This window comes from Arthrobacter sp. CAN_A1, assembly GCF_015751665.1.
Taxonomy (GTDB): domain Bacteria; phylum Actinomycetota; class Actinomycetes; order Actinomycetales; family Micrococcaceae; genus Arthrobacter_D.
Genome location: NZ_JADOUR010000009.1, coordinates 1 through 115343, shown reverse-complemented (window position 1 = coordinate 115343; position 115343 = coordinate 1). Strand labels below are relative to the sequence as shown.

At 64.9% G+C, this 115343-nt stretch carries 99 protein-coding genes, 1 tRNA gene and 1 pseudogene (1 of these 101 running past the window's edge); 64 read left to right on the top strand and 37 right to left on the bottom strand.

What is annotated here, in order from left to right; all coding sequences use genetic code 11:
• A protein-coding gene (locus tag IWX62_RS11650) for a DUF808 domain-containing protein (protein ID WP_196841584.1) crosses the window boundary here: on the top strand, positions 1 to 460 show its 3' portion. 569 nt of this gene lie to the left of the window's left edge; 460 of the gene's 1029 nt are visible here — the last part of the coding sequence; its start codon lies beyond the left edge, outside the window; it ends in the stop codon at positions 458 to 460.
• Between the two features lie 55 nt (positions 461 to 515).
• On the opposite strand, the gene IWX62_RS11645 is transcribed toward IWX62_RS11650, so the two are convergent.
• Complete coding sequence (locus IWX62_RS11645; RefSeq protein WP_196841583.1) at positions 516 to 1166, bottom strand: dihydrofolate reductase family protein; 651 nt, start codon at positions 1164 to 1166, stop codon at positions 516 to 518.
• 592 nt (positions 1167 to 1758) lie between these two features.
• Here IWX62_RS11645 and IWX62_RS11640 point away from each other — a divergent pair.
• The 3 genes from IWX62_RS11640 (at position 1759) to nrdR (ending at position 5125) form a co-directional block, all read left to right on the top strand.
• The gene (locus tag IWX62_RS11640; RefSeq protein ID WP_196841597.1) at positions 1759 to 3063 is read left to right on the top strand and encodes a cation:proton antiporter; all 1305 of its coding nucleotides are present in this window, start codon (positions 1759 to 1761) and stop codon (positions 3061 to 3063) included.
• A gap of 91 nt (positions 3064 to 3154) precedes the next feature.
• The gene (gene hisD / locus IWX62_RS11635; protein ID WP_196841582.1) at positions 3155 to 4516 is read left to right on the top strand and encodes a histidinol dehydrogenase; all 1362 of its coding nucleotides are present in this window, start codon (positions 3155 to 3157) and stop codon (positions 4514 to 4516) included.
• Between the two features lie 111 nt (positions 4517 to 4627).
• Positions 4628 to 5125, top strand: coding sequence for a transcriptional regulator NrdR (nrdR, locus tag IWX62_RS11630; RefSeq protein ID WP_196841581.1), 498 nt, complete (start codon positions 4628 to 4630; stop codon positions 5123 to 5125).
• Positions 5126 to 5229: 104 nt separating this feature from the next.
• Here nrdR and IWX62_RS11625 read toward each other — a convergent pair whose 3' ends face one another.
• The 3 genes from IWX62_RS11625 to map (IWX62_RS11615) all read right to left on the bottom strand — a co-directional run bounded on the left by IWX62_RS11625 (position 5230) and on the right by map (IWX62_RS11615) (position 7758).
• Positions 5230 to 5985: an SDR family oxidoreductase gene (locus IWX62_RS11625; protein WP_196841580.1), complete on the bottom strand. Its 756-nt coding sequence runs from the start codon at positions 5983 to 5985 to the stop codon at positions 5230 to 5232.
• Positions 5978 to 6817 (bottom strand): polyphosphate--glucose phosphotransferase, encoded by an 840-nt coding sequence (gene ppgK / locus IWX62_RS11620; protein WP_196841579.1) that lies wholly within the window; start codon positions 6815 to 6817, stop codon positions 5978 to 5980. Before ppgK ends, IWX62_RS11625 begins: the two co-directional genes overlap by 8 nt.
• Positions 6818 to 6879: 62 nt before the next feature.
• The gene (map, locus tag IWX62_RS11615; RefSeq protein WP_196841578.1) at positions 6880 to 7758 is read right to left on the bottom strand and encodes a type I methionyl aminopeptidase; all 879 of its coding nucleotides are present in this window, start codon (positions 7756 to 7758) and stop codon (positions 6880 to 6882) included.
• A 61-nt stretch (positions 7759 to 7819) separates the two neighbouring features.
• Between map (IWX62_RS11615) and IWX62_RS11610 the strand changes: the two genes are divergently transcribed.
• Entirely contained in the window at positions 7820 to 7984 is a 165-nt protein-coding gene (locus tag IWX62_RS11610) for an SPOR domain-containing protein (protein ID WP_196841577.1), read from the top strand.
• A 3-nt stretch (positions 7985 to 7987) separates the two neighbouring features.
• Here the strand turns inward: IWX62_RS11610 and panB are convergent, their stop codons facing one another.
• On the bottom strand, positions 7988 to 8872 hold the full coding sequence (gene panB / locus IWX62_RS11605) for a 3-methyl-2-oxobutanoate hydroxymethyltransferase (RefSeq protein WP_196841576.1): 885 nt from the start codon (positions 8870 to 8872) through the stop codon (positions 7988 to 7990).
• Between the two features lie 111 nt (positions 8873 to 8983).
• Between panB and glnA (IWX62_RS11600) the strand changes: the two genes are divergently transcribed.
• Entirely contained in the window at positions 8984 to 10324 is a 1341-nt protein-coding gene (glnA, locus tag IWX62_RS11600; RefSeq protein ID WP_196841575.1) for a type I glutamate--ammonia ligase, read from the top strand.
• 13 nt (positions 10325 to 10337) lie between these two features.
• Complete coding sequence (locus tag IWX62_RS11595; protein ID WP_196841574.1) at positions 10338 to 13349, top strand: bifunctional [glutamine synthetase] adenylyltransferase/[glutamine synthetase]-adenylyl-L-tyrosine phosphorylase; 3012 nt, start codon at positions 10338 to 10340, stop codon at positions 13347 to 13349.
• A 444-nt stretch (positions 13350 to 13793) separates the two neighbouring features.
• Here IWX62_RS11595 and glnA (IWX62_RS11590) read toward each other — a convergent pair whose 3' ends face one another.
• Positions 13794 to 15218, bottom strand: coding sequence for a type I glutamate--ammonia ligase (gene glnA, locus IWX62_RS11590; protein ID WP_196841573.1), 1425 nt, complete (start codon positions 15216 to 15218; stop codon positions 13794 to 13796).
• Between the two features lie 262 nt (positions 15219 to 15480).
• On the opposite strand from glnA (IWX62_RS11590), the gene IWX62_RS11585 reads away from it, so the two are divergent.
• Both IWX62_RS11585 and map (IWX62_RS11580) read left to right on the top strand, forming a co-directional pair.
• Positions 15481 to 15918: an RDD family protein gene (locus IWX62_RS11585; RefSeq protein WP_196841572.1), complete on the top strand. Its 438-nt coding sequence runs from the start codon at positions 15481 to 15483 to the stop codon at positions 15916 to 15918.
• A 68-nt stretch (positions 15919 to 15986) separates the two neighbouring features.
• A complete protein-coding gene (gene map, locus IWX62_RS11580) occupies positions 15987 to 16757 on the top strand; it encodes a type I methionyl aminopeptidase (protein ID WP_196841571.1) in 771 nt (256 codons plus the stop codon).
• 80 nt (positions 16758 to 16837) lie between these two features.
• Here map (IWX62_RS11580) and IWX62_RS11575 read toward each other — a convergent pair whose 3' ends face one another.
• From IWX62_RS11575 to lipB, 3 genes are all read right to left on the bottom strand, one after another.
• The gene (locus IWX62_RS11575; RefSeq protein WP_196841570.1) at positions 16838 to 17590 is read right to left on the bottom strand and encodes a DUF4191 domain-containing protein; all 753 of its coding nucleotides are present in this window, start codon (positions 17588 to 17590) and stop codon (positions 16838 to 16840) included.
• A gap of 93 nt (positions 17591 to 17683) precedes the next feature.
• Positions 17684 to 18688: a lipoyl synthase gene (gene lipA / locus IWX62_RS11570; RefSeq protein ID WP_196841569.1), complete on the bottom strand. Its 1005-nt coding sequence runs from the start codon at positions 18686 to 18688 to the stop codon at positions 17684 to 17686.
• A gap of 3 nt (positions 18689 to 18691) precedes the next feature.
• On the bottom strand, positions 18692 to 19408 hold the full coding sequence (lipB, locus tag IWX62_RS11565; RefSeq protein ID WP_196841568.1) for a lipoyl(octanoyl) transferase LipB: 717 nt from the start codon (positions 19406 to 19408) through the stop codon (positions 18692 to 18694).
• Positions 19409 to 19518: 110 nt separating this feature from the next.
• Here lipB and IWX62_RS11560 point away from each other — a divergent pair, with 110 nt between their 5' ends.
• Positions 19519 to 21243 carry a serine/threonine-protein kinase gene (locus IWX62_RS11560; RefSeq protein ID WP_196841567.1) on the top strand — a complete coding sequence of 575 codons (1725 nt, stop codon included), beginning with the start codon at positions 19519 to 19521 and terminating at the stop codon, positions 21241 to 21243.
• Between the two features lie 7 nt (positions 21244 to 21250).
• Here the strand turns inward: IWX62_RS11560 and IWX62_RS11555 are convergent, their stop codons facing one another.
• Entirely contained in the window at positions 21251 to 22153 is a 903-nt protein-coding gene (locus IWX62_RS11555) for a TIGR01777 family oxidoreductase (protein WP_196841566.1), read from the bottom strand.
• A gap of 118 nt (positions 22154 to 22271) precedes the next feature.
• Here IWX62_RS11555 and IWX62_RS11550 point away from each other — a divergent pair, with 118 nt between their 5' ends.
• Complete coding sequence (locus IWX62_RS11550; RefSeq protein WP_196841565.1) at positions 22272 to 25787, top strand: S41 family peptidase; 3516 nt, start codon at positions 22272 to 22274, stop codon at positions 25785 to 25787.
• Positions 25788 to 25860: 73 nt separating this feature from the next.
• Here the strand turns inward: IWX62_RS11550 and IWX62_RS11545 are convergent, their stop codons facing one another.
• The 4 genes from IWX62_RS11545 to IWX62_RS11530 form a co-directional block, all read right to left on the bottom strand.
• Positions 25861 to 26292 carry an OsmC family protein gene (locus IWX62_RS11545; RefSeq protein ID WP_196841564.1) on the bottom strand — a complete coding sequence of 144 codons (432 nt, stop codon included), beginning with the start codon at positions 26290 to 26292 and terminating at the stop codon, positions 25861 to 25863.
• A gap of 47 nt (positions 26293 to 26339) precedes the next feature.
• Positions 26340 to 28157: a 2-oxoglutarate dehydrogenase, E2 component, dihydrolipoamide succinyltransferase gene (gene sucB / locus IWX62_RS11540; protein ID WP_196841563.1), complete on the bottom strand. Its 1818-nt coding sequence runs from the start codon at positions 28155 to 28157 to the stop codon at positions 26340 to 26342.
• Between the two features lie 158 nt (positions 28158 to 28315).
• Positions 28316 to 29698 carry a dihydrolipoyl dehydrogenase gene (gene lpdA, locus IWX62_RS11535; RefSeq protein ID WP_196841562.1) on the bottom strand — a complete coding sequence of 461 codons (1383 nt, stop codon included), beginning with the start codon at positions 29696 to 29698 and terminating at the stop codon, positions 28316 to 28318.
• Positions 29699 to 29887: 189 nt separating this feature from the next.
• Positions 29888 to 31426, bottom strand: a complete 1539-nt coding sequence (locus IWX62_RS11530; RefSeq protein WP_196841561.1) for a leucyl aminopeptidase — start codon at positions 31424 to 31426, stop codon at positions 29888 to 29890.
• Positions 31427 to 31604: 178 nt separating this feature from the next.
• Here IWX62_RS11530 and IWX62_RS11525 point away from each other — a divergent pair, with 178 nt between their 5' ends.
• From IWX62_RS11525 to IWX62_RS11515, 3 genes are all read left to right on the top strand, one after another.
• Entirely contained in the window at positions 31605 to 32657 is a 1053-nt protein-coding gene (locus IWX62_RS11525) for a proteasome assembly chaperone family protein (RefSeq protein WP_333483383.1), read from the top strand.
• Positions 32658 to 32784: 127 nt separating this feature from the next.
• Entirely contained in the window at positions 32785 to 34032 is a 1248-nt protein-coding gene (locus IWX62_RS11520) for a DUF4192 domain-containing protein (RefSeq protein ID WP_196841560.1), read from the top strand.
• Between the two features lie 261 nt (positions 34033 to 34293).
• Positions 34294 to 35580, top strand: a complete 1287-nt coding sequence (locus IWX62_RS11515; RefSeq protein ID WP_333483382.1) for an RNA polymerase sigma factor — start codon at positions 34294 to 34296, stop codon at positions 35578 to 35580.
• Positions 35581 to 35687: 107 nt separating this feature from the next.
• Here IWX62_RS11515 and IWX62_RS11510 read toward each other — a convergent pair whose 3' ends face one another.
• Entirely contained in the window at positions 35688 to 35912 is a 225-nt protein-coding gene (locus tag IWX62_RS11510; RefSeq protein WP_019483236.1) for a DUF7455 domain-containing protein, read from the bottom strand.
• A 257-nt stretch (positions 35913 to 36169) separates the two neighbouring features.
• On the opposite strand from IWX62_RS11510, the gene IWX62_RS11505 reads away from it, so the two are divergent.
• Positions 36170 to 38278, top strand: a complete 2109-nt coding sequence (locus IWX62_RS11505; protein ID WP_196841558.1) for a DNA gyrase/topoisomerase IV subunit B — start codon at positions 36170 to 36172, stop codon at positions 38276 to 38278.
• A 121-nt stretch (positions 38279 to 38399) separates the two neighbouring features.
• On the opposite strand, the gene IWX62_RS11500 is transcribed toward IWX62_RS11505, so the two are convergent.
• Both IWX62_RS11500 and IWX62_RS11495 read right to left on the bottom strand, forming a co-directional pair.
• Positions 38400 to 39380 (bottom strand): M56 family metallopeptidase, encoded by a 981-nt coding sequence (locus tag IWX62_RS11500; protein ID WP_196841557.1) that lies wholly within the window; start codon positions 39378 to 39380, stop codon positions 38400 to 38402.
• Between the two features lie 4 nt (positions 39381 to 39384).
• On the bottom strand, positions 39385 to 39750 hold the full coding sequence (locus IWX62_RS11495) for a BlaI/MecI/CopY family transcriptional regulator (protein WP_196841556.1): 366 nt from the start codon (positions 39748 to 39750) through the stop codon (positions 39385 to 39387).
• Between the two features lie 153 nt (positions 39751 to 39903).
• Between IWX62_RS11495 and IWX62_RS11490 the strand changes: the two genes are divergently transcribed.
• Positions 39904 to 40896, top strand: coding sequence for a GNAT family N-acetyltransferase (locus IWX62_RS11490; RefSeq protein WP_333483381.1), 993 nt, complete (start codon positions 39904 to 39906; stop codon positions 40894 to 40896).
• A 15-nt stretch (positions 40897 to 40911) separates the two neighbouring features.
• Here IWX62_RS11490 and IWX62_RS11485 read toward each other — a convergent pair whose 3' ends face one another.
• Positions 40912 to 43392, bottom strand: a complete 2481-nt coding sequence (locus IWX62_RS11485; RefSeq protein WP_196841555.1) for a DNA gyrase/topoisomerase IV subunit A — start codon at positions 43390 to 43392, stop codon at positions 40912 to 40914.
• 83 nt (positions 43393 to 43475) lie between these two features.
• Here IWX62_RS11485 and IWX62_RS11480 point away from each other — a divergent pair, with 83 nt between their 5' ends.
• The 4 genes from IWX62_RS11480 to IWX62_RS11465 all read left to right on the top strand — a co-directional run bounded on the left by IWX62_RS11480 (position 43476) and on the right by IWX62_RS11465 (position 48874).
• Positions 43476 to 46196, top strand: a complete 2721-nt coding sequence (locus IWX62_RS11480; RefSeq protein WP_196841554.1) for a bifunctional acetate--CoA ligase family protein/GNAT family N-acetyltransferase — start codon at positions 43476 to 43478, stop codon at positions 46194 to 46196.
• A gap of 91 nt (positions 46197 to 46287) precedes the next feature.
• Entirely contained in the window at positions 46288 to 46962 is a 675-nt protein-coding gene (locus IWX62_RS11475) for a DUF5998 family protein (protein ID WP_196841553.1), read from the top strand.
• Between the two features lie 3 nt (positions 46963 to 46965).
• Positions 46966 to 48165 (top strand): alkaline phosphatase family protein, encoded by a 1200-nt coding sequence (locus IWX62_RS11470; protein ID WP_196841552.1) that lies wholly within the window; start codon positions 46966 to 46968, stop codon positions 48163 to 48165.
• Entirely contained in the window at positions 48158 to 48874 is a 717-nt protein-coding gene (locus IWX62_RS11465; RefSeq protein ID WP_196841551.1) for a thymidine kinase, read from the top strand. The genes IWX62_RS11470 and IWX62_RS11465 overlap by 8 nt, the downstream gene beginning before the upstream one ends.
• 66 nt (positions 48875 to 48940) lie before the next feature.
• On the opposite strand, the gene sepH is transcribed toward IWX62_RS11465, so the two are convergent.
• Entirely contained in the window at positions 48941 to 50200 is a 1260-nt protein-coding gene (gene sepH / locus IWX62_RS11460; protein ID WP_196841550.1) for a septation protein SepH, read from the bottom strand.
• Between the two features lie 240 nt (positions 50201 to 50440).
• Between sepH and IWX62_RS11455 the strand changes: the two genes are divergently transcribed.
• Positions 50441 to 50740, top strand: a complete 300-nt coding sequence (locus tag IWX62_RS11455; protein ID WP_196841549.1) for a DUF4193 domain-containing protein — start codon at positions 50441 to 50443, stop codon at positions 50738 to 50740.
• A 20-nt stretch (positions 50741 to 50760) separates the two neighbouring features.
• Here the strand turns inward: IWX62_RS11455 and IWX62_RS11450 are convergent, their stop codons facing one another.
• Positions 50761 to 51225, bottom strand: a complete 465-nt coding sequence (locus IWX62_RS11450) for a DUF3093 domain-containing protein (protein ID WP_196841548.1) — start codon at positions 51223 to 51225, stop codon at positions 50761 to 50763.
• A gap of 124 nt (positions 51226 to 51349) precedes the next feature.
• On the opposite strand from IWX62_RS11450, the gene dut reads away from it, so the two are divergent.
• The 4 genes from dut to IWX62_RS11430 all read left to right on the top strand — a co-directional run bounded on the left by dut (position 51350) and on the right by IWX62_RS11430 (position 54010).
• Positions 51350 to 51844, top strand: a complete 495-nt coding sequence (gene dut, locus IWX62_RS11445) for a dUTP diphosphatase (RefSeq protein ID WP_196841547.1) — start codon at positions 51350 to 51352, stop codon at positions 51842 to 51844.
• A gap of 174 nt (positions 51845 to 52018) precedes the next feature.
• Positions 52019 to 52840, top strand: coding sequence for a DUF3710 domain-containing protein (locus tag IWX62_RS11440; protein WP_442859258.1), 822 nt, complete (start codon positions 52019 to 52021; stop codon positions 52838 to 52840).
• A complete protein-coding gene (locus IWX62_RS11435) occupies positions 52833 to 53213 on the top strand; it encodes an OB-fold nucleic acid binding domain-containing protein (RefSeq protein WP_196841545.1) in 381 nt (126 codons plus the stop codon). The genes IWX62_RS11440 and IWX62_RS11435 overlap by 8 nt, the downstream gene beginning before the upstream one ends.
• Positions 53210 to 54010 carry a DUF3159 domain-containing protein gene (locus IWX62_RS11430; RefSeq protein ID WP_196841544.1) on the top strand — a complete coding sequence of 267 codons (801 nt, stop codon included), beginning with the start codon at positions 53210 to 53212 and terminating at the stop codon, positions 54008 to 54010. The genes IWX62_RS11435 and IWX62_RS11430 overlap by 4 nt, the downstream gene beginning before the upstream one ends.
• Here the strand turns inward: IWX62_RS11430 and IWX62_RS11425 are convergent.
• Both IWX62_RS11425 and IWX62_RS11420 read right to left on the bottom strand, forming a co-directional pair.
• Entirely contained in the window at positions 54007 to 54723 is a 717-nt protein-coding gene (locus IWX62_RS11425; RefSeq protein WP_196841543.1) for a potassium channel family protein, read from the bottom strand. The two genes, IWX62_RS11430 and IWX62_RS11425, sit on opposite strands and share 4 nt — an antisense overlap.
• Positions 54720 to 55394 (bottom strand): potassium channel family protein, encoded by a 675-nt coding sequence (locus IWX62_RS11420; RefSeq protein WP_196841542.1) that lies wholly within the window; start codon positions 55392 to 55394, stop codon positions 54720 to 54722. The genes IWX62_RS11425 and IWX62_RS11420 overlap by 4 nt, the downstream gene beginning before the upstream one ends.
• A gap of 115 nt (positions 55395 to 55509) precedes the next feature.
• On the opposite strand from IWX62_RS11420, the gene IWX62_RS11415 reads away from it, so the two are divergent.
• The 16 genes from IWX62_RS11415 to IWX62_RS11340 all read left to right on the top strand — a co-directional run bounded on the left by IWX62_RS11415 (position 55510) and on the right by IWX62_RS11340 (position 75951).
• Positions 55510 to 57486 (top strand): APC family permease, encoded by a 1977-nt coding sequence (locus tag IWX62_RS11415; RefSeq protein WP_196841541.1) that lies wholly within the window; start codon positions 55510 to 55512, stop codon positions 57484 to 57486.
• Positions 57487 to 57588: 102 nt separating this feature from the next.
• Complete coding sequence (locus IWX62_RS11410; RefSeq protein WP_196841540.1) at positions 57589 to 58920, top strand: class I SAM-dependent RNA methyltransferase; 1332 nt, start codon at positions 57589 to 57591, stop codon at positions 58918 to 58920.
• 30 nt (positions 58921 to 58950) lie between these two features.
• Positions 58951 to 61764, top strand: a complete 2814-nt coding sequence (gene acnA / locus IWX62_RS11405; RefSeq protein ID WP_196841539.1) for an aconitate hydratase AcnA — start codon at positions 58951 to 58953, stop codon at positions 61762 to 61764.
• A gap of 73 nt (positions 61765 to 61837) precedes the next feature.
• Positions 61838 to 63811, top strand: coding sequence for a 1-deoxy-D-xylulose-5-phosphate synthase (gene dxs, locus IWX62_RS11400; RefSeq protein ID WP_196841538.1), 1974 nt, complete (start codon positions 61838 to 61840; stop codon positions 63809 to 63811).
• Positions 63812 to 64229: 418 nt separating this feature from the next.
• Positions 64230 to 67412 carry an Rne/Rng family ribonuclease gene (locus IWX62_RS11395; RefSeq protein WP_196841537.1) on the top strand — a complete coding sequence of 1061 codons (3183 nt, stop codon included), beginning with the start codon at positions 64230 to 64232 and terminating at the stop codon, positions 67410 to 67412.
• Positions 67413 to 67640: 228 nt separating this feature from the next.
• Positions 67641 to 67949, top strand: a complete 309-nt coding sequence (gene rplU / locus IWX62_RS11390; protein WP_019482657.1) for a 50S ribosomal protein L21 — start codon at positions 67641 to 67643, stop codon at positions 67947 to 67949.
• 35 nt (positions 67950 to 67984) lie between these two features.
• Positions 67985 to 68245 carry a 50S ribosomal protein L27 gene (gene rpmA, locus IWX62_RS11385; RefSeq protein WP_081743419.1) on the top strand — a complete coding sequence of 87 codons (261 nt, stop codon included), beginning with the start codon at positions 67985 to 67987 and terminating at the stop codon, positions 68243 to 68245.
• A gap of 118 nt (positions 68246 to 68363) precedes the next feature.
• Positions 68364 to 70022 carry a GTPase ObgE gene (obgE, locus tag IWX62_RS11380; RefSeq protein ID WP_196841536.1) on the top strand — a complete coding sequence of 553 codons (1659 nt, stop codon included), beginning with the start codon at positions 68364 to 68366 and terminating at the stop codon, positions 70020 to 70022.
• Position 70023: 1 nt separating this feature from the next.
• On the top strand, positions 70024 to 71163 hold the full coding sequence (gene proB / locus IWX62_RS11375) for a glutamate 5-kinase (RefSeq protein ID WP_196841535.1): 1140 nt from the start codon (positions 70024 to 70026) through the stop codon (positions 71161 to 71163).
• Between the two features lie 9 nt (positions 71164 to 71172).
• The gene (locus tag IWX62_RS11370) at positions 71173 to 72456 is read left to right on the top strand and encodes a glutamate-5-semialdehyde dehydrogenase (RefSeq protein ID WP_196841534.1); all 1284 of its coding nucleotides are present in this window, start codon (positions 71173 to 71175) and stop codon (positions 72454 to 72456) included.
• Between the two features lie 94 nt (positions 72457 to 72550).
• Entirely contained in the window at positions 72551 to 72796 is a 246-nt protein-coding gene (locus tag IWX62_RS11365; RefSeq protein WP_196841533.1) for a hypothetical protein, read from the top strand.
• Positions 72735 to 73505, top strand: coding sequence for a nicotinate-nucleotide adenylyltransferase (gene nadD, locus IWX62_RS11360; RefSeq protein WP_442859256.1), 771 nt, complete (start codon positions 72735 to 72737; stop codon positions 73503 to 73505). Before IWX62_RS11365 ends, nadD begins: the two co-directional genes overlap by 62 nt.
• Positions 73506 to 73512: 7 nt before the next feature.
• Entirely contained in the window at positions 73513 to 74658 is a 1146-nt protein-coding gene (locus tag IWX62_RS11355; RefSeq protein ID WP_196841531.1) for a hypothetical protein, read from the top strand.
• Positions 74659 to 74689: 31 nt separating this feature from the next.
• Positions 74690 to 75091: a ribosome silencing factor gene (rsfS, locus tag IWX62_RS11350; RefSeq protein ID WP_196841530.1), complete on the top strand. Its 402-nt coding sequence runs from the start codon at positions 74690 to 74692 to the stop codon at positions 75089 to 75091.
• Positions 75088 to 75768, top strand: a complete 681-nt coding sequence (locus IWX62_RS11345) for a histidine phosphatase family protein (RefSeq protein ID WP_196841529.1) — start codon at positions 75088 to 75090, stop codon at positions 75766 to 75768. The genes rsfS and IWX62_RS11345 overlap by 4 nt, the downstream gene beginning before the upstream one ends.
• Positions 75769 to 75875: 107 nt before the next feature.
• Positions 75876 to 75951 (top strand) — tRNA-Ala (locus IWX62_RS11340).
• A gap of 63 nt (positions 75952 to 76014) precedes the next feature.
• Here the strand turns inward: IWX62_RS11340 and IWX62_RS11335 are convergent.
• On the bottom strand, positions 76015 to 76848 hold the full coding sequence (locus IWX62_RS11335) for a GGDEF domain-containing protein (RefSeq protein ID WP_196841528.1): 834 nt from the start codon (positions 76846 to 76848) through the stop codon (positions 76015 to 76017).
• A 338-nt stretch (positions 76849 to 77186) separates the two neighbouring features.
• Between IWX62_RS11335 and IWX62_RS11330 the strand changes: the two genes are divergently transcribed.
• On the top strand, positions 77187 to 77309 hold the full coding sequence (locus IWX62_RS11330) for an SHOCT domain-containing protein (protein ID WP_196841527.1): 123 nt from the start codon (positions 77187 to 77189) through the stop codon (positions 77307 to 77309).
• Between the two features lie 144 nt (positions 77310 to 77453).
• Here the strand turns inward: IWX62_RS11330 and IWX62_RS11325 are convergent, their stop codons facing one another.
• Positions 77454 to 78431, bottom strand: coding sequence for a LacI family DNA-binding transcriptional regulator (locus IWX62_RS11325; protein ID WP_196841526.1), 978 nt, complete (start codon positions 78429 to 78431; stop codon positions 77454 to 77456).
• A gap of 306 nt (positions 78432 to 78737) precedes the next feature.
• Between IWX62_RS11325 and IWX62_RS11320 the strand changes: the two genes are divergently transcribed.
• The 9 genes from IWX62_RS11320 to IWX62_RS11280 all read left to right on the top strand — a co-directional run bounded on the left by IWX62_RS11320 (position 78738) and on the right by IWX62_RS11280 (position 88627).
• Positions 78738 to 80018, top strand: a complete 1281-nt coding sequence (locus IWX62_RS11320) for a M20 family metallo-hydrolase (RefSeq protein WP_196841525.1) — start codon at positions 78738 to 78740, stop codon at positions 80016 to 80018.
• The gene (locus IWX62_RS11315; protein ID WP_196841524.1) at positions 80015 to 80770 is read left to right on the top strand and encodes a DUF5058 family protein; all 756 of its coding nucleotides are present in this window, start codon (positions 80015 to 80017) and stop codon (positions 80768 to 80770) included. The genes IWX62_RS11320 and IWX62_RS11315 overlap by 4 nt, the downstream gene beginning before the upstream one ends.
• 32 nt (positions 80771 to 80802) lie before the next feature.
• The gene (locus tag IWX62_RS11310; protein WP_196841523.1) at positions 80803 to 81534 is read left to right on the top strand and encodes a hypothetical protein; all 732 of its coding nucleotides are present in this window, start codon (positions 80803 to 80805) and stop codon (positions 81532 to 81534) included.
• A gap of 35 nt (positions 81535 to 81569) precedes the next feature.
• Positions 81570 to 82799 carry an amidohydrolase gene (locus IWX62_RS11305; protein ID WP_196841522.1) on the top strand — a complete coding sequence of 410 codons (1230 nt, stop codon included), beginning with the start codon at positions 81570 to 81572 and terminating at the stop codon, positions 82797 to 82799.
• Positions 82796 to 84211 (top strand): amidase, encoded by a 1416-nt coding sequence (locus tag IWX62_RS11300; protein ID WP_196841521.1) that lies wholly within the window; start codon positions 82796 to 82798, stop codon positions 84209 to 84211. Before IWX62_RS11305 ends, IWX62_RS11300 begins: the two co-directional genes overlap by 4 nt.
• Positions 84212 to 84372: 161 nt before the next feature.
• Complete coding sequence (locus IWX62_RS11295; RefSeq protein WP_196841520.1) at positions 84373 to 85719, top strand: sensor histidine kinase; 1347 nt, start codon at positions 84373 to 84375, stop codon at positions 85717 to 85719.
• Positions 85720 to 85736: 17 nt separating this feature from the next.
• Complete coding sequence (locus tag IWX62_RS11290) at positions 85737 to 86426, top strand: response regulator (RefSeq protein ID WP_196841519.1); 690 nt, start codon at positions 85737 to 85739, stop codon at positions 86424 to 86426.
• 78 nt (positions 86427 to 86504) lie between these two features.
• A complete protein-coding gene (locus IWX62_RS11285) occupies positions 86505 to 87386 on the top strand; it encodes an ABC transporter ATP-binding protein (RefSeq protein WP_196841518.1) in 882 nt (293 codons plus the stop codon).
• Entirely contained in the window at positions 87383 to 88627 is a 1245-nt protein-coding gene (locus IWX62_RS11280) for an ABC transporter permease (RefSeq protein WP_196841517.1), read from the top strand. The genes IWX62_RS11285 and IWX62_RS11280 overlap by 4 nt, the downstream gene beginning before the upstream one ends.
• 28 nt (positions 88628 to 88655) lie before the next feature.
• On the opposite strand, the gene IWX62_RS11275 is transcribed toward IWX62_RS11280, so the two are convergent.
• From IWX62_RS11275 to IWX62_RS11255, 6 genes and pseudogenes are all read right to left on the bottom strand, one after another.
• Positions 88656 to 89327, bottom strand: coding sequence for a hypothetical protein (locus tag IWX62_RS11275; protein ID WP_196841516.1), 672 nt, complete (start codon positions 89325 to 89327; stop codon positions 88656 to 88658).
• Between the two features lie 86 nt (positions 89328 to 89413).
• Positions 89414 to 89833 (bottom strand): DUF1801 domain-containing protein, encoded by a 420-nt coding sequence (locus IWX62_RS11270; RefSeq protein ID WP_196841515.1) that lies wholly within the window; start codon positions 89831 to 89833, stop codon positions 89414 to 89416.
• Between the two features lie 30 nt (positions 89834 to 89863).
• On the bottom strand, positions 89864 to 90133 hold the full coding sequence (locus tag IWX62_RS11265) for a VOC family protein (protein WP_333483384.1): 270 nt from the start codon (positions 90131 to 90133) through the stop codon (positions 89864 to 89866).
• Positions 90117 to 90233: pseudogene (locus tag IWX62_RS16295) on the bottom strand (VOC family protein); the annotation flags it as partial. The gene IWX62_RS11265 and the pseudogene IWX62_RS16295, both read right to left, overlap by 17 nt.
• A gap of 105 nt (positions 90234 to 90338) precedes the next feature.
• A complete protein-coding gene (locus tag IWX62_RS11260) occupies positions 90339 to 91277 on the bottom strand; it encodes a 5'-3' exonuclease (RefSeq protein WP_333483379.1) in 939 nt (312 codons plus the stop codon).
• Between the two features lie 12 nt (positions 91278 to 91289).
• Entirely contained in the window at positions 91290 to 91970 is a 681-nt protein-coding gene (locus IWX62_RS11255) for a TetR/AcrR family transcriptional regulator (RefSeq protein ID WP_196841514.1), read from the bottom strand.
• Positions 91971 to 92078: 108 nt separating this feature from the next.
• On the opposite strand from IWX62_RS11255, the gene IWX62_RS11250 reads away from it, so the two are divergent.
• Positions 92079 to 93095 (top strand): NAD(P)-dependent alcohol dehydrogenase, encoded by a 1017-nt coding sequence (locus IWX62_RS11250; RefSeq protein WP_333483378.1) that lies wholly within the window; start codon positions 92079 to 92081, stop codon positions 93093 to 93095.
• 11 nt (positions 93096 to 93106) lie between these two features.
• Here IWX62_RS11250 and IWX62_RS11245 read toward each other — a convergent pair whose 3' ends face one another.
• Positions 93107 to 93376, bottom strand: a complete 270-nt coding sequence (locus IWX62_RS11245; protein ID WP_196841513.1) for a hypothetical protein — start codon at positions 93374 to 93376, stop codon at positions 93107 to 93109.
• 219 nt (positions 93377 to 93595) lie between these two features.
• Between IWX62_RS11245 and IWX62_RS11240 the strand changes: the two genes are divergently transcribed.
• Positions 93596 to 95197: a cellulase family glycosylhydrolase gene (locus tag IWX62_RS11240; RefSeq protein ID WP_333483377.1), complete on the top strand. Its 1602-nt coding sequence runs from the start codon at positions 93596 to 93598 to the stop codon at positions 95195 to 95197.
• A 2-nt stretch (positions 95198 to 95199) separates the two neighbouring features.
• Here IWX62_RS11240 and IWX62_RS11235 read toward each other — a convergent pair whose 3' ends face one another.
• Positions 95200 to 96705 (bottom strand): diguanylate cyclase domain-containing protein, encoded by a 1506-nt coding sequence (locus tag IWX62_RS11235; protein ID WP_196841511.1) that lies wholly within the window; start codon positions 96703 to 96705, stop codon positions 95200 to 95202.
• A gap of 115 nt (positions 96706 to 96820) precedes the next feature.
• Positions 96821 to 97564, bottom strand: coding sequence for a M50 family metallopeptidase (locus IWX62_RS11230; RefSeq protein WP_196841510.1), 744 nt, complete (start codon positions 97562 to 97564; stop codon positions 96821 to 96823).
• A gap of 52 nt (positions 97565 to 97616) precedes the next feature.
• On the opposite strand from IWX62_RS11230, the gene IWX62_RS11225 reads away from it, so the two are divergent.
• The gene (locus IWX62_RS11225; RefSeq protein WP_196841509.1) at positions 97617 to 98723 is read left to right on the top strand and encodes an App1 family protein; all 1107 of its coding nucleotides are present in this window, start codon (positions 97617 to 97619) and stop codon (positions 98721 to 98723) included.
• Here IWX62_RS11225 and IWX62_RS11220 read toward each other — a convergent pair.
• On the bottom strand, positions 98689 to 99798 hold the full coding sequence (locus tag IWX62_RS11220) for an FUSC family protein (protein ID WP_196841508.1): 1110 nt from the start codon (positions 99796 to 99798) through the stop codon (positions 98689 to 98691). The genes IWX62_RS11225 and IWX62_RS11220 overlap by 35 nt on opposite strands.
• Positions 99799 to 100070: 272 nt before the next feature.
• On the opposite strand from IWX62_RS11220, the gene IWX62_RS11215 reads away from it, so the two are divergent.
• Both IWX62_RS11215 and metE read left to right on the top strand, forming a co-directional pair.
• Entirely contained in the window at positions 100071 to 100988 is a 918-nt protein-coding gene (locus IWX62_RS11215; RefSeq protein ID WP_196841507.1) for a methylenetetrahydrofolate reductase, read from the top strand.
• A gap of 30 nt (positions 100989 to 101018) precedes the next feature.
• On the top strand, positions 101019 to 103331 hold the full coding sequence (gene metE, locus IWX62_RS11210; protein ID WP_196841506.1) for a 5-methyltetrahydropteroyltriglutamate--homocysteine S-methyltransferase: 2313 nt from the start codon (positions 101019 to 101021) through the stop codon (positions 103329 to 103331).
• Here the strand turns inward: metE and IWX62_RS11205 are convergent.
• Positions 103328 to 104251: a LysR family transcriptional regulator gene (locus IWX62_RS11205; RefSeq protein ID WP_196841505.1), complete on the bottom strand. Its 924-nt coding sequence runs from the start codon at positions 104249 to 104251 to the stop codon at positions 103328 to 103330. The genes metE and IWX62_RS11205 overlap by 4 nt on opposite strands.
• Before the next feature lie 202 nt (positions 104252 to 104453).
• Between IWX62_RS11205 and IWX62_RS11200 the strand changes: the two genes are divergently transcribed.
• The 8 genes from IWX62_RS11200 (at position 104454) to nrdF (ending at position 114019) form a co-directional block, all read left to right on the top strand.
• Complete coding sequence (locus IWX62_RS11200) at positions 104454 to 105848, top strand: NAD(P)/FAD-dependent oxidoreductase (RefSeq protein WP_196841504.1); 1395 nt, start codon at positions 104454 to 104456, stop codon at positions 105846 to 105848.
• Positions 105845 to 106573 carry a DUF1365 domain-containing protein gene (locus tag IWX62_RS11195; RefSeq protein ID WP_196841503.1) on the top strand — a complete coding sequence of 243 codons (729 nt, stop codon included), beginning with the start codon at positions 105845 to 105847 and terminating at the stop codon, positions 106571 to 106573. The genes IWX62_RS11200 and IWX62_RS11195 overlap by 4 nt, the downstream gene beginning before the upstream one ends.
• Entirely contained in the window at positions 106570 to 107847 is a 1278-nt protein-coding gene (locus IWX62_RS11190) for a class I SAM-dependent methyltransferase (RefSeq protein WP_196841502.1), read from the top strand. Before IWX62_RS11195 ends, IWX62_RS11190 begins: the two co-directional genes overlap by 4 nt.
• A 17-nt stretch (positions 107848 to 107864) precedes the next feature.
• Positions 107865 to 109139, top strand: a complete 1275-nt coding sequence (locus tag IWX62_RS11185) for a cyclopropane-fatty-acyl-phospholipid synthase family protein (RefSeq protein WP_333483376.1) — start codon at positions 107865 to 107867, stop codon at positions 109137 to 109139.
• Positions 109140 to 109989: 850 nt separating this feature from the next.
• On the top strand, positions 109990 to 110244 hold the full coding sequence (gene nrdH, locus IWX62_RS11180) for a glutaredoxin-like protein NrdH (protein WP_171586996.1): 255 nt from the start codon (positions 109990 to 109992) through the stop codon (positions 110242 to 110244).
• Between the two features lie 67 nt (positions 110245 to 110311).
• Complete coding sequence (gene nrdI / locus IWX62_RS11175) at positions 110312 to 110785, top strand: class Ib ribonucleoside-diphosphate reductase assembly flavoprotein NrdI (RefSeq protein WP_196841501.1); 474 nt, start codon at positions 110312 to 110314, stop codon at positions 110783 to 110785.
• Positions 110786 to 110853: 68 nt separating this feature from the next.
• Positions 110854 to 112953: a class 1b ribonucleoside-diphosphate reductase subunit alpha gene (gene nrdE, locus IWX62_RS11170; protein WP_196841592.1), complete on the top strand. Its 2100-nt coding sequence runs from the start codon at positions 110854 to 110856 to the stop codon at positions 112951 to 112953.
• Between the two features lie 91 nt (positions 112954 to 113044).
• The gene (nrdF, locus tag IWX62_RS11165) at positions 113045 to 114019 is read left to right on the top strand and encodes a class 1b ribonucleoside-diphosphate reductase subunit beta (protein ID WP_196841500.1); all 975 of its coding nucleotides are present in this window, start codon (positions 113045 to 113047) and stop codon (positions 114017 to 114019) included.
• 58 nt (positions 114020 to 114077) lie between these two features.
• On the opposite strand, the gene IWX62_RS11160 is transcribed toward nrdF, so the two are convergent.
• Both IWX62_RS11160 and IWX62_RS11155 read right to left on the bottom strand, forming a co-directional pair.
• Positions 114078 to 114749 carry a DNA alkylation repair protein gene (locus tag IWX62_RS11160; RefSeq protein WP_196841499.1) on the bottom strand — a complete coding sequence of 224 codons (672 nt, stop codon included), beginning with the start codon at positions 114747 to 114749 and terminating at the stop codon, positions 114078 to 114080.
• Between the two features lie 39 nt (positions 114750 to 114788).
• Positions 114789 to 115343 (bottom strand): HNH endonuclease (locus IWX62_RS11155; RefSeq protein ID WP_196841498.1); only part of this gene is annotated, 555 nt, incomplete at its 5' end.

The following is a 115343-nucleotide window of genomic DNA, read 5'->3' as shown; positions in this document are numbered from 1 at the left end:
ACTCATTGTCAAAATGGACGATATCGGTCTGCACCTGACCACCAAGGACTCGGCGGGTTCCAAGCGCTTCGGTGAGCTGCTGGTCAAGGCGATGCCCGGCGTCCTCGCCGGGATCACCCTCATTGGGACGGTGGCCATGCTGTGGGTTGGCGGTCACATCATGCTGCAGGGGGTTTACGACCTCGGTTTGCACCTGCCCTACGACCTGGTCCACACCCTTGAGTCACCATTCGTCGGAATCCCGGTCGTGGGCGGCTTCCTGGCCTGGCTCGTGAACACCGTCTGCTCCGCTGTCCTGGGACTCGGCTGGGGCCTGATTGTCATGGCTGTCCTGCACCCCCTGCTGAAGGTGCTGCCATTCGGTAAGGGGAAGGGCGAACACGAAGAAGGAGATGTACGCGCTGCCATCGCAGGCTACCGGCCGACGAAGCGCACCGCAGATTCAGCCTCAAAACCCTGACCTACCGGGGAGGACAAAGGCGAAGGACCACTGAGGTGACCATTAGCCAGTCGACTCAATGACGTCGGGCGAAAGTCAGATGGATCACACCGCTGGGTGAGGGCGCTGCCTCGATGTGGAAGCGTTGCTCCAGTCCTTCGAGAGAGTCCCAGAGTCGTTCGCCGCGGCCGAGAACGATCGGGACCAGAACGATGTGCATCTGGTCGATCAAATCGGCCTCAAGGAACTGGCGGACCGTGGAGACACCGCCGCCGATCCGCACATCGAGGTCCCCGGCAAGTGCGCGGGCCTGCTCGAGCGCCTCGGCGGGGCTGGCGTCCACAAAATGGAAGCTGGTCCCGCCATCCATGGTCAACGTGGGGCGAGGGTGGTGGGTGAGGATGATCACCGGCGTGTGGAACGGCGGGTTGTCGCCCCACCAGCCGTTCCAATCCTCGTCCCACGGGCCACGCTGGGGCGCGAACTTGTTGCGGCCCATGATTTCCACGCCGATACCGGAAGCCCATCGACTGGCGAAGGTTTCGTCGATCCCGTTGGAACCCTCCTCCTCGCCATGGAAACCCAACTGCTGGAAGGTGCGCGTTGGGAGAGCCCACTCAAGCAAGCGCGTCCCAGCGTGCCCGAAAGGCGCGTCCAACTGCTGCCCCTCGCCGGCACCGAATCCGTCGATCGAGATGGAGAAGTTGTGAACCCGAACGAGTGACATTGTGCTCCTTGCGCCTGTGTGGAGGTCGAAGGCATCCCGCACTACGGTCAGCCAAAGCTAAAACCAAAGTCGTTTGCAATTCGCGATCGCTGCGCCGACCGTAGCGCAGGCCGATGGAATGCTGCAAGCATTGCGCGGACCGGGGCCCTCAGCCTTCCCAGGCATGCGTTCAGGCAGCTGATATCAAAGACAAGTGGTAGCCGGGACAAAACGAGTGGCTGGTACGCGTTTCGCCGGTGCTGAAGAGTCGTAGATTGGCCCCAACGCGCTGCCCCAGGCTTCGGAGATGAAACAGATGCCATGAAAAGTTCCCCACAACCTGGGCGCCTGGTACAAATCCACCACCGTTGCCCGCCGGCGCCACCGCCGTCAGTTTCGGTCTCAGCCTGTTCAGCAACGGCACACTCACCACCGACGACTACGCCATGTACGACACCGTCGGAGCCCCGCCGCCGTAGCGGGATGCCAACGGTGTGGGCGGACTTATTCGCTAGCTGCCGGGCATCAGTTCCCGCGCCCCGCGGATTCGGCGTAACCTTCTCTTGCGGAGTTCACACTGGGTGCACTGATCCGCATGAGGAAAGAGGTACCGGTGTTCGAGGCGCCGAGTCTGATGTTCGCCGCTGCGGGAATCGCAGTCTTTGCTGCAGCCTTGCTGCCACGGCTGTTGATGCGGGCCCCGGTGTCGATGCCCATGATGTTCCTTGCCGCCGGGTTTGTGGTGTTCACAGTGGCGGACGGACTGCCGGACCCGGATCCCATTGCGTACAGCGATGTCACTATCCACCTCAGCGAGATCTGCGTGATCGTATCCCTGATGGGTGCGGGGCTGGCCCTGGATCGAAAGGTGGGCCGGAAGCGTTGGGCGACCACCTGGCGGTTGCTCGGAATCGCTATGCCCCTGTGCCTGATCGCCTTCACACTGCTCGGTATGTGGGCCCTCGGCCTGGGCGTGGCTGCAGCGATCCTGGTAGCGGCGGCGCTGGCCCCCACAGATCCAGTGCTGGCATCGGAAGTTCAGGTTGGTGCGCCCTCCGAAACAGAGGAGGAACTCGAGGCTGAGGATGAGGTGCGCTTTGGCCTGACCTCCGAGGCTGGCCTGAACGATGGGCTCGCCTTCCCCTTCGTCTACTTGGCGATCGCCATCAGCCTGGTGGGAACCGCGCCGTCCGCATGGTTCCCGGAATTCTTCGCACTGGACGTGATCTGGCGTATCGCGATCGGATGCCTCCTCGGCTTCGGGATGGGCAAGCTGCTGAGCCGGATCTTCTTCCAATCCCGGGTTGAGAGCGCCCGGATGGCCAGCCACTCCGAGGGCTTCGTCGCCCTCGCAGCCACCTTCCTCACCTACGGGGTCACCGAGATGGTCGAAGGGTACGGATTTATCGCGGTGTTCGTCTGCGCTGTGACCATCCGGTCAGGCGAGCAAACCCACGGGTTCCACGGTGTGCTGCACAGCTACATCGAGCAACTTGAGCGGCTACTCACGGTGGTGGTGCTCGTCCTCCTGGGCGGAGCCGTGGCACGGGGGCTGCTGGCGGGGGTAACCTTGAACGAAATCCTCGTGGCACTTGCCTTCCTCCTCCTGGTGAGACCCATCTCGGCCTGGATCAGCCTCGCCCGGGGGACTACGGGCCCGTGGGAGCGCGCCGTCATCTCCTTTTTCGGTGTTCGCGGCATCGGTTCCATCTATTACCTCAGCTATGCCCTGTCCAAGGGCGAGTTCGCCAGCGAGGACGAGGCGCTGTGGCGCATCGTCGGTCTGGTCATCGTCATGTCCATCCTGCTTCACGGCGTCACCGCAGCACCCATGATCAACGCGCTCGACCGGGCCCGGAAACGTAAAGCAGTGCGGGAATCCGGCACCGAGGACGCGGCCCCCAACACGGCAATCTGACGGCGCCCCTCACAGGGAACCCGGTCAACGCAGTCCACGCCGGTGGCAGCAATCCGGGCTGTGAGGTGGCGTCTCCCGGTAGACTCGACTGGTGAACAATTTGCTCGCCCACCAGTCCTCAACCGACTCCTTCGCCGAGTTCCGGACCATCGACCTGCGCGGCAGCACCCTCACCGGTGCTGCCCTCACCGCCGTCATGCCGCGACCAGAAGTGAGCGGCTCCGGCGTCGAGGCCCCGGTCGCTGCGATCCTGGCTGACGTCCGGGAGCGCGGGCTGACCGCGTTGCGGGAACTGGCCCTGAAGTTCGACGGCGTGGAACAATCCTCTCCGCGCGTCCCCCGTGAAGCACTGAGCCGCGCGCTCAACGACCTGGCACCGGAGGTCCGGCTGGCCCTCGCCGAATCAATCGACCGTGCCCGCCGGTTCGCCACCGCCCAGGTTCCCGCCGACGTCGAGGTGGAGATCAGCCCGGGCGCCATCGTGACGCACAAGTGGATAGCGGTTCGCCGGGTGGGCCTTTACGTGCCGGGTGGCCTGGCCGTGTATCCATCGTCGGTAGTGATGAACGTAGTGCCGGCGCAGGCAGCCGGAGTCCAATCAATTGCCATTGCCTCCCCACCGCAAAAGGAATTTGGTGGGCTCCCGCACCCGGTGATCCTCGCAGCAGCGGAGATGCTCGGGATCCATGAGGTGTACGCCATCGGGGGAGCGCAGGCGGTCGCGGCCTTCGCCTACGGGGTGGAGGGTGACAACACCGTTGACACGCTGGAACGGGTCGACGTGGTCACGGGCCCCGGCAACATCTTTGTGGCCACAGCCAAACGGCTGCTCAAGGGGACGGTCGGCATCGACTCCGAGGCGGGCACCACCGAGATCGCCGTGCTGGCCGACGCCCGCGCCAACCCGCGGTTGATAGCCGCTGACCTGATCAGCCAGGCCGAACACGACCCCAACGCGGCGTCGGTGCTCATCACCGACTCCGAAGATCTAGCGGCACGGGTCCGGAGCGAGCTCGCCGCACAGATCGCCACCACCAAGCATGCCGGGCGGGTGCGCGAAGCGTTGGGAGGGCAACAATCCGGCACCATCCTGGTGGACGACGTCGAGCACGGGATCGCCGTCTGCGATGCGTATGCTGCCGAGCACCTGGAGATCCAGACCGCCGACGCCGCTGCCGTTGCCAGCCGGATTCGCAATGCGGGCGCCGTCTTCGTTGGCGAATACAGTCCGGTCAGCCTGGGCGACTATTGCGCCGGATCCAACCACGTCCTACCCACCGGCGGGACCGCGACGTTCGCGTCGGGGCTGAACGTCACCACCTTCCTGAAGGCGGTGCAGGTGATCAATTACAATCGGGCGGCCCTGCAGGAAGTGAGCCGCCACATCACCAACCTTGCCGACGCCGAGGACCTCCCCGCGCACGGCGACGCCGTCACGGTCCGGTTCGACTGAAACACTACATGTAGTAATAACACTGTTGTAGTTTTCCCATATCTAGTTCTACAATGGTGGTGTTCCACACGGTGGCTTGGCCACTGACCATCAGCTAGTGAAAGGCGCGGCATGTTTTGTCCCTTCTGCCGTAACGCCGATTCGCGGGTGGTTGACAGTCGGCTGGCCGATGACGGGTCAGCCATCCGACGTCGTCGCCAGTGTCCCGAATGCGGACGCCGGTTCACCACCGTAGAAACCACCAGCCTGAGCGTCATCAAACGCTCCGGGGTCGGCGAGCCGTTCAGCCGCAGCAAGGTCATCAATGGCGCGCGGAAGGCCTGCCAGGGCCGGCCGGTCACCGAGGACGACCTGGCGCTCCTGGCCCAGGAAGTCGAAGAGTCGGTCCGGGCCAGCGGTGTCGCAGAGATTGATGCCCACGAGGTGGGACTCGCCATTCTTGGACCGCTGCAGAAGCTGGACCAGGTGGCGTACCTGAGGTTCGCCAGCGTGTATCAGGGGTTCGATTCCCTGGAGGACTTCGAGACCGCCATCGCCAAACTGCGCCGTGAAGCAGGCGACGCGCCAACTGCGCCCACCGGCACCCAGAGGCCGCTCACCGCGCAGTAACACCAAGCTCCGGTGGTGGCTGCGGAGGGGAAGCCGACGCCACCACCGGCACCACTTCTCGACCGTCCGGCACAGGCCGGGCCGTTGAGATCGAGGCGGAGGGGTTAGCGTCCGCCGCTGACGGGCAGAATTGCCCCGGTGATATACGAAGCCTCCGCTGACAGGAGCCAGGCCACGGCCGCCGCGACCTCGTCCGGCTCCGCTGGACGTCCCAACGGGATACCGGGGCTGAGCTTCTCAGCACGGTCGGGCATGCCGGCGGCTGCATGGAGCCCGGTGTTGGTGCTGCCGGGGGACACACAATTCACCCGGATACCTTCGCGACCCACCTCCGAGGCCAGGCCAACGGTCAACACTTCGATGGCGCCCTTGGTGGCCGCATAATGCACCCAGGTGCCCGGGGAGCCGGCAGTGGTTGCTGTCGAGGAGATGTTGATGATCTGCCCACCCTTACCGCCCCTCAGCGTGGACATACGCAGGACGGCCTCGCGGCTGACCAGTAACGGTCCCACCACGTTGACATCGGTCACCCGTTGCAGGACGTCGACGGAGACGTCTGCCAGCGGGCCGATCAGATTACCGGTGATTCCTGCGTTGTTCACGACGGCGGTCACCTCGCCGAGCTGACGTGCCCGGTCAAAGAGCGCGACGACGTCGGCCGCGACGCTCACATCCGCCCGAAGAGCCGCGGCGGATCCTCCCGCCGCAACAATGTCGGCCACCGTCTGCAGCGCGCCGGCACTATCCGCGGCGTAGTTCACTGCCACCACGTAGCCGTCCCGGGCGCAGCGTCGGGCGATAGCAGCGCCGATTCCCCGGCTCGCGCCGGTGACTATGGCAACGCCCGGAGGGTTAGGCATCCGAAACTGATGCCGCCAGTTTCGCCAGTCGCTTGAAGTGCAGGGCAGCCTGCAGCGCGGCGCCGACAATGCCGGCCTGGTTCTTCAGCTGAGCCGGAATGATGCGGGTACGCAGGTTCAGCCCGGGCAGGTACTCCTGGCTGCGCTTGGAAATGCCGCCGCCCACAATGAACAGTTCAGGGGAAAACAGGAACTCGACGTGCGAGAAATACCGCTGGAGGCGGACCGAGTACTCGTCCCAGTCGATGCCGTCCCGTTCGCGGGCGACAGCGGAGGCCCTGGTTTCGGCGTCGTACCCGTCAATCTCCAGGTGGCCGAGCTCAGCGTTGGGCACCAGTTTCCCGTCGAAAATGAACGCCGACCCGATCCCGGTGCCCAGGGTGATGACCAGCACCGTTCCGTCGACGCCTTTGCCGGCTCCGTAGCGCACTTCTGCGAGGCCAGCGGCGTCGGCGTCGTTGATCACGTGCACGTCACGCTTGAGGACCGTGCTGAACAGGGTGTCGACGTCGGTGTTCACCCAGCTTTGGTCAACGTTGGCCGCCGACCGTGCGATGCCGTGCTGGATGATGGCGGGGAACGTGACACCGATCGGCACGTCGGCTGCCGGTGCGTTGGGTCGGGTGGAAAGCTCCGCGACGATGTGGGATACCACCTCGGCCACCGCCTCCGGGGTGGAGGGCTGCGGGGTGGGGACACGATAACGGTCACCGACGATCTCGCCAGCCACCAGGTCAACGATGCCGCCCTTGATGCCGGTCCCACCGATGTCGATCCCGATGACGGTGTTGGGCAGGTGCTTACCCTGCTTCTTTTCGGTACTTTTGCCCACGTTTATCTCCAGGTGTAGGTCATGGGTCGCCGACGCAGCAGGGTGCCGCCGGAACCCGATGGTTAAGGGACGGTGAGGATCTCGGCGCCGCTGTCGGTCACCAGCAGGGTGTGCTCAAACTGTGCTGTGCGCTGGCGGTCCTTGGTGAGGACGGTCCAGTCATCGGGCCACATGTCCCACTCGATGGTGCCGAGGGTCAGCATGGGTTCGATGGTGAACGTCATGCCCGGTTCGATGATCCTGTTGTAGGCCGGTGCGGCGTCGTAATGGGGGATGATCAGTCCGGTGTGGAAGGCTTCGCCGACGCCGTGGCCGGTGAAGTCGCGCACCACCCCGTAGCCGAAACGGCGGGCGTAGGACTCGATGGTCCTGCCGATCACGTTGATCTCGCGGCCGGGTGCCACGGCCTTGATGGCCCTGTTCAGTGATTCCTTGGTGCGCTCGACCAGCAGCCGCGACTCGTCGTCGACGTCGCCCACCAGGAAGGTGTAGTTGGTGTCGCCGTGGACGCCGTCCAGATAGGCGGTGATGTCGATGTTCAGGATGTCGCCGTCGCGCACCACCGTGGTGTCGGGGATGCCGTGGCAGATCACCTCGTTCAGGGACGAGCAGAGTGACTTGGGGAACCCGCGGTAACCCAGCGTCGACGGGTATGCGCCGTTGTCGACCAGGAACTGGTGGCCCACCCGGTCCAGGTGATCGGTGGTGACACCTGGTTCAATGTGGCGGCCCACCTCGACGATCGCCTGTGCCGCGAGCCGGCTCGCACGGCGGATCTTTTCGATGGTCTCGGGGGTCTTGACCTCCGACCCGGTGAAGGGGGCTGGCCCGCTGCGACCGACGTACTCCGGGCGGGGAATACTCGCCGGGACGGGTAGCTGGGGGCTGACGGTTCCCGGTACCAGTGTTCCAACGGGTGCGCTGACGGATTGCTGAGGCATAGTCTTGATCTTATAGGCGGTACGGCGTCCCGCCGAAAGTCACCACCCAAGGAGGACCCTCATGGCCGAGTTCTGGTACAACCTGCAAACCCACGAGATCGAAGAGGACGCGCAGTCCGACTGGCGGAAACTGATTGGGCCCTACCCCACGCGGGCCGAGGCTGAGCGGGCCCTGGAAAAGGTGGCGCAGCGCAACCAGGCGTGGGATGCCGACGGCGAGCAGTAGGTGCTAGAAGCTGTGCTCCGGGCCGGGGAAGGTTCCCTGCCGGACCTCGTCGGCGTAAGCCGTCGCCGCGGCAGCGAGCACTGAGCGAACGTCGGCGAACTGCTTGACGAATTTCGGCTGGCGGCCGGTGCGCACCCCCGCCATGTCCTGCCACACCAGCACCTGCCCGGTGGTTGCGTTGCCTGCCCCGATGCCGATGGTCGGCACGCTGATGGCGCGGTCGACGGCGGCCGCCACCTCGGCGGGCACCATTTCCATCAGCACGCAGAACGCCCCAGCATCGGCGAGGGCGACGGCGTCGTCAATCAGTTCCTGGGCTGCATCACCGCGACCCTGAACCCGGTAACCGCCGAGGGCATGCTCGCTCTGCGGGGTGAAACCGATGTGCGCCATCACGGGGATCCCCGCGGTGGTGAGCGCGCGGACGGTGTCGGCGTAGTGCCGGCCACCCTCCATCTTTACCGCGTGCACCCCTCCCTCTTTCATCAGGCGCACCGACGATTCGATGGCCTGGGCGGGGGAGATCTCGTAGCTGCCGAAGGGGAGATCGCTGACCACGAGGGCGCGGGTGGCCCCGTTGGTGACGGCCCGCGAGAAGATGATCATCTCGTCCATGGTGATCGGCAGGGTGGTGGTGTACCCGAGGACGTTGTTGGCCGCGGAATCGCCCACGAGGAGTACCTCGATGCCGGCGTCGTCGAAAATCTCGGCGGCGTACTGGTCATAGGCAGTGAGCATGGCGAAGCGGCGCCCCTCAACCTTCGCCTGCTGCAGGTGATGGGTGCGGATCCTGGCGGGGGTGCGCTTAGCTTCCCCTGCCGCTAATGTCCCGGCGTTGGCATCGCGGGTACCCGTTCCGTAAGGTGCTGGAATCTCTGCGGAAGTCATAGTGTCGAGCCTACTTCAGAACCTCTTGTGGCACGTGGGAAGTAGAGTGAACTGGTGGACCGACGCTTGTGGTCATTCGGGACACCACCGACAGCATGAAAGAGGGTAGCTATGGATCGGCAGCAGGAATTTGTACTGCGTACCATCGAGGAACGCGATGTGCGGTTTGTGCGGCTGTGGTTCACCGACGTAGTGGGTTCGCTGAAGTCGGTTGCCCTGGCGCCGGCCGAGGTCGAGGGCGCCTTTGAGGAGGGCCTGGGCTTTGATGGTTCGTCCATTGAAGGGCTGGCCCGGGTTTTCGAATCGGACATGCTCGCCCAGCCTGACCCGTCGACCTTCCAGATTCTGCCCTGGCGCGGCGAGAAGGAACCGACCTCCAGGATGTTCTGCGACATCCTCACTCCCGACGGAATGCCGTCCACGGCAGACCCACGGGGGGTGCTGAAGCGGACCCTCGCCAAGGCAGCCGACATGGGGTTCACCTGCTACACCCACCCGGAAATCGAGTTCTACCTGCTCAAGTCCGATGAACTGGGACCCGACGGGCAGCCCGTCCCCGTCGACCAGGCCGGGTACTTTGACCATGTGCCGGGTGGAGTGGCCCAGGACTTCCGCCGGACAGCTGTGGCGATGCTGGAATCCGTGGGTATCTCGGTGGAGTTCAGCCACCACGAGGCAGGACCGGGTCAGAACGAAATTGACCTTCGGTACGCGGATGCGCTGCAGACCGCCGACAACATCATGACCTTCCGCACCATCATCAAAGAGGTGGCGTTGACACAGAACAGCTACGCCACGTTCATGCCCAAGCCGTTCTCCGATCACCCCGGCTCCGGGATGCACACCCACTTCTCGCTGTTCGAGGGTGACGCCAACGCGTTCTACGAGGCCGGCGCCGAGTTCCAGCTGTCCAAGACAGCACGCCAGTTCATCGCCGGGATCCTGAAGCACGCCCCCGAGTTCACCGCTGTCACCAACCAGTTCGTCAACTCCTACAAGCGCCTGTGGGGCGGGGGAGAGGCCCCGAGCTACCTGTCCTGGGGCCACAACAACCGCTCAGCGCTGGTCCGTGTCCCCCTCTATAAGCCGAACAAGGGCCAGTCGGCGCGGATCGAATACCGCGGAATCGACTCGGCCAGTAATCCTTATCTCGCCTACTCGGTGCTGCTGGGAGCGGGCCTGAAGGGAATCGAAGAAGGCTACGAGCTTCCGCCGGGAGCCGAGGACGACGTCTGGAGCCTGACGGCCACCGAGCGGCGCGCTATGGGCCACGACCCCTTGCCGGCCAGCCTGCACGACGCCATCCGGGTGATGGAGGAGTCAGAGCTGGTCGCCGGGATCCTCGGCGAACAGGTCTTCGAGAATTTCCTGCGCAACAAGCGCGCCGAGTGGCACGACTACCGCATCCAGGTCACGCCCTACGAGCTGCGACGCAACCTCGGAATTCTCTAACCTGGCGCCCGCGATGAGCCTGAACCGCCAACTCATCAGCCGGGGTTTCACCGACCTCGAGAAGAGCTCCCGTTTCCTCGCTGCCCCCGAGCTGGAGGGCATTCCGGAAGCGGCGCTGTTCGATGGGCTGGCCCGCTCGGCCAACCCTGACCTGGCGCTGCAATCCCTGGTGCGGTTGCTGGCGGTCCAACCGGACCTGGCCGCGGTGGTCGCCGACGGCGGCGCCAGCAGCGAGCCCCTGTTCCGGTTACTGGGTACATCCGAAGCGCTGGCCGAGTTCCTGATGAGGCGCCCGGAGCACCTCGACACCGTCAAGGTCACGCCCTCCAGGACACCCGGGGGAGTCTCGGCTGAGTCGCTGCGGTCCTCCCTCCTCGAAGCGGTGGACGCCGACCCGTCGTCGGGGACACCCGTAGCCGGGTCCGGCGGCACCGAAGCCTATGCCCTGCTGCGGGCGCGCTACCGGCGCCACCTGGTGGAACTTGCCGTCCGCGACCTGTGCTCGGCGTCGCCGGTCGCCTACCTACCCACGGTGGGCAAGGAACTGGCTGACCTTGCGGCGGCAGCGGTGGAAGCGGCCCTGGCCGTCTCCCGCGCCGAACTGGCGAACAGCTTCTCCGCCACCGACGTGGCCTCCGTCCGCCTCGCGGTGATGGGGATGGGCAAGTGCGGTGCCGGTGAGCTGAACTACATTTCCGACGTCGACGTCATCTACGTGATCGAGGCGACGGACCTGGCCGAGGACCTGGCAACCCGGATCGGCACGTCGCTGGCCACCGGGATTTCGCGGGCAATCTCCGCCAGCGGCGGGGAACCCGGCCTATGGGAGGTGGACGCCAACCTCCGCCCCGAAGGACGGGACGGTCCCCTCGTGCGCACCCTCGAGTCCCACCTGTCCTACTACGCCCGGTGGGCGCAGAGCTGGGAATTCCAGGCCCTGCTCAAGGCCCGCACCATTGCCGGCGACGCCGACCTGGGCCGGCGCTACGAGGAGTCGGTCGCGCCGCTGGTCTGGAACTCGTCCGAACGCGAGGGGTTTGTCGACTCGGTGCAGGCGATGCGCCGCCGGGTGACCGACAATATTCCCTCCCACGAGGCGGAACGCCAGTTGAAGCTCGGCCCGGGTGGGCTCCGCGACGTCGAATTCACCGTCCAACTGCTGCAGCTGGTGCACGGCAAAGCCGACGAGTCGATCCGGATCCGCGACACCACCTCCGCGATCACCGCGCTCAGCGCCGCCGGCTACATCGGTCGGACCGACGCCAAGGCGTTCGACGAGTCCTACCGGTATCTGCGCGTCCTGGAGCACCGCATCCAGCTCGTCAACATGCGCCGTACCCACCTGATGCCCGAGGACGACGCCTCACGGCGCGCCCTCGCCATGTCCTCCCAGGGCGCGCAGGTCACCACCCGTCCGGCCGCCGCGGCGCTGCTCGAGCAGTGGCAGCAGACCAAACGGTTGGTGCGCGGGCTCCACGAGAACATTTTCTACCGTCCACTTCTGAATACCGCAGCGAATCTCAGCGTCGACGAGGTCAGGCTGACCCCCGAAGCGGCCCGGGCACGGCTCGCCGCGCTCGGCTACCTGGACCCGAAGGTCGCGATGCGCCACATTGAAGCCCTCACCTCGGGCCTCAGCAGGCGGTCCGCGCTGCAACGCAATCTCCTGCCAGTCCTGCTGGGCTGGTTAGCCGACGGGGTGGATCCCGACGCCGGGCTCCTGGGTTTCCGTCGTCTCAGCGAGGGCCTCGGGCAGACCCACTGGTACCTGGGCATGCTCCGCGACTCGAAAGCCGCAGCCGAGCGGCTCTGCCACATCCTCTCCAGCAGCCGCTTCATCGCGGACCTGCTGGAAGTCTCGCCCGAGTCGACCAAATGGCTGGGCAATGACAAGGACCTCGTCCCGGTCGAATTTGAAGCCCAGTGGGGCGAAATCCAGTCGAAAATGTCACGCCACCCGGAACCCCGCGAGGCGATGCGCCTGATCCGGCTCATCCGCCGTCGGGAGCTGCTGCGCATCGCCATCGCCGACAGTTCGGGGCTGCTGGATCAGGCGGCGGTCGGTGCAGCCCTCTCCGCCACTGACCGCGCGGCCATCCTCGGCGCCCTGCATGTGGCCGAGGGTGCGATCTTTGCTAATGAGGAGCCGTTGACGGACGTCGTCGTCGTCGCCATGGGGCGGCAGGGTGGCCGCGAGATTACCTATGGGTCCGACGCCGACGTCATGTATGTGCACCGGGCCCGCCCGGGGGCCGGGGAGTCGGCGGCGCAAGGCCAGGCGGAGCGGATTGTCAGCCAGCTCTCCGCCCTGCTGCAGCAGCCCTGCTCACCCGCCATCCAGGCGGAGCGGGTGCTGGAGATCGACGCTGACCTGCGCCCCGAGGGTAAACAGGGGCCGATGGTGAGATCCCTTGAGTCGTTCCGCGAGTATTACCGGCGGTGGTCCCTGGTCTGGGAATCGCAGGCACTCCTGCGTGCACTGCCCGTCGCGGGCAGCGACGATCTGGCCGCAGCATTCACCGAACTGATTGACCCCATCCGGTACCCGGCGGAACTGTCCGGCCAGGGCCTGCGCGAGATCCGCCGCTTGAAGGCACGCATGGAGTCGGAGCGCCTCCCACGCGGAGCAGACCCCTCGCGTCACCTCAAACTTGGTCGGGGCGGGCTGAGCGACGTCGAATGGCTGGTACAGCTGCTGCAACTGCAGCACGCCCACGACACCCCTGACCTGAAGACCACGTCCACCCTGGCGGCCATGGATGCCATCGAGGCAGCGGACCTCCTGCCCACCTCCGATGTGCAGACCCTGCGGCAGAGCTGGTGCCTGTCGAGCCGGGTGCGGGCAGCCAACGTGATCTGGAGCGGCAAGGCATCGGATCTGCTGCCGTCCTCGCGCCGCGACCTCGAGGCGGTGGCCCGCTGGTGCGGGTACGGCCCCGGAATGGGCGCACGTTTGGAAGAGGACTACCTGCGGCTCACCCGGCGCAGCCGTGCCATCTTCGAGCGGTCGTTCTACGGCTACTAACAGCAGACCCGCCGTCGGCACTCTCCCAGTGTTCGGTGCCGTTCAGTGGGACTGTCTAGATATTCCCACTCACCGTGCCCGGTCAATGGGATGGCAGGCCGGACTCTCCTCGGAAGTGAGCCGCGACACGCCCAGAATTCCATCAAGCGAACTTGCACAGTTCCACCAGCATCAGCCGTTACCTTTTGATATTAGGTAAGAACCCTTCAGGGAGGATGCTCGTGATGATGAACAACAATGCAATGACGCAAGTTGGTGGTCGGTCACTGCTCGCTGTGGCCGGAGCGATGGGTGTTGTCGCTGCCATGAGAGTCAGCACAGCGGTGCGTGACGCCGTTATGGTTCTCACCTCCCTGGATGAAGCATCCTACTGACATACCGCAGATCCAGCGCATAAAAGAAGACCCGCACGAGGATCCGTGCGGGTCTTCTTTTATGTGGAAACTAGACGCCGTAGTAGAGCTCGAACTCGTAAGGGTTCGGGCGCAGCGACAGCGGGATGATCTCGAATTCGCGCTTGTATTCGATCCAGGTGTCAATCAGGTCCTGGGTGAACACGCCGCCGGCCTGCAGGAACTCGTTGTCGGCCTCAAGGGCGAGCAGAGCCTCCTCCAATGAGCCTGGAGCCTTCTGGATGTCCTTGGCTTCCTCGGCGGGAAGCTCGTAGAGGTCCTTGTCGATCGGGTCAGCTGGCTCGATCCGGTTCTTGATTCCATCAAGGCCAGCCATCAGCTGGGCAGCGAACGCCAGGTACGGGTTGGAAGAGGGGTCCGGCGCGCGGAACTCGATGCGCTTCGCCTTCGGGTTGGAGCCCGTGATCGGGATCCGGATACCGGCCGAACGGTTACCCTGCGAGTACACCATGTTGACCGGGGCTTCGAAGCCCTTGACCAGGCGACGGTAGGAGTTCACCGTCGGGTTGGTGAATGCGAGGACCGCCGAGGCGTGCTTCAGCAGGCCGCCGATGTACCAGCGGGCCATGTCGGACAGTCCGGCGTAACCGCGCTCGTCGTAGAACAGAGGCTCGCCCGCGCTCCACAGCGACTGGTGGCAGTGCATGCCCGAGCCGTTGTCGCCGAAGACCGGCTTCGGCATGAACGTTGCCGATTTGCCCCACGCATCGGATACGTTCTTGACGATGTACTTAAACTTCTGCAGGTCATCAGCAGCATGAGTCATGGTGGTGAACTTGTAGTTGATCTCCGCCTGGCCAGCGCCGCCCACCTCGTGGTGGGACCGCTCAACCTCAAGGCCGGCGTTGTCCAGCTCAACGCAGATCGCGTCGCGGAGGTCGGCCTGCTTGTCGACGGGGGAGACAGGGAAGTAGCCGCCCTTGAACGGGGTCTTGTTGCCAAGGTTCCCGCCCTCTTCTTCGCGGCCGCTGTTCCAGGGAGCCTCGATTGAGTCAACCTTGTAGAAGCTGCCCTGGGGAAGGGACTCGTACTGCACGTTGTCGAAGATGTAGAACTCGGCTTCCGGCGCGAAGAACGCGGTGTCGGCAATGCCGGTGGAGCTCAGGTAAGCCTCGGCGCGTTCTGCCACACCCCGTGGGTCACGGTGGTAGGGATCGCCGGTCCGGGGGTTCACAATCGAGAAGCTCAGCGCAAGTGTCTTCTCCATGCGGAAGGGATCAATGAACGCAGTGGTGACGTCCGGAATCAGCTGCATGTCCGACTCTGCGATTCCCTGGAAGCCACGGATCGACGAACCGTCGAACAGCTGGCCGTTGACAAAGAAGTCTGCATCGACAGACTTTGCCGGAACGTTGAAGTGCTGCTGCACTCCGGGAAGATCGGTGAATCGGACGTCGACAAACTTTACGTCTTCGTCAGCGATGAACTTGAGGACTTCGTCCGCATTCTTGAACATCGTTTATGCTCCTAACGCATGTGGGGGAACGACCGGGCGCAGATCAGGGACACTGAGCGCCGCCGCCGCAATGGTTACAACTGTAGGAGTTTGCAGTTTCCCACTGGTGTCACAATTGTTTCCGGCACGTTACTTAACGCCTGATCTGGGACTAAAGGCTCTTTCAGCCTAGCCTGATTTGCGGCTCCGGGTCGGAAGTGCCGCCCGGATGACGACGACGACGGCGCGCAGCCAGCCCGATCAGACACGTTAAGATTGGACTGTGGTAGACAGAAACGACATCGGTTCATGGCTCGGCGGAACACCGTCCGATAGTTCCAACTACTGGCCGGGCCGGGGGATGGGTCGCCCCAAGGAAGGCCCGGCAGCGATTGCCCGGCCGGGGCGCCGGATCATAGCCCTGCTCATTGACTGGGCCCTGGCATCTTTGATTTCGTACAGCTTCTTCGACTACAACAGCTTCGCTACGCTGGGCATCTTTGCGCTGACCCAGGTTCTGCTGGTGGGGTTCTTCGGGTACAGCATCGGGCATCGGATCGTGGGGATGCAGGTGCAAACGGTCGCGGGCCACCCGGCAGGCTTCGGCAAGGCGCTGGTCAGGACCCTCCTGATCTGCCTGGTGATTCCGGCAGTGATCGTCGACCGCGATCAACGTGGCGTCCACGACCGCGCCGTGAACACCCTCCTGGTCAGGATCTGACCTGAACCTGGCACCCCATCACGGGACTGACTGCACCATGACACTGACTGCACCATGAGAGACACCGAATGATCGAGATCCTGAACGCAACCGAACTGATCCGGGCCAAAGACACCGGCGCCCTGGTGGCCACCATCCTGCAGACCGTGAAGAGTCGCTGCATGGTCGGCACCAATCTCCTCGAGATCGACGCCTGGACGAAGATCATGATCGCCGACGCCGGAGCCGAGTCCTGCTACGTCGACTACGCGCCCTCGTTCGGGCGCGGACCGTTTGGCCACTACATTTGCACGGCAGTGAACGATGCAGTGCTCCACGGGCTGCCCCATGACTACGCCCTGGCCGACGGCGACCTGCTCACCCTCGACCTTGCCGTCTCCAAGCGCGGCATTGCCGCTGACTCTGCCATCAGTTTCATCGTGGGGGATTCACAGCTGGCGGAGAGCGTGGACATGATCCTCGCCACCGAACGCGCTCTCGCCTCGGCCATCGCCACGGCTGGCCCCGGAGTGAAAATCGGGGACATTTCCTATGCCATTGGCAGGGTCCTTACCGACGCCGGGTATCCGATCAATACCGAGTTCGGCGGCCACGGCATCGGCTCGACCATGCACCAGGACCCGCACGTTCCGAATATGGGGCGACCGGGCCGTGGCTACGTGCTCCGGCCTGGACTGCTGCTGGCGCTGGAGCCGTGGGTCATGGTGGACACCGCGAAACTCGTCACGGACCCTGACGGCTGGACCCTCAGGAGCGCCACCGGCTGCCGGACTGCCCACAGCGAGCACACCATCGCCATCACCGACGACGGCGCCGAGATCCTCACGCTGCCGAACTAACCTGTCGACCGTACCCGCGGACACAGAAAAGCCGGCCCCACTCCCGAGAACATCAGGGGTGGGGCCGGCTTTTCGTTCGCTTAGCGGCCGCGCATGGCCTTGCGGTCCGGGCGTGCCTTGAACGGGTCGATTCCCTTGGGGATCGGCAGTTTGGTGCCGAGCGCGGTGAGCCGCTTGTTCACGGCCTGGACTTCCTGCTTGGTGAGGTTCTTCTTGAGCTTCTGGGCTTTCTTGGCCACCTGGGCCAGCGGAACCTGTCCCTCGCCGCGTCCGGCTTCGATGACGTGGACCTTCACATTGGGGACGATCCTGGCCATCTTGCGGCGTTCAGCTTCGGCCAGCGGTTTGACCCGGGCCGACGGACCCTCGGTGACCAGGACAATGCCTGGCCGGCCAATGGCACGGAACACTGCGTCCTGCGACCGGGGGTTCATCGCGACCGGCTGGTCCTGCAGGATCCAGCCGCGCCGCAGGACGCTCAACGCCGCACCAGCTGCGCCCGCCTGCCCCTCGATCTGGGAGAACGCTGCCCGCTCGGCACGCCGGGAGAGGATGAAAACCGCGGCCAGGAAGCCCAACGGGATGGCGATGATCAGCATGGTGATCCAGTTTTGGATCAGGAAGCCGATCACCAGGCCGACGGCGACGATCGACAGGAAGGCCAACAGCATGATCCACACGACGTTCGGATCGTTCCGCCGGGTCATCTTGAAGACCTCGGAAATCTGCTTCATCCGCCCGGTCTTTTTCGGCCCCTTCTCGGGCTTTGGCTTCCGGGAAAAGAGGCGCTTCTTGGGGGTGGATGATCCGTCTGATTCAATGCTGTTGGCCATAGTGCTTCAATTCTACGTGATCCGGGATGTCGGGTGGACGTGCGGAAACCACCCCGGTCGATCGATCAGGGTGGTCCCGAACGGGCCAAGGGGTTAGCCGGTTGGTGCGAGGCTCGATGCTTCCTGAAGCGTTGAACCGGAATCCTCGATGTGTGCCAGCGCAGGCGGCAGTTCGAGACCCTTCTTGCGCATGGCCCGTGCCCAGAGCCGTCCGGCGCGGTACGACGAACGCACCAGAGGCCCGCTCATTACGCCCAGGAAACCAATCTCCTCGGCTTCTTCCCGGAGCTCGACGAACTCCTGGGGCTTGACCCAACGGTCCACGGGGAGGTGGCGTTCGCTGGGCCGCAGGTACTGGTTGATGGTGATCAGGTCGCAGCCGGCGTCGTGCAGGTCCCGCATGGCTTCGGAAATTTCTTCCCGGGTTTCGCCCATACCGAGGATCAGATTGGATTTGGTGACCATACCGAGGTCCCGGCCCTGGGTGAGGACATCGAGGGACCGTTCATAGCGGAAGGCGGGCCGGATGCGCTTGAAGATGCGCGGGACCGTCTCAACGTTGTGGGCGAAGACCTCCGGTGCTGCGTCGCAGATCGCCTTGATGTGCTCGGGCTTACCCGAGAAGTCGGGGATCAGGATTTCGACGCCGGTGCCTGGATTCATGCTGTGGATCTGGCGGATGGTCTCCGCATAAAGCCAGACACCCTCGTCGGCCAGGTCATCGCGGGCGACGCCGGTCACGGTGGCGTACCGCAGGTTCATGGACTGCACCGACTGCGCCACCTTGAAGGGCTCGCTGCGGTCCAGCGGTTGGGGCTTTCCGGTATCAATCTGGCAGAAATCACAGCGGCGCGTACACTCCGAACCGCCGATCAGGAAGGTCGCCTCGCGGTCTTCCCAGCATTCAAAAATATTGGGACAGCCAGCCTCTTCGCAGACGGTGTGCAGTCCCTCCTTTTTCACCAGGTTTTTCATCGCCACGAATTCGGGGCCGATGTTCACCTTCGCTTTGATCCAGTCGGGTTTGCGCTCCACCGGGATCTCGGCGTTTCTCGCCTCGATGCGGAGAAGGCGGCGTCCTTCGGGGGCCAGGCTCACGGGTCATGCTCCTTCCGGCCGGGAGATCCCGGCTGGGTTGACTGTGCTCGCCGGGCTGACATCCTCTGCCGTCCCGGCAACCAGTAATGGTTCATTCTTGCGCAATTCGTCCTCAATCCGCGAAACGATGTCCGACGGCGTCACCGTCCGGCCTGTTTCCGCCGAGATAGTGGTCACCCCTGCATCCGAAATACCGCACGGCACGATCTGGGTGAAAGGCCCTAGATCGTTGCTGCAGTTCACAGCGAATCCATGCATGGTGACCCGCCGGTTAATGCGGATCCCGATGGCCGCAATCTTGCGGTCTGGCCCGCGCTCATCCGCGCCGACCCAGACCCCTGACCTGCCATCGATCCGGATCCCTGGGATCCCATAGTCCCGCAGCGCGGCAATGATCACGTCCTCCAGGATGGCCACATACCCGGTCACCCGGGTCGGCTCGGGAAGGGCAAGGATGGGGTACCCCACCAGCTGCCCGGGGCCGTGCCAGGTAAGCTTCCCGCCACGGTCAACCGGAACAACAGGCGTCCCATCGAAGGGTCGTTCATGGTCTTCGGTTCGTCGCCCTGCCGTGTACACGGCCTCATGTTCCAGCAGGAGGACGGTGCTGGGGGTAGTCCCTGCGACAACGCCGGCGTGCAACTCACGCTGCAGGTCCCACCCAGCCTCGTAGCCGACAAATTCCGGGTCCAGCCCAACACGCGAGTACTGAAGTGTCATGGGTTCAAGGGTAGACCTGCTCACGGACATCGCTGACATCGGCGGAGCCGTCCCCGGGGTCCCTGTGGATAACTTCTGCGGGATCCTTGGCGATCCGCTACAACTGGTGCATGGACAGCACACCCGACCGCACCGGGGCCCCGCACTTCCCCGACGCTGCTCCGCCAGTTGTGCCCGGCTACGACACCGAACGCCTGCTGGGGCGCGGGGGAAGCTCCAGCGTCTGGTTGATCAGGAGCGCGTCGGGGGAGCCATTCGCCCTGAAGGTCATCGACCCGGCCGCAGACATGCACTTCGACCCGGATGCCTTCGGGCGGGAGGAGCGGTTTCACACCCGGTTTCACCACGATCATCTACTCGCGGTTCATGAGGTGGTGCCTACCGATCAGGGCCCGGCGCTGAGGATGGACTACGCCGCTGGCGGTTCCCTCCTCCACCTCGTGTCGGTCAGGGGGCCGCTGCCACCGGGGGAGGTGGTGACGGTGCTGACCCCCATGGCCCAGGTCCTGGCGTATCTGCACGCTCAGGGAGCCGCCCACGGTGACGTCTCACCCGGCAACATCGTGTTCACTGAGCTGGGCAAACCCCTGCTGGCGGACTTTGGAATCGGCCGCCTCCTCGGAGAAGGACGACACGCCATGGGAGGCACCCCCGGGTTCCACGAGGGGTCCCCGGACCCGCACCGGCTGAACACCGAGGCAGACATTTACGCATTGGCCGCCGTGGGCTGGTTCGCCTTGACCGGCAGGGTCCCAGGACCAGCGATGCAGCGGCCTCCACTGTCCCTCCTGGTGCCGGACACGCCAGCGGAGCTCACCGACCTCATCAATGGGGGTCTTGACGGTGATCCGGCGGCCCGGCCCGGAGCCCATGAGTTTGCCCGCGCAGTGCAGCGAACGGCTCAGGCCGAGCCGCTGGACCTGGTCGCCGCCGTTCACCCGGAGGTGCTCCCCAAGCTCAGGACCCGCCGGTCCGCTCCCCGGGACGCCGTAACAGGGCCCGGACGACGGCGACGACGACGCCCCCGACCCCTGAGGGGGCACCGGCTGGGCCGGCATCAGTCCGGAGCACGGGATGACCGTGTGCGGCGGAGAGAGAGTCACCGCTGGGGGACTCGCGGGACAAGGATCCGCGTTGCGGGCGTGGCGGGGTTGGCTGTCGCCGGTCTCGCGCTGATCGGACTCACCATGTCGGGAGTGCTGGGTTTCATGCCGGTGCTGCTGAGCGGCGGCCCGGACACCGTCACGAACCCGACCGCAGCGACCCTTCCTGATTCAGCCCCGCCGGATCCACCCACGCCGGATCCACCCCCGACCGAGCCGGACCCGTCGCCCGTCGCACCAGTGCCGACGCAGCCGGGAGGGCGCACTATCGCCGGTGTGCCCGACGCTGCCCTTGCCGGGACGGATCCGCTGGCCGTCCTGCCCTACCTGTCAAAGGTCAGGGAGCATGCCTTTGAAACCGCCGACCCAGCCCTGTTGCGGCTGGTCAATGTGGAAGGGTCGCCGGCGATGGCCACCGACCAGGAGGCAGTTGCGGAGTTGGCGCGTCGGGGCCACATTCTGGCCGGCCTCACGATCAAGCTCACCGACCTCGCCCCGACCCGCGCCACGGAGGCGGCAAGCACCCCCGAAACCGCCGTCGGGGAAGAATCCGCAACAGCCGCAGCAGTCACGGCGACATCGACGACGTCGGGGTACACCGAGGTCCCGGCCGACGGCGCACTGTCCGACAACGTGCAGCGCTCGGTGTCTTTGCCCATCGTCCAGCAACTGGTGTTCGTCCTGGAACTGGAGGACGACGGGTGGCGGATCAGCACCATCCACGAACCCTAGGCGCGGGTTACTTGCTGCCCTGGGACTCCCGCACCCAGTGGGCCAGATCGTCGAGGGACTGATGATGGAACTCGAACCCGGCCTGGGTGAGCACCGTGGGGTTAAGCCGGGCGCTGGGCAACAGCAGCTCGCGGGCCAGCTGGCCCAGCACGGTAGTCAGCACCCATTCGGGCACCCTGAACCGGGTAGGGCGGTTGAGCGCGGCCCCGAGCGCCTCGGTCAGGTCAGTGACCGTGGCGGGGGAAGGGGAGGAGATGTTGACGGGCCCGCTGACCTCGGCCTCGAGAAGGAAAGCCATCGCGCGGACCTGGTCATCCAGGGTCACCCACGGCCACCACTGGGCGCCGGAGCCGAGCGGACCGCCGACAAAAAACTTCAGCGGCAGCAACAGCTTGGGCAAGGCGCCGCCGCTGGTGGACATCACCACGCCGGTGCGCATGAGGACGGTGCGCACGGACGACGGAGCGCGGAGCGCCTCGGCCTCCCACCGCCGGCAGATATCAGACAGGAGCAGGTCGCCGGATTCGGCGCTTTCCGGCAACACCTCTGACCCGCGGTCCCCGTAATACCCCGACGCCGACTGGCTCAGAAACACGGTCGGCGGCGTTGCCGCACGGCGCATGCTGTCCACCAGCGTCCGAGTCGCCGTCAGCCGCGATGAGTAGAGGGTCTCCTTGTAACCACGGGTCCAGGGTGCCCCGGCGATTCCTGCCCCCGACAGGTTGACCACCGCGTCGGTGGCGTCCATGATCGCCGGATCCAGGTGGCCGCTCGTTGGGTCCCACTGAATTTCATCAGGTCCCGACGGCGTGCGGCGGACCAGGCGTTTCACCTGATACGTGGCCGGGTCGAGCTGTTTGAGGAAGGCCTTGCCAATGGTTCCGGAGGCACCGGAGATTAGAATTCTCATACCCCTATCCCATCATCCGCACGGGCCGGATGGGAACCACTTACTCTTGTGGCGCAGAGAGCTCTGGCCGGTGCAGTCCAGCGCCGCCGCTGGGTGGGTCTGTGGCTATGATCGACGGATGGGTTCCTCACACTATTTGCGCTTTCCACATGTCCACGGTGACCTGCTCACCTTCGTCGCAGAAAACGATGTCTGGGTTGCGCCGGTGTCCGGGGGGCGAGCGTGGCGGATCTCGGCCATGCAGTTACCTGCACGGGGTCCCCGGTTCTCACCTGACGGGTCAACCATTGCCTGGACGGTTACCCAGGCGGGGGCACCAGAAGTGGTGGCTGCCGACACCGAGGGCGGGAACTTCCGCCGGCTGACCTACTGGGGGCACCAGAGCACTAAAGTCCGCGGGTTCACAGCCGACGGCGATGTCATCGCCACCAGCGCTTTCCGGCACGAGGACCCCCGCCATGCCTGGGGGTACCGGGTGCCGCTGGACGGGTCAGCCCAGACTGCAATCCCCTACGGTCCGCTCGACGCCATCGTGTATGGACCAGCGGTCGGTGACGAGCGGCCCCTCGTGATCTCCAGCGTGCTTACCCGCGAACCCGCCTGGTGGAAGCGCTACCGGGGCGGAACCGCGGGGAAACTATGGATGGACGCTGACGGCTCGGGAGACTTCGCCCGGTTCCTCCCTGAGCTTGACGGCAACCTCGCCGATCCGATGTGGATCGACAACCGCGTCGCCTTCCTGTCCGACCACGAAGGCTACGGCAACCTGTACTCGGTGTCGCAGCAGGGCGAGGACCTGCGGCGCCACACCGATCATGAGGTATTTTACGTACGGCACGCCACCTCCGACGGTACCCGGATCGTGTTCGAATCCGCCGGGTCCATCTGGCTGATGACGTCCCTCGACGCCGAGCCGGTCCGGCTTGACATCTCGCTCGGCTCGGCCTCGACCGGCCGTCGTCCCCAGCCCCTGAACGTGGTCAGGCATCTCTCCGCTGTTACCCCGGTTGCCTCCGGTTCGGCCAGCGTGGTGGAGAGCCATGGCACCCTCCATTGGCTGACCCACCGGGATGGACCCTCGAGGGTGGTGGAGGCCACCGCGGGCGTCCGGGCCCGGCTCGGAAGGCCGCTCGGCGTCGACCGCGTGGCCTATGTCGCCGACCGTGACGGGGAGGAGGCGCTCTACATCAGTCATGTCTTTGAGTCCCGGGTCAACGCTGGCCTGGCCGGGGGGACGCGGCCCGGTGGCGTCCAGGCTGCGGCTACCGGATCCCCGGCGAGTTCGCCCGTCCACGGGGAGCCAGCGCTACCGGCCCCCGTTCCCGCGGTCAGCTCGCCCGACGACGCAGCTTACCCGGCACCCAACGCCCAGTCGGGTTCCGGCCCAGACTTCGCTGGCGAGGCCGAGCATGAGAGCGGCTCCGCCGAAGACATCGTGGTGGCGCAGGACAGCGCGGCCGAGGCGGGAGTCTCCCGCTGGGCGTTCGACGGGCCGTTCAGGGCCAGTAACCTGACCACCAGCCCCGACGGAGCCCGCGTCGCCGTCGCCGGTGAGAAAGGGGAGATCCTGGTGCTGCAGGTCGCCACCGGCTCGCTGTTCACCCTCGCGTCGACCCATCATGGGGCGGTCGACGACCTGGCTTTCTCGCCGGATTCCCGGTTTCTCAGTTGGGCGGAACCGGTCACCGGGGAAGGCGCGAGGACCCGCATCAGGATGGCGCTGGCAGAATCCGGCGCCGAGGTGCTCGAAGTGACCGACGGCCGGTTCCGGGACCATTCGCCGGTCTTCACCCGGGATGGCCGTTTTCTGGCGTTTCTGTCGGACCGCAGCTTCGACCCGGTCTACGACACCCACCGTTTTGACCTCAGTTTCCCTGTTTCCACCAAGCCCTATCTGGTGGCCCTCGCCGCTGACACACCGTCACCTTTCGGGCCATCAGTGCACGCTCCCGACCCCGCTGGCCGTGCCACGTCGTCCACCGACGACGACGAGACCGTCGACCCGGTCGTCGTCGACCCGGAACGGCTTGCCAAGCGGATCATCGCCGTGCCGGTGCCGCAGGGCGGATACGAAGGGCTCCGCGCCGTCGACGGCGCGCTGCTATGGACCGCCATGGAACGTGTCGGCGTGACCGGCGATGGCCGCGCCACCACCACTGCCAAGGATCCGGCGAAGCGGCTGGAACGGTTCGACCTCGCCAAGCGCGACGCGGAGACCCTGGTCCCGGAGGTGGACAGCTTCGAGGTGAGCGGCGACGGCGCCAAGGCGGTAGTGATCCACGCTGGCAAGGTGACCGTAGTGCCCACCAAGGGCAAAGTAGACAAGGACTCACCCGATCACGTTGAGGTTGACCTGAGCAGGATCCGCGTCCTTCTGGACCCTGTCAGCGTCTGGCGGCAGGCCTTTGATGAAACCTGGCGGCTCCAGCGCGATTTCTTCTGGGCCGAGGACATGGGCGGCCTCGATTGGCCGGCCATTCGCGACCGGTACCGGCCCCTGGTGGAGCGTCTCGGATCACACGACGACCTGGTGGACGTGCTCTGGGAGGTGCACGGCGAGCTGGGGACCTCCCACGCCTATGTGACGCCCATGCTGTTCGGCGAACCGGGAACCGGTGCCCAGGGTTTCCTCGGTGCAGAGCTGGCACCGTCAGCCGACGGCTGGGTGGTGGAGCGGATTTTCGCTGGAGAGTCCTCGGACCCGCAGGCCGTGTCCCCGCTGACCGCGCCGGGCGTGGCAGTTGCTGTGGGTGACATCATTGCCGCAGTCGACGGGGTTCCGGTGCCGTTAGCCCACGGACCGGCGGTCCTGCTCACCGGAGCCGCCGGAAAGACTATCGAATTGACAATGGTCCGTCCTGCCGGGGAAGACGCCGACGACGGCGGATCCTCGGTCCGGCGCGTCGCCGTGGTCCCGCTACGCAGCGAGGAACGTCTCAGATACCAGAACTGGGTCAACGCCAACCGGGCGATCGTCCACCAGGCCTCAGAGGACACCTTCGGGTACCTGCACATTCCGGACATGGTGGCCCGCGGTTGGGCCCAACTGCACCGCGACCTGGACCGGGAAACCGCCCGCAATGGGCTCATCGTTGACGTCCGCCGCAACCGCGGCGGCCACACCTCGCAGCTGGTCGCTGAGCTTATCGGCCGAAAGGTCACCGCCTGGTCGTTCCCCCGGGGTGAGCAGCCCGGCACCTACCCGGCACACGCACCCCGTGGACCGGTGGTCATCCTGACCGACGAATTCGCCGGGTCCGACGGCGACATCATCACCCAGGTTGCCAAGCTCAGGGGGATCGGCCCAGTGATTGGGACGCGCACCTGGGGCGGCGTCGTCGGCATCGATGGCAGGTTCTCGCTGGCCGACGGCACAGCGGTGACCCAGCCACGGTACGCGTTCTGGATGACCGGCGGCGTCGAGTGGGGCGTGGAGAACTATGGTGTGGACCCTGACATGGAGGTACCGTTCCCGCCACACGCCTACGCGGCGGGGGAGGACCCCCAGCTTGAGCAGGGGGTCGCCATCCTGCGGGAAATGATGTCCGAACTGCCCACCGACGTGCCGCCGGTGCGCGTTAATTATCCCCAGCTCAACCCGGGACCCCTGCCTCCACGGCCAACGAAGGCCTAGCTCCTAGGGGGACGCGCAAAGGCGGCCATTCGGTGAGAACCGAATGGCCGCCTTTGGTGATGCTGCTGAGGAACTAGGACTGCAGGGTTGCCTCGAGGGTGATGCTCTTGACGCCAGCCAGCGCCTGCGAGACGGGGCAGCCCGTCTTCGCCGATTCGGCGATGCGCTGGAAGTCAGCCTCCTCGATGCCTGGAATGACAGCGTTGAGGATCAACCGGATAGCGGTGATTCCTTCACCGGGCACGAAATCGACCTCGGCTTTGGTTTCGATCCGGTCGGCGGTTTTCCCTTCCTCGCTGAGCGCCAGGCTGAACGCCATGGAGAAGCAGGAGGAGTGGGCGGCGGCGATCAGCTCTTCAGGGCTGGTCTTGCCTCCCGCCTCTTCCGAGCGGGCCTTCCAGGTGACGTCATAGGTACCCAGGCCGGAAGAGTCGAGACTGACCTGTCCGCTTCCGGACTGCAGGTTGCCGCTCCAGACGGTGTGAGCATTACGAACTGTAGCCATAATTGATTCTCCTTTGTGGGTGATTACTGACCTCGGCGGTGGTGCTGTTACAGACCAAGATCCGATTCGAAAGCGCCGGCTTCGAGGCGGGCCTTCAGCGACTGCAGGAAGCGGCCGGCGTCGGCGCCGTCCACCAGACGGTGGTCGTAGCTCAGGCTGAGGTACATCATTGAGCGGATCGCAATGGTGTCTTCACCGTTGGCGGTCACCACGACCGGGCGCTTGACAATCGCGCCGGTGCCCAGGATGCCGACCTGGGGCTGGTTGATGATCGGGGTGTCGAAGAGAGCACCCACCGATCCGATGTTCGTGATGGTGAAGGTACCGCCGGACAGCTCGTCCGGTCCGATCTTGCCGCTGCGGGTCCGTGATCCGACGTCGGCGATCTTCTTGGCCAGGCCAGCCAGGTTGAGGTTGCCCGCGTCGTTGATCACCGGAACCAGGAGGCCCTTCTCGGTGTCCACCGCGATCGCGAGGTGCTCGGCGTCGTGGTACGTGATTTCCTTGGCTTCCTCATCAAACGAGGCGTTCAGCTTCGGGTGCTGTTTCAGCGCCTCGGTCACCGCCTTGGAAATGAAGGGCAGGAAGGTAAGCTTGGCGCCGTTCTGGGCCTGGAAGTTGTCCTTCGCGGAGGTGCGCAGCCGCGCTACCTTGCTCATGTCCACTTCGATGACCTGGGTCAGCTGGGCTGAGATTTCCAGTGACTCGCGCATCCGCCGGGCAATGGTCTGCCGGATACGCGGGGCCTTCTGGACTGTTCCCCGGAGCTTGGCGGCCTCAGCGGAAGGCTGTGCCGGTGCCGGTGCCGGTGCCGGTGCCGGTGCTGCTGCGGGCGCTGACGCCGCAGCTGGCGCGGCCGTCTTCTTCGCAGCCTCGGCGGCTTCGAGAACGTCCTGCTTGCGGATCCGCCCACCAACTCCGGTGCCCTTGACCGACTGCAGGTCAACGCCCTGGTCTTTCGCGAGGCGACGTACCAGGGGAGTGACGTAGGCCGCGTCTGAACCGCCGGACTTGTCCTCGGCTGGCTTCTCTTCGGCGGCCTTCTTCTCCGCTGGCTTATCCTCAGCATCCTTGGGAGCGGCCGGTTTGGCTTCTTCCTTGGGGGCAGGAGCCTCTTCCTTCGGAGCTTCCTCAGTCTTGGCGGGCTCGGCGACAGGCTCCTCGCGTTCTTCTGAGGGAGCAGCGGCCACTGGCTCCGGTCCGCCTTCAGCCTTGGCCGGAGCTGAGCCGCCGGATCCGATGACGGCGAGAACAGCGCCAACCTCGGCGGTCTCGTCCTCAGCCACGCGGATCTCCTGCAGTTTCCCGGCGACCGGGGAGGGGATCTCGGTATCAACCTTGTCGGTGGACACCTCAAGCAGCGGCTCGTCCACCTCGACGTCGTCGCCGACGGCCTTCAACCAGCGGGTGACGGTGCCTTCGGTGACGCTCTCGCCCAGGGCAGGAAGCGTGACCTCAGTGCTGTCGCCGCCCGCCGATTCATCAGAGGACTCGTCCGCGGCGGGCTCGGGCGCCTTCTCCTCGGTCTCGGTCTCGGCGGAGGGTTCTTCAGCTGCCGGCTCCTCGGTCTCTGCTGCCTTCTCGTCGGCGGCGTCCCCTGAAGAGTCTGAATCGTCTGAGCTGCCGGACCCGTCGCCGATGCGCACGAGTGGCGCCCCAACCTCTGCGGTCTCGTCCTCGGCAACCAGGATTTCCTCGATGACCCCGGCGATTGGCGAGGGGATCTCGGTGTCGACCTTGTCGGTGGACACCTCGAGCAGGGGCTCGTCAACCTCCACGCGGTCGCCGACCGCCTTCAGCCAGCGCGTGACGGTGCCTTCGGTAACGCTTTCGCCGAGGGCCGGTAAGTTGACGGATTCAGACATAGTGTCCCCGTTTCTCCTTATTAGTTCTTGCCTTACGGTGCCGGATCCCTAGGACCCGGCACCGTGGGCCGAGGTTGCGAGTAATGCTGGTGGAACGCTTAGAAGCGAGCTTAGTGCACGATGTGTAGCTGCTCCGGGGAGCGGTAGGGCGTGCCGGACTATCCGTGCAGCGCCTTGCCTGCGAGAGCGAGGTGAGCCTCGCCCAACGCTTCGTTCTGGGTGGGGTGGGCGTGGATCAGCTGAGCCACGTCCTCCGGGTAGGCTTCCCAGTTCACAATCAGCTGGGCTTCGCCGATCTGCTCCCCCATGCGGGTGCCGATCATGTGGACACCGATCACCGGACCGTCCTTCTCGCTGACGAGCTTGACAAGACCGCCCGACCCCAGGATCGACGTCTTGCCGTTTCCGGCTAGGTTGTACTCCTGGATCAGGACCTTGTCCTCACCCAGTTTCTCCTTGGCGGCCTTCTCGGTGAGACCCACCGAAGCGATTTCCGGTTCGCTATAGGTGACCTTGGGGATGTTGATGTCCTCGACGATGACCGGCTTCAGACCGGCGATCTCTTCGGCAACGAAGATGCCCTGCTGGAACCCGCGGTGCGCCAGCTGGAGGCCAGGAACGATGTCACCGACGGCGTAGACGTTCCCGACGCCGGTGTGCAAACGCTCGTCAGTGATGACGAATCCGCGATCGATGGTGACGCCCGCTTCTTCGTAGCCGAGTCCGTCAGTAACGGGTCCACGACCGACGGCGACGAGCATCAGGTCAGCTTCGAAGGTCTTGCCATCGACGAGGGTGACGACGACGCCGTCGTCGTTCTGCTCGACCTTCTCGAAGAAGGTGCCGGTGTTGAAGTTGATGCCGCGCTTCTTGAAGGCACGCTCGAATGCCTTAATGATCGTGGCGTCCTCGTTGGGAACGAGGGACGGGAGGCCTTCGATGATGGTGACGTCGACGCCGAAGGACTTCCAGACCGAGGCGAATTCGCAACCGATCACCCCGCCGCCCAACACAATGGCCTTCTTGGGAAGGGTGTCCATTTTCAGGGCGTGGTCGGAGGTGATGACCTTGCCGCCGATTTCCAGCCCGGGGAGGGTCCGGGAGTAGGAGCCGGTCGCCAGGATGATGTTCTTGCCGGTGTAGGAGGTGCCCTCAACATCAACGGTGGTGGTGGAGGTGAGCTTGCCAGCACCCTCGATCACGGTGATGCCCTTGGACTTGATCAGGCCCTGCAGTCCCTTGTACTTACCGGCAATGATGCCGTCCTTGTACGCGTTGACGGCTGGCATGTCGATCGACTCGAACGTCGCCTGGATGCCGTACTTCCCGGCGGAGCGTGCAGTGTCAGCAACCTCGGCCGAGTGCAGCAGTGCCTTGGTGGGAATGCACCCGTTGTGCAGGCAGGTGCCACCGAGCTTGCCCTTCTCGATGAGTCCCACAGTGAATCCCAGCTGGACGGCTCGGAGTGCGGCGGCATAGCCACCGCTGCCCCCGCCCAGGATCAGGATGTCGAATTCTTGCGCAGCTGCCGTATCGGCCACTTGAACGCTCCCTCGCGTAATCTGTGACGGGCTGATACGCCCGTCGGTTGATGATTTTGGCGGAATGCTTGGTGTGATCAGGACTCACCCTATCCGCAGATCAGGCCAGCATCCACTCGGTGTGAGCCTATCCATCCCCTGATGTGGGCAGTCTCACCCCATTCCCTGAGGTGAGACTGCCCAGCAGGCTTACTGAGTTGTGACGGCCAGATCCTCGGCGTAGGCCAGCAGGGTGCGGACACCGACGCCGGTGGCCTCCTTGGGCGTGTAGCCGTGAGGGGCGCCTTCATTGAACGCCGGTCCGGCGATGTCGAGATGCGCCCAGGGAATCTTGCGCCCGTTCACCTCTCCGACGAATTCGCGGAGGAAGACTGCGGCGGTCATCATGCCGCCGAACTTTTCTCCAATGTTGGCGATGTCGGCAACATTGGAGTCGAGGCTGGGGCGCAGCTCCTCGGGGAGCGGCATCGGCCAGAACAGTTCACCCGAACGGTCAGCGGCGCCCTTGACGGCGTCGACGACGTCGTCGTCACCCATGACACCCGACACCCGGCGTCCGAGGGCGATCATCTGGGCACCGGTGAGCGTCGCAATATCGATGAGCGCATCCGGTGCGTCCTCGCTGGCCGCGGCCAGCGCATCCGCCATGACCAGGCGGCCTTCGGCATCGGTGTTGAGCACCTCGACGGTGCGGCCACCATAAGTGGTCATGACATCCGAGGGGCGCTGGGCGGTTCCGGACGGCATGTTCTCCGCCAGGCACAGCCAGCCGGTCACTTTAAGGGGCAGGCCCAGTTCGGCGATGGCGAGGACGGTGTTCAGGACGACGGCGGCACCGGCCATGTCAAGCTTCATGGTCTGCATTCCCGCCGCAGGCTTCAGCGACAGTCCGCCGGAATCGAAGGTGATCCCCTTACCCACCAGTGCCAGGCTCTTCTTTGCCGAGCTGGGGGAGTATTCAACCTTGACCAGGCGGGGCGGGCGGGACGAGCCCTTGCCGACGCCGAGAATTCCGCCGTACCCGTCCTTTTCCAGCCGCGCTTCATCCAGCACGGTGACCTTGACGGGCAACCCTTTGGAGAGATCCTTGGCGGCCTGCGCGAAGGACTCAGGGTAGAGGTGGCTCGGCGGCTGGTTCACGAGCGTCCGGGTGACGTTGACTCCCCGGCCAAGGATGGTGGCGCGTCGCAGCGCGGTTTTCAGGTGGCGGTCCTGCGCAGCAGGGGTCACGATGGTGACACTGTTGACGGGCTGCTTTGCCGGCGTGCCGTCTTTCGCGGCGCGGGCTGACCGGTGCTCGGTGTAGGAGTAGGCACCCATCGCCGCGCCTTCGGCCACCGCTGCGGCGTCGGCCACCGTGGGGGCGGGCAGCGCGATCGTTACTGAGTTGAGACCCACGAGGTGGCGGATGGCGGCGCCCGCGGCCCGGCGAAGTGCCTCCTCGGTGAGGTTCCCGTCCGCTGGCAGCCTGCCGACGCCGGTCAGGACGAGAATGTCGGCAGTGGTGCCCTCGAGGCCCGGCAGCCGGCGCACTTCATCGGCGCTTCCGGTGATGCCAAGCATCGGCAGTGAGTCGGCGAGAGCCGCCGCTTCCTTCGCCGAGAGGGGCGAGTCGAGCAGGACTGGCCCACCGGCCTGTTGGCCGACTCCGATCACCAGGGCGTCACCGGCGGTCTTCTTGGAGTCCTTGGTGACAGCTGTCAGCTTGAGTTCGCTGGCTTTATTCACTGGGTATGTTCCTCACTTCCACATGCTGGACAGATTGGTGGGTGGGCGCTCAATGACGCGCCGATCCAGTATCGATCGTAGTCTGTTAGGGAACCTGTCGCCGGGCGGAATGAATCTGTGCCCGCTCGGCGTTGGACAGGATATCCATTGAAAAGCTACGAACCTGTTAGGAGGGGAGATGCTCAATCCAGAGACTCTTTTCAACGCAAACGCTGACCTGATCGACGATCAGCAGCTGCGGGGGCTCCCTCTTCTTGCGGGGTTCACCGGGTTTGTCGATGCGGGGCACGTGGTGTCCCAGGTGATCGAGGAAATGCTCGGCACCCTCGACCACGAGTTGGTGGCCGTGTTCGACGCCGACCAGCTGATCGACTACCGGAGCCGGCGGCCACGGATCACCTTCGCCGAGGACCACCTCGCCGATTACCATCCGCCCCGGCTGGAACTTCACCGGGTATATGACGGCATGGGTGTGCCGTTCCTTCTGCTCGCCGGCTTTGAACCGGACCTGCAATGGGAGCGGTTCATCAGCGCGGTGACCGGTCTCATCGACCGCCTTGAGGTGCCGCTGGTGTCCTGGATCAACTCGATTCCCATGCCGGTGCCGCACACCAGGCCCCTTGGAGTCACGGTGCACGGTAACCGCTCCGATCTGATCGAGGGTATGAATACCTGGCGTCCCACGGCTGAGCTTCAGGCGTCGGTGGGCCATCTGCTTGAACTGCGCCTGATCGAGTCGGGGCATGACGTCGTCGGGTACGTAGTGCATGTTCCCCACTACCTTGCCGAAGCGGAGTATCCACCGGCAGCTGTCACCGCCTTGGAGTACCTGGGCGCGTCGGCGTCCCTCGTCCTGCCCACCGACCGGTTGCGTGAGGCCGGCCGGGACGTGGAGCGGCAGATTGCCCGTCAGGTTGACGGCTCCGCCGAGGTAAGCGGAGTGGTGTCCACCCTGGAGAAGCGTTTCGACGAGCGCGCCGGATCGGCCGAGCGGCGCTCACTGCTGGTCAAGGACAACAGCGAGTTGGCTGACGCCGACGAGATTGGTGCAGCGGTGGAGGCGTATCTTGCCAGCCCCCAGGCCGCCGACGAATCTGTGCAACTGCTGGAGGAGGATCGCAAGGCAGGCGATGCCGCCGATGCTGAAAGCGGCGGCGTCGAGGGTGCTGCAGCTGATGGCTCTGACGCACCGGGTCCTCACCCTGATGATGACGGGACTACCGGCCGGTAGGGATCCGTCCCAGCTCCGGGCTCGTCCCAGCTCCGGACCTGCCCTCCACAGGAGCTGATTCGCGGTAGTTGCGCACATACCGCCGACGATGCCGTTCGAGGAGACGGACGGCGGTCATGATCGGTGCATGACTCCTCTCACCACACCCTCTGAACAGCCCTATCAGGTGACTTCGGCAGCGGACATTCTCAGCTACGTCCTGCACACTCTCGGGTTCCAGCCGGCAGAGAGCCTGGTCCTGCTCACCATGTGCGGGAAACGGGTCGGGGCAACGCTACGGGTCGACCTTCCGGCCAATGACCTCGACCCGGCCGAGTATGCTGCGGGGGTCTGCTCCATCCTCGCCTCGGATACGTCAGCTGACGGCGCCCTGCTCGTCCTTTACTCGACTGACGTGTGGGCGCTGGCCGCAGGGCCACCCCGGCAGGATCTGGTGAGCTGCCTGAGTAGCTCGCTGCACTCGGTGGGACTGGAGCTGCGAGACGGATGGTTGGTCACCGACACCGTGTGGCGGGACTACTTCTGCACTGACCCGGACTGTTGCCCGTGGCCGGGTTACCCGCTGGAGAGTGTGACGGATAGCCCCCTGCACACTGAGCTGGTGTTTCGTGGCAGCAGCATTGCCCAGTCGCTGACCGCCGCGGTGCACGGCGACACCCCTCAACCCTGGGCTGACCCGGCGCAGATGGCCCGCCGGTGGCAGGACCAGCAGGATCGACTGGGTTGGCGCTGGACCGCGGCACCCCAGTTTGCCACGACCCTTGCTCTCTGGGATGTTCTGCTGACACCCCCGGCTGACCCCGGACCGCTCGACGACCACGACATCACTGCCCACCTCCTGGCATCACTGAGTTCCCGGCCGCTGCGCGATGCGGTCCTGGTGTCAGCGGCGCTGGGTAGGGAAACTGCGGTAAGCGGTGCGGCAGGGAACGGTGTGCAGCGCCCGGGCCGCGACGCCCCAGACCTGCCCCCTGGGGGCTGGGCTGTGCTGGACCTTGACCCCGGCGCAGCGGCGCACTGCCCCCGCGACACCGCAGACCGCCGATACGCGCGTGAGTTCTGCGACGTCCTGATCGGACAGCACCGGGGCCAGCTGCGATGGGACCGTGTGGACGTGGCTCACGAGCTGTTCAGCAGGCTATCGGCGGTGGCGACGGACGAGCCGAGGGTCGCCCTCCTCACCATGCTCGGCTGGATTGAGTGGGCCCGGGGGAGAGGGTCCCGCGCCCACCTCTATCTTCAAGAGGCCCTGAAGGAAATGCCCAACTATTCCCTGGCGGGGCTCCTCGACCAGGTGGTGGCCCGCGGGATCCTCGCGGAGTGGACCCGGGACAGGGAACTGGCCTGGCGTCATGGCACCCCGCACGCCGTGTGACCCGCCGCGCGAACAGCTGTACGGGGGCGGAATCGGGGAGGCGGGTGATTTATAGAAGCCCGTGAATCGTGCGACAATGGGAATCGAGACCCGGTTGGGTTCGTGTGTCAAGTGGTGTCCTGCATTGTCAACCGACCACCCTTAGCGGGGTGGTGTGGGAATAGTGCAGGGAACGGGACTGTTCCTCTTCAATGAGGAAAGCCCCGTCTGGCCGCTTGAATTCACTCACGGACTTGACAGGGTCATAGTGGTGTTGCCCCCTTGGCAGCATCACAGACGCCGTATGAAAGGTTCTCTGTGTCGGCCAAGAAGACAACTGCACCGGATGTAACAGAACCCGGGGCAACGACCACAAAACGCCGGGCCGCCCCCAAGAAGGCGGCGCCGAAGACCGCTGCCGTCAAGCCGCTGTCAGCGCGGGCCGCCAAGGCCGCTGCAGCCCAGAACGCCGCCGCTGTTGAGGTTGAAGATGACAGTCCCGAGCTCGACGCTGCGGGAAACCCCATTGAGCCAGCGGAAACCACTGAGCGCGCTGCAGCCGAGGCCGAGACCAAGGCTGGCTCAGGCTTTGTTTATTCAGATGCCGACGACGACGACGCTCCTGCCCAGCAGGTCATCTCCGCCGGTGCAACCGCCGACCCCGTCAAGGACTACCTGAAGCAGATCGGTAAGGTAGCGCTCCTGAACGCGGAGCAGGAAGTCGATCTCGCCCTGCGGATCGAAGCCGGCCTGTTTGCCGAGGAAAAGCTGGCAGCCGACAAGGATGCAGCAAAGCCGATGGATGCGAAGCTGCGCCGCGAACTGGAGTGGGTCATCCACGATGGCAAGCGCGCGAAAAACCACCTGCTGGAAGCCAACCTGCGCCTGGTGGTATCCCTGGCCAAGCGGTACACCGGCCGCGGCATGCTGTTCCTGGACCTCATCCAGGAAGGCAACCTGGGTCTGATCCGTGCGGTCGAGAAGTTCGACTACACCAAGGGCTTCAAGTTCTCCACCTACGCCACCTGGTGGATCCGCCAGGCCATCACCCGCGCCATGGCCGACCAGGCACGCACCATCCGTATCCCGGTGCACATGGTCGAGGTCATCAACAAACTGGCGCGTGTCCAGCGCCAGATGCTGCAGGACCTCGGCCGCGAGCCGACTCCCGAAGAGTTGGCCCTTGAGCTGGACATGACCCCCGAAAAAGTTGTCGAGGTTCAGAAATACGGCCGGGAGCCCATCTCGTTGCACACCCCACTGGGTGAAGACGGCGATTCGGAGTTCGGTGATCTCATCGAGGACTCCGAGGCAGTGGTCCCCGCTGACGCCGTCAGCTTCACCCTGTTGCAGGAACAGCTGCACTCGGTGCTCGACACCCTCTCGGAACGCGAAGCGGGAGTGGTCGCGATGCGTTTCGGACTTACCGACGGGCAGCCGAAGACGTTAGACGAAATCGGCAAAGTCTACGGCGTGACCCGTGAGCGGATCCGTCAGATCGAATCGAAGACGATGTCCAAGCTGCGCCACCCTTCCAGGTCGCAGGTGCTGCGCGACTACCTGGACTAGGAAACACCTCTGGGTCGGACGCCGGCTCCAACCAGAAAGGACCCCCACACCTCGGGTGTGGGGGTCCTTTCTGGTTTCGGGCCGCTGTCCGGGCCCGGGTGACGCTCTTAGTCTTCGCTTACCGGTCCGGGTGCTGCATTCAGACGGTTGGTCTCATCTTGCCACTCGGACGTTAGCGGCCTCAGATTCGACTCGACGGAACGCGCGTGGTGGCCACAAAAGAGCAGCTCACCACCGGAGGACTGAAGAACTGCGCGCACATAGGCCTGGGCTCCGCAGCGGTCACAGCGGTCCAGCGCGGACATCTCGCGGGTTGCTACTGCTGTTGTCATGATTGCCTCCTTAGTGGTTCCTGTAGTTCATATAACCACTATTCGTTGCCGATCCATTGCAAGCTGGGTGATCTTTCGCTGAGCGCGTAGCATATCCCGGCCCCGTCACACTTTGGTGGCTGGGCACCGGCCCGCCTACGCCTAACCGCGGGGGTGGGGGAATATGCTTGAAGAATGCGTCCGGGGGTCCCCGGCGCGGCGCCCGGCTGACGGTGTCGCCACCTACCCGTACCACCGGCCAAGGAGTTTCACCCAACGTGGCGCCACCCAGTACTGAATACAACGCCCGGCACCTCTCCGTTCTGGAGGGCCTCGAAGCCGTCCGCAAACGCCCGGGCATGTATATCGGTTCGACTGACTCCCGCGGGTTGATGCACTGCCTGTGGGAAATCATCGACAACTCGGTGGACGAAGCTCTGGCTGGCCACGGCCAAAGCATCAGGGTCATCCTCCATCCCGACGGGTCAGTCGAAATCCACGACGACGGCCGGGGCATCCCCGTTGACGCCGAACCCAAGACGGGCCTGAGCGGCGTCGAAGTTGTTTTCACCAAACTCCATGCCGGCGGAAAGTTCGGCGGCGGATCCTATACGGCCTCAGGCGGGCTGCACGGCGTCGGTGCCAGCGTGGTGAACGCTCTGTCCTCCCGGCTCGACGTCCAGGTTGACCGGGGCAGCAAGACCTACCAGATGTCCTTCAGGCGCGGCGAACCGGGCCGTTTCCTCGACGCGAAGACCCCCTCGCCGACCTCCAAGTTCGAACCCTTCCTGGAGAGCTCACGGCTTGAGGTGGTGGGCACCACCAAGCGCGGTGTGACAGGAACCCGGATCCGGTACTGGGCCGACCGGCAGATCTTCACCCCCGACGCCAAATTCTCCTACGAAGAGCTCCAGGCGCGCGCCCGGCAGACCTCCTTCCTAGTCCCCGGGCTGCGGATCACCCTGCGCGATGAACGGCGGCTCGCCGGCACTGCGGCCGAGGAAGGACCACTGGAGGAGGTCTTCCAGCACGACGGCGGGATCTCCGAGTTCACCACCTTCCTTGCCGCGGACAGCGCGGTCACCGACGTGTGGCGCCTGCACGGCTCCGGCCGGTTCAAGGAATCGGTCCCGGTGCTGGGCGAGAATGGGCACAGCGAGATCGCCGAAGTGGAACGCGACTGCGAGGTGGACATCGCCCTGCGCTGGGGGATTGGTTACGACACCACGGTGAAGAGCTTCGTGAACATCATTGCCACCCCCAAGGGCGGCACCCATCAGAGCGGCTTCGAACAATCCCTCCTGAAATCCTTCCGCAAGGTGATCGAGGCGAATTCCCGGAAGCTCAAGGCGGGAAGCGACAAGATCGAGAAGGACGACGTGTTCGCCGGTCTCACTGCGGTCCTGACCGTGCGGCTCGCCGAACCGCAGTTCGAAGGCCAGACCAAGGAGATCCTCGGCACCTCGGCGGTGCGGGCGATCGTGGCCAAGGTGGTGGAAAAGGAAATCCTCGCCAAGCTGAACTCAACCGCGCGGGGAGACAAGGCGCAGAGTGCGCTGCTCCTTGAAAAGGTCGTCGCCGAAATGAAGTCGCGGATTTCGGCCCGCGTCCACAAAGAGACCCAGCGCCGCAAGAATGCCCTGGAAACCTCATCCATGCCGTCCAAGCTGGCCGACTGCCGGATCGACGACGTCGAACGCTCCGAACTGTTCATTGTCGAAGGCGACAGCGCGCTCGGCACCGCCAAACTCGCGCGCTCCTCCGACTATCAGGCGTTGCTGCCCATCCGCGGGAAGATCCTCAACGTCCAGAAGGCATCGGTGGGGGACATGCTCGCGAACGTGGAGTGCGGTGCGCTGATCCAGGTGGTGGGCGCTGGCTCCGGCCGTAGCTTCCAGCTGGACGCTGCCCGCTACGGGAAGGTAATCCTGATGACCGACGCCGACGTCGACGGCGCCCACATCCGGACACTGCTGCTCACGCTGTTCTTCAGGTACATGCGCCCGCTGGTGGACGCTGGCCGGGTGTATGCAGCGGTGCCGCCGCTGCACCGGGTGGAGGTGGTCAACCATGGGTCAAAAGCCAACGACACCATCTACACCTACTCGGAACAGGAGCTGACCCGGCTCCTCGCCGAGCTGGAAAAGCAGGGTAAGCGCTACAAGGAACCCATCCAGCGGTACAAGGGTCTGGGGGAGATGGACGCCGAACAGCTGGCCGAGACCACCATGGACCCACGGCACCGGACGCTGCGGCGGGTGCGGATCCAGGAAGCCGAATCCGCTGAGCGGGTGTTCGATCTTCTGATGGGCAGCGATGTGGCTCCCCGCAAGGACTTCATCGTTGCCGGGGCCGCATCACTGGACCGGGAGCGGATCGACGCCTGACACGGTGGTGCCGGAAACACAAATGCTCAGCGACCAGACCGTTTCACTGAGCATAGGTGGGCATGCTCAGTGACTTCCCTTCGAACATGGGCATTTGTGTAGGACAAGTCGGGATGAGGCTCTAGCCCAGCACCCAGGGCGCGATCAGCAGGAGCGTGGGTGCTCCTAGCAGCAGGCCCGAGGTGCCGAGCGCCAAGGCCTGCTCGAGGACCGACAGTGGTGGCTGCGGGGCAAGCAGACGTCGGATCCGGTTGACCGTGGCCCCGGTGTCCTGGCCGCCCGGTGCACCCGGCGTGAGCGCAATGGCGGTCACTGGGTCCTCCGGTGGGCAGGCTGCATATGGATCGGGCAGCGACCCTGATGCCACGATCGCTATGGCGCGGGCGAGTACGGGTTCGCTGACCCGCTTCAGCGCTTCATCATCGGCGAGCATCTCGATCAGCTCGTTCACCGCACGCTGTGCGAGTTGGGTGGTGGGTAGCCAGGGGAGTGCGGCACGCCATGCGGCAAACGCCCACAGGAGCAGATGATGCCGCTGATGCAGGTGGGCCCGCTCGTGCATCAGAACCGCATCGAGTTCAGCCGCCGTGAGGAGGTCGAGCAGCCCGTCCGAGAGGACGGTCACGGAGCGGGCACCACCCGGGAGGCAATAGGCCACCGGGGTGGGGTGATTGATCACCAGAGTGGCCGGCCGGTTTTCCGCGGGTGAGCTGAGCAGGTTCAGCATGTCGCGGTGCCGTTTACGTTGCCCACGGATCTTGGCGTAGGTCAGCAGGAGGGTGAAGATCAAATGTGCGCCCAGCAGACCGGCGGCACTGAGGGCGAAGACGTGCATCAGGCCGAGGGTGTAGGCGGGCTGGTTCGCAAACACCATATCGCCGAGTCGCCCGACAGCCTCCACCAGATTGTCCCCGAGGGGGTCAAGACCCCACACCAGCATGGCGCCGATCATGGACAATCCACCGGCCAGAGCGATGACCTGCCACAGGATCATTGCGGTGAAAGGAGCACGGGTGGGCCAGGAGGCCCGCGACAAGGCGACGGGCGCTGGCCAGGCGAGGACGACGGCGAGCCCGGCCAAAAAGTGGGCGGCCCAGAACATCCGCTTAGCTGCCGAGCAGTTTACGCAGAGCCTGTGCTTCGCTGTCGGAAACGCTGCCAATGAATCGTGCCAGCACGGCTTCCCGGTCCGGAGCGGTGACGAGGACTTCGTGCATCAACTCGGCGGTGTGCTCCTCACGGCTGGTGATCGCCCGGTAGCGGTGCGGGCGGGTTTCCCGCTCACGCTCCACTAGCCCCTTTTTCTCCAGCCTGGACAGCACGGTGAGCACAGTCGTCACTGCAAGCTCCTTGCCCACTGCCTCATCGGTGGCCAGCGCCAATAGATCGCGCAAGGCGTTGGCTGTCAGGGCGCCGGGCGTACCCCACAACAGATCCATCACTGTGCGTTCGAGTTCTCCGAGGGTGGCCATGCGCGTCCTTCATTCCAGGTGTGGATTACAGTCGAAGTATGTATTACAGGTCCAAATCTACTCTCTTTTCCGGCAAGGTTCTACATACGGTAGAACAGGTAGTGGGGCACTCCGCGGGTGGTTCGACGCCAGGGAGTGGAATACGCTTTTGCCATGACCACGCCAGTGTCTGACTTCTTTCCCACCGGTACGCCCCTGCAGTGGCGCTCCATCACCCAGGACGACATCGGTCCGTGGCAGGACTTGCTCCTTCGCATGGCCGAGGCGGATGAACCAGACTGGGTGGAAGAGCGCGCCGATCTGGAACAGATCCTGACATCGTCTAAAACCGATCCTGTGAAGGACACCCTCCTGGGGGTGGATGACGGCGGCGTACCCCGGGCTGTGGGCGCGATCCAGCGGAACCCCGGCTCCACCCTGATCCACAGCATGGGCGGGGTGGATCCCGCCTGGCGGGGCAGAGGCATCGGGACGGCCCTCTACGGCTGGCAGACGGGCCGGGCCCGTCGCCGTCTCGACGACGACGGTGCCGTGGCAGGCGTCCTCCGCACCTACGCCGAGGAGAAGGTACCGTCGCTGCTTGCGCTGCTGGAGGCAACAGGGAACACAGTGGTTCGGTACTTTACGGAAATGACCCGGTCGCTGCAGACCGAGATCCCGGTCGTCGAGCCCGCTCCGGGTCTGACGATCGTGACCTTCACCGACGAGCTCTCCGACGCCGTCAGGCTGGCCCACAACGAAGCATTCCAGGACCATTGGGGGAGCGAACCCCGCGACGAGGAGTCGTGGCGGTTCACCGTGACCCATCCCGAGTTCAGGCCAGAGTGGAGCCTTGCCGTGGTGGACGAGGCCACGGGCGAGGTAGCCGCCTACCAGCTGGCCAGCTTCGATCCGTCATCCGGGGACCTCCTCGGCCACACCGAGGGCTACACCGATCTGCTGGGCGTGCGGCGCAACTGGCGTGGCCTCCGCCTCGCACCGGCTCTGCTGGCCGAGGCGATGCGACGGTTCAAGGCCGACGGGATTGAGCACGCCGGGCTCGGCGTGGATACCGAAAACCCGTCGGGTGCGCTCGGCTTGTACGAGCGCCTCGGCTACGAGCCGACCCACCGGGTGAGGGTCTACGAGTTGCCCATCAAGGTGTGACACCCCGCCAAGGGGTCACGCCGTGCTGGGTCCAATGGCGTCCACTGACTGGCTCAGGGTCACCCCGGATCCGTCCCGCCGCCCGTGCTCGGTGGGCAGCGCCCGGGATACGCCGGTCGCCGATGCTGCCTTTGCGGGGCCGTGACCGGCCCAGGCGAGCAGCAATCCGTCTTCATCCTTGAGGAACCGGTGTGCACGGACCCCGGCAGTCGCCCTGCCCTTGACGGGATACTCGGCGAAATCGGTCACCTTGACGGACCCGGGCGAGGTTCCCGGCAGTGCGCCACTCGCCGCGGCGATCGTGACGACGACGGCGGCCGCATCCTCGGCGCTGACCGCACCGAAGTGAATGACCGAGTCAGCCGAGCCGAGTTTGATCCCTGCCATGCCTCCCGCGGTGCGCCCCTGCGGCCTGACCGCGGACGCGGGAAAGCGCAGCAGCTGTGCCTGGGCGGTAATGAAGACCAGCTCGTCCTGGTCACCCGCCATGGCAAGGCCCACCACCTTGTCCTTGGGTTTGAGGGAAATGATCTCCCATTCGTTCCGGTTCAGTGGGTACTCCGGCACCCCCCGTTTCACAATCCCCTGGGCGCTGCCCAGGGCAACCACCGCATCGAGGGGGGCCAAACCCACCAGGGACTCACCGGGGCCGAGGGTCATGAACTCCTGCGCCGGCACACCGCCGGCCAGATTCGGGATCCCCGCGGTTGGCGCCAGGGCGGGCATATCCATCACCTGAAGGCGCAGCATGCGCCCGGCCGACGTGACGGCTCCCACCTCGGCCCGGGCTGTCGAGCGGATCACTGAGCGGAAGACGTCATGCTTGACGCGCTGTCCGCCCTCGCCGAACTCCTCCTGGGAGGAGGTGCGGGCAAGCTGTCCGGACGTCGAGAGGATCACCCAGCAGGGGTCGTCGGCGATCTCCAGGGGCAGCGGTGCGGCCTTCCCTCCGGGGGTGACTGCCGCCGGCATGACCGTTCCCTTCAGCGGAGCACTGGACTCGGAAGCCAGCAGCACCGTGCGCCGCGGGGTGGCGAACTTCGCCCCCACCTCGGCAAGTTCCTCGGACAGGAGGGCGCGCAGCCGCTCCTCGGAGCCGAGCAGTTCCTCCAGGAGGGCGATCTCCCGGCGCAGTTCGTCCTGCTCCTTTTCCAGCTCTATCCGCGAATACTTGGTCAGCTGGCGCAGACGCAGTTCGAGGATGTAGTTGGCCTGCAGCTCGCTCAGGTCGTAGATCGACATCAGCCGTTCCCGGGCCTGCGCCGATTCATCCGAGGAGCGGATGATCTGGATCACCTCATCGATATCCACTATCGCGATCAGGAGGCCTTCGACCAGGTGCAGCCGGTCCCTTTTCCGGCCCAGCCGGTAGGCGGTGCGCCGGCGGACCACCGACAGCCGGTGCTTGATGTACACCTGGAGCAACTCCACCAGCCCGAGGGTCCGGGGCTGCCCGTCAACCAGGGTCACGTTGTTGATCCCGAACGAGTCCTCCATCGGGGTGTACCGGTACAGCTGGGCGAGGACTGCGTTCGGATTGAAACCGTTCTTCAGTTCGATCACCAGGCGCAGCCCGTGGCGGCGGTCCGTCAGGTCGACAATGTCGGAGATCCCCTGCAGCTTCTTGGACGTGACGGCGTCCTTGATCTTCTCGATGACCTTTTCCGGTCCCACCGTGTACGGCAGTTCGGTCACCACCAGCCCGGTACGCCGGGCCGATAGTTGCTCGATCCCCACCGTGGCGCGGGTCTTGAAGGACCCCCGGCCGGTGGCGTAGGCGTCGCGGACCCCCTCAAGCCCCACTATCTTGCCCCCGCTGGGAAGATCCGGTCCGGGAATGAAGCGCATCACGTCGTCCAGCCCGGCATCGGGGTTGGCGATCAGATGCCTGGCCGCGGCGATTACTTCCCCCAGATTGTGGGGGGCCATGTTGGTGGCCATCCCGACGGCGATGCCGGTCGCCCCATTGACCAACAGGTTGGGGAACGCGGCAGGCAGCACTTCCGGCTGCAGGAGCTGGTTGTCATAGTTCGGGACGAAGTCCACCACGTCTTCGTCGAGGTGATCGGTCATCGTCAGGGCAGCGGCTGCGAGGCGTGCCTCGGTGTAGCGGGGGGCGGCTGGTCCGTCATCGAGGGACCCGAAGTTGCCGTGGCCGTCGATCAGGGGAAGGCGCAACGAGAAGTCCTGGGCCATGCGGACCATCGCGTCGTAGATCGCCGCATCACCGTGCGGGTGAAGCTTGCCCATCACCTCGCCCACCACGCGGGCGGACTTCACATGGCCGCGGTCGGGGCGCAATCCCATGTCGGTCATCATGTACAGGATGCGCCGCTGGACGGGCTTGAGGCCATCCCGCGCGTCGGGCAGGGCCCGTGAGTAAATCACCGAGTACGCGTACTCGAGGAAGGAGCCTTCCATCTCGGACGTCACGTCGATGTCGATGATGTTTTCGGTGTAGTCCACCGGGGCTGCTGTGCTGTGGCGCCTGGCCATGATCGGGTGGTCCTCGGGTTTGTGAAAGGGGTCTGCTGCCAAGGGTAATGACGCGGGCGCCAAACGCCCACTAGGCTGAGTCTATGGCGGCTGGCGGACATTACCCGGAATATTGGGAGGCCGACGTCGTGTTGCGGGACGGCGCCACAGCACATTTGAGGCCCATCTCGCCCGACGATGCGCCTGCAGTGCAGCACTTTCACATGCAGCAGTCCGAGAATTCGATCTACCTGAGGTTCTTCACCTACAAGTCGTCGCTGAGCAGCAAGGAACTCAAACGGTTCACCGAGGTGGATCACCAGGACCGGGTGGCGTTTGTGGTCACCCGCGGCGCCGACATTCTGGGCATCGGCCGGTACGACCGCCTCGATGACCCAACCGAAGCCGAGGTGGCCTTCAACGTCTCCGACGCACACCAGGGCCGCGGCCTCGGCTCCATCCTGCTGGAGCACCTTGCCGCGGCCGCCCGGGAAAACGGCATCAGCCGGTTCTCTGCCGAGGTGCTGCCGGAGAACCGCAAGATGATCACCGTGTTCGCCGAGGCTGGCTACGAGGTGCAGCGGCGCTTCGACGACGGCGTGGTGATGCTCCAGTTCAACATCGACCCCACCGACAAATCCCGCGCCGTGATGGAATCCCGCGAGCATCGCGCCGAGGCACGCAGTGTGGCCGACCTGCTCTCGCCGTCGTCGGTGGCGGTCATCGGGGCCAGCCGCGAGTGGGGGACGGTGGGGTATTCCTTCCTCGAACACATCATCGACGGCGGCTTCACGGGCGACGTGTACGCGGTGAACCCCGAAGCCTTCGAACTGGCCGGCATGATTTCTTTCGCCTCCATCGCCGAGGTGCCCGGACCTGTCGACCTCGCCGTGATCGCCGTCCCCTACGACCAGGTAGCTGCAGTGGTGGACCAGTGTGGGGCAGCCGGCGTGAAGGGCCTGCTCGTGGCCACCGCCGGGTTTGCCGACGACGGCGCCGACGGGCTGGCGCGGCAGCGGACCCTGGTCCACCGGGCCAGGGCTTACGGGATGCGGGTGGTGGGACCGGCGTCGTTGGGCCTGGTCAACACGCACCCCGACGTCCGCCTCAACGCGTCGATGGCCCCCGCGCTCCCCGCCGCCGGCACCCTGGGCTTGTTCAGCCAGTCCGCGGCCATCGGCGTCCTCCTCTACGCGGCGTCCGGACGCCGCGGACTGGGCCTCAGTTCCTTCGTCTCGGCCGGCAACCGGGCAGACATTTCGGGCAATGACGCCATGCAGTACTGGGAAGACGACCCCTCCACCCGTGCCGTGGGCCTGTACCTTGAATCGGTCGGCAACCCGCGCAAGTTCTCCCGGATTGCCCGCCGCCTCTCCAAAACCAAACCGGTAATTGTTGCGAAGTCCGATGTGATGGGTCTTCAGCTGCCGCCCGGCCACGCAGTGCGCACCACCCAGGCGCCGGCCGGTGCCCTCGACGCGATGCTCCGGCAGTCAGGGGTCATCCGGGTGGAAACCACCGCTCAGCTCGTTGACATCGCCCAGATCCTGGTCAGCCAGGCGCTCCCGGCCGGACCGGGCCTCGCGGTCTTCAGCAATTCGCTGGCGCTCGGCAAGGTGGTGGCTGACGCCGCCGCGGCACAGGCGCTCGATGTGCGGAGGCTGGTCACTGACCTTGACCTTGACACCGGCCAGTCCATCGCCCTGCCCGCGCTGCGTCGTGCTGTCCTGGCTGCGCTGGCCGACGACGAGGTGCACTCGGCAGTCATCGCACTGCTTCCCGCGCCGGGGCTGACCGTCGAAGCGATCGCCGACTGCCTGAGGGACTGCGCCGAGACGGCTCATAAACCGGTGGTGGCGTCCTTCGCCGGCATCCTTGATCCCGCCGTGCAATCCGACGGCCTGTTGGCCGCGCCCACCGGGCAGCCTGTGGCCCGGGCCGATCAGGAACTACTGCCGAGCCAGCGCGGGTTGCCCTGCTACGCCGGACCCGGAGCAGCGGTTGCGGCCCTGAGCGCGGTAGTGACCTACGCCCGCTGGCGTTCCCGGGACAATGGTGGCTTCCACGAACCGTCGGACATCGATCCGGACGGGGCAGGGGCCGTGCTCCGCCAGGCCCTGACCCGGGTTGACGGTGACGGACTGACCCGGTTGGACCCGACCGAGGCTGCCACCCTGCTGGGCCACTACGGTGTCGCGCTGCTCCCCGCGATCCGGTTCACCACCGCGGACGAGGCAGTGGCCGCAGCGGACCAGCTCGGCTGGCCTGTGGTCATCAAAACCGTCGACGAACACCTCCGGCACCGCCTCGATCTTGGCGGCGTCAGGCTGAACATCGAGGACGCCGGGTCGCTCCGCCAGAATATTGCCCAGATGGAAAAGGTGCTGGCACCCTTCGGCGTCAGCGGCATGGAAGTCCAGTCCATGGCACCTTCCGGGCAGGCCTGCACGCTCCGCGCCATCGAGGATCCGCTGCTGGGGCCGGTACTCTCCTTCGGCCTGGCGGGGGACGCGGTCGACCTCCTCGACGACTGGGCCCACAGCATCCCGCCACTGTCGACAGTGGACATCTCCGATCTGGTCAGGGCCCCCAAAGCCGCACGCAAGCTGTTTGGGTACAACGGTCTGCCCGCCACCGACATCGCGGCAATCGAAGACCTCATCGGCAGGGTGGCAGTGCTCAAGGACAAACACCCGGAAATTGCCCTGCTCGAATTCAATCCGGTACTGGTTTCTGCCTCAGGGCTGGTCATCCTCAGCACCGACATCCTGGTGGGCAATCCGCAGCGGCGCACCGACAGTGCCCGCCGCGCCATGCGTGACTGATCGCTGGCGGGGTGACGATGCCAACGCTGACGGCGCGCCCCGCCGGTCACCGGGTTAGGCAGCGGGTGCCCGGGTGGGGGAAACTGGAGGTATGACATCGCTTTCCGCTGAACGCCGCAGCCTCGACGCCTCCCTGGAACGGGCCGGTTTCTACCCGCGCCTCGTCGCGGACACGGTGCACGATGCCCTCGACGGGCGGGAACCGCTCTCCCACGTGGTGCACCTCGAAACCCACTTCGAACGCAATGAAGTGCACCGGCACATCACCGTGCTGGTCCTCACCGAGGACATGCTGGTGATCACCCATGTCGATGACCAGCAGCTGGACGAGGACGGGCAGCAGATGATGGCCCAGGTCTCCACCGAGTCGGTGCCGGTCAGCCAGATCCGTTCGGTGGTCCTCAGCTACCTGTACGCCCAGCCGCAGGACTACAAGCCCTCCGATCAGGCACGCGAGCTCACCCTGGCCATCGCCTGGTCCGGAGGCCAACGGCTCGACATGGGCCCGGCGGGCTGCAGCGACCCACAGTGCGACGCCGACCACGGGTACACCGGCACCATTTCCCAGGAGGACATTGTGCTGCGCGTCAGCGCGGAGGCCGACGGTATGCAGGCCGTCCAGAACGCCAAGTCATTCGCCCGGGCCCTTCGAAAGGTCAATACCGCCAACCCGGTCACCCCCGCTGCCGCCAGTACCGTCGCCCCTGCCCCCCGCAGGCAGCCAGGTTTGGGCGCCCGGTTCAGCCGCACCCACCACCAGGGCTAGCCGTTGGCGGAACACGACACCTCACACCGGGACGCCCTCCCGGCGGCGCCGGCCTATGGCCGCAGTACAGTCGCTGAAGTCTTCACCAGCGCGGCAGCGGCCCTGGGGCTCCACACGACGTCGGGGCCGTTCAACAACGCGCTGGGACTCCCGGCAGCCTCGCGGGTCTGCGTGGTGGTGGTCGACGGGCTCGGCCTGACCCTGCTGAAGAAACGCGGCGGACACGCACCGTTCCTGCGCAAACACCTGGACAGTTCACGGACCATCGGATCTGCCTTCCCTTCGACTACCGCCGCGTCCCTGGGGAGCCTGGGCACCGGGTTGCCGCCCGGCCAGCACGGGCTGGTGGGGTACGACGTCCTCGACCCGGACCAGGACAAGGTGGTCAACATGCTGGGCGGCTGGGACGCCGGGGTGGACCCGCTGCGCTGGCAACCGTATCCCTCAGTCTTTGAACAGGCGGCTGGTCAGGTTCCGGTGGTCAGCGTGTCCCTGCCCAAGTTTGCCGATTCGGCGATGACCAGGGCGGCCCTGAGGGGCGGCAGCTATGTCGCTGCGGGCACCCTCCAGGCCAGGGTGCGGACCGCCCACGAACAACTCGCCGCATCCGAGCGGTCCCTGGTGTATCTCTACCTGAATGAGATGGACAAGGCGGGACACCGGTACGGCTGCGGTTCGGCAGAGTGGGGCAACCAGCTCGAGGACGTCGACGCAGCCATCAAAACCCTTACAGCCCGCATACCCTCCGACACGCTGCTGCTCCTCACCGCCGATCACGGCATGGTCGACGTCGACGAGGCCCACCGCTACGACTTCTCCACTGAACCGGCGCTCATCGACGGGGTGGCGCACACCGCTGGCGAACCGCGGATGCTGCACCTTTACTTCGAACCCGATCTCTCAGTCCAGAGCCGCGAACGGCTTGCCCGCGCCTGGCAGGCCGCCCACGGCCAGTCCGCCTGGATCTTCACCCGCAATCAGGCGGTCTCCGCCGGCCTGTTCGGCCAGGTGGACCAGCGGGTGCTGCCCCGCATCGGTGACCTCATGGTGGCGGCCAGGGAACCCATCGCGCTGTATGACCGGCGCCGCACCGCCGCATCGGCGATGGAGGTGGTCGGCCAGCACGGCTCACTCACCCGCGCCGAACGGGACGTGCCGCTCCTGACCTTGAACCGTCCCGGCGGGAGGGCCACCCGTGGCTGAACTCATCTTCTTCTCCGGCACTATGGACTGCGGCAAGTCGACGCTTGCCCTGCAGATGGACCACAACCATCGGGCCCGCGGCCGTGCAGGGCTCCTCTTCACCTCCCACGACCGTGCGGGGGAGGCGATGATCTCGAGTCGCCTCGGCCTGCAGACCGGAGCCGTGGAAGTCACCGACGTGACGGACTTCTGGGCGGAAATTGTCCGTCGGCGCACCAGCGCCGAAAGGGTCGACTACCTGATCTGCGACGAGGCCCAGTTCTACACGGGCGCGCAGATCGATCAGCTGGCACGCATCGTCGACGAGATGGATGTCGACGTCTTCGCGTTCGGCATCACCTCAGACTTCAGGACGAGGCTGTTCCCGGGCTCCCAGCGGCTCATCGAACTCGCTGACCGGGTGCAGGTTCTTCAGGTGGAGGCACTGTGCTGGTGCGGCCGCCGCGCTACCCACAATGCACGCACCATCGACGGAATCATGGTGGTTGAGGGTGACCAGGTGGTGGTGGGGGACGTGGAGCTCGTCGCACCTGCACGGGATCCGCTGCAAGCCGAGCTGCCCCTCATCGAGGGAGTGGCGGACACTACGCCGCGCACTCCGGTCACCGGGTACGAGACATTGTGCCGCCGCCATCACACCCGCCGGGTCACGCTGAGCACTGCGACGGCCATGAAGAGCAACGAGATTTTGCTCCCGTTTTCCAGCTAGCGGGTTTTCCAGCTAGTTCAAGGGAGCTGTGGGTGAGTCACCGGGCCGGCATGAAGCCGACATGAACTAGTCGCTTTTGGTGCCAAAAACGATTTCATCCCAGCTGGGCACGCTCGACCGTTTCGGCCGGATCTTCCGGTCGGACGGCTCCTCAGCCGGTTTGGGTGAGCTGTCGGAGGCAGTCGGGCGATCCTGCGCCGGTCCCCGGTCCTGGGAGGGTTCCTCTCGGCTGGCTGCCGGCTGTGCTGGCCGGTTGGGCCGGGCGAAGATGCTGATCTCCCGGGTTTCGGTGCTTACGGAGTCGAACAGCCGCGGTGTGCCGTCGCTGTAGGTTGCCTTGCTATCGAGACCTGACTCGACGTCGTCGGCAACTGATGGTGCGAGGCTCAGACCCGCGAACCTGCGCGGCTCGGCAGCGTCATCATCGGACGGGTCTGGCGTGTCAGTTACATCGCCCTCGGATGGGCGGGGATGGGCGGCCGGGATGCTGCCCTTGGCCAGCAGGTGGGCCAGGGCGTCATCGCCGTCCTCGTCCACCCCCAGCCGCTGTCCGCGGCGCGACCGGAGGACGTCAAGCAGATTATCCGAGGCTTCTTCCTCGGGGGCTGCCTCTGGAGCTTTCTGGGCTTCAAAGTCAAACACATGATCGGCAACGGCGCTGAGTTTCCGTGAGGGAAGCGGACCATCCAGCGGCTCCAGTTCGCTGAGCAGCTGAGCCCACCGGTTGGTATTGAGGACCGTTTTCCGGCTCGGATTGAAAGTCCACTGGGCTGGAGGTTCCTCGCCCACAGTCACCCGGGTATCTGCAGCCAGGTCAAACCGTGCGACGACGTTCCACAGACCATCGGGGCGGCGCCAGGCGTCCCATTCAACAGCAGTGGAATCCACACCATAGGCCTGCAACCGGTACGCGACCATGTCGCCGAGCTGGGCAGGATTTTCGCCGAAGGCCGAGCGGTAGCCGTCGTGGGACGGGAGGGGGGACGATACTTCCACACGCTGCGCCAGGATGGCCATGTAATCGCGTTCAGCGCGCACCGGGCTCTCGTAGCGGAGTACCTGGGCGAGATCCTGTCCTGACTCGTCGACGATGTCCTGCGCTGTGGCTCCGCTCCGGATCCGTGACTGAATGTCGCGGGGGGAGAGCGGAACAACTGGTTTTCCGGCAGGTGGGGGCGGGGTGGAGATCTTGGGTTGTTCCATGGGGCGGGAGACCGCCATGCGCAGCGCCTCGTTGATCGGCAGGCTGAAAGTGGAGCCGTTCTCGCCGTTCAAGAGCAGGTGTCCACCATCCTCGTGAACACCCACCAGCCGTAGTTCCTGCATGAAAATCCTCCGAGCCGACATTGCTTCCTTACCCTGAAACTCTGCCACCTGTGAGCCGACATGCCTACTACACCGGTGGTGTGGCGTGGAACTTTCGCCGCCGATTGGGTTCAAAGTGGGTTGGTCGGCAACAATCTGTTGCGGACGGGCACAAAAAGGCGCCTGCCAGCGTTGGACTCGACGTTGGACAGTCACGAGTCCAGGACGACCCCCAGAACACCGGAGAGTGAACACGCAACTATGGCGACCGATTACGACACGCCACGAACCACCCACGACGACGCCGGCGAGGACTCGATCGAGGAATTGAAAGCCCATCGCGCCACGCACCAGTCGCCTGTGGTCGACGAGGACGAACTCGAGGCCGCCGACTCCTTTGAGTTGCCCGGCGCTGATCTGTCCGCCGAGGAAGTCCAGGTCCGGATCCTCCCCGCGCAGGCGGATGAGTTCACCTGCGCCTCCTGCTTCCTGGTACGCCACCGGTCACAGATTGCCAAGCACCTGGGCGACCTGGCGTTCTGTAGCGACTGCGAGGGCTGACCCCACCACCGTCTGACCGGTCAGGCCTTCAGTGCTGCCAGCAGTTCCTCAGGGCGCCGGGTGGACGTCAGCCAATAGGGGGTGGGGTCGTCCGGGTCGGTGATCGCCACCCGCACCACCGGGGAGATCCAGCCGCGGATGCAAAGATAAGCAGTCGCATTGAGTAACGGACCTCGCTGAGCGGTGGCGTCCTCGCCGGTGTGCGCCGAGGCCTCACCCAGGAAGCGACGTTCGATCGTCGCACGTCCCACCGTCAGATGCGTGGCTGACACGAGGATTCGCGGCGTCGAGAGCACCAGCAAAGTTCCGAGGACGACGGCGACGACGATTGCGGCAATGAACCCGGTGGTCAAGTTGATCGGGGCGAAGGTGACCACCGACGCCCCGGCGGCGCCAGCGGCGACCAGCCAGATCCAGGGCGCCGGCCAGAGCCGCTCCTCGTAGAGTGCCGTACCGACCGATGAACCTGACGTGGGTGTTGACATACCCCAACCATCCCAGATTTCCCGGCCCACTTCATCCCCGCGCTCCGACACCCGGCGCCCGGCTGTCGCTCAGGTTTTCGCGCTAGAGTGAAGCCCTCACCCGAACCATCGAGGCAGCTGGAGTATGAACGTGCTGGACCCACAGCAGAGACTTCCCGTGCAGATCACCCTGCTCGACGGCGCCATGGCACCACCGGAGTACGCACAGCCGGGCGACGCCGGGGCCGACCTCAGGACCCGCATCGATTTCCGGTTGGCGCCTGGAGAACGGGCACTGGTGCCCACCGGGGTGGCCATCGCCTTGCCCGACGGCTACGTCGGGTTGGTCCATCCGCGGTCGGGGCTGGCAACGAAGCACGGGGTGACAGTGGTGAACGCCCCCGGCACGATCGACGCCGGGTACCGTGGCGAAATTTCGGTCACGCTGCTCAACACCGACCAGACCGAATCCCTCACCTTCACGCGGGGGGACCGGATTGCCCAGCTCCTCATCCAGCGGGTGGAACACGCTGAATTTACCGTGGTCGAGGAGCTTCCGGAATCGGTCCGCGGCAGTGCGGGCTTCGGTTCCACCGGAGGCTACAGCGTCGACGCTGCAGCTCATCCGACCCACGCATAACCTCAAGGACAAACAGATCTGGGATCCCCTGCCGGGGGCTCCCACACACCCAAGGAAAGGAACCCAATCATGGTTTTTGGGCGCCTGAAGAAGAAGCAACCAACCCTCCCGGCGGAAGACACCGCAGCCGCTGATGCGCCGGTCGAGACTCCCGAGCAGGGTTCACCCACCGCGGTGGCAACGTCGGAACCAGCCGAAGCAGGAGCAGCCGGACCAGCCGAAACAGCCGGACCGGCCGAGCCAGCCGAAACAGCCGGACCGGCCGAGCCAGCTGAGGCAGCAGATTCCACCGCGGCGGCTGATGCGGCACCAGCCGCGCCGTCGGAGGCCGGACCAGCCGACGCTGGCGAGCCCGCTGCGGGCGTCGTCGTCTCCCGAAGCAACGGCCCCTTCGATCTTTCTGAGAAGGCTTCGGAGGCCGGTTACATCGACCTGGGGGCGCTGCGCATCGGGGCCGCCGAAGGCCTTCAGCTTCGTCTGGAGGTAGAGGAAAAGACCAAGCGGGTCATCGCCGTCACCCTGGACCTCAACGGATCAAACCTGCAGCTGCAGGCCTTCGCGGCACCCCGGACCGACGGTCTCTGGGACGAGATCCGCTCCCAGATCGGCACCTCGGTCGGTTCGCAGGGCGGCACCGTCCAGGACCGGGTCGGCGCGTTCGGCACTGAGCTGGTCGCCAAACTGCCGGCCCAGACACCGGAGGGGCAACCGGGCTACCGGGTGGCCCGCTTCGTGGGGGTGGACGGCCCACGCTGGTTCCTCCGCGGCGTGATCGGCGGACCGGCGGCCATCAACCGTGAGGCAGCAGCGCCCATCGAGGAGCTCTTCCGCAACGTGGTGGTGGTCAGGGGAGACCACCCCCTTCCACCACGCGAACTGCTGCAGCTTCGCCTGCCGAAGGAGACGGCGACGGCGGCACCCGCCGAGCCCGCCCAGCAGGCCCCCGATCTCACTGATCCGCTCAAGCGCGGGCCCGAGATCACCCACATTGGCTGACCGACCCGGGCTGGACGGCCCGAACGCACGACGCCGGGCGGCCACAGTCGCGGAGCTCCCCACCCGCGGGAGGGCCCGGGCTCGGGGATTCATTTCACGGATCACCATCCTGCCGCATGGCTCGGCACCACAGTTTGCTGCGGTGGTCTCGGATGACGACCCGCCCGCGCCTGGTGGAGCCGAGCGCCGCGACGGGCAGCGCCGCCGGCGGCCGGCCCAGGTTCGCCTGGTCTGGATCGGGCAGCGGCGGGTGCCCGGGATTGAAGCGGGAACCCAGATAGCGTTCGAAGGAATGGTCAGCCCTGTCGACGGGATGCCCACCATCTACAATCCGCGTTACGAAATTATTGGCCGTCCGGAGGCACAGCAGTGAGTACCACCCCAACCCCGAGCACCCCACCCGAGGGCGATCCAGCGCGCAGTCAGGGGCTCACGGCAGCCGAGCTCGCCGAACAGTACGCTGCCAAGTCGGGGATGCAGCGCGCCGAGAACGGCCAGATCGATGTGCTCCAGTCGATCGGCGGCGTCCGAGGCCTGGCGGAAAGCATCCTCCCGGGGCTGATCTTCACAGTCATTTTCACGATCAACCAGGATCTGCAGAGCTCACTGATCGCCGCCATCGCTGTGGCAGCGGTCTTCTCGATCATCCGGCTGGTCTCACGGAGCCCGCTCACGCAGGCGCTCTCGGGACTGATCGGCGTCGCCATCTGCGCCTTTGTGGCCGGCCGGACCGGTAACGCCGAGGACTTCTTCGTTCCCGGGTTCTTCACCAACGGCGCCTACATTATTGCCATGGTGATCTCCATCGCGGTCCGCTGGCCGATCGCCGGACTGCTGTTCGGGTTCATCAGGGGTGAGGGTGTGGACTGGCGGAAGGACCCACAGCGGGTCAAGGCCTACATCATTGCCACCTGGATCATCATCGCCGTCCTCGGCCTGCGGCTCGCCGTGCAGATGCCGCTGTACTTCGCCGAGAATTTTGTGGCGCTGGGCACCACGAGGCTCATTATGGGCCTCCCGCTCTACGCCCTTGGCCTCTGGTTGGCCTGGCTGGTGTCTCGTCCCGCAGCGAAGCTGACGGAAGCTACCGGGGCACAGGGTCCAGGCGCGCAGGGCCCAGGGGTGCAGGATCCAGAGGTGCAAGACCCCGAAGCGCCGGAACGCCGCTAGGGAAGGCCCGGCGCGTCAACCGGCGCGCCGTCGTCGGGCAGGTCCGATTCTCCCGGCACGGCGAGCAGGACGCTGCGCAACGCGTCCTCGGCTGCGATCGCGGCGATCAGGAACAGCTCATCACCGGGTTCGACGACGTCGTCGGGGCTGGGGGTGATGGACGCGTCATCGCGGAGGATCGCCACCACCGTGCAGTCCTCGGGCAGGATCAGGGAGCCGAGGGTCCGCCCCACAATGGGGGACTCCTGCGGAACGGTGAACTCCACAATGGAGGTCACGCCGCTCTGCAGGGTGAGCAACCGCACCAGGTCGCCAATCTCCACTGCCTCTTCCACCAGGGCAGTCATCAGCCGGGGCGTATTGACAGCGACGTCAACACCCCACGAGTCGTCGAACATCCAGTCGTTTTTCGGGTTGTTGACCCGGCCCACGGTCCGGCCCACACCAAACTCGCTTTTGGCGAGCAGCGACACCACCAGGTTGACCTTGTCATCGCCGGTGGCAGACACGACCACGTCGGCCTCATCCAGCCGGGCGTCCTTGAGGGTGGTCAGCTCGCAGGCGTCGCCGATCAGCCATTTGGCGCCCTTGAGCCCGCTACGGCCTATCACCTCGGGCTTCTCGTCAATCAACAGAATCTCGTGGTTGTTGGACAGCAGCTCCTTGGCGATCGACGAGCCAACGCTCCCCGCGCCCGCAATGACTACTCTCACTCTGATTCCTCCACAGGTTTCTTGGTCAGAATGCGGCCAATTTCGTCGGTGGCGTCGGTTTTCATCATGGCGTGCACAATGTCGCCTTCCTGGTAGCTGGTCTCCGGGGTGGGCAGGAAGCCCTCGCCGAACCGGGTGAGGTAGGCGATACGGATTCCCGAGGCGGCCTCAATGTCAGCCAGGGACCGGCCGAGCCAGCCGTCGTGCAGGGCCAGTTCACCGAGGATGAGGCGCCCCGACGTCTCCCTGAAGTCACCGTTGATGCTCTGCTCCGGGAGGATCCGCCGCAGCACCTGATCGGCGCTCCAGCGGACCGCCGCGACGGTGGGAATGCCGAGCCGCTGGTAGATTTCGGCGCGGCCGGGATCATAGATCCGTGCCACTACGTGCGGCACATGGAAGGTTTCCCTGGCCACCCGGGTGGCGAGGATGTTCGAGTTGTCACCGCTGGACACCGCGGCGAAGGCGTACGCGTTCTCAATATCGGCGTTCTTCAGGGTGTCCCGGTCAAAACCGACGCCGGTCACCTTCCGGCCGCCGAAGGACCCCCGGAGCCGGCGGAAGGCACGGTCATCCTGATCGATGATGGCAACGGTGTGCCCCGACTCATCCAGCGTGTGGGCAAGGCTGACGCCCACCCTGCCACACCCCATGATTACAAAATGCGCCACCCGTGCCACCTGCCGTTCGAACCGATTTGTCAACGCGGCCCTCTTCGGGGGCCCTGCGTCCGCTGCACCCAGCCTAATGGAGTTGCGGCAGCCGAAACGCGCTAGTCTGTGGGCTGTGCTGACTTTCTTTGAAGCCGTCAAGCGGGTGCTGGTGGGCAAGCCGTTCCGCAACGACCGGCTGCGGCATCAGACCCTGCCCAAGCGGATCGCGATGCCGGTGTTCTCGGCCAATGCCCTCTCTTCCGTCGCGTATGCACCCGACGAAATCCTGCTGACCCTGGCGCTTGCCGGCCTCGCCGCCGTGTCCGTGTCGCCCTGGGTGGGGCTGGCCGTCCTGGTGGTGCTGCTGGTGGTGATTGCCTCCTACCGGCAGGCAGTCCATGCCTACCCCACAGGTGGTGGTGACTACGAGATTGCCCGCCGTAACCTGGGCAGCTCAGCGGGTCTCACCGTGGCGTCGGCCCTGATGGTCGACTACGTGCTGACCGTTGCCGTCTCCGTGTCTGCAGCAGCCCACTACCTGATCGCCCTGGCGCCCGGACTGGCGGGTGGGCAGACGACGATGGCGGTGGCCGGCGTCGTCGTCCTCGTCCTCCTGAACCTGCGCGGGGTCACCCGGAACGCCCTGGTGTTGGCCATCCCCACCTACGTCTTCCTTGCGGGGATCCTGGGGATGTGCGCTGTGGGAATCATCCAACGGTTGACTGGGACGCTGGGTGAGGCGCCCAGCGCCAGGTTTGAGATCATTCCCGATCCGGCGCTCGACGCCGGCCTCGTGGGTCTGGCGGGGGCGCTACTGATCCTGAGGGCATTCTCCGCCGGCGCAGCAGCGCTGACCGGCGTTGAGGTTCCGAGCGCCAACGTGCCCAGTTTCCAGGCCCCGCGGAGCCGCAACGCCGCCTCCACCCTGTTGCTCCTGGGGGTCACTGCGGGCGCCATGATGGCCGGGGTGATCTACCTTGCCAACGCGGCGAAGGTCCATGTGGTGCAGAACCCCCAGGAACAGCTGCTGCTGGATGGCAATCCTGTGTCGGCCGACTACATCCAGAACCCTGTGGTCAGCCAACTGGCGCGCACCATTTTCAGCGATGCAGCACTTCCGTTCATCCTGGTGGTCGGCGCCACCGCCCTGATCCTGGTGCTGGCCGGCCACGCCGCGTTCAACGGGTTCCCCGTGCTCGCCTCGATCCTCGCCAAGGACGGCTACCTGCCGCGCCAGCTGCGGACCCGCGGTGACCGGCTGACCTTCAGCAACGGCATCCTCGCCCTCGGGGCCGGTGCCATCCTGCTGATCGTGGTCTTCAGCGCCGACGTGACCCAGCTCGTCCAGTTGTATATTGTCGGCGTGTTTGTGTCGTTCACGGCCAGTCAGGCCGCGCTCATCAAACACTGGACCCGTGAGCTACGCAGCACCGCCGACAAGAAACGCCGCTGGCGGATGAAGAAGTCCCGCTCCATCAACACGGTCGGCTTTGTGCTGACCGCTGCGGTGCTGGTGGTGGTGTTGGTCACCAAGTTTGAATACGGGGCCTGGATCGCGGTGCTGGCCATGGTGGTGCTGTTCGCCGTGATGCACAGCATCAAACGACACTACGACCAGGTGGCGCGCGAGCTGGCTCTCGACGACTCCACTTTCTCCCGCGCCCTGCCATCCCGGGTGCACGCAGTGATCCTGGTGTCCCACGTCCGCAAACCCGTCCTGCGGGCGCTGGCATTTGCCCGCGCATCACGGCCCTCCAAACTGGACGCAATCGTCGTCGACGTTGATCCCGAGGAAACCGAGCGGACGCTCCAGGATTGGGAACGATACGAGATCCCGGTACCCATCACCGTCCTCGCCTCGCCCTACCGGGACACGATCATGCCCATCATGGAGTACATCCGCAGCATCCGCAGCGACTCGCCCCGCGACCTGATCGTCGTGTACATCCCCGAGTACGTGGTGGGACGATGGTGGGAACAACTGGTCCACAACCAGACAGCACTTCGCATCAAGACCCGGCTCCACTTTGAGCCTGGCGTGATGGTGGCAAGTGTCCCGTGGCAGCTCGCGTCCTCGGACACCGCGCGGAAGTTCCAGGACCTCCAGTGACAGCGCTCCAGTGACCCATCCCCAGCGACGCAGACCATGAATGACACAGACCGAATGACACAGACAGTGAATGACACAGACAGTGAATGACAAGGACCAGCAGTGAGCATTGACCCGTCAGAGATCCTCGACCTGACCATCGGCCCGGTGGCCCACGGGGGCCACTGCGTGGCCCGCCATGAGGGCAGGGTCATCTTTGTCCGCCACGCCCTGCCCGGTGAACGGGTGCGGGTCAGGCTGACTGAGCACGACGACGGCGCAAGCTTCTGGCGCGCTGACGTCATCGAGGTGCTTGAGGCATCGGAGCACCGGGTCAACCATCCCTGGCCGCTGGCCGATGCACTGCTGGCGGCCCACCGCGGTGCCGCACCGGTGGGCGGGGCCGAATTCGGCCACATTGCCCTCCCCGCCCAGCGTCAGCTCAAGGGGACGGTCTTCAGCGAACAGCTCAGGCGGCTGGCAGGAATTGACCGGACCGTCGAGGTCGAAGCCGTCCCCGATGAAACGCCCAACGGCCTGAGATGGCGCACCCGGGCCAGCTTCGCGGTCGACCCCGACGGCCACCTGGCCATGCACGCCCACCGCTCGGACGAGTTGATCCCCGTCGCCGAAATGCCATTGGCCGTCGACGCGATCAACGAATTGCACCTGTGGACCGTCAATTTCACTGGAATCCAGCGGGTGGAAGTGGCAGTTGGCTCGGCTGATGGCCCGCCGCTGGTGTTGCTGGTTCCCGCACCCGGTGCACGGCGGAAACAGACCGCCGCAGTGATTCACCAGCTCGACGGCCCCTCCGTGGCCCTCTGGGATCCGGACAAGGGAACAATCGAGCGGGTCCGCGGCAGGACCTGGCTCGCGGAAACCGTCGGATCGCAGACCTACCGGATCACCGGCGATGGTTTCTGGCAGATCCACCGGGGCGCTCCATCGCTCCTCATGAACGCTGTGCTGGACGGTCTTGACCTTCAGCCGGGGGAGCGCGCCGCCGACCTGTACTCAGGGGCGGGGTTGTTCACTGCACCGATCGCCGACGCCGTGGGGGAGACGGGCAGCGTGCTGGCCGTAGAGGGCTCGTCCGGTGCGTCCCGTGACGCGAAACGGAACCTGCACGGCCGCACCCAGGTCGACATCGTGCAGGGCAAGGTCGATCGGGTGCTCGGCGAACGCAAACCGGATCTCGACGTCGTCGTGCTGGACCCGCCGCGCGCCGGCGCCGGTCAGGCGGCCATCACCGAAGTCATCGCCGCCGGACCGCGGGCCGTCGGGTACGTCTCCTGCGACCCGGCGTCGTTCTCCCGCGATGTGGGCTACTTCCAGCAGGCGGGATGGGAACTGGACTCGTTGCGCGTTTTTGATCTGTACCCGCACACCCATCACATGGAGTCCTTCGCTGTGCTCCGGCCGGGACGGGGATCGGAAACGCCCACCAGCTAGGATGACAATGCAGGCGAGAGGAGTCCAGCGGTGAGCACTGTGGACAGCTTCGGTTCCAAGGGTGTACTTGAGGTCGCCGGAACCGAATACGAGATCTTCCGGCTGAGCGCGGTCGACGGCGCCCAGAGCCTTCCTTTCAGCCTCAAGGTGTTGCTCGAGAATCTGCTCCGCACCGAGGACGGGTCCAACATCACGGCCGGGCATGTCAGTGCGCTGGCAGGCTGGAACGCCGACGCCCAACCGGCCACCGAGATCCAGTTCACTCCCGGCCGCGTCATCATGCAGGACTTCACCGGTGTGCCCTGCGTCGTCGACCTCGCCACCATGCGTGAGGCGGTCAGAGACCTAGGCGGGGACCCGAACCGGGTCAACCCTCTCGCTCCGGCTGAACTGGTCATCGACCACTCGGTGCAGATCGATGTGTTCGGCAGCGCCGACGCGGTCGAACGCAACATGGACATCGAATACCAGCGCAATGGCGAGCGGTACCAGTTCCTCCGCTGGGGGCAGAGCGCCTTCGACGACTTCCTGGTGGTGCCGCCCGGTACCGGGATTGTCCATCAGGTGAACATCGAATACCTGGCCCGCGTCGTGATGATCCGTGAGCTCACCCCGGGGGACACCACCATCCTGCAGGCCTACCCCGACACCTGTGTTGGCACCGACTCGCACACCACCATGGTGAACGGGTTGGGTGTCCTGGGCTGGGGTGTGGGCGGCATTGAGGCCGAGGCGGCCATGCTGGGCCAGCCGGTCTCCATGTTGATCCCCCGCGTGGTGGGCTTCAAGCTCACCGGTGAGATCCCTGCCGGTGCCACCGCCACCGACGTCGTTCTCACCATCACCGAGATGCTGCGGAAGCACGGGGTGGTGGGCAAGTTCGTCGAGTTCTACGGTGAAGGCGTCAGCGCTGTGCCCCTGGCGAACCGCGCCACCATCGGCAACATGAGCCCCGAATTCGGTTCCACCGCCGCCATGTTCCCGATCGACGACGTCACCCTCGACTACCTGCGGCTCACCGGCCGGTCAGCGCAGAATGTCGCGTTGGTCGAGGCCTATGCCAGGGAACAAGGCCTCTGGCACGACCCCGCACGGGAGATCCGCTTCTCCGAGTACCTCGAACTTGACCTCTCAACGGTGGTCCCTTCGATCGCCGGGCCGAAGCGCCCCCAGGACCGGATCGAACTCACCGACGCGAAAAAACAGTTCCGCAAGGACATCAACAACTACGTCAGCTCGGTCGATGACGCGGCCCTGGACGAGGCACTTGAAGAGTCCTTCCCGGCCTCCGATGTCCCGGCAATGACGTCGACGCTGCGGCATACCGGGGGAGGGAACGCCATCGGGCGGCCGTCGAAGCCAGTCCAGGTCACCCTGTCCGACGGGCGGGCGTTCGAGCTGGATCACGGGGCGGTCACCATCGCGTCGATCACCTCGTGCACCAACACGTCGAACCCGTCGGTGATGCTCGCCGCGGCGCTGCTGGCCCGGAACGCGGTGGACCGCGGGCTCACCTCCAAACCGTGGGTGAAGACGTCAGTCGCCCCCGGATCCCGGGTGGTCACCGACTACTACGACAAGTCCGGTCTCACTCCCTATCTGGAAAAGCTCGGCTTCTATGTGGTCGGATACGGCTGCGCCACCTGCATCGGTAATTCGGGCCCGCTCGACGCCGACATCACCACAGCGATCCAGGACAACGACCTGTCGGTAGCCGCAGTGCTCTCCGGCAACCGCAACTTTGAGGGGCGCATCAACCCTGACGTGAAGATGAACTACCTGGCGTCACCGCCACTGGTGGTCGCCTACGCGCTGGCCGGCACCATGGACTTCGACTTCGGCGCCGATCCGCTGGGTCAGGACAGCGACGGGAACGACGTTTTCCTGGCCGACATCTGGCCCAGTCCAACCGAGGTCCAGCAGACCATCGACTCGTCCATCGACCAGGCCATGTTCGTCAAAGGATACGAAGGCGTGTTCGATGGGGATCACCGGTGGAAAGCCCTTGACACTCCTGAGGGCGACACCTTCGCGTGGAACGAGAAGTCCACCTATGTGCGCAAGCCCCCCTACTTTGAAGGGATGAGGGCCGTCCCGGATCCGGTGACCGACCTTTCGGGTGCGCGGGTGCTGGCCCGGCTGGGAGACTCGGTGACCACGGACCACATCAGCCCTGCCGGCTCCTTCAAATCGGACAGCCCGGCCGGACGCTACCTGCTGGAGCAGGGCGTGGCACGGAAGGACTTCAACTCCTACGGGTCCCGGCGGGGGAATCACGAGGTGATGATCCGGGGAACTTTCGCCAACATCCGGCTGCGGAACACCCTGCTGCAGGGGGTGGAGGGCGGATTCACCCGCGACTTCACCCAGACCGGCGGGCCGCAGGCCTACATCTACGACGCCGCGGTGAACTACGCGGCGGCCGGCATTCCCCTGGTGATCCTTGCCGGCAGGGAATACGGGTCCGGTTCCTCCCGCGACTGGGCTGCGAAGGGCACCGCGCTGCTCGGCGTCCGCGCCGTCATCGCCGAAAGCTACGAACGGATCCACCGCTCCAACCTGATCGGCATGGGCGTGTTGCCGCTCCAGTTCCCGCCAGGGGAAAGCGCCGCCACCCTGGGCCTCACCGGCACCGAGACGTTCGCCGTCGACGGCGTAACCGTCCTCAACGAGGGCACCACCCCCGCGACCGTGAAGGTCACTGCCGTGCCCGAGGAAGACGGCGACACGATCACCTTCGACGCTGTGCTGCGCATCGACACCCCGGGTGAGGCGGACTACTACCGCAACGGCGGTATTCTTCAGTACGTGCTACGTCAGCTCACAGCGATCGAGCGCCTCTGACCGCCAACCCGCGTTAGAGTTAATCACCCGCAGGTGCACGTCCCGCGGGAATGACCAACGCAAGGAGGCTCCGATGGGACTCTTGGAAACCATCCGCCACCCCCAGGACCTCAGCCGGCTGACCGGCGACCAGCTGGTCCGCCTGGCAGCGGAAATCCGTGACTTCCTCATCACGAATGTGTCCCGCACCGGAGGCCACCTCGGCCCCAATCTGGGAGTCGTCGAACTGACACTGGGCATGCACCGGGTCTTCGACTCGCCCCGCGACGCGATCATCTTCGACACCGGCCACCAGTCCTACGTGCACAAACTACTGACCGGGCGGCAGGACTTCAGCACGCTCCGCCAGCAGGGCGGCCTCTCCGGCTACCCCTCCCGCGCCGAATCCGAACACGATGTCGTGGAAAGCTCCCACGCGTCCTCCTCCCTGTCCTGGGCCGACGGCATCTCACGCGCCCGGGTGATCGCCGGTGAAGGCGACCGCTACACCGTGGTGCTGGTGGGCGACGGCGCCCTGACCGGCGGCATGGCGTGGGAAGCGATCAACAACATTGCGGCCGACAAACGGCGTCGCGTCGTCATCGTGGTCAACGACAACGGCCGGTCCTACGCGCCGACCATCGGGGGAGTTGCCGACTACCTTGCCTCCCTGCGGCCCACCCTTGACACGGTCCGCACCCACCGCGTGTACGAGGGGACCCTCGACTGGTCCAAACGGCGCCTCCAGAACGGTGGCGCGCTGGGCCGCTTCACCTACAAGAGCCTGCACGCCACGAAAAAGGGCATCAAGGACTGGTGGGCACCCCAGGGATTGTTCGAAGACCTGGGCATGAAGTACGTCGGACCCATCGACGGCCACGACATGGCAGCCGTTGAGCACGCACTGCACCAGGCCCGGAACTACGAGGGCCCCGTGATCGTGCACGCGATCACCGAGAAGGGGTACGGCTATGCGCCCGCCCGGGCCGACGACGCCGACCAGTTCCACGCCGTCGGCATCATCGACCCCGAAACTGGCCAACCGGTCGGCGCGGCCGGCCCGCAGTCCTGGACCAGCGTGTTCGCCGACGAGATTGCTGCCATCGCCGATGAGCGCAAGGACATCGTCGGCATCACCGGCGCCATGCTGATCCCCGTGGGGCTGCACAAATTTGCCGAGAAGCACCCGGAGCGGGTGTTCGACGTCGGCATCGCCGAGCAGCACGCACTCACCAGCGCCGCGGGAATGGCGTTCGGCGGGCTGCACCCGGTGGTGGCGTTGTACTCAACATTCCTGGGCCGGGGGTTTGACCAGCTCCTGATGGACGTCGCGCTGCACAAGGCTGGCGTCACCGTGGTCCTTGACCGCTCGGGTGTCACCGGCCCTGACGGCGCAAGCCACCACGGCATGTGGGACATGGCAATGCTGCAGATTGTCCCCGGGCTGCACCTGGCGGCGCCTCGTGACGCCACCAGGCTCCGCGAAGAACTCAGGGAAGCGGTCGCCATTGGCGACGCGCCAAGCGTGGTGCGGTATTCGAAGGGCGCCGTCGGCGCCGAAGTACAGGCCATTGACCGGCTCGACGACGGCGTCGAGGTGCTGGCCCGCCGGCCGTCCGGTTCGAGCAACAACGACGTCCTGATCGTCAGTATCGGCGCCATGAGCGAACTGGCCCTCGACGTTTCCAACCGGTTGGGCGCCCAGGGCATCAGCTCAACGGTGATTGATCCGCGTTGGGTGCTCCCCGTCCGCCAATCGGTGATCAAGATGGCGGCCGAGCACCGGATCGTCATCGTGATTGAGGATGGCGTGCGTGCTGGCGGCGTCGGGTCACGGATCCGGCAGGAAATGCGCGCCGTCGGGGTGGACACCGCTCTGAATGAGGTGGGATTGCCCGTGGAATTCCTTGACCACGGCACGCGGAGCGAAGTGCTGGAACGGGTCGGGTTGACCGCGCGGAAGGTAGCCCAGGACGTCGTCGAGCAGGTCCTGGGTACCAGGGTGCCCGTCGCCCGCCCGCTCCCCGGACACCATTCACCAGTAACCGGGCAACTGCCCACGCTCTGAACCGTCCGCACGGCCGGACGATGAGCGCCCGGAAGCGAAAAATGCTGAACGCGAAAAGCAGGGCCTCAGAAATAGTCTGTGAGACAATGAACGTGGCTGGCAGGGGAACCACATTCCCCGGCCGGTCCAGTGACAGGCTTCCGGCTGTGCTGGCGACGCTTCTGCGTGCATCGTGAAAACATCCTGACGGATGGGATGCCGAGAATCCGCTGTGCAGGCCAACCGTTGGGAAAGCAGCGGATAGGGAAAAGCGCCACTGGTCTTCGAGTGATGCCGCACCCACGGATGGTGCGACCTCGAAGCTCACTTAGACGACTTCCGGTAGACGCGAGGCGCCAAGGTCCGCGGACAACCGACATACTGCCCCCGGGGGCGTCGGAATGTGGCCGACGCCGCAGGGGCTGGAGCAAAACACCATATGGATAATCAGCAGAACCCCACGGAACAGATTCAGGACGCCGCACAGGAACAGCTCGACGTTCCGGTGAAGAAGGCACCCAGGACCCGCCGCAAAAAAGTAGAGCCTGCGGCAGGTGCCGGCACCGAGCCAGCCGCCACTGAAGCCACCGCGCCAAAGCGTCGTGCGACGCGAAGCCGCAAGGTTGCCCCCAACGACGTTGTCATCCCTGACGAGCCCGCCACACCCCCCACCGGTGCCGGCGAGTCGACGGCCGACGCAGCGAACGCCACAGCCACCACCACTGACCCGGGTGTAGGCCCGGCAGCCGAACCAGCCGAACCAGCCGAACCAGCCGCCGGGGAACCGGTGAAGGCTCCTACCCGCCGCCGCGCCCCACGCAAGGCCAGCAGCCCCACCGGAGCGCCCGCCCCGGTCGCACTCCCAGCAGAGCAGGCGCAGCCCCCCGTGGCCCAGACGGCTGTCGTCGTCGCTCCCGATGCAACCGATGGTCCCGACGCTGCCCCCGCACCGGTGAGGAAGACCACGCGTCGCCGGTCGACCGCTGCACAAAAGCAGGTCCCCGCACCCGAAGACACCATCCCCGCCGCAACGGACGAGCAGATTGCTCCCCCGGCCGCACCGGCCGCACCGGCCGCACCGGCCGCACCGGCCGAGCCGCCGGCAGTGGCGGAAGCACCGGCCGGGCAGGCCGCCCCGGAGGCGGCACCCGTGTCGTCGGCATCCGACCCCTTCGCCATTCCCGCGTCCCTGTTCCACGCCCCCGATCTCACTGTCACCCCCACCGCAGCCAGAAAAGCCGACGTCGTGACGGCGTCTGACTCCGAGGATGATGACGACGACGGCGACACCGAGTCCGGAGGGCGCCGCCGCCGTCGTAACCGCCGTAGCCGGGGCAAGGGCCGCAGCGACCAGGACGCCACCACCGATGAATCCGTAGCGGGTCCCGAAGCCGATTCCGACGGCGACAACGAGGACGGCGTGACCTCACGTCGTCGCCGGAGGCGCCGCCGTGGAGACCAGGACCTGGAACTGACCGGAGGTCAGGACGACGATCCTCCCAACACGGTGACCCGGGTGCGGGCCCCACGGCAGGTGCAGGAGACCGCGCCCTCCAACAAGGTCACCAGCGTCAAGGGATCCACCCGTTTGGAGGCCAAGAAGCAGCGGCGCCGCGAGTCGCGCGACACCGGTCGCCGCCGCCAGGTCATCACCGAAGCAGAGTTCCTCGCCCGCCGCGAATCCGTGGACCGGCAGATGATTGTCCGCCAGCGCGACGACAGGATCCAGATTGCTGTCCTGGAAGACGGGCTGCTCGCCGAGCACTTCGTGTCCAAGACCCAGCAGGACTCGCTGATCGGCAACGTGTACCTGGGCAAGGTCCAGAACGTGCTGCCCAGCATGGAAGCGGCCTTCGTTGACATCGGCCGCGGCCGCAACGCCGTCCTGTACGCCGGTGAGGTCAACTGGGACGCGTCACGCCTCGACGGGCAACCACGCCGCATCGAACTGGCGCTGAAGTCCGGCGACACCGTCCTGGTCCAGGTCACCAAGGACCCGGTGGGCCACAAGGGCGCCCGTCTCACCAGCCAGATTTCCCTTCCCGGCCGCTACCTGGTGTACGTGCCGGGCGGCTCGATGACCGGGATTTCCCGGAAGCTGCCTGATGTGGAACGGAACCGTCTCAAGCGGATCCTCAAGGATCGTCTCCCCGAGAATGCCGGCGTCATTGTGCGCACCGCTGCGGAGGGCGCCAGCGAGGAAGAGTTGACCCACGACATCAACCGGCTCCGGTCCCAGTGGGAAACCATTGAAGCCAAATCGGGTTCCACAAAGTCACTCGCCCCCGAACTGCTGTACGGGGAGCCGGACCTGACTATCAAGGTGGTCCGCGACGTCTTCAACGAGGACTTCTCCAAACTCATCGTCTCCGGTGAGGAAGCCTGGGACACCATCGAGGCTTACGTCATGTACGTGGCCCCCGATCTGGTGGGCCGCCTGGAAAAGTGGACCGGCAACGAGGACATTTTCTTCGCCAGCCGGATCGACGAACAAATCCACAAGGCCCTCGACCGGAAGGTGTTCCTTCCCTCGGGTGGGTCGCTGGTCATTGACCGTACCGAGGCCATGACCGTGGTGGACGTCAATACCGGCAAGTTCACGGGCAGCGGCGGAAACCTCGAAGAAACGGTCACGAAGAACAACCTTGAGGCCGCTGAGGAAGTGGTCCGTCAACTCCGGCTGCGGGATATCGGCGGCATCATCGTCATCGACTTCATCGACATGGTCCTGGAAGCGAACCGGGACCTGGTGCTGCGCCGCATGGTCGAATGCCTCGGCCGGGACCGCACCAAGCATCAGGTTGCGGAGGTGACCTCCCTCGGCCTGGTCCAGATGACCAGGAAGCGGATGGGCACCGGGCTCCTGGAAGTCTTCGGCGAGAACTGTGAGCACTGTGGTGGGCGCGGCGTTGTCACGCACGACGAGCCGGTCGAACACAAGCGGCACGTCGTCGCCCCCGATAACCACCAGCAGCATCTCCGCCAGGAGAAGGTGTCCCGCAGCGAACGCAAGCGCAACCGCAGCCGGTCCAGCTCACCGGCCGACGATGAGCAGCAGTTGCCCGAGGCGCCGCAGGACGACGCCGAACGGCAGGCCCGCGCGGAGGCTGCGCGGGTGGCCCTGGCCAGTATCGCCGCCGCCACCCACGCAGCGCATGAAGCCGAGGGACACCCAGCGGCCGACGCCGCCGCTGAAGTGGTGCTCACGATCAACGGGGAAACCGTCAGCCTGCCTCGAGCCGAGAGCAGTGACGCGGAGGTACAGGAAGCACGGCGGTTGACGCTCGATAGCCTGACCCAGGCATTCGACAGGAAGCCGGCAACAGCCGACTCCGCCGCCGAACCCGCTGCAGCACCGGCTGTCGTCCGCACCCCGGAACCAGTAGTGGCGCCGGAGTCTGCTCCCCGCAATCCGCGGCGGAACCGTCGCAGGGCAGCCAGCAGCCCGCAGGGGACCGCTGCGACGTCGGCTATCGAACGGAAGCAGGCAGACCAGCAGGAGACGGCTGGGCAGCCAGCCGCGCGGTTTGTGGCAACGGCCCAGGCCGCGCCACGGAAGGTCACGCCTGCCAGGGATGAACCGATGATCCTTGGGGTTGGCGTTCCCGCGTCCGAGTTGTAGGTGCAGACCGGTCCGGCGGGAGCCTGCGACTCGCCCACACCCTGGGTGATTTGCAGGAACCCGCCGAACTGGCGTAATCTTGATCTTCGGTGCGTTCGCCTTCTAACCGGTTTTCCGGGGCGTCGATGCACAGCGTCAGCGGTAGGACTAAAGTAGTTTGGTTCGCCGGTGTAAGTACGCACACAAGTAGTTTTCCAAGCAGAGTTGTCGAGAGAAGTGAGTTCCCAAGTGGTGTACGCGATTGTCCGCGCAGGCGGCCGCCAAGAAAAGGTTTCCGTGGGAGACCTCGTAACCCTTGACCGCGTCACCGGTAAGGCCGGCAGCAGCTTTCAGCTGCCCGCCCTCCTTCTGGTCGACGGCGACAAGGTAACCTCAGCAGCAGATGACCTGGCAAAGGTCGCTGTCACTGCCGAGATCATTGAGAATCTTCGTGGCCCGAAGATTGTCATCCAGAAGTTCAAGAACAAGACCGGCTACAAGAAGCGCCAGGGTCACCGTTCGGAACTGACCCGCGTCAAGATCACAGGCATCAAGTAACCTCTTCGTTCTTTATCAAAAGGTAGGCAAAGCAGATGGCACATAAGAAGGGTGCGAGTTCCACTCGCAACGGTCGCGATTCAAACGCCCAGTACCTCGGCGTCAAGCGGTTCGGTGGACAGGTTGTCAAGGCCGGCGAAATCATCGTCCGCCAGCGTGGCACCCACTTCCACCCCGGCGCTGGCGTTGGCCGCGGCGGAGACGACACGCTGTTTGCACTGGAGGCCGGCTCGGTTGAGTTCGGTAGCCGCCGTGGACGCCGCGTCGTCAACATCGTCGGCGCGGTCGCAGAGTAGTTTTTCTGCACACCAAGCATTAGGCAGTGAGGTGGGGTGAGCCGATCCGGCTCGCCCCACTTTCTTTTTAAGCCGGGATAGACTCGGCATCAATTCATCATTTAAGAAGGAGATCAACGTGGCAAGCTTCGTTGACCGGGTGGTTCTGCATGTGTCGGGCGGTACCGGCGGTCACGGCTGCGTTTCCGTCAAGCGTGAGAAGTTCAAGCCGCTGGGTGGTCCCGACGGCGGTAATGGTGGCGACGGCGGCAGCGTGATCCTCCGCGTCGACTCGCAAACCACCACGCTCCTCGACTACCACCACGCCCCCCACCGCCACGCCACTAACGGCGGTAACGGCATGGGCGACTGGCGCGGCGGCAAGCAGGGCGAAACCCTCATCCTCCCCATGCCTGACGGCACGGTGATCAAAACCAAGGACGGCGAAGTGCTCGCCGACCTGGTCGGCGAAGGTGCCGAGTTCATCGCCGCCATGGGTGGCCAGGGTGGCCTCGGTAACTCGTCGCTGTCCTCCCAGAAACGCAAGGCGCCAGGGTTCGCACTCCTGGGCATCCCCGGCGACTCCCGGGACATCGTCCTCGAACTGAAGTCCATCGCCGACATCGCCCTGGTCGGCTTCCCATCCGCCGGGAAGTCCAGCCTCGTCGCAGCGATGTCCGCGGCACGCCCCAAGATTGCCGACTACCCGTTCACCACGCTGGTCCCCAACCTCGGCGTCGTCGAATCGGGCGACGTCCGCTACACGATCGCCGACGTGCCGGGGCTGATCGAAGGTGCCAGCGAGGGCAAGGGCCTGGGTCACAACTTCCTGCGCCACGTCGAGCGGTGCGCCGCGCTGGTGCACGTCCTGGACTGCGCCACCCTGGAATCCGACCGGAACCCGCTGAACGACCTTGACATCATCGAGCGCGAGCTGGAAAAGTACGCGGTCGACATGAGCTTCGCCGGACCCGACGGCGACGTCGTTCCCCTGAATCAGCGGCCCAAGCTGATCGCACTGAACAAGGTGGACGTACCCGACGGCAAGGACATGGCATCCTTCGTCCGTCCAGAGCTTGAGGCCCGCGGCTACCGCGTGTTCGAGGTGTCGGCGTCCAGCCACGAAGGGCTACGGCAGCTCGGCTTCGCGATGGGCGAGATCGTCACTGCTGCCCGCGCAGCGCTGAAGGCCACACCACCGAAGATCACCCCGCCGATCCTGAGGCCACGCGCCGTGAATTCCCGGGGGTTCATTATCCGCAACGAGGAAAAGAACCTCCTGCCGCTGTTCAGGATCATCGGCGAGAAGCCAGTGCGCTGGGTCAAACAGACCGATTTCAACAACGACGAGGCAGTGGGCTACCTGGCCGACCGGCTCGCCAAGCTCGGCGTCGAGGAGCAGCTCTTCAAGAGCGGTGCCAAGCCGGGGGACACCGTGGTCATTGGTGAGGGCGACGGCGTCGTCTTCGACTGGGAGCCCACCATGATGGGTGGTGCGGAGCTGCTCGCCTCACCGCGCGGCACCGACATTCGCCTGGCCGAGTTTGTGCGCCCGACCCGCGACGAAAAGCGCGAGGATCATCAGGAGCGCAAGGACGCCCGGGCCGCGGCACGCCTCGACCTGGAGACCGAGCGCAAGGCCGGGATCTGGACCGAATCGGTGAACTACAAGACCCGCACGTCGCCTGGAACCACCATCGAGACGTCGCAGGCAGTCCCCGAGGGCGAGTCAGCCGCTGCCGATCAGCAGAAGGATGAACCGGCGCCCGCGCAGGATAGCGAAGACACCGGACGCTAGGGTGACGACGACCGCAAAGCGCGCCCTGAAAACCCGGTCCGGTCTCGCGAAAGCGAAGCGGATTGTGGTCAAGGTGGGCTCCTCGTCGCTCACATCCGTCTCCGGTGGGCTCTCCGAGGACGCCCTGGTGGGCCTTTCCGATGTGCTTGCCGCCCGACGGAACGAAGGCACCGAGGTGATCCTGGTGTCCAGCGGCGCGATCGCCGCCGGGCTGGCCCCGCTCGGTCTGAAGCGGCGGCCGAACCAGCTGTCATCCCAGCAGGCGGCCGCCAGTGTGGGCCAGGGCCTGCTGATGGCCCGGTACACGGCGGCGTTCGGCGCCCACGGGGTCACGGTCAGCCAGGTGCTGCTCACGGCGGAGGACCTGATCCGCCGGGGCCACTACGCCAACGCGCACCGGGCCATGGAGCGGCTCCTGAACTTCGGCGTCGTCCCGATTGTGAACGAGAACGACACGGTGGCGAGCCATGAGATCAGGTTCGGCGACAATGACCGTCTGGCGGCGCTGGTGGCGCACCTGGTGAAAGCCGATGCCCTGGTGCTGTTGTCCGACGTCGACTCCCTGTACGACGGCCCGCCGAAGGACGGAGCCCAGAGAATTCCGGAGGTCCGCGGACCACAGGACCTTGAGGGCGTCGAAATTGGACGGACAGGCAAGGCAGGGGTTGGTACCGGCGGCATGGTCACCAAGGTGGAAGCGGCAACGATCGCTGCGAGCTCAGGGATCCCCGCCCTCGTCACTTCAACGGAAAATGCCGCGGCCGCGCTGGCGGGAGCCGACGTCGGCACCTGGTTCAGCACCAGCGGCCGACGGCAGCCGATCAGGCTGCTGTGGCTTGAGCACCTCGCCGACATCCGTGGCACCATTACGCTCGACGATGGGGCGGCCAAGGCTATCGGCGAACGCCGCCGCTCGCTGCTTCCTGCGGGGATCATCTCGGTAGGCGGCGACTTCGAAGCCGGCGATCCGGTGGCGATGGTGGACGCTGCCGGACGGGTCGTCGCCCACGGCCTGGTCAACTACAGCTCCTTCGAACTGCCCAGGATGCTTGGCCGGACCACCCGGGAGTTGTCCAGGGAGCTCGGCCGCGAATACGAGCGTTCAGTGGTCCACGTGAACGATCTTGTGGTGCTTCGTTAGACTGGTCGCATGACATCACTGACCGAACAGCAGACCGATGTAACAGCCGCTGTCCACGCCATCGCCGACCGCTCACGCGCAGCGGCTCGGCTGGTGGCCGCAGCCAACCGGGCATCCAAAGACCGTGCGCTGCTCGCCATCGGCGAGGACCTGGTGGCCAACACCGCGGCGGTCCTCGCGGCCAACGCCCTCGATGTTGAGGCCGGACTGGCCAACGGCACGTCGAAGGCGTTACTGGACCGGCTGAGCCTCACTGGGGACCGGATCGCCGGGCTCGCCGAAGCACTGCAGAACCTTGCCGGGCTCCCCGATCCAGTCGGCTCGCTGGAGCGGGGGCAGACCCTGCCCAACGGGGTCCGGATGCGCCAGGTCCACGTGCCGCTGGGCGTCGTAGCTGCCATCTATGAGGCGCGGCCCAACGTGACCGTCGATATTGCCGGCCTGGCGCTGAAGAGCGGCAACGCCGTGATCCTGCGCGGCGGAAGCGCCGCAGCCCACACCAACTCGGCACTGGTGGACCTGATCCGGGACTCCCTGGTCCGGTCGGGTCTTCCCGCCGATGCTGTGCAGAGCGTGGACCAGTACGGACGGGAGGGCGCCAACGTGTTGATGACGGCGCGCGGCCGGGTTGACGTTCTCATTCCCCGCGGCGGCCGGGACCTGATCCAGACGGTCGTCACCCGGTCCTCCGTACCGGTGATTGAAACCGGCGAGGGCAACGTGCACATTTTTGTCGATCACAGCGCTGACCCGGCGATGGCCGTCGACATTCTGCTCAACGCCAAGACCCAGCGACCCAGTGTCTGCAACACCGTGGAAACGCTCCTGCTGCACCGCGACGCCAGCGCCACTGGTGACGTGCTCAGGGCCCTGGCCGGCGCCGGGGTGCGGCTCCACGCCGACCAGCGGACCTTGGACGCCCTGCCCGACGGCGTCGGGGCTGACCTTGCCACCGATGATGACTGGGCCCGCGAATACATGGACCTCGACCTTGCGGTCGCCACTGTTGATTCCCTGGACCAGGCCCTCGACCACATCCGGCAGTGGACGTCGGGGCACACCGAAGCCATCATCACCAATGATCTGGGGAATGCTGAGCGGTTCATCGCGAACATTGACTCGGCGGCAGTGATCGTCAATGCCTCGACCCGATTCACTGACGGCGCCGAGCTGGGTCTGGGGGCCGAGGTGGGGATCTCTACGCAGAAAATGCATGCCCGCGGTCCCATGGGCCTGCGCGAGCTGACCACCACCAAATGGATCCTGCAGGGTGACGGCCAGGTCCGGTCCTAAGGCGATGCCGCGAAGCGCGTAACATGGTAGGGAACCTATCCGCCGGTTGGTGTTGACCGGCTAACCAGCACCTCAAATCTCAAGGGGAGAATTTATGCTTTCTCAGCTGCTCACTGCCACCCTCGTAGCGAGCGAGACTGGCGGGGAACACACGGTCGTCGAACTGCCGATGGACCCAGTGCTCTACGGGGTCATCATCATGGGCGCCCTGGTGGCCCTGATGTTCGTGACTCTTGCCTTCTCCAGCCTCGGTAACCGCCACGAAGCCGTTGAGGAGCATGCCGATCCGCACAAGCAGCACCCCAACAAGCACGACCACGGCGAATCCTCACACCGCTAAACGCGGTAAGGGGGAAGGACCTAAGTTACACGACGTGAATCCAGCTGACAGAACACACCCGGACGGGAGCCCGTGGCGTTTAGGCGTCATGGGTGGAACTTTCGACCCGATCCACCACGGTCACCTGGTGGCGGCGAGTGAAGTTGCCGCGGTGTTCAACCTTGATGAGGTGGTGTTTGTCCCCACCGGGCAGCCTTGGCAGAAAGCGGAGCGGGAGGTGAGCGCCGCCGAGCACCGGTACCTGATGACGGTGGTCGCAACGGCATCGAACCCAAGCTTCACCGTCAGCAGGGTGGATATTGATCGGCCCGGTCCCACCTACACGATTGACACGCTGCGCGATCTCAAGGCGGCACGGCCTGAAGCTGAACTGTTTTTCATTACCGGTGCGGACGCGATGGCCCAGATCCTGTCCTGGAAGAATGTCGATGAGCTGTGGTCTCTGGCCCACTTCATCGGAGTCACTCGACCGGGCCACGAACTCGACGGGGGAGGCCGGGACGTGAGCCTGCTGGAGGTGCCGGCGATGGCTATCTCCTCGACGGACTGCCGGCGCCGGGTGGCCCTCGGGGATCCTGTCTGGTACCTGGTGCCCGACGGTGTGGTGCAATACATCGCCAAGCACGGGTTGTACCGGGACGCGGCCACAGCCACTACGCCAGACGGCCAGCGTGGTGTACACAACGACATGAAATCTACTACTGGGTGAGAAAGCAATGAGTAACAGCAACGAATCCGCACACAGCCGGAAGTCTCTTCGGCATACCCGCGGGACGACTGCTGAGGAAGAACCGTACAAGCACCAGTCCGGTGATCCGGTAACCTCGGGACAGGTGCCAACCGGTCAGCCCGCCGAAGGACACCCGCCAGCGGAACGGCGCAGCCGCCGCGCCGCTGACGCACCGGTGGACGCCCAGTCCACCCACCCTGGCGAACGGCTTTCCCAGACCAGGGCCAGGGACCGTGAAGCATTGCGGGCGTACCGTGCCCTGGCTGAACAACGCTCCACCTCCGAGCCGGCGGTTGAGCCGTCACGCAGGCAACGTCGCACCCAGCAGGTCAGCACCGCAACGCGAAGCCACCCGACGCTGCCGCGCACCCCGGATGCCAAGCCTGCACTCGAGGTCGACCGCCCGGTCGCAGGGCTGGGACCCGTGCGTGAGGGCGGCAGGCGGGACCGCCGTCGCCGGTCAGACGAGCCGGCCCTCGACACCGGCGGGCTCTCCACCGAACCGACCGGGCAGGCAGCCGCAGCGGTCGATCCGCAGGCCGCACCCACTGTCGACAAGATGAGCGTTGAGCAGGCGCTGGCCGCCCGGCAGGCCATTGTCGGTGAGGCGCAGGAGCAGGTCGCCGAGATGGCTGCTGCCCGGCAGGATGATCCGTTCACCGTCGACCTCGAGATCCTGGCGCAGCAGAAGGCGTTGGCCGAGCGTGCCTCAGTGCTCAATAGCCGTGCGCAGAAGATGCAGCAGCTCTCGCAGGCCAACGAGCAGCGTAAACCGAACCCCAACGATCCCACCACCGCGCACAATCTCTCGATTGTTTCGCCGAAGGAGTTCATCCGCGTTCCGGGTGTTCCCCCGACGGCACCGAAGGCGTCACCGTCGGCTGGTGCGTCGGTCGGCCCTGCGCCGGCGGGCCCTGTGTCGGCTCACCCGGCCGAGCCGATCCCCCATGCTGTATCAGGGGCGGCAGTTCCTATCGGTGCGCGGACAGCGCATGGGCTTGAACCACTCGATGCCATGACGGCGGGGCTGGCGCGGGTCAAGCGCCTGCAGCTAATGCAATATTCCATTGTCAGTCTGGGCGCTTTGGCGCTGATCACCGGAATCATGATGATTGCCGGTGTCTTCAATTGAACATCATGACTGACCACACACAAGGAGATAAGTGAGCGCTAACGAAACGTCCATCGCGATTGCCCGGTCGGCTGCGCATGCAGCGTCGGAGAAGATCGGTCAGGACATTGTTGCTATTGATGTCAGCGAACGGCTGGCAATAACCGACGTCTTTCTGGTTGCTTCGGCATCCAGCGAACGGCAGGTCAATTCGATTGTCGACGGCATCGAGGAAGAGCTGTCCAAGCAGGGGCTGAAGCCCGTGCGGCGTGAAGGACGCAGTGAGGGCCGGTGGGTCCTGCTGGATTACCTCGATGTGGTCATTCACGTCCAGCACGAGGAAGACCGTGTCTTCTACGCACTCGAACGTCTCTGGGGTGATTGCCCGGTCATTGACCTGCAGCTCGAAACCACCCCAGCTGCACCGGGCGACGCTGCTTCCGCTGCCGAGTGAGGTTTGGCGCCGCTGACTCAGCCGGCGTCCGAAGGATCATCTTTTGGCGGCACGGGCGGACGGAGTGGAATGCGCGTGGCCTGTTTCAGGGCCAGGAGGACATTCCACTCGATGAGGTGGGACGGCAGCAGGCACGGGAGGCTGCCGCCGAACTGGCGCACCTCGCCCCGGCGCGGCTGATCTCTTCGGACCTGGCTCGTGCAGCCGACACGGCCAATGAGCTGGCCTCGCTGACGGGGCTGTCGGTGCACCTGGATGCCCGGGTGCGTGAAACCAATGCGGGGGAGTGGCAGGGCCTGGCCTTCGCCGACATCGCTGCGCGGTTTCCCGCTGACCAGGAAGCCTGGCGCGGTGGTGACCCCGAGGTGCGTGCCGGCGGGGCTGAGAGCCGGGTGGACGTCGGTCAACGAATGGCGAAGGGCACGCTCGACGCCGCCGCCGGCCTTGCAGTGGGCGAGACTCTGGTCGTGGCGAGCCATGGCGGCGCGATCCGTGCCGGACTGGCGGCGCTGATGGGATTACCCCCTCACCTCTGGTCTTCGCTGTCCGGTGTTTCCAACTGCCATTGGTCGGTTCTTGAAGAGTTGGACGGCGGCGCGGGCTTACCCACGAGGTGGCAGCTGATCGAACACAATGTGGGTCTGGCCTCGATGCCGTCAACCCCGTTGGAGGGCTAGTGACGGCTTTGGCGGCGTCTGGATCCGGCCGATTTTGCAGGGGGCGGATTTTTGACTAAACTAAACAAGTTGCTCCGGCCGGTTCGGCGGGGTGGCACCAAGGAATTGGGGCTATGGCGCAGCTGGTAGCGCACCTGCATGGCATGCAGGGGGTCAGGGGTTCGAATCCCCTTAGCTCCACCACTGATCCGCTGGACCAACTGAAAACCTCAGGTGGTTCAGCGGATTTCTTTTTACCCGATCATCTCAGGCAACCGCCCACACCACCCGGTCGCGCCCCATATTCTTCGCCCGGTACAGGGCTGTATCCGCCCGGCCGAGCAGCATCGACGCGCTGTCTCCCGGCTCCGACAGGGCAGCTCCAACCGAACAGGTGACCGATAGGTGAAGGGCGGCTTCGGCGGGGGAGCATGCCGGCAGGAGGACCACAAACTCGTCGCCGCCGATTCTGCCCAGCGTGTCACCCGATCGTAGGACCGCCGACCAGCCGCTGGCGAGGTTCTCCGAAAGCTGGTCCCCTGCAGCGTGGCCCTGAAGATCGTTCACCTGTTTGAAATGGTCGACGTCGATCAGCCCGGCGACGACAGGTCCGGTTGAGAGATCGTCTTCCCTCAGGGCCGCGTGGAGGATCCGGTCCAGCCCGCGGCGGTTGATCAACAGCGTCAACGGGTCAATTTCGCTGTGCTCCCGAGCCTGAGAGAGCCACATGACCACACCACTGGTGGTGGAAATGACAGCGATGAGGGTGATTGGCTCGAACGCGGTCAGTTGTTGTTCGGTCTGTCGGCTGAGCAGCAGTGCCGCAGCCCCGTAGGCGGCTCCGGCGAACCCAATCTGCAGCGCGGCCGCCGGTGGATTGAGAAACAGCAGGGCGTAGATCACTACCCACAGGTAGAAGAAATTGAAGGAAACGGTGACCGCAGTGCTGCCTCCGGTGACGGTCAGGACGGTGATGAGGACCGCGCCGGCGGCCAACATCCACGGCAGGGCGGCAAGGGGGAACCGCCGGCGCAAGGCGTAGACAGTCACTCCGATCACGATGAGTGGCGTCCCCAGGAAGATCAGAAGGTTGTTGTCCATCGTCGGAGGTGCGGGAAAATCAGGACCAGCATCATTGACATGCCGCCCACCAGATAAAAGAGGGCCATGGCGGTGCTGGCCACCTCCCTCGCATAAGGGAAAGGCCTGGTTCTCCGCAGCCAACCCCTCAGGGCTGTGAAACCGGTGGGTGAATGGGTTCCTGGCGCTGGAGACATTGCTGAGACCGTGCTCTTCGGTAGTCCGCTCACCTTGCGGGTCTGCTTTAAGGGGGCTCAGGGTTCAACCTACCGTAGGCGGGCCCGGCACGGCCGGGGAGCAGGCTGGACGGTCGTGGGCATCAACTGGTCACTGAGCGCCGGGACGCTCAAGCCGAGTACATGCGGTCGGTTTCCGGGGCGAGTCTGAGCGATGAGATCTCAAAAGCACGCGCCCTGCTCGACGCCGGAACCATCAGTGCCGAGGAATATGAGCTCATCAAGGCGCGGACGCTGGCGCAGTAGCGCCGCTACGCTAATCCTGCACGGGACGCCCCGAACGGCGCGTCGGATCAGATAGGAAGTTGCTATGGACTTCTGGACCAGTTTTTGGAGCTTCAGGGACAAGTCGCTCAAGGGCCGGCACCTGACAGCAGTTCCCGCCGGGCCCTACTCCCAGCGTTCCACGGTCGTGGCCCGGGGAATCAGTACCGGTTTGAGGAGCACCGACTCGGCTTCCTCACCGTTGATCCGCCGCTGCAGTGCCTCGAAGCTGAGTCGGCCCATGTCGCTGAGGGCCGAACGGACCGAGGTGAGGGGAACGGGCAGGTTGGCGGCGAGGTCGACGTCGTTGTACCCGATCATCGCCACGTCCTCCCGGAGCCGCTTGCCCGCAGCGCGGATGGCACCCATGGCGCCGACGGCGGTCAGGTCGTCGACGGCGAAGATGGCCGTCGGCGGGGTGGGGAAGTGCATCAGTTGGTCGCCGGCCATCCGTCCCGCCAGGGCGCCGAAGCCGGAGTTCACCACGTAGTGGTCCTCGACCGGGTAGCCGGCCGCGTCGAAGGCGGTCCGGAAACCCTGACTCCGTTGCAGCCCGGTGCTGGCCAGGAGGTCGCCGGCGATCACCCCCACGCGGGTGTGTCCCAGGGCCAGTAGATGCTCTGCGGCGAGGCGTCCACCCAGGTGATCGTCGGTGGTCACCGACAGGTGACCCTCAAGTTTGCGCATCACCAGGACGTAGGGGACTCCGCGCTGCTGTAGTTCGAACGCAGCGGTGTCTCCGACATGGGAATCGCCGATGATGACCCCGTCCAACCGGCGGGACAGCAGCGCGTCGAGCCGGGCCCGGCGTCGCAGCGGGTCGTCGAGGGTGTTCGACACCACGGTGGTGTAGCCGGCGGTGCCGGCCGCGGCGTCGATGCTCTCGTAGATGGTGGCCAGCACCAGGTCGGTCAGCCGGGGAACGAGGACCCCAATGAGCCGTGAGCTTCCGGTGCGCAGGCCCGCCGCTCCGACATCCCGGTGGTACCCGAGCATCGCGGCGAGCTCGCGGACCCGCCGCACCGTCTCGATGCCAACTCCGGCAGGATCTTCGCTGAGGGCGCGCGACACGGTGGATACATGGACCTGGGCGTGCCTGGCCACTGTTGCCAGGGTGACGGGCTTCTGGCGTTCCCACCCCGGGTGATCAGCGATCGCAGTACTCCTTCCACACCATTGCGCAGTCTTTCCACACCTTTAGCGCAGTCTAAGGCCCCACCCCGACCCGCGTGCAATGGTTTGCACTGAATCCCCCTCGTCAAGAAGTTAATTCGTCCGAAACCTTGACGAAACGCTGGGTGAGTAGTGTGATGAAGATCATATGCAAACGGCCGTTATGGTGTTTTGCCACGTTATGCAAACGTTTGCACAACGTCAGTGTTACGACGACGAAAGGTCACCGTGCTGACCATGAGCCCCACCGCCGAAACAGCCGAACGGCTGGAAACCGGCATCCTGGAAATCGCCGACTATCGTGATGCCTCCCGCCCCGGCTGGACCCGGGACGTCTTCAGCGAGGCCTACCGCGAGTCCCGGCAGTGGACTGTTCAGCGGATGACCGAGGCCGGGCTTGAAGTTCACACCGACCGGGCCGGCAACATCGTGGGGCGCCTACCCGGAACCAACCCCAACGCGCCTGCGCTGGTCACCGGCTCCCACACCGACACGGTGGACGGCGGGGGCCGCTTCGACGGGATCGTCGGCGTACTCGGCGCTATCGACGCGGTGCGGCAGTTGCGCCAGAGCGACACCGCCCTGACCCGTGATCTCCTGGTGGTGGACTTCTTCGGCGAAGAATCCAACCCGTACGGTCTGAGCTGCCTCGGCAGCCGCGCCGCGGCCGGCGAGCTCACCGTCGAGGATCTGGACCGCACCGATTACCGCGGGGTGACCCTCGGGCGGAGCTACTCGGACTACGGCCTCGACCCGGCGTCGACCCTCTCCTCCGCTTGGGCCCGCTTCACTGCTTTGCATGCCTTTCTTGAACTGCACATCGAACAGGGACCCACTCTCGAACAGCGGGGATTGCCCCTCGGCATTGTCACTGGCATCGCCGGCATCCAACGGCTCCTCGCGGTCTTTACCGGCTCACCCGACCACGCCGGAACCCGCCCCATGACCGACCGTGCGGACGCGATGGTCGCTGCGGCCGAAGCGGTCCTCGCCGTCCGCAGGGAAGGGTGCGGAGCGCCCACCCACGGGGTTGCCACCACCACGCGGGTCGAATCCGAGTCCCGTTCACCCAACGTGGTGCCATCGCTGGTGAGGATGACCAGCGAGGTCCGCAGCGTCGACGCCGAGTGGCTCTCTGGCGTGAAGGGACGCCTGGCCCAAGAGATCCTGGGCCAGGCGCGGCACCACGGTGTCGACGTCGACTTCACCTGGTCGACCGACAACGAGGTGGTGCAGACCCACCCCGGTGTTCACGACACCGCCGCCCGGGTTGCCGACACCCTCGGCATTCCGTGGATGCCGGTACCCAGCGGGGCCACCCACGACGCCGTCCACATGGCCACTCTCGCGCCAATGGGAATGATCTTCATCCCCTCAGCCGGGGGCAAAAGCCACTGTCCGGAGGAGTGGACCGACTTCACCGACGCAGCCACCGGTGTGACAGCCCTCGCCCACACCCTGATCGCCCTCGACCAGGCACCCCTGACCCGACACTCAGTCCCACTGGAGCAGCCATGAAAACCGCAGTCATCCCCGGAGGATCCACCGATATCCTCGCCATTGCCAACATCCCGATTCTCTGGATCCTTGCCATCGGCGTCTTCGGTGCAATCATCCTTCAATCAGTGATCTATATGCGGGCCGCGCAAAAAGCGGGTCCCTCGGCGGGCATTTCCCAGGCCGAGCTGAAGACCTCCTTCCGTGCCGGAGCGGTAGCCGCCATCGGCCCGTCCCTCGCCGTGGTCCTGGTCAGCGTCGCCCTGCTCACACTCTTCGGCACGCCGGCAGTGCTGGTCCGGATCGGTCTGGTGGGATCGGCGGCAACAGAATCGGCGTCGGCGTCCCTCGCCGCCGCCACCATGGGCGCAACACTGGGCGGGCCCGATTACACCCAGGCGGTGTTCGTCGTCGCGTTCATGGCCATGAGCATGTCGGGTGCCATGTGGATGATCGCCACCCTGGTGCTCACCCCACTGCTGAAGCGGGGCGACTCCAAGCTCCGCCACGTCAACCCTGCGCTGATGGCGATCGTTCCGGCGGCCGCCCTGATCGGCGCCTTCGCCAGCCTCGGGATCGCCGAACTGGGGAAAACTCCGGTTCACATCATCACCGTGATCGTCTCAGCCCTGGTGATGGGCGGGTGCCTCTTCCTCGCCAAAACCCTGTCTGCCCCATGGCTCCGTGAGTGGGGCCTCGGGATCGCGATCCTGGTGGGCCTCGCCGTCGCCTATGTCGCCCACACCGCCGGCCTCGCCCCCGCAGCGGCCTGAGCAGCAACCCCCTCAACGAAAGGAACCACGCCATGACTTTCACTGCCACTGCTGAACAGACCGCGGCCGTCGACCAGTTTGACCGCACCACGTCCCGGTGGGGACGCATCACCATGATCTTCGCGTTGCTGCTGTCCCTCGCCGCGCCGATCTACCTGGTCCTCTTCACCGACCTCGGCATCACGCCGAGCATGATCTGGACGGCCTTCTTCGCCGTCGCCGCTGCTTTCTTCGTCCTCTGGATTGTCGAACCCATCACCTATTACCCGGTGCTTGGCCCGGCTGCCATGTACCAGGCGTTCATGATCGGCAACATTGCCAACAAACTGCTGCCCTCGGCCCTGGTCGCCCAGGCCAGCATCGGGGCGAAAGCCGGGACCAAGCGCGGAGAGTTCTCGGCCCTGATGGCCATCTGCGGGGCAGCCATGGTGCACGTGTTCTCGATGCTGCTGTTCGTGGGTGTCCTTGGTACCTGGCTGGTGAGCATCATTCCCACCGGGATCGTCGACGTCGCCCGTCTCTACATCTTTCCGAGCATCATCGGCGCCGTCCTGGTTCAGCTCATCGTGACCATGAGGCAGCCCCGGGTCACCGTGATCGCCGTCGTGGTCGCCGCCGTCGTCCTGTTCGTCCTGGTACCTGCCGTCCCTGCCCTCGCCAAACCCGCCACCGGTATCGTGGTCCTGCTGACCGCCGTCCTCGCCTGGTTCCTCAGGTCCAAAACCGCCCCAACCCCCGTGTCTCAGGACCAACCCGAAGCCTGATCCAGTGCCGCCACTTCTCCCACGATAGGAACCCCATGACTACCGAGACCATCCCGCTTGAGCTGTCCGCAGACCACCGCACCGCCATGCACGAGATCTACCGACACCTTCACTCCCACCCCGAACTATCCATGCAGGAGACGGAAACCGCCGACTTCATCCTGAAGGCACTGACGGACCTCGGGATCGAGGCATACCTCTGCGGGGGGACGGGCGTGGTCGGCGTCCTGCGGAACGGCGAAGGCCCGGTGGTCGGGTTCCGCGCCGATACCGATGGCCTACCCATGCTGGAGGACACTGGGCTGGACTTCGCCAGCCGGGCGCGGGGCACACTCGCTGACGGCACCGACGTGCCGGTAATGCATGGCTGCGGCCACGACACGCACATCACCGCAGCCCTGACCGCGGCCCGGCTGCTCACCGAGGGTACCGAAACCTGGGCCGGCACCGTGGTGTTCATCTTCCAGCCCGGTGAGGAAACGGCTGCGGGAGCCAAGGCCATGGTGGAGGACGGCATCTGGGATAAGGCACCGAAGCCCGAGGTGATTTACGGTCAGCATGTGTGGCCGGGCCTGGCCGGGACGGTGAACATCAGCCGGGGGACGGCCATGGCCATGGCGGATTCCTGGAAGATCACCGTGCAGGGCCGCCAGGCGCACGGCTCACAGCCGGACCAGTCGATTGACCCCATCGTCCTTGGCGCGCACATGGTGGTCCGGATCCAGACGATCGTGGCCCGCGAGGTGCACCCGATGAAGTCGGCCGTGGTGACCATCGGCACCTTCCACGCCGGGTTGAAGGAAAACATCATCCCCGACACCGCGGAGTTCTCAGTCAACGTCCGCACCTTCGACCCAGAGGTGAGGGAAGTGGTGCTCGGTTCGCTGCGCCGCATCATCAAAGCCGAAGCGGATGCATCCGGGGCACCAGCCCCCGCCATCGAGGAGATCTCCAGTTTCCCCCAGTGCTACAACGACCCCGACACCACTGATGCGCTGATCAAGGAGTTCCACCTGACGCTGGGCGAGGGCTCCGTCAACGAGGTTCCCCCAGTGATGGGCAGCGAGGACTTCGGTCTGTTTGCGACGGCGATCGGCGTCCCCTCCGTGTACTGGATGTTTGGTGCCTACGCCCAGGAACGGCTCGACGCCGACACACCCCTTCCGGGTAACCACTCGCCGTACTTCGCCCCGGATCTGGAACCCACCCTCACCACCGGGGTCCGAGCAGCCATGACCGCCATCCTGTCGAAAGTGGCGCGATGACCGGCTGCCTCATGGACCTCTCGGCCACGGCCCTGACCGCTGCGATCCGGCGTCGGGACATCTCGGCCCGCGAGGTATTGACGGCACATTTTGACAGGATTGATGCCATCAATGGGCGGATCAATGCGGTGGTGACCCAGGATCGGGAGGGGGCGCAGCAGTTGGCGGCCGACGCCGACGCACTGACGGCATCCGGTGCTGACCTGCCACCACTGCACGGACTGCCGATGGCTCATAAGGACACCAATAACACCAAGGGGCTGCGGACCACCCAGGGATCGGTCATTTTCAAGGACCATGTCCCCACGTTTGATGACCTGGTGATCGCCCGGCTCAAGAGGGCCGGAGTGGTGACCACCGGGAAGACCAATGTTCCCGAATTCGCCGCCGGATCCCACACGTTCAATGAGGTCTTCGGCACCACCACCAACCCCTACGACACCACCGTGAGCGCCGGAGGAAGCAGCGGGGGTGCGGCCGCGGCGATCGCCTCCCGTATCCAGCCCCTCAGCGACGGCAGTGATATGGGCGGATCCCTGCGGATTCCGGCGTCGTTCTGCAACATTGTCGGGTTCAGGCCCTCGCTCGGTGTTCTTCCGATGGCGCCGACCCGCAACGCCTGGGCCTGGCTGGGGCGCACCGGGGTAATGGCGCGCGACGTCGAGGACGTGGCGTTGGGGATGGGCGTCGTCGCCGGCGCGCACCCAGCGGTCCCGTACCCCTTCCCGCTCGGCGGCGCGAGATTCAGTGACCCGCTGCAGCGGGATCTCACCGGTCTGCGGATCGCCTGGTCGCCCGACTTCGGCCTGGGCGTTCCGGTGGAGAAGGAAGTGCTGAGGGTCCTCGAATCCCAGCTGCGGGTATTCGCTGAGTTGGGTGCAGTGGTCGAGGAGGCGGCGCCGGACCTGCGCGACGCCGACGAGGTCTTCGCCACCACCCGCGCGTTCGACTTCCTCCTCGCCTACGGAGCGTTGCTGGAAAATCACGGCGACGTGATCAAACCCGAAGTGCAGTGGAACGTTGAACAGGGCAAGGTTTTGACGGGGCGGAATCTGGTGGATGCTGCGCTCGCGAGGACCAGGCTCGCAGGCAGGGTGGATGACTTTTTCCAACGGTTCGACGTCTTTGCCAGTCCTACAGCGCAGGTGCTGCCCTTCGACGCGTCCCTGCGATACCCCACATCGGTGGAGGGCGTACAGTTCGAGACCTATCTCGACTGGATGCGCTCCGCGTGCCTCATCTCCGCGACGGGAATCCCTGCAGTTTCGGTGCCGGCTGGCTTCAGCCCGGGCGGTCTGCCGGTTGGTCTGCAACTCTCGATGGCCCACGGCAGGGATGTTGAGCTGTTGCAGGTCGCCTACGGCTTCGAGCAGGCGACCGGGTACGCGGGGCAGGCCCCGATCCTCGGCTAGGATCCCCACCCGTTGCAGCGAGTCAACACCCCTTGGGTTGAGTCAAAGGGGGAATTCATCCGATCGGACTAGGCCTCCCGGGGGAGCCGGAGGGCACCCCCGCTGACTAAACTGGCACTCATGATCGATTCCGCGCGCCCTGCTCCCCGAAAGCCGGACCGGTGACCCTCCTCGCGCGCCTGAAATCCCAGACAATCGACAACGGTGACAACAACTGGGAACGGCCCGGCCCCACCAGGGACGAGCTCCGCAGGGATGTCATCGGTGTCATTCTGTTCGCGCTGGTCAGCGCCTTCGCCCTGGAACTGACCCGGGGCTTCGGGATGGTAGCGGAGGACAGCCACCCCGCGTGGGTCCAGCACGGCGTGCTGGCGCTGATGATCGTTCCCCTGGTACTTCGCCGCAAATACCCGGTCATGGTCATGCTGGTGATGTCGGCACTCTTCATTGGGCTCAGCCTGCTCTCACCCATGGTTTCCCTTCAGCTGTCCTACCAGGTGGCGTACTTCGCCTCCCTGTACTCGGCCATCGCGTGGGCCAAAGACCGGCGGATGCTGTGGGTCGGCATCGCCGTCGTGGTAGCGGCGATGACCCTGTGGCTCATCCTGGCCCTGACGGTCGCCAACACTTTCGACAGCGTACTCGCGCAGACCGAGGACAACCCCGACTTCACCGGCGGAATCCTCGATCCGTTGACGTCCGTGGCGGTCTACAACTTCTTGGTGAACTTCGCGTACTTCGGCGGCGCCATCCTCGCCGGTATGTCCTCGTGGCGTAACGCGCTGCAGCGCACCCAACTGGCCGGGCAGGCGGAGCAGATCACCCACCAGGCCGGAGAGCTTGCGCGGCGTGCGGTGGTCGAGGAAAGATTGCGCATCGCCCGGGAACTGCACGACGTCGTCGCGCACCACGTCTCGGTCATCGGCGTCCAGGCCGGTGCCGCGCGCCGGGTGATCGACAGGAAGCCAGATGTTGCAGTGGAATCCCTGCGGACCATCGAACAAGCCAGCCGGCAGGCGGTAACCGACATGCGGAATCTCCTCGGCGTCCTCCGATCCGGGACAAGCGAGCTTGGGGACACCGACGACGGCGGGCGGCGTCCGGAACCGGGACTCGACGACCTCGAGGACCTGGCACGCCAACACCGTGACCTTGGCCTCCCCGTGAATTTCAGCCGGGTGGAAGACGCGCCCGGTGCGCTGGCCAGTGTCTCTGCTCCGCTGGCGCTATCCCTGTTCCGGACGGCCCAGGAATCCCTGACCAACGTGCGGCGCCACTCAACTGCAGGATCCGTCATGATGACCCTCCGGACCGGACGCGCAGGAGACCAGCGCTGGGTGGAGCTGGAAACGGTGGACAATGGGATGCCGCGGCCCACCGCGGAGTCCGGCTCCGGGTTTGGCCTCCAGGGCATCCGTGAACGGGTTGCGCTGCACCGGGGCACCGCCGAAATTGGGCCCCGGTCCGAGGGCGGGTGGCGTGTTCGCGCCCGGTTCCTGCTTCACTAACCCAGAAGGACAGCTCCATGGACTCCATCCGCGTTCTGCTTGCCGACGACCAGGCGTTGGTCCGCGCTGGCTTCGCGACCATGCTCTCCATCGAGGATGACATCGAGGTGGTGGGTCAGGTCACCAACGGCCAGGAGGCGGTTGACTTCATCGGCCAGCACGACGTCGACGTGATCCTCATGGACGTCCAGATGCCCGTGCTGGACGGCATCCAGGCCACCGAGCAGATCGCCAAAGCCCACCGCGGAAAAGTCATCATCCTGACCACCTTCGAACGCGATGATTATCTCTTCGACGCAATCCGCAGCGGCGCCAGCGGGTTCCTCCTGAAGAACGCCGACCCCGATGACCTCATTGCGGCGGTGCAGGCAGTCGCCGGCGGGTACGCACTGCTCGCGCCGGAAGTCACCGTCAGGGTCATCGAACGCTTCGCCAAGTCACTCGACGCGGAGGGCCGGACGGCGCCCGGCGCCCGGCCCGGCAGCGAGCTGGGTCAACGCCTTGAATCGTTGACCCAGCGCGAGAAGGAAATCCTTGCCAGCATGGCCACCGGCCTGAGCAACGCCGAACTCGCTGCGAGGTTCTTCCTGGCGGAAGCGACAGTGAAGTCACACGTCTCTTCCCTCCTGGCGAAGGTCCAGGTACGGGACCGGGTGCAGGCAGTGGTGTTCGCCTACGAGAGCGGCCTCATCCGTCCGGGGGAGTAGCAGTTTCAGCCTTTTGACTCATCCGCTGGACGGCGGGGGTGCCTACTGTTGATTGCAGGAACACACAGGAGGCCATACATGCTGCAGGTTAGGAACCTCACCCGGCGGTTCGGTGACAACACCGCCGTCGACGACGTGAGCTTCACCATCCCGTCAGGAAAAATGACGGGATTTGTCGGAGCAAACGGCGCGGGCAAGACCACCACGATGCGGATGATCATGGGTGTGCTCTCTGCCCACGGTGGGGAGATACTCGTGGACGGCCGCGCCATCACGGCCGACGACAGGTCAACCTTCGGGTACATGCCCGAAGAGCGCGGGCTGTACCCCAAACAACCGATCCTCGACCAGTTGGTCTACCTCGGCCAGCTACACCGGATGACAGCCTCCGACGCACGGTCACAGGCGCAGGGGCTGCTGGACCGGTTCCAGCTCGGCGGCCGCGGAAAGGACAAGCTCGAGTCGCTGTCTCTCGGGAACCAGCAACGAGTCCAGATCGCGGCAGCCCTCCTACACCGGCCATCGGTCCTGATCCTCGATGAGCCCTTCTCCGGCCTGGACCCCGTGGCTGTCGACTCCATGGTGGAGCTCCTCCGCGACCGCATTGCCGACGGTGTCCCTGTACTGTTTTCGAGCCACCAGCTGGATCTGGTGGACCGGTTGTGCGACAACCTGGTGGTCCTGCAGCAGGGGCGCCTCGTCGCGTCCGGCTCAGGTGACGAGCTCCGGGCCACCGCGCCCCGCCGCCACCGGTTGTCGGTGGCCCCCGACGCCGGATGGGTCAGGGAAGAACCCGGGGTGCGCGTCATCGACGTCGCCGGGCAGGACGCGGTGGTGGAACTGGACGACGACGACGCCGCGCAGCGTCTCCTCGCCACTGCCATGACCCGCGGCAGCGTCAACGAATTCAGCCGGATCAGGCCAAGCCTGAGCGAAATCTACCGGGAGGTATCCCAATGAGCACCGAAACGCCGGTCAAGGACCGGGCGGGCAACGCAGCATCGCCCCATCCCGCGCCGCAGGGCAGCGGCACCCAGCCGCCCTGGCTGATCGTGACGCTGCGGGAGGTGATGATCAAAGCCAAGGACCGCAGTTACGCCATCAGCACCTTCATCACGCTGGTGCTCATCGTCGCAGGCGTGGTGTTCAACGCCTTCATGATGAACCGCGGTGACGACTTCACCGTGGCTGTGCAGTCCGAGGCGGGGGCCGCCGTGGTTGAGCTCGCCGATGAGGCGGGCCGTGCCGACGACGGCAACCTCACCGTCTCCGCCGTCGTCGTGGACTCCGACGACGGTACCCTGGGCCTGGTCCGGGAGGAGGAAGCCGACGCCGCCCTGCTGCAGGGCACGAATGGCGTCTGGCAGCTCACCGGCAAGACCGAGATTCCTGGCGGGCTCAGCGCGGTGCTGGGGCAGTCACTGAACGACTACGTCCTCGGACAGAATGCTGCGGCAGCAGGAACGACAGCCGAGGAACTCCTGTCCGGCGGGGACTTGGAACAGTCGCTGCTTGAGGGCAGTGAGGAGGACCAACTGCTTGCCACCATCGCCGGATTCGCGTTCAGCTTCCTGTTCTACATGGCGTCCATCATCTTCGGCATGGCCATCGCCAACTCGGTGGTCGAAGAGAAGCAGAACCGGGTGGTCGAAATTCTCGCCACTGCCATACCGATCCGCCAGTTGTTGTACGGCAAGGTGCTGGGCAACACCATTCTCGCCATGGTCCAACTTGCCCTCTACGGTGGAGCAGCGCTGCTCGCCCTCAATCTGACCGATACAGCGGACCTGGTCGGGAGCATCATTCCGGCCTCCGGATGGTTCTTTGTCTTCTTCCTGGCCGGTTTTCTGATTCTTGCGGCAATCTGGGCAGTCCTCGGTTCCCTGGCCAGCAGGGCCGAGGACCTGACCAACAATTCGACCCCGGTGATGGGTCTCATTTTCGCAGCCTTGTTTGTTGGCTTGTTTGCCTCGGGCCAGCTCCTGGTCGTCGCTTCCTATGTGCCGGTGGTGTCATCGGTGGCGATGCCCATCCGGGTCCTGAACTCGCCGGTCGCCGTGTGGGAGCCCCTGCTGTCCCTTGTCATTGCCCTGGCAGCGGCGGTGGCGCTCCTGCACCTCGGAGAGAAGATCTACCGCAGGGCTGTCATGCAGGGCGGGGGAGCGCTTAGCCTCCGCAAGGCGATCAAGCTGGAGCAGTAGATGTAGGGGGTTGTCTCTCCCCGGGCGGTCACGGCGCCCAGGTAGAGACAACCTCAATCTGTGCAAATCGTTTGGCTGCTTCGGTTTGCTCGGGGGTCAGACCGGTGAGGGGAACTGCCATCGCCGTGTAGTTTCCCGGCGCCAGATCGGGGACCAGGCTGATCTGGAAGCTGTAGTTGCCGTTGGCATCCGCGTAGACCACCGGGTATCCAATCACTGAGGAATCCGTCTGGGCGGGGCCAAAACTTACCTGGATCTCTGCTCCCGGCACATAGCCGGACCCGACGACGTTCCAGGTAGTTCCGACGTGGCGGACCACATAAACACCGTCCCAGGCCGGGACCAGCGCGAGATCGTCATAGCTGCCGGATAGTCCAGGGATGGGGGGTTCGGAGGTTTCGGTGATGGGTTCTTCGGTTGGCTCTGCCACCACGGTTGGCTCGTCGGTGGGCTCAGGGACGGGCGCTTCGGAGGTCTCGGGGCTCGGCTCTGCGCTGGCCGATGACGCCTCGTCAGAGGGTTCGGCGGTCGGGGATGGGGCTTCGGAGGACGACGGTGACGCCGTTGGCGACGACGTTGGCGACGGTGAGGCGCTGGAGGCTGTAGCAGTTACCTCCGCGGAGGGCTCAGCGTTGGAGACGCATCCCGTCAGGAGGAGGGTGCTAATCGAGAGGGCAAGAAGGGGCGAGGACTTCTTCACTGGTGTGCTTTCGGACGAGGTGGTCGGGATGACTTGGACACTACAGACCCGACGCGCGAACTGACAGCACGACTTGGTTACGTGAGCTAACTGTTATACAACCGGGTGGTGTGCTGATAGCCGTCCAGGGTCATCTGCCTCAGGATGACCAGGTCGATATCGGCCAACTTATTGACGTAGAGGCACGAGGCCCCACGTTTATGTTTGCCGAGTTGGCCCAGCAACTCCTGGGAGGCCGGCCCGTTGGTGAGCCCGTAAAGGACTAGGTTCGCAGTGCGGGGGGAGAAGCCCACTGCCGCAGCATCCCCTTCACGGCCTGACTCATAGTGGTAGTGGTAGCTCCCGAAACCAACGATGGTGGGCCCCCACATGGCTGCCGGTTGTCCGGTGACCTCGGTCATCATGCTGAGGAGCACCTCGGCATCCTGACGACGCACGGGGTGCGGCACAGCGGCAACGAAGCCTTGGGGGTCGCGCCCGGTGGGGGACAGGGCAGGCTCACTCATGGATCCAGTCCCCCTGGTGCGGTGCCCTGCTCATTCGACGCACAGGCAGAAGGGGTGGCTTGCCGGGTCGAGGAAGACGCGGAAGGTTGTTCCCGGCTGGACCTCGGCCTTCGTTCCGCCGAGACCGAGCACTACCGCCTCGCCCTGGTCGAGGTCCTCGACCATCAGGTCAAAGTGCATTTGTTGCGGGCCGGCCTGGGCCGGCCTGGGCCGGCCAGCGCGGCGGTTGGTAGTGGTCCACCTGCTGGAAGGAAATACAGTTACTGCCGTCGTCGGGACGGATGTCCGCCCACCCGTCAGTGGAATCCACAGTCCACCCGAGCAGTGCTCGATAGAAGGTTGCGAGGGACGCCGCGTCGGGACAGTCGATGACGACACTGGGATAGCGTGCGATAGCCATGCCGGAAGCATATTGCCGGTCCCAGCCAAAATGAAGTGTTAGCTGCCCCGCCGATTCGCGGACCAACTCCCGCGTGACGACCGCACGCAGCGGCCGGGCCCTCGCTCAGTCAGCCGTCGGGCTATTCCCCAGCGCCTTGAGCGCACGCCCTGTGGATCCACCGAGAGCCCAGTTTGTGGCGAGTTGTTCAACGCGCTCCAGCTGCCCGGGGTCAAGGGGTTTGATGGCGGCGTCCACTCCGCCGAGATCGAGGTCGCGGACGACGTTGACGACAGTCGGTGCCACCGCAAGATAATCCGCGGCCCCGGTAATCCTGGACCGCATCGCCGCGGACATCGACGAGCCGCTGTCGTTCGCCGCCTCGATGATCCCGTCCAGGTCAACAAACTCCTGCAGCAGGCTGGCAGCTGTCTTGTCACCGATCCCCGCTACACCCGGCAGCCCGTCGGACGAGTCTCCGCGAAGCGCAGCGAAATCCGCATACTGCCCGGGCAACACCTTGTATTTACTGACCACCGTGGCGTCGGTGAGCACCTCAAGCCGACTCATGCCGCGGGCCGTGTAGATCACGCGGACGTCCCGGTCGTCGTCGACAAGCTGGAACAGATCGCGGTCGCCGGTCACAATGTCGACCGGGCAGTCCGCCTGTGCGGCGAGACTACCGATCACGTCGTCGGCCTCATGCTCTGCCGCTCCAACCACAGTGATCCCATAGGCGGCAAGGATCTCCCTGATCATCGGCACCTGCGCGACCAGTCCCTCCGGCACCTCCTCGACGTCGACGCCGTCGTCGACCGCGTTGACCATCCGGTGGGCCTTGTAGCTCGGAATGAGGTTGACGCGCCAGGCCGGGCGCCAGTCGTCGTCCCAGCACGCGACGAGGTGGGTCGGCTGGTAGTCAGTCACGAGCCGCGCGATCATGTCGAGCAACCCGCGGACGGCATTCACCGGAGTGCCGTCAGGAGCCTTGAGGGAGTCGGGCAACCCGTAGAACGCACGGAAGTAGAGGGACGCGGTGTCGAGGAGCATCAGTCGGTTAGCCACACCGTGATCCTCTCATGGACGCACGTCGGTGATCCATGCCTCGAGCGCCGTCAAAATCAGCTCAAGCCCCACGTCAAATTCGTCGCCGAAGTTGTAGCCGGGTTTGAGGACGTGTTCGGCGGCGATTTCCAGCAGGTAGGGAAACTCGCCCGTGGCGAAGCGTTCCACCATCGGGGCCGCGACGTCGGCAATCTGCCCGGATCCGCTCAGTGGGAGGGCCGCTTCCTGGAGCGCGAAGCCGTAGATGTAACTGTCGATGAGTGAGTACGCGTGCGCGGCCGACTGTACTGAAAATCCTGCCCGACGGAGAATGCCCAGCGTCGCTTCGTGGTGCCGCAGCGTGGCCAGGCCAGGGGTGGACCGTGACTCGAGGAGCCCAATGGACCAGGGGTGGCGGGTCAGGGTCCGGCGGACCGACGATGCCCGGTGATGCATCACCTGGCGCCAGGGGCCCGACGACGACGGCAGCTCAACCTCTTCGAACACCAGGTCGACAATGCCATCGAGTATTTCCTCCTTGTTTGCCACATAGTAGTAGAGCGACATCGGTTTGGTTCCCAACGCCTGAGCCAGCGACCGGATGGTCAACGCAGCGATTCCCGCATCATCGGCAAGATCCAGTGCACACTGCAGTACCCGGTCACGGCTAAGAGGCGTGCGCGATCCGGGATTCGATGAGGGGCCGAGAGTCATCAATCAAACCTATCGCACATTCGTACTATGTACGATACTATCTTCGTACTTTGTACGGGGAATGCGTTTGCCCCGGAAGTACCATCCACGAGCGGAATGGAGCAGGCCATGGCGATCAGGGAAGAGCAACAAGGCAGTAGCCCGTCGAAGGGCACGCTGATGCGGGCAATCGTGCAGCGGGGATACGGGACGGAGTCAGTGCTGACCCTTGGCAAGGTACCCCGGCCCACACCGGCACCTGACGAAGTTCTGATCAGGGTGCATGCCGCTGGCCTGGACAGGGGAGTGTGGCACATCATGACCGGAAAACCCTATTTGCTGCGCCCCGCCTTCGGCTTCCGCACCCCACGTCAGCCAGTGCCCGGCCTGGATGTGGCTGGGACTGTCACCCACGTGGGAGCTAGCGTCAAAAGGTTCACAGTAGGAGATGAAGTGTACGGAATTGGTGCCGGCTCGTTCGCCGAGTACGCAGTCGCCAAGGAGGATAAACTAGCGCTCAAGCCGACCCGCGCGACGTTTGAGAGCGCGGCAGTGGTCCCGGTCTCCGCGCTTACGGCGCTGCAGGGCTTACAGGATGTTGGGCGGGTCCAGGCGGGGCAGTCTGTGCTCATCACGGGGGCCTCAGGGGGAGTGGGTAGTTTCGCCGTCCAGCTGGCGAAGGCGTTTGGGGCTGAAACAACTGCGGTCTGTAGCACCGGGAAGGTGGACTTTGTCAGTTCCCTCGGGGCTGACCGGGTCATCGACTACACCACGGAAGACTTCGCCCAAGGTCAGCAGAAATACGATCTGATCCTCGACATCGGGGGCAATCCGTCCCTGACCCGACTGCGCAGGTCGCTCACACCCCGGGGAACAGCTGTCATGGTCGGTGGTGAAGGGGGCGGAAACTGGATCGGCGTCGGCCGGTCCTTGCGGGCGGTGATGCTGAATCCGTTCATCAGGCAGAACTTCCGAATGTTCGTGGCCAGGGAGCGTGGCGCCGACCTCGAGCGGATCACAGGCCTGATCGATGCAGGGACACTCACGCCGCAGGTAGACCGGATTTACCCCCTGGCTCAGGCGCCGGAGGCCATGCGTCAGCTGGAGCAGCGGGCGGTGAAGGGAAAACTGGCCATCACCGTGTAGCTGACCTACGGCTAGTCAGTGGTCTGGGAGTTGCGGCCGCCCGGTGTGTACCGGCGCATCATGCGCCGGGCAGGACCAGCCCAGGACAGCAGAAGCAGGATAGTGAAGAAGTGGTTTGAAAGGCCGCCCAGAAGACTCGCCGGCACCACCTGGGTGAGTAGGACAAGAACCATTGCGGCGCCGAGCACGGCCTTCACAATTCTGAGGAGCCGGGAATTCACCGGCCGTGGCCAGGCGTAATAGTCCACAGCGGGAGAATCGTCCCGGTTCGAAAATTCCATGGTGTGCTCCCCTTTCTCCATCCACCAGAATACCTGAGCCTTTGTGCTGCCCGCCCCGCCCCCGCCACCGGGAGGCACATACTTTCGCACAGGCATTTCACACCGGATTATTAGCGTATTCTCATCTTGGATTATTGGGGAGCAGTTGTTCTGACGTAGAAGGACTTGAATCATATGGTGGAGCAGGCTGCAAGGACCGCGGGACCCCTGAAACGTCTCATGACGGCAATCGTCCCCACAGTGGTGGTGCTACTCGCGGTAGCCGGGTGCGGGGTATTGGCACCTACTACGCCACCAACAGAGCTCACTGAGGTGCGCGCCGCCACCGTCTCGCCTCAAGGCTCGGGGTGGCTGCACACGCAGGGCGGCACCATTCGAGACGCAGCCAACCAGCCCTATGTCATCAGGGCAGCCAACTGGTTTGGGCTCGAAACACCCGACTGCGTACCGCATGGGCTGTGGACCATCAAACTGGACGACGGACTCAAACAGATCAAGTCGATGGGTTTCAACACCATCCGCCTGCCGTACTCCAACCAGTGCATCACCTCGGGCAAGGTCAGCACGGACACCAACTTTTACGCCAACCCTGAGCTGGTGAACAAGAGCCCGCAGCAGGTCATGGACCTGTTTATTGCCAAGTCCAGGGCGCTTGGCCTGAACATCATCCTGGACCGTCACCGGCCCTCCTCCGCTAGCCAGTCGGAGCTGTGGTACACCCCCCAGTACAGCGAAGCGACGTGGATCGCCGACTGGAAAAAGCTTGCCGCCCGGTACAGAAACGAGCCAACAGTGATCGGCTTCGACCTCCACAACGAGCCCCACGGGGCGGCCCGGTGGGGCGGGACCAACCCTGCCCATGACTGGCACGCCGCAGCTACCCGCGCAGGCAAGGCCGTCCAGACGGTCAATCCCAAGCTGCTGATCATTGTTGAGGGCGTCGAAGCCCAGGGCAATGATTCCTGGACCTGGTGGGGTGGTGGGCTCGCCGATGTGGCGAAGAAGCCGGTGAAACTGACTGTCCCCAACCAGGTAGTGTATTCGCCGCACGATTACCCGGCGTCGGTTTATCCCCAGAAATGGTTCTCGGCCCCCAATTATCCGGCGAACCTCGTTGGTATTTGGGACGCTAATTGGGGCTACATTTCCGAGCAGGGAATTGCGCCGGTGCTGGTCGGAGAATTTGGTTCGAAACTCGAAACTACTTCGGATAAGCAATGGATGAGCAAACTTGTCAGCTACCTGGCGACGAATGGCACCAGTTTCGCCTACTGGTCCTTCAATCCCAACAGCTCCGACACTGGCGGATTACTGAAATCCGACTGGCGCACCCCGGAAACCGCCAAGCTCACGGCCCTGAAGCCGATTCTGCGGCCGGTATCACTGCCCGCGCCCACCACCCCGGCGCCTCCAGTCCCCACCAGGACGCCCGCCCCCACTACCAAACCGGCACCAATCCCTACGCCTACACCAACATCGGCGCCCCCACCGAAGCCCGTTCCGGTGCCGGGGACGGGATCAACAGCGGTCACCGCCCAATGGTCGTTGCAGAGCTCCTGGAACGGCGGCTACGTTGCGAATATCGCGGTCAAGGCGGCGCGTGACGTCAGTACCTGGTCAGTAACGTTTACCGATCCCCATGTCATCAGCATTGCCAACTCCTGGGGCATGAAGTGCACCTCGGTGACGAAGAAGTCCGTCACCTGTGTCGGCTCCGACTGGACCAAGAGTTTGCGAAAGGGTCAGACGGCGACCATCGGCCTGCAGGTCAATGCCTCGAAGCCGCCGGTCAAGCCAGTCGTCACGGTGACGGCGAAATAGCCTTAGCTGGGTGAGAGGCCGGCCCGGATGCTGTCAGTGTCAGTGTAAGCGACCGGGTCGGCTTCGTCTTTGAGTGCCGTCTGACGAAGTGCCCGCCAGAAGAGGTCGGCTTCGGGCGTGCGTTCGGCCTGGATCGTTGCCTTGGCCCGGAGCGTGTCGGCCCAGTGCTGCACCAGGTCGTGATGGAACACAAACTCCTCCAATGCATTTCGCTCTGGAAGCGGCAGCCCGGCCATTTGTTGGCCCTGCGGCAGCAGTTCGATGGCCGCGATGATTGATTCGAGGGTGCGCCGTGCCGTTTCCGGGCCGCGGGTCTGCTCAGGAAGCTGACCCAGTTCCTTGGCCGAGGCGATCTCCGAGCGCAGGGACTGGGTGTAGGCGGCCCAGGAGCGCGCGTGGTCCGTGTGGACAACCAGGGTACCCAGCGCTCCGGCGGCGAGGGTCTTGTCGAAGATGACGAACCCGCCCCGGCCATTGTGCTTCGCCGCGTACATCGCCTGGTCGGCATCCTGGAGAAGCACCTCGCCCGGGATGTTAGGAGTGCTGACGGCGATCCCGATGCTGACGCTCATTTGCAGGCGAATTCCGAGCAACTCAACCGGTGGACTCACGGCGGCGAGGATGCGCTGAGCCATCACCGCGCCCTCATCGCTACCCGTCCCGGGAAGCAGCAGGGTGAACTCGTCGCCGCCGTTGCGGGCGGCGGTGTCACCGGCCCTGATACAGGACTCGAGGCGACGCGCCAGCTCGACGAGAAGGGTATCGCCGGCAGCGTGGCCATATGAATCGTTGACCGGTTTAAAGCCGTCAATATCGACGGCGAGCACCATGACAGGCGTGCTGGTCCGCTGGCTGAGGCTGAGGGCTTGCGCCAGGCGGTCGTGCAACAGGGTCCGATTGGCAAGGCCCGTCAGGGGGTCGTGGAGAGCCTGGGATGCCAGCCGGTCGAGCAGCGTATTTTCCTCACCGCGGGCCCGCTCATGGATGGTCCAATGGACGATGCTCGTCGCACACATCGCCAGAAACAGGGCGCTATGGATCAGGGACCAGATGAGCGGTTGATCGTACGCTGCGCCATGGTTGTAGACAGTGGTCGGCATACTGACGCCCAGCAACGCGTGATGACCCAGCACCAGGAACGAGGCAGTGGCCAGCGGGGCCCAGTCCTCATACAGCGCAACCACGGGGACCAGGATGAAGAACAGGAAATGGGCTTCGATAGTGCCGCTGATCTGCACCACCATGGCGGCGATCACCATCAGGGAGGCCGAACTCAAGGACGCGCTGAAACGCCTCCCTACGGGGGCTTTCCACGCCACGAGTGCCACGGCGGCGGGGGCGGCGCCCTGCGCCAACGCCACCCAGAAGGGGGCATGCTGGGTGAGGGAAAAGACCGTTACAAACGCCGACGAGATCACGGCAAAGAGCACAATGAGCCGGTGGCGGAAATTCCAGGCAGGATCCGGGAGTCGCGAACCGCGCGGAAAAGCACTGAGTACAGATTTCACCCGCTGAGATACCATCAAGATGCTCCCGAATTTTTAGAAGAACGCGTCTCGCGTTCGCGCCACGATCAGTGTGGCATCCCTACGGTAGCCCTAATTCGGCCGGAAAACGCATACTTCACTCGATCCAGCGTAAAAATTGCGGTGAAGCAGAGAGCGCCCCCCACGCCCACACCATCGCCCCGGCAATAGCCAGGGCGAAGAGCACCAGCCAGACGGGAGAAGGGACACCGGTGCTGCGGTACAGCAGGTAGGCGTCCGACGAGTCCAGTTCCTGACGGCGCCGCAAATGCACCGAGATGACCTTGCCCAGGTCCCTGACCGAGCCGACCAGCAGTGCCAGGCCAAGCGCCACCACAACATGGCCGGTGAACTGCGCCGGCAACGCCACCACTAGGAGGACCGAGACGCCAAGGGTGACCACCAGGATGAGCAGCCCCGCGCCGTTACGGATGAACAGGAGTGCGGCCAGCAGGATCAGCGCCCCCACCGAGAGCGCCGCCGTTCCCCACCCGTTGATTCCGGCCCACGCCAGGGTTGCCCCGAAGACGGCAGGAGTGGGGTACCCCCAGAATCCAGACCACGCGGACCGCCACCCCGGCCGTCCGATCGTCGTCGTCGTCCCCGCATGATCCATGGTCAAGGTGATGCCCTTCAACACCCGGCCCGTCATGAGTGCCGCGAAGGCGTGCCCCAGTTCGTGCACGATGGTGGTGATCAGGCCGAAATACCGCCAGGTCGAACGGGGGAGTGAGAGTGCCGCAGCGGTGAGCACCACGATGGCCAACTCGATGAGGGTGATGTCCGGGGGTGCGGCCTGGGCGAATCCGTCGAGGAATCTGGTCCACCACGTCTCGATCATGCCTCCACCCTACTGAACCATCCCGGGGCTGTTGGCGTGAAAGACTGGTCCCATGTCATCGAGCATCGAATCAAACCACCCCGAGTCGGATCACCACGGAGTCAAGGAACGCACCCACCTGGGGATGCGTATTGACGACGCCTGGCACTCAGTCCAGACCAACGTCGCCATGAAGCGCGGCCATGTGGAGACGATCATCCCCTACACCGGCTACGGGTCGGGTACATGGATCCGCGTGCTCGCGCGGGTGGTGCTCGCTGATCCGGAAGAGATGGCCCCCATCAAGGGCGGCGAAGTGCTCAAGACCATCAAGGAAGGTATCCGCGGCTGGCGCAACTTCACTAGCGCCCCGGTGCGTTATGCGAAGGTCACTGTAGAGGTTGACGGCGAAACGCACCACGTCACCGCCGATCGCGGCGGCATTGTCGATGCGCGGATCGACGCCCACCTGACGCCGGGGTGGCACACCATTACTCTCCGGTCGGCCGATGGCATGGTGGTCGAGTCGCCGGTGCGGGTCGTTGAGGCGGGCATCACCTTCGGCGTCGTGTCGGATATTGACGACACGGTGATGGTCACAGCGCTGCCCCGGCCCTTCCTCGCGGCCTGGAACACTTTCGTCCTTGACGAGCACGCTCGCGCGGCCACCCCCGGCATGGCGGTGCTGCTGGAGCGGATTACCCAGCAGTCGCCCGGCGCCCCGGTGCTCTACCTCTCAACCGGTGCCTGGAATGTGGCCCCGGCACTGACCAGGTTCCTCTCCCGGAACCTCTACCCGGCCGGCCCGAAACTGCTGACCGACTGGGGACCCACCCCGGACCGATGGTTCCGGAGCGGGCCGGAGCACAAACGATCCTCGCTGAAGCGGCTCGCCGATGAGTTCCCCGACATCAAGTGGCTGCTCATCGGTGACAACGGGCAACACGACGAAGAGATCTACGCGGACTTCGCTGAGCAGTACCCGCAGAACGTACGTGCTATCGCCATCCGGCAACTGACCATGGGTGAGGCAGTGCTGGCTGGCGGCCGGTCGAAAGTCAAGCCGTCCTCGCGCACACCAAACGTGCCGTGGGTCTATGCGCCGGACGGCGCCGAAATGTCAGCGCAGCTTGCCGACCTGGGGATTATTGATCATTCGTTTCAGAACCCGGCAGGGTAGGGTTCTTACCCTCCCCGTCCCCACGGACCGTCAACAGGATCCGGCGAAGTCCCATGCACAGGGAGGCCGTCGCCCCAATCCGATCATCTGATCCTGAACGGTTGACCGCTGTCATTAGTCGTTCGACTGCGGCTTCCGCCTGCTGCAGCAGCTCCGACTTCGCATCCCAGGCCTCCACCGCATCGGCTGCCAGCGCTGTCGCTTCAGCAAGTGGAAGGCCCAGGGACTGCGGCATCGGGGTGCTGTCGGGTGAGTGCCAGATGGCGCTGGCGAGCAGCTCTGTCATATCCTCCACGTAGAAGGTAATGCGCTCCATTGAATGAAGCGAGTGAAAGTCCACCCCTAAATCTCGCTTATGCCGGCGCTGGCGTATGTTGCCGTGCCGGCTCGAGTCCGCGAGGTGGACTGCAGTGCGGACCTCCCGGCTGAACTGAGTGAGTTGGTTCTGCCGGCCGGCCCAGTCTTCGTGTCGTGGTGGCCATTCCTCTCGGATTGCGGAGGCCATGTCCCGTAACTGCAGCGCGAGGGCTGACCTGAGACTGTCGAGCCCCTTCACCACTCCGGTCAGGTGCAGGGGCGGGAAAATCAGCATGTTGACTCCCAGGCCCACGGTCACGCCAACCAGCATCTGGACCATATAGCCGTAGGAGTAGCCATCGGGATCGTCGCCGCCCAGCAGCAAGACGAACAGGGCAGCAATGGGGATCCATTCACGCCCGGCCCCCAGCCGGGGGAGTCCTGCTACCAGGACACCGAGACCCACCACTAACGCCACCGAGATAATCGATCGGCCGGTAAGAAAAATGACCGGGAAGGCGAGCATGAGGCCGATCGCGAGCCCGGCAAGGGTCTGGATACCCTGTCGGGCGGAGCCAGCAATCGTGGGATACATGCACGCGACGGCGCCTAACGGTGCGTAGTAGGGGTACTCGGAAGCCACACCCGGAATCTGGAGTGCCACCACCCAGGCGATGGACGCAGCTACTGACGCCTTGAGCGCAAGCAGCAACCGTTCATGACGAAGGATTCCTCCCACACGGTTGAGCAGGCGTGCGCCGGACGGTTTTTTCAGCATGCTTGCTATTGTCCCAGTGTAAGGGCACTTTGCGCACCGGACACTTGATCCCACTTGACCGACGGCGTAGCGTAGCGACCAAGTTACTTCAGTAACGGGTCAGCGACTCTCCAGCGGAGAGTGTGGGTGCCCCCATGTGGGCCTGACATTTGTTCGCAGGAGTTCCAGGGTAGCGCGGCCGCGCTATGCCGGGATTCGGATCTGCGTTCCTTCTGCTTATTTCACCTGCCGGAGCCATCACGCCTCGGCGGCGACCTAACGACTGGACACAAATGTCTCTGCCTCTTCCGCCTCCACCCAGCTACCCGGCGCTGTCCTACGAGCTCTTCCCGCCCCGTTCCACCCAGGCTGAAGATAGCCTGTGGCGGACCATCCGCGCTCTTGAAGACACCCGCCCTGACTTCGTTTCGGTCACCTACGGAGCCTCGGGGTCCAACCGTGACACCGCCGTCGGGCTCCTCAAACGACTGCTCAACGAAACGTCCCTCAAACCCCTCGCGCACCTGACCTGCGTCGGGAATTCGCGGGACTACCTCATGGAACTGGTCGACGAACTGATCTCCAGCGGCGTGCGAGGCATCCTCGCCCTGCGGGGAGACCAACCCCGCGACAGCACGCTCCCCGAGGGCGAACTGCACCATGCCAACGAGCTGGTGGAGCTGATCCGTCGGGTTGAACGGCTCAGGACAGCACATCTATGCGCGGGCAAGGTAGCGGTGGGGGTGGCCGCCTACTCCACCAAGCATCCTGAATCGCCGAGCCTCGAGCATGACATCGAGGTCCTCCTCGCGAAGCAGGCGGCCGGCGCCGATTTTGCCATCACTCAGGTCTATTTCGCTCCCGAGCAGTACAGCAGGCTCCTGCGGACCGCGCGCCGGGCCGGAGTGGCGATCCCCATCATTCCCGGCGTCATCCCCTTCACCAGTGTGCGTCGGCTGGAGCGCCTGAGCGAGCTCGCCGGCGTCGAGATTGACGCGCCCCTGATGGATCGCCTCAAGAATGCCGACGACGACGCCGGCCGCCGGCGCATCGGCGTGCGGGCCACCGTTGATCTGGCCCACGCGGCGCTGGACGACGGCGCCCCCGGCATCCACATCTACACCTTCAACGAACACGCGGCAGCACTGGACGTCCTGGACCGGCTGGAGCTCAGCCGCCCGCCAGCGGTTGGCCTCAGCCAATCCGCCTGATCCATTCCCACTTTCGAAGGACCCACCACCATGAGCAGTGAATTCCCCGCCGCCACTATCATCGGCTACCCCCGCATTGGGCCACGCCGCGAACTGAAGAAGGCTGTCGAGTCCTACTGGGCTGGCACCAGCACCGCCGCCGATCTAGAGCGGACCACCCGCGAACTCCGCCTGGCCAGCTACACCCGGCTCACCGCGCTCGGCCTGGGGGGCACCACCTCGGCGATTCCCGCCTCATTTTCCCTTTACGACCAGGTACTCGACACCGCTGTCACCTTCGGCGCCGTGCCCGCCCGGTTCCAGGACCTGTACGACGGCGGCCGGCTGGGCCTGGACGCCTATTTCACCCTTGCCCGCGGCGACACCGGGCGTCAGCCACTGGAGATGACCAAGTGGTTTGACACCAACTACCACTACCTCGTTCCCGAAATCGGCCCGGACACGCCGTTCACGCTCGCCAATGACTGGACGCTCCGCCAGGTGACCGAAGCCGCGGAGCAGGGCATCACGGTTCGGCCGACCCTGATCGGCCCGGTCACCTTCCTGTTGCTGAGCAAGGCAGCCGACGAGGCACCCGCCGGGTTCAACCCGCTCGGCCGCCTCGATGACCTGCTGCCGCTCTACGCCGACCTCCTGGGCCGGCTGGCGGCGGCCGGCGCTGAGTGGGTCCAGCTTGAAGAACCGGCCCTCGTGGTGGACCAGACGGTCCCCGCCGCCGACGTCGCCGGTGCAGTGGACACCGCCTACCGGTTCCTCACGGCGGCCACCGAGCGGCCGGCCGTGCTGGTCACCACCCAGTACGGCTCACTCGGTGAGTTGCTGCCGGTACTGGCGGCCACCGGGCTGGACGCCCTCCATCTTGACCTGTTCAAGGGCGACCTGCCCTCCGCGGCCGACCTTGCCGCCCTGGGCACCACCACCCTGGTGGCGGGTGTGGTGGACGGTCACAACATCTGGAAGACCGATCTGGCGGCCGTCGCCGGTACGCTCGCCACCCTCAGCGGAGCGGCGGCGCGGGTGAGGGTGGCCACGTCGACCTCGCTGCAGCACGTGCCCCACGACGTCGACGACGAACCACAGTTGGATGCCGAGCTGCGGTCTTGGCTGGCGTTCGCTGACCAGAAGGTGGCCGAGGTGGTCACCTTGTCCCGGTTGGTTGACGGGTTACCCGCTGGATCGATCGACGAGGAGGTGTCGGCCGCTTCGGCGATCCTTGCCTCCCGGGCCGCAGCCGCGGGAGTGCGCCGCCCCGAGGTGCGGGATCGGCTGGCTGCGCTGACGCCGTCTGACTTCACCCGCGCCACCTATGAGGAACGGGTCGCGGCGCAGCACGCCGCCCTGCGGTTGCCGGTGCTTCCCACCACCACCATCGGGTCGTTCCCGCAGACGGCCGAGGTACGGTCTGCCCGTGCCCGCTTCCACCGGGGAGACCTGACCGCAGAGCAGTACACGCTGCTGATGCGTGAGGAAATTGCGCGGGTCATCGCGTTGCAGGAGGACCTGGGGTTCGATGTCCTGGTGCATGGTGAGCCGGAGCGCAACGACATGGTGCAGTACTTCGCCGAGAATCTCGACGGATTCGAGGTGACCGTACACGGGTGGGTGCAGTCCTACGGGTCGCGGTGCACGCGGCCGTCGATTCTTTGGGGGGACGTGAGCCGTCCGCGGGCCATCACCGTGCTGTGGGCCGAGTACGCCCAGTCACTCACGGACAAGCCGGTCAAGGGAATGCTCACCGGCCCGGTCACCATCCTGGCCTGGTCCTTTGTCCGGGACGATCAACCGCTGGGCGAGACAGCCAACCAGGTGGCGCTGGCCCTGCGCGATGAGGTGGCTGATCTGGAGAGCGCCGGGATCCGTGTCATCCAGGTCGACGAACCAGCCCTTCGTGAGCTGCTGCCGTTGCGCGGGGCATTGCAGGCCGACTACCTCGCCTGGTCGGTGAACTCGTTCCGGCTGGCGACGGCGGGCGCCGCACCGGCAACCCAAATACATACCCACCTGTGCTACTCGGAATTTGGTGCTGTCATCGACGCCATTGATGGACTGGACGCCGATGTCACGTCGATCGAGGCCGCGCGCTCGCGGATGGAGGTGGTCACCGACCTTCAGGCGCAGGGCTTCGGCCGGGGAGTGGGCCCCGGGGTGTACGATATTCATTCGCCCCGGATCCCCACCGAAGACGAGATGGCCGAATTGGTGGAGAAGGCGGTCCGTCACGTTCCCGCCCGGCAGGTGTGGGTGAATCCCGATTGTGGGTTGAAGACCCGCGGCTACGCCGAGACCACCGAGTCGCTGCGGAACCTGGTAGGTGCCGCCGCACGGGTGCGGGAGCAGCTCTAGCTTCGGATCGGTTCGATACTCCGCGCTTTGAGGATGCCCGCCAGCTGGTCCATGAAGAGCTGCACCCTGGTGGTCTGCTTGTCGTTGATCTGGAGGGCGAAGATGCTGCGGGCCAGGCGAATCTCGGGGACGTCAAGGGCCACCACCCCGGCCGGGCCGTGAGTCATGGCCAGGTCGGGGACCAGGGCCGCACCCAACCCGGCAGCTGCCATGGCCAGGCTGGCGTTGAAGTCGTCGCAGTACGCCACCACCCGGGGGTGCAGGTTGCAGCTGGCGAACAGTCGTTCGATCACTGTGGCGTCCGAGGTTCCCGGGTGGTGCATGATCCACGGCATGTCGGACAGCTGGTCGGCGCTGACTGCGGCGCCCGGGCGGATGCCCCACGCGGCGGGGAGTACCACCCGGAAATTATCGTCGCCGATCCACTGACGGCTGACCGATGACGGCCAGGCGAGACCGCCCTGCCCCACCTGGAACACCAGGGCCAGGTCCAGTTCACCGCCGGCACGCAGCCCCTGGATGGTCTGGGCGGGTTCCGCCACATAGACCTTCAGACTGATCCCCAGCCTGCGCCATTCAGGGGTGCCGAGCAGGCGCGGGAGAGCATAGGTCGCGAGGCTGGGGAAGATTCCCAGCCGCAACTCCTGGGTGGACTCGGCCTCCGCCCGCGCCGTGGACGCCAGCAACGCGTCGATATCAGTCAGCACCTTCGCCGCATGACGTGACATGACGACGGCGGCCTCTGTGGGAACAGCGCTGCGCGCCGACCTTTCAAAAAGAGTGGCTCCGGTGTCCCGCTCCAGCGCCGACATCTGTTGGGACACGGCCGACGCCGTGTACCCCAGCCGGGACGCCGCAGCGGTGAAGGAGCCCAGACGGATCACCTCGAGGAGAGTGCGCAAATGTACTGGGTTGACCACCGGCAATCCTTTCGTCAGCTGAAGCCTCAATCATGCCTTTTGGCCCGACCCGTTGCACCAATCCGGGAATCGTCCGTCTCCGAACTCTTACCAAACTATATTTACAACAGGCGTTTTCCTTCTAGGAGGCCTGTGGTGGCGAGTTAGCCCAGTCAGATCGGCTCGGGCGGCTGTGTCACTCAACCCACGCGGAGGAGCGCAGATGACCGAGCAGCAGCACGACACTGACCCACTGGGGGCCGGGCGGGGAGAACCCAGTCCCCGGCGCCGGGTCGCCGTCGTCGGCAGTGGCGTCGCCGGGCTGACCGCCGCCTACGTGCTCAGCCGTCACCACGCGGTCACGCTCTACGAGGCCGACCACCGCGCCGGCGGCCACGCCCACACCCACCAGATGCCCATGGCTGACGGCACCACCTCCGGGGTGGACACCGGGTTCATCGTCCACAACGACAGGACCTACCCGACCCTGCTGCGGCTCTTCGCCGAGCTGGGTGTTCCCACCCAGGACTCGGACATGACCATGTCGGTTCGTTGCGATGGCTGCGGCCTCGAGTATGCGGGGGCCAAGGGGCGGCGCGGGGTCTTCGCCCAGCCGGGGGTGCTCCGGCGCGGGAAGTACCTCAGGATGCTGGTCGAGGTGCTGCGCTTCCAACGCGACGCCCGCGCGCTGCTGAAGGAAACCGGCGGGTATGACGGCCCAGCAGGAGCTTCAGCTGCCGACGACGGCATGACCCTGGGCGAGTTCCTCGCCAAGGGCCGGTTCAGCCAATACTTCACCTCGCACTTCATGACCCCGGTGGTCTCCGCCGTCTGGTCCTGTGATCCGGCGACGGCGTTGACCTACCCGGCGCGGTACCTCTTCACCTTCATGTCCCACCACGGGATGCTCACCATCAAGGGCTCACCGCAGTGGCGCACCGTCACGGGTGGTTCGGGGGAGTATGTCAGCCGGGTGCTTGAGCACCTCGACGATGTCCGGCTAGGCTCTCCGGTAACCCAGCTGCTCAAGGTGGGCGACGGCGTCGTCGTCACCGCTGACGGCCAGTCCGAGACCTTCGACGCGGCAGTCATCGCCACCCACCCGCACCAGGCGCTCGCCATGCTGGGCGATGCCGGGCCTCTGGAGACCGAGGTGCTCGGCAACATGCCCTATTCCACCAACCACACACTCTTCCACACCGACGAATCGGTGCTGCCGCGCGCTGACGCCGCACGGTCCTCCTGGAATTACCGGCTGCCGTCCTGCGAAGCGAGCCCCGACCGGGTGCTGGTGACGTACGACCTCACCCGGCTGCAGCGGCTCGAAGGCCGCACCGACCACCGGTTCCTGGTGAGCCTCGGTGAGGGCGACGAGATTGCGCCTTCCGCCGTGCTGCGCACCATGACCTACGAGCACCCGCAGTACACGCCGTCGTCGCTCGCCGCGCAGCGTCGTCTCGCCGGGCTCAGCGACGACCGCGTCGCCTTCGCTGGCGCCTACCACGGCTGGGGCTTCCACGAGGATGGTGCGCTGTCCGGGTTGCGCGCGGCGGAGCGGCTGGGCGGCTCCTGGGACGCCGAGCCCCTCGACGCCGCGCTGGTGGATGCCCCGTCATGACCGCGGCCCTGTATCCCACGACGATCCGGCACGTGCGCCGGACGCCACTGCGCAACGAGTTCACCTACCGCAGCTACAGCTGGTTAGTCGACCTCGATGACCTGCCGCAGCTACCCCGGCTGCTCAGGCCGTTCGCCGTGTTCTCCGCGGCCGACCATCTGGGCGATCCGGAGCGTTCCATCCGCGCCAATGTTGCCGCCTATCTTGCAGCCCAGGGGATCGACGACGACGGCGGCCGGGTAACCATGCTGGCCAGCGGGCGGGTGCTCGGTCACGTGTTCAACCCGCTCAGCCTGTTCTGGTGCCACCGCGTCGACGGGTCGTTGGCCGCCGTCGTCGCCGAGGTCCACAACACTTATGGTGAGCGGCACTGCTACCTGCTGGACCCGGATCAGACGGGCCGGGCGGAGACGGAGAAGGCGTTCTATGTGTCGCCGTTTAACGACGTCTCGGGGAATTATGAGATGCGCGTCCCCGAACCGGACGAGCGCCTCAAGATCGCAATCACCCTCCACCGGGAGGGCCAGGCCCCTTTCATTGCAACGATGGCGGCGCAGCAGCGGCTGCCAGCGACCACCCGCAATGTTGTCCGCATGATCACCGCAATCCCTGTTGCACCACTCCGCGCGGCTGCGCAGATCAGGTGGCAGGGAGTTAAACTCTGGATGCGTCGGTTGCCAGTCCGCACCCGCCCACACCATGAATCACAGGAGGCAGTTCGATGAGTACCCTTGTTCGTTCCGAGGTTGATGCGGATCCGGAGTATTGGCCCGGTATCGCCAACGTCCCGTCGGGTCCGAGGAACAAGGTAGCCGCCGCCCTCGCGGAGAAGATTTTCGCTGCGGCGGTCAATCGTCTGCAGCTGCGGGTGGTGTACGACGACGGCACCGTCCTGGGCGCACCCGGGGGCGGAGTCCGCCCAGAAATGCGGATCCATCGGCCCGCCGATTTCTTCGCCCGACTGGGTGACAACGGTCTGATCGGTCTCGGTGAGTCCTACATGGCACAGGACTGGACCGCGTCCGACCTCACCGACGTCATGCAGGTGTTCGCCGCGCAGGCAGCCCACCTGGTGCCGGTGCCGTTGCAGAAGCTCCGTGGACTGTACCTGCCCAAGCCGCCCCGCAAGGAGCGCAACACCAAGGTGAACACCCGGTCCAACATCGCCCGGCACTACGACCTGTCGAACGACCTGTTCAAGCTGTTCCTCGACGACACCATGTCCTACTCGAGCGCATTGTTTGACGCCAACGGGCCTCAGCTTCTCGATGCCCGGTGGGACGAGCTGCCCGAGGCCCAGCAGCGGAAGGTCGACCGTCTGCTGGACCAGGCCGACGTCGGCGTGGGGACCCGGGTGCTGGAGATCGGTACCGGCTGGGGCGAGCTGGCCATCCGTGCTGCACGCCGCGGCGCCACGGTGGTCTCGGTCACCCTGTCGAGCGAGCAGAAGGAACTGGCCGAGCAGCGCATCGCCGACGCCGGACTGTCGGATCAGGTCACCGTCGAACTGAAGGACTACCGCGCCGTCGAGGGCCAGTTCGACGCCATCGTGTCGGTGGAAATGATCGAGGCTGTGGGTTACGAGTACTGGGGGGTGTACTTCCAGACCATTGACCGGCTACTGGCACCTGACGGCCGGGTGGCCATCCAGGCAATCACCATGCCGCACGAGCGCATGATGGTGACCCGCCGGTCATACACGTGGATCCACAAGTACATTTTCCCGGGCGGGTTCATCCCGTCGGTTCGGGCAATTGAGGACATCACCGACCGCTACACCAGCCTCCGGGTCAGGGAACGGCTCTCCATGGGGGACCACTATGCGCAGACCCTGCGCCTCTGGGAGGAACGGTTCCTTGCTCACACCGATGAGGTGTCGGCGCTGGGCTTTGACCAGGTCTTCCAGCGGATGTGGCAGTTCTACCTGTGCTATTCGAGGGCCGGTTTCCAGTCCGGATACCTCGATGTGCAGCAGCTCATCTTTGACCGCCGGCCGTAACGATCAGGAGCATCCCTTTGACTCACCCAGAATCCACACTCCAGGCCGCCAGCATCGATAAGGGTATCGCCGGCAAGCTGGCGCGCATCCTTGAACCCATCGTGGGTGGCGACCTTCCGGTTCACCTGCGCGCCTGGGATGGCAGCACGGCCGGGCCGTCCGATCAGCCCGAGGTGCAGATCAACAGTGCCAATGCCCTGCGCCGGTTGCTCTGGAGCCCAGGGGAATTGGGCGCATCGCAGGCGTACGTCACGGGCGAGATCGACGTGCCCGGTTCGCTGGAGGCCGCGCTGACCCACCTGTGGAGTGTGGTGGCCACACGGGGTCTATCGATGCCGAAGCTCACCCCCGCCTTGGTGCTGCAGCTGACGAAGCTGGCACGGGAGCTGGGTGTTTTCGGACCGCCACTGCCCGCGCCGGCGTCGCAGGCGAAAATCAAGGGTAGGCTGCACAGTCTGCTCCGTGACCGTGAGGCAATCAGCCATCACTACGATCTGTCCAATGCGTTCTACCAGTTGATCCTCGATGACCACATGGCGTACTCCTGCGGGTACTGGCTGTCCGACGATCAGGATTACAGTCTCGAAGACGCCCAGCGGGACAAGTTGGACCAGGTCTGCCGCAAAGTGGGCCTGGACACGATGCCCGGCCAGCGGTTCCTCGATGTGGGCTGTGGGTGGGGCTCGCTCAGCCTGTTCGCTGCCGAACACTTCGGGGCCAAGGTCACCGGTGTCACCATCTCTAGGGAGCAGAAAGCGTTTATCGATGAACGCATCAAGGAGCGCGGGCTGCAGGACCGGGTGGAAATCCGGTTGCAGGACTACCGCGATGTCCGCGACGGTCCCTACGACGCCGTCGCCTCACTGGAAATGGGCGAGCACGTGGGGGAAGAGAACTACGGAACCTACACCTCCACCCTGTTCCGCAATGTGCGGCCGGGCGGCAAGGTGCTGATCCAGCAGATGTCACGGCATGGGAAGCATCCAGGGGGCGGACCGTTCATCGAATCCTTCATTGCCCCCGACATGCATATGAGGGCCGTCGGTGACACGGTCAACCTGATCGAAAACGCCGGATTCGAGATTCTCGGCGTCGAGGCGATGCGGGAGCACTACGTTCGCACCATCGACGCCTGGCACGACCGGTTCGACACCAACTGGGGCACAGCGGTCGACATGATGGGCGAGGAAGTTACCCGCGTCTGGCGTCTCTACCTGGTCGGCGCGATGATGACCTTCCGCGACGGACGCATGGGCGTGGATCAGATTCTGTCCCAGAAGCCGCTCCGCTAGGTTTCTTCGGCTGCCTCAACCGTGAGCAGCTGGAATGTTTTGCGCAGCTCTGGTGGGTGCGACGCGGTCGCCCCCACCAGAGCTGCGCTTTTGCGTTTGCTGTGTGATGCATGACCCGCCAGTACTGCGCACTTGTTCACGACGCCGGGGCGGTTCTGGTCTGACGACGACGCTATCGACCAGGACGAGGACAATCGACGGCGGCGCTATCGACCAGGCGACGACAACAATCGACGACGCTGACGGCGGCCTCGGCCCTGGGGTATCGGCGCCCGACCTGGCTGGTCCCTCTGGTTGATCCTGAGGTGTGGTCATGACGTGTGCAGGTCTGGTGGGTGCGACGCGGTCGCACCCACCAGAACTGCACTTTTGCGTTCTCTATGTGTGGCCTGACCCGCCAGTACTGCGCACTTGTTCACCACGACGGCGACGGTCTCTGCCCAGGGCTATCGACGCCCGCCCCGGAGGCAAAGGGGTATGGCCCAGATGCTGAGCTCATGTGACCGCGACACGCCGAGGACACGCGACACAGAAGTATTTTGCCTGTGCGCAAGTACTCCACAGGGGTGTGGATGACGCCAACGGATTGGCCGGTTTCCGCGCATTTTCAGGTGGTTCGCTTGTGGATTATCTGTGGACGAATCCGCCGATGAATGACATACTTGTAATACATCATCTTGGGGTCGCATCCATCGGTTTGCACTAGATGTAGTATTTATATATCGAACCGCTGGCAAGGTAGGCATAAGCGGAGCAGCCCGGAACACCACCGGAAAGCCCACTTTTTGAAGCCCTCCAATTCCTGAATATGCGTCGATAACAAGCTAAGAATGACAAGGGGAGAGGGACTATGACCGTCACGGTTTACACCAAGCCAGCATGCGTACAGTGCAACGCCACGTACCGGGCTTTGGACAAGAAGGGCATCACCTACCAGAGCGTGGATATCTCACAGGATCCAGCAGCTTTGGAGCGTGTCCGTGCACTGGGCTACATGCAGGCGCCAGTAGTCATCACCGAGCAAGATCACTGGTCGGGTTTCCGTCCAGACAAGATCAACGAACTGGCCGAACTGAGCCAGGCATCGGTCAGCTCGGTCGCCTGATCTGAGTGGAAACGGATCTTCCGTCGACCAGATGGCCAGCGCGCCGTCGTCGGGAAGCATTCACCTCATGACCCTCACCGCAGTGGACACTTCACCAACCGCATCGGCTCCGAGCGAGCCGGGCGGAGTGACCAATGCCCGGCTAATCTACTTCTCGTCGTCATCGGATAACACCCACCGGTTCGTGCAGAAGCTGGACGCGGCGATGGGTGTCGAATCTGCACGAATGCCGCTGCTGACACGGAATCCAACGCTCAAGGCACTCCAGCCATTTGTGCTGGTCCTCCCCACCTATGGAGGGATCTCCGGGCGGGGTGCAGTACCTAAACAGGTGATCAAGTTCCTCAACGACGAGGGCAACAGATCACTGATCCGGGGCGTCATTGGCGCCGGAAACACGAACTTCGGGGAAACCTACTGCCTGGCCGCGGACATCATCGCGGCCAAGTGCAGTGTCCCTGTTTTGTACAGATTTGAACTGATGGGAACGTCCGAGGACGTTGACCGCGTAGCCCAAGGATTGGAAGCGTTTTGGATATGACTGTTGCAGAGACAGAGACAACGGGAGCAGGCGGCACCGCCGCACCTCAGCTAGAGCGGTTCCATGGCATGGGCTATCACGAGCTCAACGCCATGCTGAACCTCTACGGCCCCAACGGAGAGATCCAGTTCGAGGCCGACCGTGAGGCTGCACACCAGTACTTCCTGCAGCACGTCAACAACAACACGGTGTTCTTCCACGACCTCGAGGAGAAGCTCGACTACCTCGTGAAGAACGAGTACTACGAGCGGGAAACTCTCGACCAGTACTCAATGAACTTCATCCGCGACCTCTACAAGCGCGCCTACAACAAGAAGTTCCGTTTTGAGACCTTCCTCGGCGCCTTCAAGTTCTACACCTCCTACACGCTGAAAACTTTCGACGGAAAGCGTTTCCTGGAGCGCTATGAGGACCGCGTCTGCATGGTGGCACTCCACCTGGCCCGCGGTGACCAGCAGTTGGCACTCCAGATGGTTGACGAGATCATCGAGGGTCGGTTCCAGCCGGCCACCCCCACCTTCCTCAACGCCGGCAAGCGCCAGCGTGGCGAGCTGGTCTCGTGCTTCCTGCTTCGTATCGAAGACAACATGGAGTCCATTGGCCGGTCCATCAACTCGGCGCTGCAGCTCTCCAAGCGCGGCGGTGGCGTAGCGTTCGCGCTGACCAACATCCGCGAGGTCGGCGCGCCGATCAAGCAGATCGAGAACCAGTCCTCGGGCGTTATTCCCGTGATGAAGCTTCTTGAGGACAGCTTCTCCTACGCCAACCAGCTGGGCGCCCGCCAGGGTGCGGGAGCTGTGTACCTGCACGCGCACCACCCGGACATCTACCGCTTCCTCGACACCAAGCGGGAGAACGCTGACGAGAAGATCCGGATCAAGACCCTCTCACTCGGCGTCGTGATCCCGGATATCACCTTCGAGCTGGCCAAGAAGGACGAGGACATGTACCTGTTCTCGCCGTACGACGTCGAAAAGGTGTACGGCATGCCGTTCTCCGACGTCTCGGTCACCGAGAAGTACTACGAAATGGTTGACGACGCCCGGATCAAGAAGACCAAGATCAAGGCCCGCGACTTCTTCCAGACCCTTGCGGAGATCCAGTTCGAATCCGGCTACCCGTACATCATGTTCGAGGACACCGTGAACCGGGCCAACCCGATTGACGGCAAGATCATCATGTCCAACCTGTGCTCCGAGATCCTCCAGGTCTCGCAGCCCACCACGTACCACGATGATCTGTCCTACGACGAGACCGGCAAGGACATCTCCTGCAACCTGGGTTCGCTGAACATCGCGAAGACCATGGACTCGCCGGACTTCGGTCTGACCATCGAAACGGCCATCCGGTCGCTGTCGGCTGTGTCGGACATGTCCAACATCGTTTCGGTCCCATCGATTGCCCGCGGTAACGACCAGAGCCACGCTATCGGCCTCGGCCAGATGAACCTGCACGGCTACCTGGCTCGTGAGCGGGTCCACTACGGGTCCGAAGAGGGGCTGGACTTCACCAACATCTACTTCTACTCGGTGGTCTACCACGCCGTACGTGCGTCCAACCTGTTGGCCATCCAGACGGGCACCACCTTCGGTGGCTTCGAGAAGTCCAAGTACGCCTCCGGCGAGTTCTTCGACAAGTACACCAACCAGACGTGGGTGCCGCAGACGGAGAAGGTTGCCGAGCTGTTCAAGAACATCCACATTCCTACCCAGGAGGACTGGAGTGCGCTGAAGGCTTCGGTGATGGAGCACGGCATCTACAACCAGAACCTGCAGGCTGTGCCGCCGACCGGTTCGATCAGCTACATCAACAACTCCACCTCGTCGATCCACCCCGTGGCGTCGAAGATCGAGATCCGTAAGGAAGGCAAGCTGGGCCGCGTGTACTACCCGGCTCCCTACCTGACGAACGACAACCTTGAGTACTACGAGGATGCGTACGAGCTCGGTTTCGAGAAGGTCATCGACACCTACGCAGCCGCAACACAGCACGTGGACCAGGGCTTGTCGCTGACGCTGTTCTTCAAGGACACCGCCACCACGCGTGACATCAACAAGGCCCAGATCTACGCCTGGAAAAAGGGCATCAAGACCATCTACTACATTCGTCTCCGCCAGCTCGCGCTGGAAGGGACCGAGGTTGAGGGCTGTGTCAGCTGCATGCTGTAACCAGCCGCTTCTGAACTACCGGTACGACGGCGGGTCTCCGCCCGTCGTCGTACGCTTTAACTAAGAACTAACCCACCATTTAGGGGATGACATGACCGAGAAGGTCAAGCTGCTTAGCCACGTTGAGGCAATCAACTGGAACCGCATCCAGGACGACAAGGACGTGGATGTCTGGAACCGCCTGGTCAACAACTTCTGGCTGCCGGAGAAGGTGCCGCTGTCGAATGATGTTCAGTCGTGGGCGACGCTGACTCCTGACGAGCAGCAGCTCACCATGCGTGTGTTCACCGGTCTGACCCTGCTGGACACGATTCAGGGCACCGTTGGCGCTGTCAGCCTGATTCCCGATGCGATCACTCCTCATGAAGAGGCCGTGTACACGAACATCGCGTTCATGGAGTCGGTGCACGCCAAGAGCTATTCATCGATCTTCTCCACGTTGGCGTCCACCAAAGAGATCGACGAAGCGTTCCGCTGGTCGACCGAGAATCAGAATCTGCAGCGCAAGGCTGAGATTGTCATGAACTACTACCGCGGTGACGATCCCCTCAAGCGCAAGGTGGCGTCGACGCTGCTGGAGAGCTTCCTCTTCTACTCGGGCTTCTACCTGCCGATGTACTGGTCATCGCGGGCGAAGCTGACCAACACGGCTGACCTGATCCGTCTGATCATCCGCGATGAAGCTGTTCACGGCTACTACATCGGCTACAAGTTCCAGAAGGGCCTTGAGAAGGAATCTGCCGAGCGTCAGCAGGAGATCAAGGACTACACGTTCGAGCTGTTGTTTGAGCTGTACGAGAACGAAGTTCAGTACACCCACGATCTTTATGACTCCGTCGGCCTGGCCGAGGACGTCAAGAAGTTCCTGCACTACAACGCCAACAAGGCGCTGATGAACCTCGGCTACGAGGCCATGTTCCCGGCGTCGGTCACCGACGTGAACCCAGCGATCCTGTCGGCACTGTCACCGAATGCTGATGAGAACCACGACTTTTTCTCAGGATCGGGTTCGTCCTACGTCATCGGTAAGGCAGTCAATACCGAGGATGACGACTGGGACTTCTAGTTCTTCTAATGTCAAAGTGATAGGCCCCCGCACGCTGACGCGTTCGGGGGCCTTTCGTTTAGCTGGCTGGCTGTCGGGATACCATCTCGTTGATCCAGATGGGCGCATACGGCGACGTGCAGTTCGGGGGAGTGGGATAGTCCTTCAACACTTCAAGGTGCTCACCAATCTCAAGAGCACGAGGGCGATGCTCGGCATGCTCGATCCCGATCATGGCCAGGCAATGGTTCATCGCCCATTGGAGGCGACCGGGCGCGTCCTTCATCTGCGCCTCAATGACATCGAGCAGTCCTGAAAGGTTGAGCGTGTCAGGGCTTTTGGTCACGCGTTCGGACGTTAGCGCCCAACCCGCACTTGCCACCACAGGATCTGGATCGGCTGACCATGAGTTCCGTAGTTCCTCGGCATGAGGGTTCTTCTTCACCACATAGTTGACCAGCCAGTCGTGCACCTTGGGTGCGCGGGCGTCACGGAGCATCGAGTCCAACTCGTCACGCCCGAAAGCCTTCGGGCGACAGATCAGCAGTGCGACCAGCCGAGCCGCGGTGTCGCCAGTTGCCCAGAGGCTGCGTGCAAGATCGTGTTGTGTCTTCAAGCGCTTGGCGATGGCGCGCAGCTTACCGAGATTCACTCCGTGATCGTCCCCGTGTTTCGCGTTCACTTTCCTGAACTGGGGGTCGTCAAGTGAAGCCAATTCGGCCAGCACCTCGTCGGCGGTCGTCTCGGTCATCTCCGGCTCCTCTCCAGACTTTGCAAGTGACTGCTAAGACTACTTGGAGGGAAAAGACCGTGCACGGTCAGGGTGAGCTTCGATAGAGAGTCCGACGGCGCGCCTTGCCCCCGGTCGGACAATCCCTTCTCGTTGGTTGGTTCCGATACCGGGTAAAGGTGGGGCGGTGGAGTCGTAGGTGTGGCCGGTGGGGGTGGTAATCCGGAAGGTGTGTCTGGACCCTATTCCGGAGCCTGAGCCTGAGCCTGGGCCCGGATCTGGTGCTGGGTGTGGTTGTGCTGTCCAGCCGGGTGTTTCTTTGGTGTGGTTGCACGCTTCGCAGAGCCCAGCCCCATTCGACATCGATGTACTCCCGCCACGATGCCACGCGACAATGTGATCGATGTGGCGGATGGGTGCGTCACAGTACGGGGTGCGGCACGTGTCATCCCGGGCGGTAATGAACCGGCGTTGCGCTGTAGTGAAAAGCCTTGCCTTCGAGTCCATGGCGACGAGTTCTCCGCTGGCCGGTGCGGTGTAAAGGCGCCGGACCCACACGGCGAAGGCTGGACGTTTCGTGTCGGGCGACTCCGGGGAGTCTGCGGGAGAGTCTGA

Coding starts and splice junctions, on each gene's coding strand:
- IWX62_RS11645 (WP_196841583.1), bottom strand. CDS start 1,166: ATGTCACTCGTTCGGGTTCACAACTTCTCCATCTCGATCGACGGATTC.
- nrdR (WP_196841581.1), top strand. CDS start 4,628: ATGTTTTGTCCCTTCTGCCGTAACGCCGATTCGCGGGTGGTTGACAGT.
- IWX62_RS11625 (WP_196841580.1), bottom strand. CDS start 5,985: ATGCCTAACCCTCCGGGCGTTGCCATAGTCACCGGCGCGAGCCGGGGA.
- map (WP_196841578.1), bottom strand. CDS start 7,758: ATGCCTCAGCAATCCGTCAGCGCACCCGTTGGAACACTGGTACCGGGA.
- IWX62_RS11610 (WP_196841577.1), top strand. CDS start 7,820: ATGGCCGAGTTCTGGTACAACCTGCAAACCCACGAGATCGAAGAGGAC.
- panB (WP_196841576.1), bottom strand. CDS start 8,872: ATGACTTCCGCAGAGATTCCAGCACCTTACGGAACGGGTACCCGCGAT.
- glnA (WP_196841575.1), top strand. CDS start 8,984: ATGGATCGGCAGCAGGAATTTGTACTGCGTACCATCGAGGAACGCGAT.
- IWX62_RS11595 (WP_196841574.1), top strand. CDS start 10,338: ATGAGCCTGAACCGCCAACTCATCAGCCGGGGTTTCACCGACCTCGAG.
- glnA (WP_196841573.1), bottom strand. CDS start 15,218: ATGTTCAAGAATGCGGACGAAGTCCTCAAGTTCATCGCTGACGAAGAC.
- map (WP_196841571.1), top strand. CDS start 15,987: ATGATCGAGATCCTGAACGCAACCGAACTGATCCGGGCCAAAGACACC.
- IWX62_RS11575 (WP_196841570.1), bottom strand. CDS start 17,590: ATGGCCAACAGCATTGAATCAGACGGATCATCCACCCCCAAGAAGCGC.
- lipB (WP_196841568.1), bottom strand. CDS start 19,408: ATGACACTTCAGTACTCGCGTGTTGGGCTGGACCCGGAATTTGTCGGC.
- IWX62_RS11560 (WP_196841567.1), top strand. CDS start 19,519: ATGGACAGCACACCCGACCGCACCGGGGCCCCGCACTTCCCCGACGCT.
- IWX62_RS11555 (WP_196841566.1), bottom strand. CDS start 22,153: ATGAGAATTCTAATCTCCGGTGCCTCCGGAACCATTGGCAAGGCCTTC.
- IWX62_RS11550 (WP_196841565.1), top strand. CDS start 22,272: ATGGGTTCCTCACACTATTTGCGCTTTCCACATGTCCACGGTGACCTG.
- IWX62_RS11545 (WP_196841564.1), bottom strand. CDS start 26,292: ATGGCTACAGTTCGTAATGCTCACACCGTCTGGAGCGGCAACCTGCAG.
- sucB (WP_196841563.1), bottom strand. CDS start 28,157: ATGTCTGAATCCGTCAACTTACCGGCCCTCGGCGAAAGCGTTACCGAA.
- IWX62_RS11525 (WP_333483383.1), top strand. CDS start 31,605: ATGCTCAATCCAGAGACTCTTTTCAACGCAAACGCTGACCTGATCGAC.
- IWX62_RS11520 (WP_196841560.1), top strand. CDS start 32,785: ATGACTCCTCTCACCACACCCTCTGAACAGCCCTATCAGGTGACTTCG.
- IWX62_RS11510 (WP_019483236.1), bottom strand. CDS start 35,912: ATGACAACAGCAGTAGCAACCCGCGAGATGTCCGCGCTGGACCGCTGT.
- IWX62_RS11500 (WP_196841557.1), bottom strand. CDS start 39,380: ATGTTCTGGGCCGCCCACTTTTTGGCCGGGCTCGCCGTCGTCCTCGCC.
- IWX62_RS11495 (WP_196841556.1), bottom strand. CDS start 39,750: ATGGCCACCCTCGGAGAACTCGAACGCACAGTGATGGATCTGTTGTGG.
- IWX62_RS11490 (WP_333483381.1), top strand. CDS start 39,904: ATGACCACGCCAGTGTCTGACTTCTTTCCCACCGGTACGCCCCTGCAG.
- IWX62_RS11485 (WP_196841555.1), bottom strand. CDS start 43,392: ATGGCCAGGCGCCACAGCACAGCAGCCCCGGTGGACTACACCGAAAAC.
- IWX62_RS11480 (WP_196841554.1), top strand. CDS start 43,476: ATGGCGGCTGGCGGACATTACCCGGAATATTGGGAGGCCGACGTCGTG.
- IWX62_RS11475 (WP_196841553.1), top strand. CDS start 46,288: ATGACATCGCTTTCCGCTGAACGCCGCAGCCTCGACGCCTCCCTGGAA.
- sepH (WP_196841550.1), bottom strand. CDS start 50,200: ATGCAGGAACTACGGCTGGTGGGTGTTCACGAGGATGGTGGACACCTG.
- IWX62_RS11455 (WP_196841549.1), top strand. CDS start 50,441: ATGGCGACCGATTACGACACGCCACGAACCACCCACGACGACGCCGGC.
- IWX62_RS11450 (WP_196841548.1), bottom strand. CDS start 51,225: ATGTCAACACCCACGTCAGGTTCATCGGTCGGTACGGCACTCTACGAG.
- dut (WP_196841547.1), top strand. CDS start 51,350: ATGAACGTGCTGGACCCACAGCAGAGACTTCCCGTGCAGATCACCCTG.
- dxs (WP_196841538.1), top strand. CDS start 61,838: ATGGGACTCTTGGAAACCATCCGCCACCCCCAGGACCTCAGCCGGCTG.
- IWX62_RS11395 (WP_196841537.1), top strand. CDS start 64,230: ATGGATAATCAGCAGAACCCCACGGAACAGATTCAGGACGCCGCACAG.
- rpmA (WP_081743419.1), top strand. CDS start 67,985: ATGGCACATAAGAAGGGTGCGAGTTCCACTCGCAACGGTCGCGATTCA.
- IWX62_RS11370 (WP_196841534.1), top strand. CDS start 71,173: ATGACATCACTGACCGAACAGCAGACCGATGTAACAGCCGCTGTCCAC.
- IWX62_RS11365 (WP_196841533.1), top strand. CDS start 72,551: ATGCTTTCTCAGCTGCTCACTGCCACCCTCGTAGCGAGCGAGACTGGC.
- nadD (WP_442859256.1), top strand. CDS start 72,735: ATGCCGATCCGCACAAGCAGCACCCCAACAAGCACGACCACGGCGAAT.
- IWX62_RS11355 (WP_196841531.1), top strand. CDS start 73,513: ATGAGTAACAGCAACGAATCCGCACACAGCCGGAAGTCTCTTCGGCAT.
- IWX62_RS11335 (WP_196841528.1), bottom strand. CDS start 76,848: ATGGACAACAACCTTCTGATCTTCCTGGGGACGCCACTCATCGTGATC.
- IWX62_RS11330 (WP_196841527.1), top strand. CDS start 77,187: ATGCGGTCGGTTTCCGGGGCGAGTCTGAGCGATGAGATCTCAAAAGCA.
- IWX62_RS11320 (WP_196841525.1), top strand. CDS start 78,738: ATGAGCCCCACCGCCGAAACAGCCGAACGGCTGGAAACCGGCATCCTG.
- IWX62_RS11315 (WP_196841524.1), top strand. CDS start 80,015: ATGAAAACCGCAGTCATCCCCGGAGGATCCACCGATATCCTCGCCATT.
- IWX62_RS11310 (WP_196841523.1), top strand. CDS start 80,803: ATGACTTTCACTGCCACTGCTGAACAGACCGCGGCCGTCGACCAGTTT.
- IWX62_RS11305 (WP_196841522.1), top strand. CDS start 81,570: ATGACTACCGAGACCATCCCGCTTGAGCTGTCCGCAGACCACCGCACC.
- IWX62_RS11300 (WP_196841521.1), top strand. CDS start 82,796: ATGACCGGCTGCCTCATGGACCTCTCGGCCACGGCCCTGACCGCTGCG.
- IWX62_RS11290 (WP_196841519.1), top strand. CDS start 85,737: ATGGACTCCATCCGCGTTCTGCTTGCCGACGACCAGGCGTTGGTCCGC.
- IWX62_RS11285 (WP_196841518.1), top strand. CDS start 86,505: ATGCTGCAGGTTAGGAACCTCACCCGGCGGTTCGGTGACAACACCGCC.
- IWX62_RS11280 (WP_196841517.1), top strand. CDS start 87,383: ATGAGCACCGAAACGCCGGTCAAGGACCGGGCGGGCAACGCAGCATCG.
- IWX62_RS11270 (WP_196841515.1), bottom strand. CDS start 89,833: ATGAGTGAGCCTGCCCTGTCCCCCACCGGGCGCGACCCCCAAGGCTTC.
- IWX62_RS11255 (WP_196841514.1), bottom strand. CDS start 91,970: ATGACTCTCGGCCCCTCATCGAATCCCGGATCGCGCACGCCTCTTAGC.
- IWX62_RS11250 (WP_333483378.1), top strand. CDS start 92,079: ATGGCGATCAGGGAAGAGCAACAAGGCAGTAGCCCGTCGAAGGGCACG.
- IWX62_RS11245 (WP_196841513.1), bottom strand. CDS start 93,376: ATGGAATTTTCGAACCGGGACGATTCTCCCGCTGTGGACTATTACGCC.
- IWX62_RS11240 (WP_333483377.1), top strand. CDS start 93,596: ATGACGGCAATCGTCCCCACAGTGGTGGTGCTACTCGCGGTAGCCGGG.
- IWX62_RS11230 (WP_196841510.1), bottom strand. CDS start 97,564: ATGATCGAGACGTGGTGGACCAGATTCCTCGACGGATTCGCCCAGGCC.
- IWX62_RS11225 (WP_196841509.1), top strand. CDS start 97,617: ATGTCATCGAGCATCGAATCAAACCACCCCGAGTCGGATCACCACGGA.
- IWX62_RS11220 (WP_196841508.1), bottom strand. CDS start 99,798: ATGCTGAAAAAACCGTCCGGCGCACGCCTGCTCAACCGTGTGGGAGGA.
- IWX62_RS11215 (WP_196841507.1), top strand. CDS start 100,071: ATGTCTCTGCCTCTTCCGCCTCCACCCAGCTACCCGGCGCTGTCCTAC.
- metE (WP_196841506.1), top strand. CDS start 101,019: ATGAGCAGTGAATTCCCCGCCGCCACTATCATCGGCTACCCCCGCATT.
- IWX62_RS11200 (WP_196841504.1), top strand. CDS start 104,454: ATGACCGAGCAGCAGCACGACACTGACCCACTGGGGGCCGGGCGGGGA.
- IWX62_RS11195 (WP_196841503.1), top strand. CDS start 105,845: ATGACCGCGGCCCTGTATCCCACGACGATCCGGCACGTGCGCCGGACG.
- IWX62_RS11190 (WP_196841502.1), top strand. CDS start 106,570: ATGAGTACCCTTGTTCGTTCCGAGGTTGATGCGGATCCGGAGTATTGG.
- nrdH (WP_171586996.1), top strand. CDS start 109,990: ATGACCGTCACGGTTTACACCAAGCCAGCATGCGTACAGTGCAACGCC.
- nrdI (WP_196841501.1), top strand. CDS start 110,312: ATGACCCTCACCGCAGTGGACACTTCACCAACCGCATCGGCTCCGAGC.
- nrdE (WP_196841592.1), top strand. CDS start 110,854: ATGGGCTATCACGAGCTCAACGCCATGCTGAACCTCTACGGCCCCAAC.
- nrdF (WP_196841500.1), top strand. CDS start 113,045: ATGACCGAGAAGGTCAAGCTGCTTAGCCACGTTGAGGCAATCAACTGG.
- IWX62_RS11160 (WP_196841499.1), bottom strand. CDS start 114,749: ATGACCGAGACGACCGCCGACGAGGTGCTGGCCGAATTGGCTTCACTT.